Below are 98,892 nucleotides of genomic sequence, written 5' to 3' on the forward strand. Positions count from 1 at the left end.
GGAGCATACTAAAAGTAGTAATGTACTAGTTAGGGTAATACGCATTCTAAGTGAAAGTTTGTTAAACATCTATCTTACCTCCTACAAGGTGGTAGCCTTGTCCTATTTTAGTTTGTATAATATCTTTTCCAATTGCATTTTTAAGCTTTTTTCTAAGTGAGGCAATGTGTACTCTAATAGAATTACTAAAAATATCTACATCCTTGTCCCATATATGTTGAATAAGTTCCTCCTGACTAATAACCTTATCTCTATTTAAAAGAAAATACTCAAGTATTGATAATTCTTTTTTAGTTAGTGAGAATTCTTCTCCATTAGCACTAACACTACGGCTAAGGGTATTAAGAGAAAGAGTGCCATATTCTAATAGTGTATTCTCCTGTATAAAACATCTACGTAAAAGGCTACGAATACGAGCCTCTAATTCTTCAAAAGCAAAGGGTTTTGCAAGGTAGTCGTTAGCACCCATATCAAGACCTAGCACCTTATCAGATACATCAGATCTTGCTGATAATATAATTATTTTAACATCCTTATTGTGAAGTCTTGTTTTTTGTAGAACCTCTATACCATCCATTAGAGGAAGGTTAAGGTCTAGAATAACAAGGTCATAGCTTTCAGTTGAAAGTATTTCGTAGGCATCAAGTCCGTTATAGCACTTATCAACTGCATAACCATCTATAGATAGCCCCTCAGCTATGGTGTCACATAAATCTATTTCATCTTCTACAATTAAAATCCTCATAGTAAATCTCCTCAGTGAATTATTTCCTACTTATATTATAGTATATCCACATAAATTCTTCGTTAAGCAGATATAAAATTTCTTAACACAAATTTTATATGGCTTTTGGTATAGTGATGTTATTAATAGGAGGTAGTATAAAATGTTTGAAATTAAATCAGTGTCGAAGAAATTTGGAGACGAGTATGCTCTTAAAGATATTACAATGAATATTGGAAAAGGTATGAACTTTATTGTAGGGTCATCCGGTAGTGGAAAGACTACACTTTTAAAAATTATTAGTGGTATGGAGGAAGAGTTTAAGGGAGAAGTTATTTTTAATGGTAAGAGCATTAAAAAGCTTAAAGCTAATGAGAAAGCACTATACTATAATCAGGTCTTAGGATTTATATGGCAGGACTTTAATCTTATAGAAAATAGAACAGTTGAAGAGAATATATTGTTACCAAATTATCTAAGTGATAAGTCTAGTTATGATGATATGAAAAGAATTTTAAGAGAACTTAAAATAAATAATATAGCAAAGCAAAAAGTTTCAAGCCTATCAGGTGGACAAAAGCAACGTGTTGCAATTGCACGTGAATTAATGAAAAATCCACAGGTAATCATAGCAGATGAGCCAACAAGTGCACTTGATGCAGCATCTTCAAAGAGTACAATGGAAATTCTAAAAACACTAGCAAAAACACGTACAGTAATTGTAGTAACACATGATACATCATTAATAGATACAAGTTCTAAGGTTTATGAGATAGATAAGGGAGAATTAGTGTCTTCATGTAATGATGTAGAGAAAGAAAATATTAAAGATAAAGGGAAACTAACTAGTAAATTATCATTTTCAAAGGGACTGAAATTAGGACTAGTGTCACTAAAAAGTAATATTATTCAAAATATAGTTATGGCATTAATTATTTTAATATCATCAACTATGCTACTTGTATCATTTAGTGGTTCCATAAAGGATAGTGGACAGTCACAATTTAATAAGTTACTAGAAACTTATGGAGAGAATCTACTAGATATTAACTTAGCATCCTCATTTATAGGTGCAGGAGGTACAGCTGGAGGGGATAGTGATTCACCGAATAAGGATGTATCACAGAGCTTAGATGGAGTATTTGATAAATATAAAAATGATAAGCGTGTGGCACATGTACTATTCTCCCAAAGTTTTGATAATATAGTTATTACAGTTGATGGGCAGACACATAATATAGATTCATCAGGGAACATACCTGTAATGAATAAGGTAGTTGCAGGAAGCCTACCAAATGGAAATGATAAGGAAGTTGTTGTACCAGAAAGTTTTGTTAAAAACCTTGGAATTTCTAATGAAGATATAATTGGTAAAGAAATTATATTTGATGCTACTATATTTAACTGGGAAAGTGGAAGTCCTGTAGAGGTTAAGGTTGAAACTAAGGCTAAGGTTACAGGAGTAATAGATACTAATATGGTAATTGATTCTCAAGGCAGTGTAATTGAATTTAGTATAGATGATTCATTCTTCTTTAGTCAATCAGCACTTAGAGAAATTAAGAGTAAGGCTGGAATCAAAAAAATAGATGGAAATATTGATATAAGAGCTAATAGCCCTGAGGATATGATTTCTATTAAAGATGAATTAAATGCAAAGGGAATTGTTCCACTTGGTAGATTTGAATTAGTAGAGGATATTGTAAGACTTAATAAACATGCTAATGTACAAACATCACTTGCAACTAATGTAATAGGAGTTATTGCAGTATTAACAACCCTAGTAGTTGCATTTATCAGTAGTTTAATTAGAAGAAGAGAATATGCTATTTTAAAGGTTAGTGGATTCTCAAATACTCAGGTTACAGCTGCAATATTTAGTGAGTTTTTCTTAATAGGGATAATGTCTAGTGCATTATTTGTAGCACTTTCACCACTTATTAATTCAGTTACAATTAAGTTATGGAATATGCCAATACTGAGTTTAAGAGTATTAACAATAGGTGTTATTATATCACTTGTTATGAGCATATTTGCAGGAGCAGTAACATCAATAATAGGAATTAAGACGAGTATTATAAATGCTCTTAAGGTAGGAGATAGATAGATGATAAAGCTTAGTAATATATCTAAAAAGTACGGAAATAACTTGGTTTTAGATAATATTAACTATACATTTCCAGAGAAAGGACTAGTTTGTATAGTTGGAGAATCAGGATGTGGAAAAACAACTTTACTTAATATGCTTGCAGGATTTGACACAGAATATCAGGGGGATATAACAGTTGAGGGAGTCCCCCTAAACACATTAACTAGTGAGGAGTTATGCCAGTATAGAAGAGATAAAATAGGTTTTGTATTCCAAAACTACAACCTATTAACTGGTTACTCTACATTAGAGAATGTTTTGCTTTCAGAGCAAAGAGATTCTAATGATAATGGAGAAGCTTTAGATAAGGCAAAGACTCTTTTAAGTAAGCTTTCTATTGAGGATAAGAAAGACCAGTTATGTGAAACCTTATCAGGTGGGCAGAAACAAAGGGTAGCAATAGCTAGAGCCCTACTAGGATCACCTAGTATACTACTATGTGATGAGCCAACAGGAGCATTAGATCGTAAAACATCTACTGAAATAATGGAAATGTTAAAGGAAATTTCCCTTGAAAGATTAGTTGTTGTAATAACCCATGACCCTAAAATATTAACATTTGCAGATGAGGTTATTAACTTAAAGGATAAACAGTTAGAAGTTGAGAAGTCAGGAGAATTTAAAGAAAGTAATAAATTAAAGGAACCTAAAAAACAATTTAAAAGCACTAGGGTAAAAAGCTTAAAGATAGCAAGAAAGAATTTTAAGGTTAATATAAAAAAATATATAACAGTAGCTACTGCAATATCAATTGGTGTAATAGCAATTCTTCTTTCACTTTCTTCAGGGAAGGTAATAGAACAATCAGTTAGTGAATTTAAAGAAAAAAATACAGCATATAATAATGGGTATATAAAAGGAAATGATGAAAAAACCTTTAAGATGTTAAGTGAAGATAAAAGAATAGAAAATGTATATTATCAATGCAAATTAAACAATATTACACTGGAAATTAATAGTAAGGATATATTAATAGAAGAGAAGATTCCTATGCCAAAATCTACAGAGGTTTTATCATATGGAGTACTACCTAGAAAGGGTAAAAATGAAATGTCAATAACACCTAGCCTAGCTAAGAAGTTCTCCTCTGAAATTAATACTTTAATAGGAAAAGAAGCAAAGCTTAAGGTAGATGGGAAAGAGTATATTCTTAAGATAAGTGGTATTTATAACGCTGCATATGATGACTTTTTTGTAAGTTCTGATATAGAAAAGCAAATGTATAAGGATTCAATTAAGGAGACCTATTCAATAAGTTATGATGTTACAGATTTTAAGGATATAGTAGAAGTAAGTAATATGCTAAAAGAAAAGGGAATAGATTCTAAAAATGCTGCTAAGGAAGTATTAAGTATGGAAAATACTTTTAAAAGCCTTGAAAAAATATTTTTAGTGGTAGCTATTCTTATATCAGGTATATCACTTTTTGTATGTATAGTGTTATTAGTAAAACTACAAAGTACCCGTTATCGTGAAGTAGGATTATTATCTGCTTTAGGATTTGAAAAAGCAGACATTAAAAACATACTAATTAAGGAAAACTTAATTCTTGGTGGATTATCATCTATTATAAGTAGTGTAATACTTATAATAGTAATAGTAGTTTTAAAATTAATGGCTCTTTCGTTTAATGTAGGGATAGGTCAGTTTTTACTATGCAATATAGGAGTTTTTATAACTATTGTGATTATAAGCTATTTAACTAGTTTACGATTAATTAATATAGACCCAGCAATTGCATTAAGAAAATAATTATTAAGTGCATACTTACTAAATTTCTAAATTATTTTAATAATAAGTTTTATAAAAGACATATACATTAGTTTATAGCTAGGGTATATGTCTTTTAGTTTTGCATATGTTGTAACCTGTAAAATACATAAAGAATACAATGATTATAGCTACTTTATAAGTTGAGGTGATATTATGAAATGTAATTGTGATAATTGTTTTTTTAATAAAAAAAATTTAATTAACCTTATTGATTATTATAATTGTAAGGATAGTAAATCAGTTATGAAGACACTATTACCATTTATGAATAAAAAAATTCAAATAATAACTGAGGCTTCTCCTCCAGCAGGTAAACCTCCTAATATTACTGGAACATTAATTTATGTTGACAATGAAATTTTAAAGCTACGTCTAAAGTCTAAACATCATGATTCAGCAAGTGAGGGTATTTATTTTCTAAAATCACTTTTAGGATTTATACCTATAGCTGAAGAGGACTCTGGAGGGTGTGAAAAGGAAGAAAATCCATTAACATCTGTTTTTTCTGAGTCTTTAGGTAAGAGGGTTAATCTAATTCTTTCAGGTGATGCATCTATAGGTAGTGAAAATAGTGTTACTGGCACTTTAATAGAAGTTACATCTGATATTGTTAGGATGCAACTTGATCAAACTAACAACACAACTAAACCACAAATTGGAACCTTTTCATTAACTCAGGTAGTAGGTGTTATTGATCTACAATCTAATATATCTACTAAAGGGAATAAAGGAAATAAAGGAACAAAAGGGGGAAAAGGGGGAAAAGGAGGACATGATACAAAAAATAAAATTACCCTCCAAGTTAAGGTAGAGTTTGATATAAATTTAGAAGACCCAGTAGAAACAAAGGTTGACTTTATTAAAGATGATATAGTAACAACAATAAGTACAATTGGTGGTGTAGCAACCTGGAGTACAGAGGCTAGAGGAAAGCTAGTTATAAAGGGTGAAAGTATTCCTGGTTTTATTACACCAAGCAAAGAGATTATGTTAACTACCCAACTACCTTTTATTTATGAAACATTAACATATAATGCTGCAGTAATACCTACTACAGGTATTACATTATTCCCATCAACCCTATCGATTTTACCAGGTGATATGTTTCAATTAACTGCTACTATTGAGCCACTAAATGCAAGTAATCAGGATGTAATTTGGAAATCTGATACACCAGATGTTGCTACAGTTAATAATAGTGGCATGGTAACAGCTCATAGTAAAGGAATAGCATCTATTAGTGGGGGGACAAATTCAGATTTATTTATAGCAAATACTATAGTTACTGTAACTGCAGTTAACAGCATTGTAGCACCTTCGCAAATATCAGCACTTCCTGGTCAGGTAATTGTACTGCCAAGGAAGGTAAATGTTATTTTATCAAATGATGCTGTTGTATCTGTTCCAGTTACTTGGTGGTTTAGTGGAAGTGCTGTGGGGCCAACTTTTGAAGTTCCATATAATGACGTGCTATCTATTTATAGCCTTACAGGTACAATAGAACAAACAAGCATTACTACTTCACTAGATATAATTGTTAACATGGAGGGCCAGTTAGCTATTCCTGTTACAGGCATAGAATTAAGTATTATATCTGACTCTATTTACGTTGGTTCAAGTATAACTATTGAACCTATTATTAGTCCTGATAATGCTACTACAAAAGATGTAATTTGGTCCTCATCTGACAGTTCTATTGCAAGTGTTGAAAATGGAAAGGTAACTGGAATCTCACCTGGTTTTGTAGTTATAACAGCAACAACGGTTCAAGGAGGATTTAAGGCTTATTGTCAAATATCAGTTTCATCAGTGCCAGAAATAGATCTTATCTATTCAGTAGAGAGTGTATATAAAACTCGAGAAGAAGTTGTTATTAACGTTGAAAACCTTGTAGCTAATCGAGTAACACAAGACACTCTTTATTATATAAAAGTTGAAGAAAAGGGTAGTAACTTACTACTTGGGGTAGGAGTAATTACACTTACACCGGAATCAGAAATATTTAATCTTTATGCATTTACAAACTTTCTGCTTACAGATAAATATAATAAACAGTATTTTGTATCAATGAGTACAGATGAAAACTTTCCTAAATCTGATGAGCAAACACTTACAACTAATTTTAAAATTGGATCTGTAGTTCCTATTGTTGACCCTGCTGATATTAAAGTTGATTTAACTATGATAGGAGGTAATTTAGAGGGGAATCCTAATAATATTATTTTCATTCTTGCTAGAGAAATTGATAAGCCAATAGAGAATATTACATGGAGGGATTATGCAATTAATCCAGATGCACCAGATGATGAGAAGTTATTTACAGATGAAGTTAAATTAAAAGGTAAAACAGATGTATACGGGGTTGTCCAGTGGGAAACACCAAAAGAAACACTTAAAATTGGAGGCTATGTTTTACTTGAGGTTACTCCAGATGGATATTATGATAATTTAAATTTAGTTAACCCAGAGTCTTCAGATGGTGAGCTATTAAAGGCAATTCATTTAACAAGGGACAGTATAATAATACGACATATTATAAATACTTCAATTGAATAATTGAGTTTGTTTGACCTTATAATATTATTTGTTATAGGGTCAATTTTTTTGTATTTACTTATTGATACTATATAAAAAATATGTTAATATATGGAAAATGACATTGGGGGAAATATGAAATTACTAATAGATTATATAAATGAAGATACTAAAGTTAATAGAAGAGTAAGTTCATATTGACATAAATATTTACATATACATAATTAAAGTTTGTAAAAATTACAAATATAAGTAATATTTTTAAGGGGGCTTTGTTATGAAAGTTAAAAAGATATGTACATTTTTATCTCTTATTTTAACGTTAGGTCTTTTTACTGGGTGTAGTCAGGAAGTATCTACAAATAAGGTAGAAGTTAAGGGGGCCTTTGAAAGTTCAGCACCTAAGGATCAGAATATGGATCCTATGAAGCTAAAGGCTATGACAAGTGCTCTTAGAAATTTTTATCCAGCCTTAAGAAGTACAATAATTATACGTAATAATAAGGTTGTATATGAGGAGTACTTTAAAGGTGATAATATTCGAGATGAATTACATGATATTCAATCATGTACAAAAACTGTTACAGCAATACTAACTGGAATAGCAATTGATAAGGGTATTATTAAGGGGGAAGACCAAAAGGTATCAGAACTACTACCTAAGTATATAAATGAATCTTCAGATGAAAGATCAAAATCACTTACAGTAGAACATTTACTAAGCGGGAAGTTAGGTAAGAAGTGGAATGAAATGGGGCATCCAGGGACTAACGACCAGTTAATAGCTGAGTGGGAAAGAGAAGATACAATTAAGTATTTTATAGATAAGCCATTCGATAGTAATCCAGGAGAAAAATTTACCTATAGTAGCATGGGTCCACATATGATATCACAAATAATAAGTGATAAAACAGGTAAAAGCGAGGCAAAGTTTGCAGAGGAAAATTTATTTAAACCACTAGGAATAACTAAATATGAGTGGCCAGATAAAAATGGAGTATCAATTGGTGGACATGGATTAAAGATAACTCCTACAGACATGGCAAAAATAGGAGTATTAATTCTTAATAAAGGGAAATGGGAAGGAAAACAAATAGTATCAGAGCAGTGGATAACAAAAATGACCACAAAGAATAGCGATGGTGGAATGCCAACTGAAGAAGGATATGGGTATTTAACATGGCTAGGAACAAGTCATTTACTAGATGTACAAATGGCAAGTGGACTTGGAGGACAATATATATTTGTTATACCTAAGCTTAATATGGTTGCCGTTGCAACTTCAAATCCAGAGATAGGTGAAGAAGTAAAGAGCATACTTGATAGTATGATATTACCTTCAGCGAATGATGTACCAAGAATTCCAGTAGGAGATATGTAAATAGTTAATTAGTTGTTTAGAAGACATATAAATTAGGGTATAACTAAGGTATATGTCTTCTTTATTTGGTATAATTAATAAACTTAGTATTGAGATTAAAATTATCTCAAGCTGTATATAAGAATAGGTTATATTATATAATTAACCTATTGAATTAAAACACCTAGGTTAGGATTTAGCCCCAGGTGTTTTTTATTTGGTTTTGTAGGAAGTGAATTTTGCATAGAGGATATATTTAGAACTTACCTTATTATCTTATATGAAGTATAATAGAGTTTGTGCTTTAAGATAAAAATATTCGTTTTAAATAAATTATTTATTTTGAACTAGTGATTAGGGGAGGATACTTTATGAAGATTTCAAAAACTGATGCACTTATATGGTTCGATACTTTTACTCAACTAGAGGAAGAAGAGGGTCTTGAGAACAAACATGCAGAGATTATATATGCAACTTTTTCTCAAATAGAGGCTGTTATTGATAAGAGAAATGAAGAATTAATGGGTGAAATTAAGGGGATTAAATCCCTTGAAAATAGAACTTTCTATGTAGGACCTGATGAGAAGTTCCCAGGGGGATGTCGTTCATGCCTTCTTGGAAATGGGTTAAGTGCTATTAGAAAGACAAACAAGTGTAATGTTAAGTGTAAGTTCTGTTATAACTATGGACACCTTGATAATATACCACCAATTGGAGAAGGTATGTGGGATATTGGTGGAACTAAGTTCTATGAAAAAGACATAGATCTTTTACTTTCAATTAATAAAAAGCCAACAGGGGTTGCTTATGTATACCTTGAGCCATTTATGGAGATTGAAAAGTATTATACTGTTGTTAAAAAGTTTAGTGATGCAGATATTTATCAACATATGTACACAAATGGAACACTAGCTACTGAGGAAACTTTAAAGGCACTTGGAGAAGCAGGTCTTAATGAGATTCGTTTCAATTTAGGTGCTACTAAGTGTGCAGACAATGTTATTGAAAATATTAGAATTGCTAAGAAATATATTTCAAGGGTTGGAATAGAAACTCCTATGACACCTGAATTCTTTGAGACTTTCTTTGAGAAGAAGGATTTAATATTATCTACTGGACTTGATTTTATTAACTGTGCAGAACTTCACCTAAATGAAAATAACATAGGTAACTATGAAGGTGAGAATATGTATATTGCAAGGCAAGGATATATTTCTCCTATTTGGAGTAGAGAACTTACTTTAAAGCTTATGAAAATAGCTGATGATGAGAATTGGGATATTGTTATCCATGATTGTTCAAATCATACAAAGTTTGCCCGTGAACTAAACCTTAAGGCAAAGGAAGGTATGTGGTTCGGTGCTAGTAGTTATTCATGTGAATTTCAAACACTACCATATGAAGCCTTCATTCCTATACTTAACGATGATTCATTTAATTTTTTAAGTGAGGAAGAACTACCAGAAGAATATAAGCCAGATATGTTTATTTTTTAATATAGTTAATTATAGGGTGGTAACTACAGATAAGTAGGCCACTCTTTTTGTTTGTGAAAACTACATATTGATAATAAAACCAAGGAGTATAATTACAGATATTTAGTTTTAGTCGATATATATTATAGAAATTAATAAAAATATATTATGATTTAAAGGAGAAATATATGAGCATTAATAGTATAAATAATGATTATATAAGAAATATAGGTATTAATACATTAGAAAATAATAAGGACAAAAACATTAATTCAAGTAAAGATAAGGCTTCCTCTGTAAGTTTTAAGGATGTGATTGACTTAAGTATGTCTAATAATATTAAGCCTACAGCTTCTATAGGATCAATTTCTATGGATAAGGGAACTGCAGCAAATACAACTGTTTTTGTTAACAGAAGTACATTTAATCAAATAATGAACTATACAACAAATAGTCAAGATTGTCAGTGGGATGAACTTGGAATAGATGATAATAAAAGATGGATTGTAGTTAATGGCCAAAGATTTGAATGTCCTTTAAGTGAAGAGGAAAAAGAGATGCGAAGAAGAATGAGAATGGGACTTAGTGACTTAATAGGTCAATCACCTAAAAAGGATTATAAAGAAGATGATAAATTGTCTAGGCATTTAAATATTAGAATAGACGAAAGTAATAATATTAATATTCAAGGGGACAATGGAGCATTATCAAATCCTAAGATACAAAGCCTTATTAAGAATGATAAGGTTATGAATATGTTTGCTAATATTATTAAGTTAAATGGTGGGAAGGACATAGGGCTAAGTATATGAAATGACTAAGAGGTATACCTCTTAGTCATTTCTGCATTTAGTTAATAAATGGTATTGACTGTTAATTACTATGGTGTATCATATTTTATAGTGTATATTATGCTTATAATAATTTTATAAGAGTTTTTTGAGGAGATATTGTGATTAGTATGGACTATTTTTTACTAGTATTTCTATGTGTAGGGGTAGGTTATATATATGTAGAAGCTAAAAAATGGTGGGAAATGCATAGGTTTCATAAAAGATTACTTCACTATAGTAAGGACATAATTTATTATTATCAAATTTATCCAGATATCAGGTTTAAGTATGTAAGCCCATCTGTTAGAGATATATTAGGGAGAAGTGAAAATGATTTTCTTCAAAATTATAATCTTGTTTTTGATACTGTTCATCCAGAGGATTATGAGGGCCTATACAATAAGACTATAGGAAATGTTGATTTTTCAAAGCCCCAATTTACTAGGTGGCTACATAGCAATGGAGAATATATTCATACTGAAGACCATGCGGTTCCTATATATGATAAGAAGGGGAAACTTATTGCTATAGAGGGGGCAGTACGGGATATTACCTACAGAAGAAAACTTGAGGCAGAACTTGAATATAGGAGTACCCATGACAAAATGACTGGACTTTTTAATAGAGAGTACTATGACGAGGTTTTTGATAAATTAAATATTAATTACGAAAAAAACATTGGAATTATTGTTTGTGATGTAGATAGATTAAAATATATTAACGATAATTTAGGTCATAGAGAAGGGGATAATATTCTAAGAGCAACTGCTAATATTTTAATTAAGTACTTAAGTGAGAGTAGAATTGTATCTAGAATTGGTGGAGATGAGTTTACTATTATAACTAAAGGTATGTTAGTAAGTGATATTGATAAATTAATTAAGTCTATTTACTCAGATGTTAATAGACTTAATAGTGAGAGTACAAATATAAATATAAGTCTATCTATAGGTTATTCATTTAGGGAAGTATCATATTCTAATATGATTCAATTATTTAAAGAAGCAGATGATAATATGTACATAAATAAAAGGCAGGGTAATAGAATTTAATATTGAAGTGTAAATAGTCTATGTATTTTAACATAGACTATTTTGTTTTTGTAAAATTAATTTATTGGGATATTAGATTATTACTTATTTTCAAGAATGTAAAAATAAGTTTATTTTGTGACAGTCATAGTCAATACTATATTTTACAATGTAGTCAAATATAAGACATTAGGGAGGTTTTATTATGGACTATAATGATTTAAGCAAAGAGGAACTTATTAAGATTCTTGGAGATAGGGATAGAGATATTGTTGCTTTACACAGTAAAAACCACAAATTAAGCAGGGAACTCTGTGTAGACACTTTAACTGGAATACCAAATAATAGGTTTGGTATAAACCGTTTACAGGATGTTTATACAAATGTAAATAGGAATAAGGAAAGTTTAATCTTTTGCTTTATTGATATTGATGATTTTAAGGTTATAAATGATACCTATGGTCATAGGGAGGGGGATAATGCTATTGTTACAGTGGCAAAAACCATTAGTGAAAGTATTAGAAAAAGTGACTGTGTTTTTAGGTATGCTGGTGATGAGTTTGGAGTTGTTTTTAGAAACTCTAGTGAGGAAGATATTCATATAGTACTTAAATGTGTACAAGAAAGACTAAATAGAAAGAGTAATCAGGAGGGAAATTATAAAATAGGAATAAGTTATGGATGGTGTAAGTATATAGGGTCTTTAGATAGTGAAATAAGCATAGAGGATATAATTAATGAAGCAGATGAGGATATGTATAAGTGGAAAAGGCTAAAGAAGGAAATTGGAGGTTTATGTAGAAATATGAAATAGAAATAATTTGTAGGGGGAGTTTTATTGTGGAAAGATTTAAATCTAACGTTTTGATATATATGTACCATAATCTTTTAGAGGGTAGAGTTTTAGTTAAAAAAGATATCCTAAATAGATTCGATATTACTGAAAGAACATTTTATAGATACTTAAAGGATGTACAAAACTTCCTCCATGATCCTGAAAGTGGATTTTATGTAGATAATCTTAAAAAGCATGATTATAAGAAGGGGTATATACTAGAATATAAGCATAAAAATAGCTTGAAAGAAATGGAAATACTTGCTATTTCTAAGGTTTTACTTGAAAGTAGAGGGTTTATTAATGAGGAAATAAAGGGAATTATTGATAAACTTTTAAGATATTGCATTGTGGAAGATAAGACTAAAATTCATGCAATTATAGATAATGAAAAGAACAAGTATATAGAGCCAAAGCATGGAAAGAGTTTAGTTGAAAGTTTATGGACACTAAGCAGTGCGATTCAAGAGAAGAAGGTAGTTTGTGTAAGCTATAGAAAAATAGGAAAAAGTGGAGAGATAAGTAAGGAATCTACAAGAAGAGAATTAATACCTATGGGAATATTATTTTCAGAGTATTATTTCTATCTTATTGCATTTATTAAAGGTAAAAACTATAAGAATCCTACTATATTTAGAGTGGATAGAATGGAAGATATATATGTTACAAATGATTTAATTAGGGAAAGTGAAGCTAAGTCATTTGAGGATGGTGAGTTTAGAAAGAAGATACACTTTATGCAGGGGGGAGAGGAGGAACTAGTAACTTTTAAGTTTAAAGGGGAATCGATTGAAGCTGTTCTTGATAAGGTAGATCATATAAGCTGCACTAAATGCAGTGATGGAAGTGGATATATTATTGTAACTAATACATATAGGAAAGGTATTAAAATGTGGCTATTAAGTCAAGGTGATAATGTAGAGGTAATATCACCTATAAGTTTTAGAGAAGAAATGCATGAGACCATTATAAGTATGCTAAATTCATATAAATAATAATAGACAAAGAATTACATGGAATTTGAAAACCTGAAGAAAATTATTTAATTGATTGAAAAAAACCAGTAATAAGTGATTCCTGTTAGAATAGTATACAGTTTATGGTAATAGCAACAACTTTATGAGAAATGCTTTATAGTATAATAATAAAAGTCAATGCAATTTAAAGAACTAAGCTTTAAAGCATTGACTTATTTTATTTATAAATTTCATAGTTTATGCATTTATAGGTGGAGTAAATATTCTTTTTGCAAGTTCATCGTCTAGCACATATAGAGCATTAGCGTCCTCACCGATTCTTTCTAGTCTTTTTACTATATTAGTAAATGATGATTCTTCCTCAACCTGCTCATCTATAAACCATTTTAGAAAGCTTATAGTAGCATGTTCTCTTTCGTCTACAGCAACATCCATAAGTTCATATATCTTCTTAGTTACAATTCTTTCATGTGTAAGTGCATCCTTAAAAGCTTCAAGAATTGATGGGAAATCATTAACAGGTGAGTTAATTGAAGTAAGATTAACCTTGCCACCCATTTCATTTATGTAATTAAAAAACTTCATTGCGTGGAATTTTTCTTCCTCTGCTTGAACTTGAAAGAAGTTTGCAAAGCCTGGTAGGTCCTGTGAAGAACAGTACCCTGCTGTAGCTAAGTATACATGTGAAGAATAAAATTCATAATTAAGTTGTTTGTTTAATCTCTCAAGTAATTTTTCGTTTATCATTTGTTTCACTCCTTTAATGGATAATTATTATTAATTAATATTATATAGTAAATAATAGAAAAGTCAAATTTTTCTCAAAAAGTATAAAACATAACAAAGTATTACAAGGATATTTATTAATACATTTAAGTATTAGGTATGTTAAAATTAAAATTTATATTATTTACTATTTTGTTTAAATTTACTAAAATAAAGTCTTTTTAAATTTAAATAATAATACGATAAGTATTAGTATAAAAAGTTACCATATGATTACTTAATTAGGAAGTGGTTTCGATGCGGAATATAAATACAATCGACATAAATAGGAGGAGTTATGAATAATTTAAGAATTAAGTCTAAAATTCTAGTTCTATCAATAGTAGCTATTATACTTATTATGGTTGTTAGTGGTGTAGGATATTCCTATATATCAATGGCTAATAATAGTATTACTAAAATGTACAAGGATAATTTACTAAGTATTCAGTGGTTAAATGACAATAGAAATCAGTCAAGGGCAATGGAAGCAAATCTTTATTACATATTACTTCATAGTGAAGATATAAATGAACAAAAGGAAAAAGTCGAAGATATAGAAAAAAGGCAAAAGATATTTAATGAAAACTGGGAAAACTACAAGAAAATAGAAATCACTGAATATGAAAAAAATCTTATACCAGTAGTTGAAGAGAACTTAAAAGAGTTTATTTTAGGTAGAGAAAAAGCTATTGCACTTGCAATGGATAGAAAAATTCCTGAGGCTATTAATGCAATAATTGAAGTAGAAGACCACCAGGAAAAATTCTCAGATAGCTTAAAGGAGATTGCTGTTTATAATACGAAACTTGCTGAAAAGTTAAGCCTAGATAGTGATAGAGAGTTTGCTACTTCTAAAATAATATTTATAGCAATAATTATAAGTGCAATAGGTATTACTTACTTACTAGCACACTTTATATCAAGGTCAATATCAAAACCTATGAATCAAATTATAGTTGACCTTAAAAATATGTCTCATGGAGACTTTAGAAAAGTTGACTCAGAGATTCATTCTGTAAGAGGGGATGAAATAGGTAATATATCACTTGCAATTAAAACTATGCAAAGTTCACTTAATCATCTTATAGGGAATGTTTCAAGTGAAGCTGAAACAATTGAAAAGGTTGTTAATGCTATTTCAAGAAATATGAATGAACTGAATAGTAATATTGAAGATGTTACATCTACTACAGAGGAGTTATCAGCTGGTATGGAGGAAACAGCGGCTTCAGCACAGGAAATGAATGCTACAGCAGATGAAATAGAAAAAGCTGTTAACTCGATTTCAATAAAGGCTGAAGAGGGTGCTATTGAAGCTAGTAATATCAATGCTAGAGCTATTGTAACTAGAGATAATGTTATAAAGGCTCAAGAAAAAGCTATGGAAATATTACTTGGTACTAAGGAAAAACTTGAAATAGCTGTTGAAAATTCTAAGGTGGTAGAACAGATTACACTTTTATCAGATGGCATAATGCAAATATCATCTCAAACAAACCTGTTAGCACTTAATGCAGCAATAGAAGCTGCAAGAGCTGGGGAAGTAGGAAAGGGGTTTGCTGTTGTTGCAGATGAAATAAGAAAGCTTGCAGAGGAATCCAAAAATATAGTCGTAGAAATACAATCAGTTACAAATAAGGTAACTAACTCTGTTAGAGAGTTAGCATCAAGTTCAAAAAATCTTATGAAGTTTGTATCGGAAGAGGTGCATAGTGATTATGAAAAAATGATAAATGTTGCAGACGATTATAGTAAGGATGCTGAATTTGTAAGCAGTCTTGTTGGTGATTTTAGCAGTACATCAAAGGACCTTTTATACTCTATACAAGAGGTAATTAGAACAATAGAACAGGTATCACTATCATCTAATGAAGGTGCTACAGGAACAACAAATATAGCACAAAAAATAGTTGAGATAACAGAGGAGTCAAGCATTGTAGTTGACGAAGTTAAAAGATCCAATGAAAGTGCACTTAAGCTAAGTGGTGAAGTAATTAAATTTAAAATATAAACGTATAAAGTACACAACAAATGTTATATATCTAACATTTGTTGTGTACTTTAGTTTTGCATGTTTTTGTATTTTAAAATATTATTTAAATTTTTCCATTTTAACTAAAAATTAATACTCAAGAAAAAAGCCCTCATTAACACATATATTAATGAAGGCTTTTTTTATTTTTTACTTATCTTTAAGTTCTAAGGACTTACTTCTTTTCTTTTTAATAAGGTAAATGCTAGTTAGCATTATAAACCAAAGTGGTGTTACAAATAATGCAACACGTGTTTCTTTAGAAAGAGCGAGTACAACTAGAACAAATCCTATGAATGTTAAAATAACATAGTTAGCAATGGGGAAAAATGGCATTTTGAATTTGCTTATTTTAGCAAGTTCAGGGTTACTCTTTTTATATTTAAGATGACAAACAACTATAATTGCCCAAATAAATATAAAACAGAATGTTGAAATGCTAGTAATTAGTATAAATACTCCCTGAGGCATTATATAATTTAGTATAACTGATATTAATACAACAATAGATGAGAAGAATAATGCATTAGATGGAATTCTACGATTGTTAAGTTTCTTCATTAGTTTTGGTGCATTATCTTCCTTAGCAAGTGAAAATACCATACGACTAGTACTAAATATTGCACTATTACAAGCAGAAGCTGCAGATGTTAAAACTACGAAGTTTATAATACTTGCAGCTGCCATAATACCAACAGCAGAGAATACTTGTACAAAAGGACTTTGGTCAGGTTTGATTGAGTTCCATGGATAGATACTCATTATTACAGCTAGGGCACCAATATAGAATATAATAATTCTTATAGGAATATTATTAATAGCTTTTGGTATAACTTTTTCAGGATCTTCAGTTTCGCCTGCGGTTAACCCAACAAGTTCAATACCAACAAATGCAAATACAACCATTTGGAATGAGAGAATAAAACCATTAATTCCATTTGGGAACCAACCACCATGTGACCATAGGTTTGAGAAGGTAGAAGTTCCAGCATCTGTTGAGAATCCTTTTATAATCATGAAAGTACCAACTATTATTAAAGCCATAATTGCGATAACCTTTATAAGAGCAAACCAAAACTCCATTTCGCCAAATAGCTTTACAGATGCAAGGTTCATTGCTAGTAGTATTACTAAAGCAATTAAACAGGGTACCCACTGAGCAACATTTGGGAACCAATACTGTATATAGAGTCCAACAGCAGTTAAATCAGCCATAGCAAGGGATATCCAGCAGAACCAATAGGTCCACCCAGCTACAAATGCAGCCCCTTGGCCTAGATAGTCATAAACAAAATCAACAAAGGAATGGTAGTTTAGGTTTGATAGAAGAAGTTCACCAAGGGCCCTCATAATAAAGAAACATATAACACCAGTAATCATATAGGCAAATAAAATAGAAGGTCCTGCTAAGTGAATTGATTTTCCAGACCCTAAGAATAAGCCTGTTCCAATGGCGCCACCAATCGCTAGTAGCTGAACATGACGATTCTTAAGTCCCCTCTCTAATGTTTGGTTACCTGACATATATACCCCTCCTTAAAATTTTTAGCAGTTCAAGTAAACATCCCTCCCTAGTTATTGCTATTTGTTAAAATTTCAAAGGATTAAGACATTATATTATAGCCTTAATAGATATATTCTATTTGAAAATCTGAAAGTATGAAAATGATTTATAAAAAATAATAATTACTGAAAGGGTTTTCATAATTAGAATAAATTGGTATAATTATTTAGTTATTGAAATAGTTTGATATAGGTATTTCAGAGGTGTTTATGATTAGTATATTTATAAAGTAGCTAAGGTAATAGAAATTTCTTATAAAATATATATATTAATTTGATTGATTTTTTGTAACAATGAAAACGTTTACATTGATATTATAAATAATCATCAAAAATACCATAGAAAATATAGAGGTAACTACTAGAGCTATAGAGATAAACAAAAGGGTTTTTATTTTAAATATATTAATAAATATTGGATTTTTTAAGTTATAATAACTAATACTAACGAGAAGAATCTTAATTTTTTAAAACCATATGGTATAAGTTGTAATAATAGTTGTAATATGTAATAAAGGAAAGAAAATTATAATTTTTTAAAAGATTATGTTGAAAAATGGTTAATATGATTATAAAATGAAAACTACAGAAAATTACTGAATAATAGAAAAGGGGTTAACTATGGAGAATAAGTTAGAAAAAAGATACGGGCTTATAACTGCTATAGCTATGGTAGTAGGTATAGTAATTGGAAGCGGCGTATTCTTTAAAGCAGAGAAAGTTTTAACTGCTACAGGCGGAAATCTTTCGTTAGGTATTTTAGCATGGGTTATAGGTGGTATTATTATGATTTCATGTGCTTATACTTTTGCAGTAATGGCAACTAAGTATGAGTACGTAAATGGTGTAGTTGATTATGCACAGGCTACAATTGGGAAAAAATATGCATATTACATTGGGTGGTTTATGGCACTTATTTACTATCCAACATTAACATCAGTTCTTGCATGGGTTGCAGCTAGATACACTTGTGTACTAATTGGATATCCAATAGCAGGGGGAGAAGCTATGACAATAGCAGGTCTATTCCTTGTAGCAAGTTATGCACTTAATGCACTGTCACCTGTACTTTCAGGAAAGTTCCAGGTAAGTACTACAGTTATAAAGCTTATACCATTACTTCTAATGGCTGTAGTTGGTACAATAGTAGGTCTTTCAAATGGAATGACTGTAAGAAACTTTACTACAGTAGCTACTAATATTGATACAGGAACAGCATTATTTACTGCTGTTGTTGCAACAGCCTTTGCTTATGAGGGATGGATTATAGCTACAAGTATTAATGCAGAACTTAAGGATGCAAAGAAGAATCTTCCAATAGCACTTGTTGGGGGAACATTTATAATTATGATTGTTTATATTCTTTACTATGTTGGACTTGCAGGTGCAGTTCCAAATGAAGTAATGATGGCAGGTGGAGAAACTGGAGCTAAGATAGCATTTGAAAAAGTATTCTCAAGTCTTGGTGGATCACTTATATTCGTATTTGTTATTATTTCATGTCTAGGAACTCTAAATGGACTAATGCTAGGATGTACTCGTGGTATCTATGCAATAGCTGCTAGAGGAGAGGGTATGAAGCCTAAGATGTTTGTTCAAGTAGATCCAGAAAGTAAAATGCCAACTAACTCAGCTATATTTGGGTTATTATTAAGCGCTATATGGTTATTCTTCTTCTTTGGAGCTAATTTATCAGACGGATGGTTCGGATTCCTAAACTTCGATTCATCGGAGCTTCCAATAGTAACTATCTACGCAATGTATATTCCAATATTCCTTATGATTATGATTAAGGAAAAAGAATTTAATGGATTTAATAGATATGTTGCACCAGCAGTATCAATTATAGGATGTATATTTATGATAGTAGCAGCTTGTTTTGCACACAAAACAGCAGTAATATCATACTTAATTGTATTTACAATGGTTATGATATTAGGAGCATTCTTCACTAGAAAGAAAAATAATTTACAATAAAATATATTCACCTCTATGTAATGAATCAATTGCATAGAGGTGTTTTTTGCATTTTTTTAAATATAGATATAGGCTGCTATAATTTTAGCAGCCTATTTTGATAAAGAGTTAAGAGTTATAATAATCTTCCATCTCTAGATATAGTAACTTTTCTAAGGGCTATATCTAGAGATGAAGAATTTAGGGCATTTATTACTGAAAGTTCAAGTCCTATGCAACATGGAACCTCCATTTTAGTAATGGTAATACTTTCAATATTGTTGATTTCTATAATATCCTTAAGTTTTTTGCTATAGTCTTCATTATCAAGTTTTGGACATCCTATAAGGGTAATATTACCGCAAACAAAGTCCTTATTAAAGTTATCATAAGCAAACCCACAGCAATCAGCAGCAATAAGTAGATTAGCTCCATTAAAGAAACTAGCATTAGGTGAGACTAATTTAATTTGAACAGGCCAGTTTTTAAGTGGTGAATCCACATGGCTTGTTTTAGATATTGTTGAAGGACATTGAAACTTTGGTTTTTCGTTTATTTGTATTTTAGATTTTTTTATATTAGCTAAAACAGCAGCCTCATCATATGCAAGTGCCTCACGCTCCTCAAAGCTTATAGCATCAACAGGACAAGCAGGTAAACAATCTCCAAGACCATCACAATAATCGTCTCTAAGTAGGACTGCCTTACCATTAATCATCCCAATTGCACCTTCATGGCAGGCATCTACACATAGGGTACATCCTGTACATTTAGCTTCATCTATCTTAATAATTTTTCTAATCATATATATCCTCCTAACAAACACTTTTAATTCTAATACTATTCTAATATAATAATAGAAAAAACTATGTTGCATATGCAACGAAGTGAGGAGTTATGGATAAATATTTTAATATTTTAAATAGGGTTTCCCTTTTTAAGGGATTAAGGGAAGAGGAGATTAGAAAAGCATTATTATGCTTAAATCCTTCAGTTAAAGCATTTAAAAAAGGTAGTTATATTATTAATTCAAGTGATAAGGTTAGTAGCTTTGGGATTATTTTAAATGGAAGTGCTGTTGTATTTAATGAGGATGTACTGGGAAATAGAAATATACTTACTAAGCTGTGTGTGGGAAGTTTATTTGGAGAGGTTTTTGCATGTGCAAAGATTGAAGAGTCTCCAGTATCAGTTATAGCAGAAAGTGATGCTACTATTATGATGATAGATTATCATAGGGCGCTTTTTAGCTGTAGCAATAGTTGTAGTTTTCATAATAATATAATAGAAAATATGGTTTATATTATAGCTAATAAAAACCTTCAGTTAACAAGGAAAATAGAACATATATCAAAGCGTACAATAAGAGATAAGATTATAAGTTACCTATCAACTCAAAAATCAATTGCTAAGAGTAATAGCTTTACTATACCTTTTAATAGACAGGAATTTGCTGATTATCTAGGAGTAGATAGAAGCGCCCTTTCTAAGGAATTATCTAAAATGGCAGGAGAGGGAATAATTAATTATTGTAAAAATCACTTTGAAGTAATAATTTAAATTTTTATAATATACATTACTTAAGTTATAAGCGATATAGGTAGTAGGAGGGGATAGTATGATTAAAGAAACTAAAAACTATACTATTAACCTAGATGAATCAAAAAAGCTACTAGAGAAACTAAGGGAAAAACCAAGATCACTTGAAGCTGAAACTATGTTTGAAATGACTAGGGTATCAAAGATAGCAAATAAAATAGCTAGGGGAGAGGTTATTACACTTGAAGAGGAGAGGCTTATAAGTGATAAATATCCTAGTGTTAAGCGAAAGGCATATTATGCGAAAATAGAAGGAGAGTCTATTAAGGAAAAGGTTAGATGTGCCAAAACGATAGATGAAAAGAAAAAACTTATACTTTCAGCATCTACTAATGCCATGCTTAGTGTGTCAGGAGATAATCCAAGACTTGAAATAGGAATTAAGTTATCAGTAATTGATAAAATATGTAGTGATGAGAATATAAGGCTTAGTGATATTGAGACTGAGTTATCAAAAAAAGGAAAAAAAGTAGATAAAAGAGCATGAAAAAGGGATGAATAATCATCCCTTAAAATTTTATTTATTAAGATTTTTAACTATTTTACCGTCTTCAGCAACAACCTTACCATGTTTTAACACATATAGCTTATCTGATTGGCTTACAATAGCCTCATCTGCTGATGGTGCATCAAATACAATAAGATCTGCATTACATCCAACCTTAACTCCATAATCCTTCATAAGTGTGTTAGCAGCAGGGTTGTATGTTCCCATTTTAAATACCTTGTTAAGGTCAGTTCTAATTCCATATTGGTTAACCTGTGCAGTCATAAGTGCTTCTTCAAGCATGTCAGCATTACCAAATGGTCTAAATGGGTCACGTATATTATCTGATGCAAATGATACATTAACACCAGCCTTAGTTAATTCATCAACACGAGTGATTCCTCTTCTCATAGGTTTTTTACTATCACGTCCCATAAGATATAGATTACATGAAGTAAGTGAAGTAACATTAATCTTAGCTTCCTTAGCCTTAGCAATTACTGCTGCAGCTTCAGCATCACTTATTCCGTATGCATCAAGTGCAGTAACATGTCCAACTGTAACTTTACCCTGCATTCCTTCACTAATTGTCTTATCAATAACATATTTTAAGCAATCAATATTAGGAGCATCTGATTCATCAACATGTAAATCTATTGGAATATTAAATTGCTTCGCATATGCAAAAATAGTATCTACATCTTTTTTATAGTCAGATGTAAGTGTTGGATATCCTGCAATAAAATCAATTTTACCATTAGCTGCTGCTTTCTCTACATCAGCAAGTATATCAGCAGGTAGTGGTCCAATATCATTAAATGGAGTTACATTGTATATATCTATGTAATCCTTATATTCTGCTTTAAGATCATTTATAGCACGTAGTGGTTCTGTACCCCACTTATCATTTATAAACACGTTTGTTTTAATAGCAGTAGTTCCGTTAGCAATAGCCATTTCTATTATTTGACGGCCTCTTCTTACAACATCTTCATATACTTTGTCCCTTGGAACACTAGCAACGTATTTGTTAGCAGCGGTAATAGCAGCCATTAAGTCACCAGGCTCAGCATCACCAAGCGTAAGTGCCTTATCAATATGAGTGTGTGAATCTACAAACCCAGGTGCAACTAATTTATTAGTAGCATCAATTACCTTGTATGCCTTAGATTTAGAAATGTTTTTTTCGATAGCAACAATTTTGCCATCCTTAATAGCAACGTCAAGGTCACTACCTGTTTCGTAAACATTAGCATTTTGGATAATAACATCATACTTTTTTGAAGCCTTAGCATCTGTGAATATCCCGCTAACTGCAAATTGACCAATTAGTGCAAGTGCAATAGCTGCTGTAATTAATTTTTTCTTTGTCATCTTTTTACCTCCCACTTGTAAATATTACAAAATATTTAAATATTGTACTCATTTACATTTTAACGGAAGATGACGAAATTTGTAAATAAATAGTTTTCCCCATAAATAGACAAAATGTGTCTTATAAATAAGGACAAAATAGAAATATTATTGCTGAGAATCACTGTTTTCTTTAGTTACCTTAAGTAGGTAAACAATCTTGTCTGCTAGGAGTTTGGCAATATTAGACTCAATTGACATATTCATTGAAAGTAGACTTAAACTATCATCACTTAAATTTGTCAAAAATCCGGGTTCTTTGTCGAAAATATCCTTAGAAATATCCTCTTGGTTGCTACAAAATCTATTATAGACAGTTTCAAGATCATCCTTTTCAAGTTGTGAGTTAATAAGACTTTGAATATCACCAATTGCCATTGTAGGCTTAAGAATACATATGATTAATAGCATAGCAATGTGATTCCTTGAATATCTCTTCTTATTAGGTGATGGTATAAGTTTTTGTTTAACGTAGTTATTAACAATAGATGGTGAAATAAGCTTTGAAGCATCATCTATAACGAAAAAGGAAAGTTTCTGCTCCATATATTCAATTACTTGGTCCATATAGTAATCGATTTCAGGAAGTTCATTCCACCTTGGTAATTGATGACTTATTATTCCTTCTGCCCACATTTTATATTCACTTAATTTATCTGTATTATTCATAATCACTGCTCCTTTTTTTAAAAACTTATTATAGTTTTATGATAAACTATTGACGTATTAATGTCAAATATGTATACTAGTTTTAAAAACTAGATATAATAAATATAATAATTATATAAAGTGAAAATATAAACTTAATGGAGGTTTTTGATATGATAAATAGTGTTTATGTATACGGTGATTCAATTTTAAGGGGAACTATTCTAGACAGTAGCAAGAAAACTTACTATTCAATGAAGGAGAATATAGCACAAAAGTTACAGGAAAAATTCAATATATGTGTTAATAATAAGTCTAAGTTTGGAAGAACAATATTAAAGGGTGCTAGGGAGATAAAGGCTATGCTTAGAAAGAATGAGGAGTGTGATTTAGTAGTACTTGAATATGGTGGAAATGACTGTGATCACAGATGGTGTGAGGTTTCTATTAATCCAGAAGGAGAGCATATTCCAAATACTCCAATAGATATATTTGAGAAGGTTTATAATGAAATAATTTCAGAAATTAAGTCAAAGGGAATACAGGTTGCAGTAACATCCCTTCCTCCAATAGACTCTGAAAGATACTTTAACTGGGTTACACAAAATGGATTAAATAAGGATAATGTATTAATGTGGCTTAAGGATAAGCAGACTATAGCACATTACCAAGAGTTATATTCATTAACAGCTACTAAGGTAGCACTTCAAAACAATTGTATCTACATTGATATACGTTCAGAGTTTTTAAAGCAAAGGGATTATAGAGAGTTTATGTGTGAAGATGGAATACATCCAAATGAAAAGGGTCAACAGCTTATAGAGGAAACAATATCAAAATATTTAAATTCACATATTGCAATTTAAGTGAAAATATTTGACATATAATTGTGGGTATGATATATAATTTAATATAGTATTTAGCACTCAAAAGTTAAGAGTGCTAACAAATGTTAAGGTTGAAGGGAGAGGTTATTTTGGAAACAAAGGAATTTAAGGCAGAATCTAAAAGACTATTAGACCTTATGATTAATTCAATTTATACTCACAGAGAGATTTTTTTAAGGGAACTTATATCTAATGCAAGTGATGCAATAGATAAAATCTATTATAAGGCTTTAACAGACGAATCTATAAGCTTTAATAAGGATAATTACTTTATAAAAATATCAGTAGATAAGGATAAAAGGGAAATTAGAATTAAGGATACTGGTATTGGTATGACTAGGGAGGACCTTGATGATAACTTAGGTGTTATTGCAAAGAGTGGTTCTTTTAAGTTTAAAAAGGATAATGAAATTAAGGATGGACATGATATTATTGGTCAGTTTGGAGTAGGATTTTACTCTGCATTTCTAGTTGCTGATAAGGTTACTGTTCTATCAAGAAATATAGATAGTGAAGAAGGATATAAATGGGAGTCTTTTGGTGCTGAAGGATATACAATAGAACCATGTAGTAAGGAAGAAGTAGGTACAGAAATTATTCTTAAGGTTAAGGAGAGTAGTGAAGATGAGGACTATGAAAAGTTCTTAGATGAATATACTTTAAGAGGAATAATTAAAAAGTACTCAGACTTTATTAGATACCCAATTAAGATGGATATAACTTCATCAAAACCAAAGGCTGATGCTGAGGGAGAATATGAGGATGTTGTAGAGGAAACTGTTGTTAATAGTATGGTTCCTATTTGGAGAAAAAACAAAAAAGAGCTAAAGGATGAGGAGTATAATAACTTCTACATGGAGAAGCGTTTTGGATTTGATGTACCAGTTAAACATATTCATTTAAGTGTTGACGGTGCAGTAAGATATAATGCACTACTATATATTCCAGAAACTACACCATTTGATTTTTACACTAAGGAATATGAAAAGGGACTAGAACTATACTCAAGCTCTGTTATGATAATGGAAAAATGTAAGGATCTTATTCCGGATTATTTTAGCTTTGTTAAAGGAGTTGTTGATTCAGAGGATCTTTCACTTAATATATCACGTGAAATTCTTCAACACGATAGACAGCTTAAACTTATAGCTAAAAATATTAAGACTAAGATTAAGTCAGAACTTCTTAGCCTTATGAAAAACGAAAGAGAAAAATACGAAAGATTCTATAACTCATTTGGAAGACATCTTAAGTATGGAATTTATAGTGAATATGGTAGCAATAAGGATGTTTTAGAGGATTTAATTATGTTCTACTCATCTAAGGAGAAGAAGCTTACTTCACTTTCAGAATATGTTGAGAGAATGGGTGAGGAGCAAAAGTATATTTACTATGCTACAGGTGAATCTATAGAGAGAATAGAAAAACTTCCTCAAATGGAACTTATTCTTGATAAGGGATATGAGGTTCTATACTTTACAGACGATGTCGACGAATTTGCTATTAAAATGATGATGAGTTATAAGGATAAGGAATTTAAATCAATTTCAAGTAATGACTTAGATATTAAGGGTAGTGAAGAGATAGATAACAAGGAAGACAATAAGGAGCTATTTGAGGCTATGAAGGAGATACTTGGAAAAAAGGTTTCAAGTGTTAGAGCGTCAACTAGACTTAAGTCACACCCTGTATGCTTTGCAAGTGAAGGCGAGCTTTCAATAGAAATGGAGAAGGTTTTAAATGCTATGCCTGATGGGCAAGATGTTAAGGCTCAAAAGGTACTAGAAATTAATACTTCACATGAGGTGTTTAATTCACTAAAGAGTGCTTTTGAAAACGATAAGGATAAGCTTTCTTTATACACTAACCTATTATATAGCCAAGGGTTATTAATAGAAGGGTTACCTATCGATGATCCATTAGAGCTTACAAATAATATTTGTAAAATAATGGATTAAGAGAAATTTAATATGGTTTAAAGTAATATTATTAAACATAGATTTTTAAAGAGTCGAAGTATTATCTTCGACTCTTTTTTAGGTATACACTCTTTTTAAAGTATAGTTTTAGTTAATCTCCACATACTAGTGTTGGAGGTGATTGTAATGAGTCCAAAAGAATTACTTTATATTGCAGATGCACTTGGTCATGAAGAATTTATGAAGTGTAAGACAAGTGAAGGGAATTTACAAGATGCAAGTTTACAGAACTTAGTTACACAAATTAACGCTAAACATCAAGAGATTTTCTCTAAGTTTATGCAATTATTATAAGGAGGTATATAGGTATGGATGATAAGAAGATAATGGAAAATCTGCTACTTCTAACTAAGGGAGCTGCTGATTTATACCTTCATGGTTCAATAGAATCGGCTTCAGCTAATGTTCGTAGCGCTTTTAATAGTGCACTTACAGATACTCTTAAGATGCAAGCAGATATATATGATGCTATGGCTGCTAAGGGATGGTATCCAACAGAACAAGTAGATGCACAGCAAATAGACAAAGTTAAGCAGAAATACGCTGGTAAATAATTATATTTATTAGGTAGGTATCTATGCTTTAAGGCAGTATTATTAGATGGATATTTCTAATAATACTGTCTTTTATTTTATGCCGCTTTATTATATTATGGTTTATGGTATATAATAAGGATAAGAAATAAAAAGAAGAAGGTATTGAAAATGATAAAACTTGGAGAAATACAAACTTTAAAAGTAATTAGAGAAGCTGATTTTGGGGTTTTCCTTGGATGTGAAGACGAGGATGAAGTTGTACTACTTCCTAAGAAACAAGTTCCAAGAGGAACTAATATAGGTGATGATATAGAGGTTTTTGTTTACAAAGACTCAGAGGATAGAGATATTGCAACAACTAGAACTCCAAAGATAGTTATTGGGGATCTTGCTGTACTTAAGGTAGTTGACTACACTAAAATTGGAGCGTTTTTAGATTGGGGTCTTGAGAAGGACTTATTCCTACCGTTTAAGCAGCAGGTAGATAGTATTGCTGTTGGAAATAGCTATTTAGTTGGGCTATATGTTGATAAGCAGGGTAGACTTTGTGCTACTATGAAGGTATATGACCTTTTAAGCTGTGAATCACCATATAAGGATAATGATATGGTTAAGGGAACCGTAATTAAGCTATCTACAATAGGTGCATTTGTGGCAGTAGATAATAAATACCAAGGACTTATTCTTAATAAGGAATTATTCGGTACTCCTAAGGTAGGAGACGAAGTTGAGGTTAGAATTAAGAAGGTTAGAGAAGATGGTAAGTTAGAACTTAGTCTTAGAATGCCAACTAAGAAGCAAATCGAAGTAGATGCTAAGATTATACTTGATAAGATAGACTCTAACTTTGGAACTCTATACTTAAATGATAGTAGTGACCCTGAGGATATTAAGAGAGAATTAGCAATGAGTAAGGGTGCCTTTAAAAGAGCAGTTGGAAGACTACTTAAAGAAGGTGCAATTAAGTTCGTTGATGGTGGAATAGAAAAAGCATGGTAAAACAAAGGATATGCCTTTGCTATAAGCAAAAGGCATATCCTTTTAAGTATTTTTCATCCTGATTATACACATTAGTATTAATGATTTTTGGAAGAATTCTTAGGGTAGAGGAATTAACCTCAATTCTATTAAGCTCATTATGGCTACGTACAGGGGAGAAATTGCCTAGTGTATAGGTTTTTATCTTTCCTGTTTTTTTATGATTAATTACAAGGGTATATAGTGGATCTATATTGGTTATATCATGTGAGAATATAACCTTAACTAAATATATATCATCTTCATATTTAAGGTGGATATTCTCATTAGAGCTGTTTTTACGTTTAATATATTTTTTCATAATTATCACCTGTTTTTTATTTAGGATACAAAATATAATTAAATAAGTAAAGTAAATTATTAAGGAGGGTAATATGGGTAAGGTAAAAAGGAATTTAAGAAATCTTAATAGTGTAAATTTAATTGAGGAAATAGGTAAGCAGTTTAGTGTTAATACTGAATATCTTCAGATTGTTAAGGAAGAGGACAGAATTACATATAAGAATATAGAATTAAATACTATTTTAGTTAATCTTATTTCAGAGGGTGAAAGTGTTTACTTAGAGAAGCTAGTTTCACTTAAGGCATTTTTATTATCTAAGGAGCAGGGAATGGATATTAATACTTTAATAAATAATATTAATAGTGTTATGAGCATTTCATGTAAGTTAAATAGTAGTGAAGAAGGTATAGTAATTAACAGTGAACTAGAAGGTTTTTTAGGTGCAGCTGCTATAGAATTTGATGCTAAAAAGGGACTGTTAACGGATTCTAAAAGACAAGCTAGGGTTAATATAAATAATGGAGTAATAGACTTTAATTCTATAGAAGAGGCTATATAGATATTATTATATAATGGTTGTGGATATATTTAGTTTTATTGATATAAAAAGGGTCAAGTGATAAAATACCAATAGAGGTAAAAACATATAAATAGGGGGAAGTAATATGGATTTTAGAACTTATTTAAGAAATTATCCAGATAAAAATGGTAGATTCGGTGAATATGGTGGGGCATATTTAAGTGAAGAATTAATACCAGCATTTGAAGAGGCAGCAAATGCATACCAAACAATATGTCATTCTTCACAGTTTATAAGTGAACTTAGAAGAATAAGAAAAGAATTTCAAGGTAGACCAACACCAGTATATCACTGTGAGCGTCTTTCGAGACAACTTGGAAATTGCCAAATATACTTAAAGAGAGAAGATCTTAATCATACAGGAGCACATAAGCTTAATCATTGTATGGGAGAGGGATTACTTGCTAAGTTTATGGGTAAAAAGAGACTTATTGCAGAAACAGGGGCGGGGCAGCATGGTGTAGCACTTGCTACAGCAGCAGCATTTTTTGGACTTGAATGTGAAATACATATGGGTGAAGTTGATATAGCAAAACAAGCACCTAATGTTACAAGAATGAAGATTCTAGGTGCTAAGGTAGTACCAGTATCACATGGTCTTAAGACCCTTAAGGAAGCAGTGGATTCTGCATTTATGTCATATGCACAAAATTATAAAGATTCTATATACTGTATAGGTTCAGCACTAGGACCACACCCATTCCCTTTAATGGTTAGAGACTTCCAATCAGTAATTGGATATGAAGCTAAGGATCAATTTAAGGAGATGACAGGGTTACTACCAGATATGGTTTGTGCCTGTGTTGGTGGAGGAAGTAATGCTGCAGGTATGTTTATACCATTCCTTGATGAGGCAGTAGAAATATGTGGAGTAGAACCTTTAGGTAAAGGGTCAAATTTAGGGGACCATGCAGCTAGCATGACATATGGAAGTAAGGGTGTTATGCATGGATTCGAAAGTATTATGCTTAAGGACGATATGGGAGAACCAGCACCAGTGTATTCAATTGCAAGTGGACTTGACTACCCATCAGTTGGACCAGAGCATGCATTTTTAAGAGATATAGGTAGAATAAAATATGATACAGCAAGCGATGAGGAGGCAATTGATGCATTCTTTAAGCTTTCAAGATATGAGGGAATTATACCTGCTATAGAAAGCTCCCATGCACTTGCATATGCTATGAGGGAAGCTAAAAATAGAAAGACAGGTTCTATATTAGTATGCTTAAGTGGTAGAGGTGATAAGGATATAGATTATGTAGTTGAAAACTACGGATATGGAGAAAATTATAAATTCTAAATATTATAATAACTACAAAAATCTCTTGGTTAGGTATTGTATATTTTAAAGAAAAGTGTTATAATAATTTACGTGGATAACCACAAAATAAAATTAAAGATTGAGTAACGAGCACTATTCCATTTTAAGGGTAGTTCATTACGGGATATCTTTATATGGAGGTAATTATAATGGCAGATAAGAACATCGTATGTAAAGACTGCGGATCAGAATTCGTATTCACTGAGGGAGAGCAAGAATTCTACAGAGAAAAAGGATTCGAAAACGATCCAGTTAGATGCCCAGATTGCAGAAGAGCAAGAAAGCAACAAAGAAACAACTAATAACGAGTTTTTCAAGGTTATAGCCTAGCTATAACCTTTTTTTAATATCCAAAAACACTTAAGGACGTATGAAATTCCATACGTCCTTTATTTATAGAGTTATTTCTCTTCTTGGTATTTTGTATTCTATAGCAGTTTCTATGTCTTTAAGCAATCTCATATCTTTTTGAGCTGCAAAAAGGCAAGTATAACCAGTATCCCCACGTCTTCCTGTTCTACCGATTCTATGAATATATATCTCGGGAGTTTCAGGCATGTCATAGTTATATATATGACTAACACCTTCAATATCAAGTCCCCTTGATGCAACATCTGTAGCTATAAGGTATTGAAGCTTAGCATCTCTAAATGACTTAATTATTCTTTCACGTTTTGACTGCTTTATATCACTATGGATAATATCACAATTATAACCCTTACTTTTCATAGCTTCTTCAAGAACATCAGCACGACGCTTAGTACGACAGAAGATAATAGCTAGGAAAGGATTATCTTCATTAAGTGCTGTTAGAAGAGAGTCCTGCTTGTGACGGTCACTTGTTTCTACAACTTCCTGCTTAATATTAGTTAAAGTTATTTCTTCAGATTCAACGGAAACATTTATAGGTTCAGTTGTATATCTATAAGCAAGTTTCTTAACGTCTGAATTTAGGGTTGCAGAGAAGCATAGGGTTTGACGCTTCTTTGGAAGTTGACGCTCTACCTTTTCAACATCATTTTTAAATCCCATAAGAAGCATTTGGTCAGCTTCATCTATAACAAAAGACTTAACCTTAGATAAGTCAACAGTTCCTCGATTAATATGATCTATTAGTCTTCCAGGGGTAGCTACTATAACATGTACTCCCCTTGTAAGCTTTTTAAGCTGCTGATTAACATCACGTCCACCATATACAGCTAGTGTATTAATACCTCTGTATTCAGCAAACTTCTCACATTCTTTAGATATTTGAAGTGCCAGTTCACGTGTTGGAGTTAATACAAGTAGCTGTGGGTATGATAAATTAGTGTTAATATTTTCGAATATAGGTAGTAAAAAAGCAAGGGTTTTACCTGTACCAGTTTGAGCCTCACCTATAACGTCTTTGCCTTCTTTAATAGGAATTATAGCCTCACACTGAATTTCTGTAGGAGTGCTTATTCCGTGTTTTTTAAGGACGCTAACTGCGTCATCATTTATTCCAAGTGTTTTAAAATTCATTTAATCAACCTTTCAATAGGGGTTTTGTATTATTATTTATCAACTAATAATATCATATATTCAATATACACACAAAGATAGGGTTATATTTTAAATAATATATTGCCATATATTTAATAAGGTAATATAATTTTTGTAAATGTAGTATTAATTTATACTACATAAAATATTCAGTCCGAGCTGACTAACCTAAGGCTTTTGTTATGGTTATATGCCAATGGGTGCTATTGGAAACGAAGGTGCCTCTCGTATTTAGAAAGGATTAGAATTATAATTTGCAAAAAAGATAGTTAAAACTATTATTTTTTGGTATGCCGTAAATTATGATTATTACCTTCTAGATTGGATTGAATTTATATTAATCCTAATTTAGGAGGATTTTTTGTTTTTATATGTGAAGGGCTCTACTATTGTATAAGGAACTAAGTAGTGATTATTATCCACCTAAAACATTTCATGTAAATAATCATATTAAACTTATATATAATAGTAGGAAATTGATTTCTATACCGAAAAGGCAACATCCTTTAAATGCTTATATAGGTAGAGAAAACATTTACATATACAAAATAAAAAAATCCAAAAGTTATAGCCTTCAAGTTGGAGGCGTGCTGATATACTCTACATATTAGGGGATAGTAAATTAATTACTATCCCCTAATTTATTTTTAACCAATTTGTATATAAAAAAACATACTTTACTTTTTAAGTTATTTTGTTATACAATACTAAATTATAAGCAAAGTTGAAAACAGATATCAATAATATTATAATGTATTTAATAATAATTATTGATTTATATTTTGTTAAAATATATTTATTTATGGGTTATCAGGTGGTAAAATAAATCATAAATAAAAATCTCAAGGAAAGTAAGGGTGCTTAAAATGAAGATAGGAATAGTAGGTTATGGAAATTTAGGAAGAGGGGTAGAGAAGTCAATTGCCCAAAATCCTGATATGGAACTAGTAGCTATATTTACAAGAAGAGAGGTTTCAACAGTAGATGGAGCTAGTTCAAAAATGGTACATATTTCAAAAATTGAAGAATACAAAGGAAAAATTGATGTAATGATCCTTTGTGGTGGTTCAGCAACAGATCTTGCAGAGCAAGGACCAGCAATATCAAAAATGTTTAACACTGTAGACAGCTTTGATACACATGCTAAGATACCTGAGTATTTTGATAGTGTTGATGCATCAGCTAAGTCAGGTGGAAATTTAAGCGTTATTTCAGTAGGTTGGGACCCAGGTCTATTCTCACTTAATAGACTACTTGCACTTTCAGTACTACCAGTTGGTAACGAGTATACTTTCTGGGGTAAGGGAGTTAGTCAAGGACATTCAGACGCTATAAGAAGAGTTGAGGGAGTTAAGAACGGTATTCAGTACACAGTTCCAACAGATAAAGCCCTTGAACTAGTAAGAAGCGGAAGTAATCCAGAACTTACAACAAGAGAAAAGCATGAAAGAGTATGTTATGTTGTTGCAGAAGAGGGTGCTGACCTTAATAGAATTCAAGATGAAATTAAGAACATGCCTAACTACTTTGCAGATTACAATACAACAGTTAACTTTATATCAGAAGATGAGCTTAAGAAGAACCATGCAGGTATTCCACACGGTGGATTTGTTATTAGAACAGGTATTACTGGTGAAAACACTAAGCAAAAGATTGAGTTCTCACTAGAACTTGGAAGCAATCCAGAGTTTACTGCAAGTGTATTAACTGCATATGCAAGGGCTATATACAAAATGGCTGCAGAAGGTAAGAAGGGTGCTGTTACAGTATTTGACGTACCATTTGGATATCTTTCACCAAAGTCAGCAGCAGAACTAAGAAAAGAGCTTCTATAATTTTAAAAAAAACAATTTTAATTAATAAAAACTACCTTAATTTTTTTAAGGTAGTTTTCTTTATATTTTAAATTTTATATTGACAATCCCTATTAAAAGTGTATTATATTTGTAGAAATTATTGATTATAATTGTATCCATACATTTATAGGGGGGAAGAGATATGAGAAGTAATACTAAGATATTAGTGCAGACAGCATTAGGAGTAGCACTAGTTACACTATGTACAATGGTAATAAAAATACCAATACCATCAACACAAGGATATGTTAATGTTGGAGATGCTATGATATTTGCACTGGCGATTTCTCTTGGGAAAAAAAGAGCTGCTTTAGCCGGGGGAGTTGGAGCATGTATTGCAGATATTTTACTTGGAGCAGCAATTTATGCACCTGCAACATTAATAATTAAGGCTGTAGAAGGATATGTGTGTGGGATTATTTATGAGAACATTAAGGAAAAGAGTACATTAACAGGTACGATAGTATCTTGCTTAATTGGTGGGCTTGTTATGGTAGTAGGTTACTTTGGATATGAAGCTATATTATACGGTTATATACCAGCAGCTGCTGCAATAATACCTAACCTAATTCAAGGAGGGGCAAGCTTAATTATTGCAGTTCCTTTAAGTAAGTTGTTAACTAAAACAGTACAAAAGCTTGAAATAAGTAGCGCAGCTTAATATATAAAATTAAGGGAATGACAAATGTCATTCCCTTTTATTTTAGTTTGTGTATTTTTGTATAAAACTATTAACTGTTTTAAAGTAGAGACTAGGGTTAACCCCTGACGATTTACCATGTTCAGCACCTTTTATTATTAGTTTTTCTTTCTCTCCACTATGTGCATTATAAAGTGTATCTACCATTTCAAATGGAACGAAGTCGTCCTTATCTCCATGAATAAATAACATAGGTAGTTTAGTTTTCTCTATTTGCTTAACAGCAGATGCAGCATCAAGTGAATAGCCTGCTCTATATTTAACTAGTAAATTAGATGCATTTAGTATAGGGAAGCTTGGTAAATTAAATTTATTGTTAAGATGATATGAGAATTGATTCCATGCAGAAGTGTATCCACAGTCCTCAACAACTCCCTTTACATTGATTGGAAGGTTTTCCCCACTTGTCATCATAACAGTTGCAGCTCCCATTGAAACTCCATGTAGAATGATTTCGGCATTATTATATTTTGAGGTAATATAATCTATCCACTTTACAATATCGAGTCTATCATCCCATCCCATACCGACATACTCTCCGTCACTTTTGCCATGGCCACGTAAATCAGGAAGAAGCACATTATATCCTAAATAGTTAAACTGCCTTGCATAGGTGTCCATATTCTTACTACTATTATTATATCCATGAACAGAAATTACCCACACATTACTTTCTTTTTTAGGCTTTATTTCATACCCATATAGATTTAAATTATCAAATGATTTTATATTAATTTCCTTTTTGTTTGAGGCTTTTTCTAGCCACTGCTTGTCTGTATAGCCATTAACTACAACTGAAGACTCCTTAAGTCCACCATCATTAAAAACCATATCCTTAGGTGTATTAGGATTAAGGGCTAGATTATAAAAAAAGTTTGCAATAAAATATAGTCCTATAAAAGTTACAGTTGTTACTACAACTAATATAATTAATAGAATTTTTTTAGGTTTTGTCAAATTAGTACCCCCCTTTACTTCCTTATAATATAACTATAAATTAAAATACAATATTTGTCTTTAAAATTTATAATGTAGTTAGATAAATAATTGTTTTTCATTGACAAAAAATATATTAAGTGAATAAAATAAGATATGCTTTAATTTTATAGGAGGTAATTATGAATAATAAAATTAATGGAGCCCAGTACAAAGATCTTAATGTTAATGAAATTGATTCTATAGTAGAGGACTTAGCTCTTATTGATATAAGAGAGCCGGATGAATATAATAGAGGACACTTACCAAGTGCTAAGAATATACCTATGAAGCAGCTTATTGAGTTTGCAGATGATTATTTAGATAAGTCTAAGGAGTATCATATTGTATGTCACTCAGGAGGGAGAAGTGCTAGAATATGTAGATTTCTTGCTTCAAGTGGATTCAATGTTGTTAATTTAGCAGGTGGAACTATGGAATACAAAGGAAAAATAATTAAATAATTTTTTTACTAAGATTATACCCCTAGTAGGTATAAATTAGGGTATTGTTAACTATGAGTTTATAACAGAGGTTGACAATACCCTTTTTTATATGATATTTTTGAATGAAGATTTTTGATCAATATTATCATCTAAGAGGGGGATAGCAATGGATATTAATAAGCTTGTAGATAGTATTATAGAAGGATATAAATTAACTCGGAGTGAAGCGTTAGAATTGTATAATGGTAGACTAGAAGACTTAATTAGTGGTGCAACTAGAATTAGGGAGAACATAAAGGGAAACAACTTTGATTTGTGTACTATTATTAATGGTAAAAGTGGTAAGTGTAGTGAGGATTGTAAGTACTGTTCACAGTCAGCCCACTATAATACAGGGGCTAAAGTGTATCCTATGCTACCTTTAGAGGAAATAGTTAATAATGCACTTAAAAGTCATATTGATGGCATTAATAGATTTTCAATTGTTACATCTGGAAAAAGGCTTTCAGACAAGGATTTAGACTATGTATGTAAATGCTATGAGAAAATTAAGTCCCTTTGTTCTATTAAGTTATGTGCTTCACATGGACTTTTATCTTATAAGGACTTTAAAAAGCTTAAAAAAGCAGGGGTTACTAGATACCATAATAATTTAGAAACATCAGCTAATTACTTTAAAAATATTTGTACAACCCACAGCTATGAGGAAAAGATAGAGTCTATTAAAGAAGCTCAAAGTGCAGGACTTGTAGTATGTAGTGGAGGTATATTTGGACTTGGAGAAGGTTTTGAAGATAGAGTAGATATGGCGATTCAGCTTAGAGAACTTAATATTACTACGGTTCCTATAAATATTCTAAATCCAATTTTAGGGACTCCACTTGAAAATAATAAGATTTTAGATCAGGAGGATATTATAAAAAGCATTGCTATATATAGATTTTTACTTCCTACAGCAGATCTTAGACTAGCAGGTGGAAGAATAATATTAGAGGATAATGGAGCTGCGGCAATTAAGGCAGGAATTAATGCTGCTATAACAGGAAATATGTTAACAACACTTGGTAGCACCGTTGAAGATGATGTTAAAATGGTATCTAACCTTGGATTTAGTGTAGGGTATTATGAGTAGGGGTTTATTTATAACTGGAACTTCTACTGATATAGGTAAAACATATATAACATCAAGTATTAATAAGATTCTTTATGATGCAGGGTATAATACAGCCTATTATAAACCTGCATTAAGTGGAGCAGATGAAATTAATGGACAAGTTGTATGTGATGCTACTAAGGTATTTGACAAGGTTAATATTAAAGTTGATTTAGAAAAGCACGTATCATATATTATGAAAATGCCAGCTTCCCCACATTTAGCATCAAGGGAAGAGGGAATATATATTAATATTAAAAAAATAGCAGATGATTTTTACAATTTAAGTGATAAATATGAGTATATAACAGTTGAAGGATGCGGAGGAATAGTATGCCCTATTAGCCTAGATGAAACAAGACTAATGCAGGAAGACATAGTAAAAATGTTTAATTTAAATGCAATAATAGTTAGTGATGCAGGTCTTGGAACTATTAACTCTACAGTTCTTACGGTTAACTATATGAAGAGTATTGGCATAGTAATTAAAGGAATAATTCTTAATAATTTTATATATGGAGATGTTATACATGAGGATAATGCTAGGGTTATTAGCAGTATTACAAACATTCCTATTATTGATAAGGTAGAGAGGAATAAAGAGGTTAACTTATCACCAGAGATTATAGCTTCTTTATATGGTGTTGTTTAGTGAATTTAGTAGATAAGGACTTAGAATATATATGGCATCCATGTTCACAGATGAAGGATTATGAAGACCTTAAGCCTATTATAGTTGATAGGGGGAAGGGGGTATATCTATATGATATTGAAGGAAATAGCTATATAGATATAGTAAGCTCATGGTGGTGTAACCTATTTGGTCATAGTAATGAAATTATTAATGAGGCTGTGAAGAATCAGCTTGATAATTTAGAACATGTTATATTTGCCAACTTTTCAAATAAGCCTGTAATTAACCTATGTACAAGGCTTCAAAAATATATGCCAAAGGGACTATGCAAGTATTTTTTCACAGATAACGGATCTGCTGCTGTAGAGGTTGCTATGAAAATGAGCTTTCAATATCATGCCCAAAATGGTAATGAAAGAAAAACTAGGTTTATGGCATTAGAGGATGGATATCATGGAGAAACACTTGGAGCACTGTCTGCTGGAGGAGTAGATTTATACTCAAAAATATATAAGCCATTACTTTTAGATGTTATAAGAACTCCTGCACCGGATTGTTATAGATGTAAATATAATAAAAGTAGAAATTCTTGCAGTGCAGAGTGTTTTGTAGAGGCGGAAGATATAATAAGAGAGAATGCAGACATGGTTTCAGGATTTTTAGTTGAGCCTCTACTTCAAGGAGCAGCTGGTATGAGAATATATCCACCTGTTTATCTTAAAAAGCTTAGTGAGGCTTGCAGACGATATAATATTCATCTTATAGTAGATGAAATAGCAACAGGGTTCTACAGAACAGGTAGGATGTTTGCAGCTGACTATGCAGGTATTACACCTGACTTTATGTGTTTATCAAAGGGGTTAACAGGTGGATATATGCCAATGGCAATAACTATTACCACAAATGAAATATATAATGGATTTTATGATGATTATAATAAGCATAGAGCATTTATGCATAGCCATACATACTCAGGTAACCCTCTTGCAGCTGCAGCTGCAAATGCTGTTTTAGATATTTTAGAAGAGGGAAGTCTAGTTGAATCACTTAAGGATAAGGGAGAATATATAAATGCTTTAATTAGTAGGGAATTTAAAGATAATAAATATGTTGGTGAAATTAGAAGTATAGGACTTATTAATGCAATTGAAATAGTGAAGGATAAGGACTCTAAGGAAGGGTTCAATAGCGACATTAGACTTGGATATCAAATATATAAAGAAGCATTAAGCAAGGGACTACTTTTAAGGCCACTTGGAAATATTATATATTTTAACCCACCACTTACAATTACCTATGAAGAAATAGAAAAGTCAATAAAGATATGTGTAGAGGCATTTAATATAATTGATGAGATTGTTAATAAATAAAAGGGCTGAAATTTCAGCCCTTTTGTTTATGAGAAGAATTTATTTAAATCATTTTCTACTGTTGAAATTCCAGCTATATTAAAGTTTTCCACAAGGAAGTTTACAACATTAGGTGATAGGAAGCCTGGAAGAGTAGGTCCTAGATGTATGTTTTTAATCCCAAGGTGTAGTAGAGAAAGTAATACTATAACAGCTTTTTGCTCATACCATGCAATATTATAAACAATAGGAAGTGAATTTATATCATCAAGTTCAAATACTTCCTGAAGCTTAAGTGCAATAACCGCAAGTGAATAAGAATCGTTACATTGACCAGCATCAAGCACCCTTGGAATTCCATTAATATCACCAAGGTTTAATTTATTATATCTATACTTAGCACATCCAGCAGTTAATATAACGCTATCATTTGGTAGTGATTTTGCAAAATCAGTATAGTATTCACGTGATACTTGTCTTCCGTCACATCCAGCCATAACTACAAACTTCTTAATAGCACCTGTTTTAACTGCATCAACAACCTTGTCTGCAAGTGAAAGTACTTGATTATGTGCAAAGCCACCTATAATTTCACCAGACTCAATTTCAATAGGTGCAGGTAGTGTTTTTGCAAGGGCAATAATAGAACTAAAGTCCTTGTTTCCACTAGAGTCTTTATCTATATGAGTACACCCAGTATATCCAGCTGCACCGGTTGTAAATAGTCTTGATTTATAGCTTGCTCTTGGTGGAACTATACAGTTTGTTGTCATTATAATAGGTCCATTAAATGTTTCGAAATCCTTTACCTGAGAATACCAAGCACCACCATAATTACCTACAAAATGTGGATACTTTTTAAATTCAGGGTAGTAGTGTGCAGGTAGCATTTCAGAATGGGTATAAACATCAACTCCACTATCAATAGTCTGCTTAAGTAGAATTTCAAGGTCTAACAGGTCATGTCCTGAAACTAATATACCAGGGTTGTTCCTTGTTCCTATATTAACCTTAGTAATCTCGGGACTTCCGTATGTTGAAGTATTAGCATTATCTAAAAGAGCCATTCCATCAACTCCAACCTTACCACATTCAAGCGAAAGAGTAATAAGGTCGTTTAGTGAAAGTGAATCAGAAAGAATATTTCCTAGGGTAGACTGTATAAATATATGAATTTCTTCACTATCATGATTAAGTTCTATTGCATGTTTCATATATGCACTAAGACCCTTAAGCCCATAAGTTATAAGTTCCTTCATACTTCTTATATCTTCGTCTTTTTCATTAAGTATTATAGCGGATTCAAGGGAATTATCTATTTCTTCGTTTGTAGTGAAATTAACCTTAGAATATTTACTTAATACATTTATATCTATGCTTTTAATAAGTTGGTTTTTTATATTAATTGTTTTAAGTATTCTTTCGTAAAAAATATTATTATCAAAGTTAGCATTAGTAATAGTTGAAAATAGGTTAAGTATTATATGGTGATTAATATATGAATCTATTTTATATCCATGTTTTCTATTTTCGTTAATAACCTCACTTAGCCCCTTTGTAACATATATAAGCATATCTTGAAGCTTGGCTAGAGTAGGTGTTTTACCACAAGCACCGATTATAGTACAGCCGGAGCAGTTTGCAGTTTCTTGACATTGGTAGCAAAACATTTTATTTTCCATAATTGTATCTCCCTTAATTATTACTTTATAAATAATATAAGGGAAAGTTATCTGAAAATATGTTGCATATGCAACGTAAATAAAAAATTAAAATAAACATATAATAAAATAGACAAAAGGATAATTAATAAATTTACATACTACTCTTTATCTTTAATCTAAAAAGTGTTTAAATATAATATAGAAATACTAAATATTATGTTATTTAATTATAGATTTTAGAAATAATATGAATTTCACATATAGAATAGAGGGAGATTATGATCAAGACTATAGAGTACGAAAGAATAGATAATTCAAGTATTAAGGGGAGATATGTTTTAATCGACGTAAGAAGCCCAGGAGAATTCCAAAAAGCTACTATACCAGGAGCTATTAACCTACCATTATTTACAGATGAAGAAAGAGAAGAGATCGGAACTGTTTATGTACAGGAATGTAGAGATAAGGCAAAAAGACTCGGAGTAGTTGCTGCATCAAAAAAGCTACCTGAAATATATGATAGAATTCAGCAGCTACAAAAGGAATATAAGTCATTAATTTTTCTATGTGAGAGAGGTGGAATGAGAAGTTCCTCGATAGTATCACTCTTAACAAGTGTAGGAGTTAATGCATTTAAGGTTTTAGGTGGATATAAGGGCTATAGAGCATATATTAATGAATCACTTAAGGAAGTTATGAATGGAGTTAACTTTGTTGTTATTCATGGTAATACAGGTGTTGGTAAAACCAAAATATTAAAGAAGTTAGAAGAAAAGGGATATGATGTATTAGACCTTGAAGGATGTGCTAATCACAGAGGGTCACTTCTTGGGTCAGTAGGAATCGGTCGTCAAAACTCTCAGAAAATGTTTGAAAGTCTTGTGTATGAAACCCTTAAAAATAGAAAGAGTAATACTGTTTTTGTAGAGGCTGAAAGTAAGAGAATAGGGTATGTGTTTGTTCCAGAACATATTCATAATGCTATGAGGGATGGAGTACACATTAATGTTATTTCATGTATAGAGTCAAGGGTAGATAATATACTTGAAGATTATGTTTATGATAATAATGATGAGCTTATTGAAAGTGTTGATAAGCTATCTAAATATATATCAGCTAAGAATATAGAAGAATACAAATCGAAAATCCTAGGTGGATTATATAGGGAAGTTATAGAAGATCTTATGATAAAGTACTATGATCCAATGTATCTTAATAAGAAGTATGATTACCTTCTTGAAACTGATAGCAGTATAATGGATAATGCAGTTAATGATATTATTAACTGGTATGAAGAAAATAAACATGAAATAGATAAAGAAAAATAAGGGACCCACCCTTATTTTTTTGTGGACAATATACCCCTATGGGGTATATAATATATTAAAAGTATTTTTGGAGGATAATCAAATGGGGGAATACTATATTAAAACTAACAGGATCTTTACAAGGGTAAGAAGCTATATATGGATACTAACACCCTTAGTTGCTATAGGAGGTATATTTGAAAAGAAGTTAGGGCTTTTAATACCACCTATAATGTTAACATTAATAGTTATGTCATTTTTTAGAGGGCGTTATTGGTGTGGTAATTTTTGTTCACATGGTAGTTTCTATGATAAGTACCTACTTAAGATAAGCAGAAATAAAAAAATATATGATTTTTTAAATTCTAAAATTGTTATGGTTGTTTTTTTTACATGGTTTATGTTTAATATAACAAGAAAGTTAATTGCAGCAGTTAATAGCTTTGGAACCAGTATGTTTCTAGATGATTTAGGGTATGTATTTACATCAGCATATCTAATGGTTTTAGTTCTTGGAGGATTAATAAGCATAGTAAATTCACCTAGGGCCTGGTGCAAGGTATGTCCTATGGGAATTATGCAAAAAGGGTCATATAAATTAGGAGATGCTTTAAATATAACAACTAAAACAGATAGGGTACTAACAATAGATTCAAAGTCTAAGTGTCACCTTTGTGGTAAATGTGCAAGGGTATGTCCGATGCAGCTTGAACCATACCTTAACTTTGATTCTGACAATAGATTTATCTCTAATGAATGTATTAAATGTAGTACATGTGTTAAGAATTGCCCAGCATCTATTTTAAGTTTTGAAAATAATCATACACATTTAGTAAATATTAAAAAAAGGGAAAAATCATCCATTATTGATATGCGTGAAGAAAATGAGGGCACTATTACAAAAATAAATAAGTATAGTCATAATGTAATAGGACTTGAAATTAAATTAAATAGTGATATTGAAAAAATACCAGGAGGGTATATACTTCTTAAAATTCAAGATAGTCCACTTCAATATAGAGCATATACAGTAGCAAAATATATAGATGATAATACACTTGAGGTTATTATTAAGCTAGAGGAAAAAGGATATGGTACAAATATTATATTTAAGGAATTTAGAGAAGGGTATACTACAACTATAAAGGGACCTATAGAAGGTGAAATTTCAAAAATAGATAAGGTTGAAAAAGCATTATTTATAGCAGGTGGGATTGGATTTACTCCATTTATAGAACTTATAAATAGGGTTCTAAAAGAGGATAAAGGTGAGGTTACAATGCTTCATGCAGCAAGATATGAGGGGGACCTTATTTATAATAATTACTTTGAAGAAGTAGGTGCAAAGGAAAATGGGTTTAAGTATATTCCAGTACTTTCAAGGGATAAAAATACATTATATGATAAAGGTAGCGTTGTAGAAAAACTTCAGGATATTAAAGATATTAAAGATTATAAGATTTATGTTTGTAGTTCAAATAGACTTGCAAATTCAATAGAAGAAAAGCTTATAAGTCTTGGAGTAGATAAAGAAAATTTATTTATTGAATCACTATAGATGTTAATATAATTAAACAAATAAAAGGGAATCTCATAGAGATTCCCTTTATAATTATCCTTGGAAGTCAACCTTCTTAAGTTTTCCGCCTTCTTCAATAGTAATCTTAGTAATCTTAGCTAATTTCTTCTCATCGTTAATCTTAGCACATTCAACTACTTGGAATACCTTTGAAGTATCAGAATTAATCTTATATACATCCTTAAGAATCTTAAGAATTGCATATGGATGGTCTGGGTCCTTAATACTTATAAATGAAGTATTAGGAATTAGTATTGTGTCAGTTATAAGTTTAGCATAATCAATATCCTTAAGGTCTGGTATTATGTAGTACTCAGCCTCATCTTGAATATCATCAAATGTTTTAACCTGTTTAATCTTGTGTATCCCCTTGGCAGTTGCACTTACTGTAGCCATTAGAGGAAGGATTCCCCAACCCTTATGTCCTGAAATTATTAGATTGTCCTTATTGCTAATAGCCTCTTCAATATAATTTCCATGAGCCTCTGTCATGAAACCTGAATCAACTAGTTTCTTAATCATAGGATTCAATGCTAATACCCCCTATAGAAAAATTTTATATATAACTCTAGATATATATATAGTAAATATAATAACACTTCCAAATAGATATTTCAAAAATTTAGATAAAAGATAAAAATATAACAATTGAATAGGTTTGGTCTATAGAATATATTAATAATATAAAAATAGGGAAAGCTAAATAGGGGTTTAGATTATAATGTATTTGTATTACAATAGTACTGTAAAAACACAAAAGTACACAAGATAAAGACAAATTAGGAGGATATAATGAAAAAGTTTAAATTAGGCCTTATGACAAAGCTGATTCTTGGAATACTTATTGGTATTTTAATTGGGAGCTTCGCACCTAAGGTAGTTGTAGAAGTATTAGTAACATTCTCGTCACTGTTTGCAAGTTTTCTTAAGTTTACAATACCTTTTATAATAATAGGATTTATAGTTGTTGGTATTGCAGATCTTGCTAGGGGAGCTGGAAAGCTATTGTTTATAACAACAGGAATAGCATATTTTTCAACTATAATAGCTGGAATAATAGCATATTTAGTAGCTAAGAATCTTTTTCCATTATTTATTAGTGGAGAAGTTAAGAATATAAGCGATCCATCCTCTACGATGCTAGAACCTTTATTTTCTGTTCCTATAGCACCCTTAATGGATGTAACCACAGCAATAGTATTTGCATTTATGATAGGGCTTGGACTTTCAGCTTTAAGAAATAGAGATAGAGGAGTAGAACTCTATAATCTAGCATGTGATTTTCAAGATATTATAAAAATGGTTTTATCAAATATTATTATACCCATATTACCTTTTTACATTGCTGGAACATTTGCTAATATTACATTTACAGGTGAGGTATTTAATATAATTAATATTTTCTGGAAGGTGTTTTTAGTTATAATTCCTCTTCATATTATCTATATATCATTTATGTTTATAGTTGCAGGTGTTGTATCAAAGAAGAATCCATTTACTATGATTAAGAACCAAAGCCTTGGATATATAACTGCACTTGGAACACAGTCTTCTGCTGCAACAATTCCAATTAATATTCAATGTGCAGAGAAAAATGGGGTATCTAAAAAGATAAGAGAATTTGTAGTACCACTGTGTGCAACAATTCACTTATCTGGTAGTGTTATATCACTTATGTCATTTTCAACAGCTGTGTTAATGATGAATTCTATGGACTATTCATTTAATATAATGCTTCCATTTTTAATGGTTCTTGGAATTGCTATGGTAGCAGCACCAGGTGCACCTGGAGGGGCTATTATGAGTGCACTTCCTTTCCTACCTATGATAGGGATTCCATCAGATGGAGGAATTGCAAGTATTATGATTGCACTATATATTACTCAGGATAGTTTCGGAACAGCTGCAAATGTATCAGGAGATAATGCAATTGCAGTAGTAATAGACAAGATAAGTACCAAAATAAAATAACAAAAAAGCAAACAAGCGATTAAGGGAGTTAAACTTAATCGCTTGCTTCTATTATAATATGTTTTGGGGTAAAAAGTTTAAATGAATATGCAATCAGTATGGTTTTTAAATTCCTTATACATGATTTGGCTTCTTCATTATAGTAAAACTCCAAAGTGTGTTTTGTGTGAAGTTAATATGTTCTTTATATGAAAGAGCTATTTTTTAGAGGATTTAAGCCTTGTTCTAAATACTAAGTGGGTAAGTTCCTTAATATTAAGTGGAATTAGTGGATATAAATAATGTTCCCCTGTAAGAGTCTTAGTAAATCCAATAAAGCATAGGGTTAAAATAAGCCCTATAATAAAACCTGGTATATTAAATATAGAAACAAGTACTAAAAGCATAATACGCATAAATTTAACTGCATAGCCCATTTCTATACTTGGCTGAGAAAAGCTTCCTAGTGCAACTACAGCCATATATAAAATAGACTGAGGAATAAAATATCCAGTTTTAACTGCAAACTCACCAAGAACTAATCCACCTATAACAGATAGTGACATACCAAGTGAACTTGGAGTGTTAAGTGAGGCAAGTTTTAATCCATCAATAGAAAGTTCGAGAAGTAGGAACTGCCATATTAATGGAATGGCAAACTCATCTATTGGAATTAAAAACTGGAGGCTTTGGGGGAGTAAATTAGGGTTCTGGGTTAAAAGTAAAAAAACAGGGGTTATGAGGAAAGTAGCTAAAAATATAAGGTTACGGGTAAATCTTAAAACATTACCTGTAACTACAGGAAGATAATAATCATCAACATCCTGTAAAAAATCAAAAAAGCTAGTCGGAAGAATTATTGCTGAGGGTGAATTATCAACAATCATAATAATTTTTCCATCTAATATATGTGCCGCTGCAACATCAGGGCGTTCAGTATACCTCACCTTAGGGAATGGGTTTATAAGAGAGCCACCTGTTATAGCTTCAACAATACTTTGATCGCTCATAGTAAGAGATTTAACCTTAAGGTTTTTAAGTTTTTCTTTAATAACTGCTAGAGCCTTCTTATCTTCACTTCCACTAAGATATCCAATAGCAACGTCTGTACGAGAAAGCTCCCCAACAGAAAACATTTCAAAAATAAGTTTAGGGTCCCTTATTCTACGTCTAATAAGAGCAGTATTAAATACAATTGTTTCAACAAAGCCATCCTTAGCACCACGAAGAACCTTCTCCTTCTCAGGTTCCTGGGTAGAGCGGGCAGGATATGTACGGGAGTCAAGCATAATGCAGCTAGAGTATCCTTCTATAAACATTGCAACTTGACCAGATAACACAAAGGTAATAATAGTATCAAAGTTGGTCTCTTCACCTACCTCAACATAGGGTACACAGTTCTCTATAAAATCCATTGAGGTTTTAAGGGAATTCATCTTCTCAGTAGTAATATCAAAAAAGTCTGTAAAAATTCGCTGTAGTAAATCGTCCTTAGTAAATCCATCTATATAGTACAGGTAGGCTTTCTTGCCACCTATAATAAGAATTCGCTCTATAATATCAAAACTTTCTTTAAGTTTTAGAATTGACTGAATCTCATTTATATTAGATTGGAAATCTTTTGTTTCCTTCAAAGTTATACCTCCTTGAAAATAGAATATATATAGTTAATAAGTATATTTTGAGCATATTTTTAAAAAGTATTCTACTTTTGAGAATATATTAGATTAGGAGGGGATTTTTATGTCAAAGAAAATAATGTCTAAAAATTATATAAGCTTTAAGGAAGACGATTCAGTTAGATATGTACTAGATAGCTTAACTGCAAATGGGGTAAATGGTGCGCCTATTTTAAACAATGAAAAAAGGTTAGTTGGAATAATAGTTAAGGCAGATGTTTTTAGATTTTTAATTGAGGATGGACATTTTGATACCTGCCCAATAGAGTGGGTAATGACTAAGAAGGTAATAACTGCAGGGGAATATGAGGATGACCTTGAAATCGTTAAAAGAGTTCGTGAAAGTAATATTGCAGCTATACCAATAATTGATGAAGATGATCATGTTATTGGAATGGCTACACTTGAAAGTATTATTGATGCATTTTTAGAAAATAATTATGTAATATAGTGAAATTTTTCAAAAAGATATATTTCATATTTCTTCTCTTAAAGGTATAATATAGTTGGTTAAAAAGTATTTAAGGGGGGAAAACAATGGTGAAAATACAAATGACTACTCCATTAGTCGAAATTGATGGAGATGAAATGACTAGAATAATATGGAAACAAATTAAGGAGCATCTTATTTGCCCATTTGTTGATTTAAAGTCAGAGTATTACGATTTAGGTCTTGAGTATAGAGACGAAACAGATGACACGGTTACTTTTGAGGCAGCAGAAGCAATCAAGAAGTATGGGGTTGGAGTTAAGTGTGCAACTATTACACCTAATGCTGAGAGAATTAAGGAATACAACCTTAAGGAAATGTGGAAAAGCCCTAATGGGACAATTAGAGCAATTTTAGATGGAACAGTATTTAGAAAGCCAATTATCGTAGATAATATTAAGCCTTTTGTACGTACTTGGGAAAAACCAATAACAATTGCAAGGCACGCTTATGGTGATATATACAAAGGTGTTGAAGCTAAGGTAAGTGAAGGTGACGTAGCTGAGCTTGTAGTTAAGTCAAAGAATGGTGAAGTGGTATCAAGTGAAGTGATCCATGACTTTAATGGTAGCGGAATAGTTATGGGAATGCATAATACACAAAAATCAATTGAAAGCTTTGCAAGAGCATGTTTTAATTATGCACTTTCAGAGAAGGAAGATCTTTGGTTCTCAACTAAGGATACTATTTCAAAAAAATATGATCATACATTTAAGGATATATTTGAAGAAATATATGATAATGAATATAAGCTTAAGTTTGAAGAAGCTGGAATTGAATATTTCTACACACTTATTGATGACGCTGTAGCTAGAGTTGTTAAGTCAAGTGGTGGATTTATATGGGCTTGTAAGAACTATGATGGAGATGTTATGTCAGACTTCGTTGCAACTGCATTTGGTTCACTTGCAATGATGACATCAGTTCTAGTATCACCAGATGGATACTTTGAATATGAAGCAGCCCATGGAACGGTACAAAGACATTATTACAAGCACCTTAAAGGTGAGGCAACTTCAACTAACTCAATGGCAACAATATTTGCATGGAGTGGAGCTCTTAAGAAAAGAGGAGAACTTGATGGAAATAACGATTTAGTTAAGTTTGGAGAAGCAATTGAAAAGGCTTCAATTATGGCAATTGAAGAGGGTGTTATGACTAAGGATCTTGCTGCTATGGCACAGGGAGAAATTAAAATTGTTAACACTGAAGAATTCTTACTAGAAATTAAGGCTAGACTAGAAAAGCTTATATAATATAAGAAAAGAGGGTGTCATTAAATAGTTGTAATTAAACTATTTATATGACCCCTCTTTTTAGTTGTTTGTTGACTTAAATAGTTGTGGCTTAAAATTATATATTATTGAAATAACAATACCACCAACAGTACCGTTTATTATATCTATCATAGTATCTGTAAGACTGCCACCCTGGGATTGAAGGTTAAATAGGAAATCAGTTGTAAATTCATAAATTTCCCAAACGCCAGCAGTTGCAATGCTAAAGATAATTAGGTAAAAGCATATAAATGTTTTGTTGTAGAGTATAGAATTATTCCTATCTATCTTCTCGACTATTAGGAATCCAAATAGGGTAATAATAAATCCTGAGGATAGATGAAGAATATCATCCCAATTAGTAACTATACTATACATATGATTAGTATGACCTAGGTACATAGATAAAAAAATAAATAATACCACGAAAAATCTTAAAAGCTTATTAGGGTTAATCTTTGCTACTTTGTATATTTTGTTAAGTAGGAAAGTTATACCAAGAGTTAAAAAGCAATATAGCCCTTCAAAATAATTTCCTTGAAATAATATATATGTTCCCTGAAAGGTAAGGGCTACCCTAAAAAGATTAAGAAATATACTAAAAAAGCTGTTAAAATATCTGTTCATATAAAGCCCCCTTTTTAGGAATTATAACATGTATAAAAAATGGATAGGTTTCTATAAGGTTATAATTAAAGGTAGTATTTTAGAAATACTACCTTTAATTAAGTTAAGAAAGAATCTTAGATGCTGCCTTAATAGGTGCAAGCTGACCTTCATCATCTATAAGTTCAAGTGCTTCATTACCGTTAATAATGCTAAACTTATATACATCTATCTCGGAAATATTATCTTCAGGACTCATAAGTACATAGTCGCTACTGTTAACAGATAAAAATTCCTTAACAGTAAATTTAACTAATTCCCCTTCTTCGTTTCTAAATGAATAAACCTTTCCCTTCATAACGTAGCCTCCTTTAGTGCATTTTGATATTATTGTGTGTATTTTAACTGGTTTTATCCTTGAAATTATGTAAATACTATAATTTTTTTATAGGTTCAATATGTGATATAATTTTTTATAAGCGCAAAAAAAGGTGGTTATACTATGAATTTATTAACATTAGAAAATATATCAAAAAGTTATTCAGAGAAGAAATTATTAAATAATATAAACCTTGGAATAAATGAAGGTGACAAAATTGGTATTATAGGAATAAATGGAACTGGAAAATCTACACTCCTTAAAATAATTGCAGGGCTTGATGAGTTTTATGAAGGTAAAATTGTTAAAGGTAGTAAGGTTAGAATAGAATATCTTCCACAGAATCCTGAGTTTGAGGGTGAAGATACTGTATTAAAGCAGGTTTTTAGAGGATCATCTAAGGAAATGACATTACTTAGGGATTATGAAGCTCTTCTTAGCAAATTATCTAGTGGAGAAGATGTTAATGATAAATTAATTACAGTTCAAACAGAAATAGATTCACTAGGTCTTTGGGAAATGGAAAGTGAAGCTAAAAAAATATTAATGAAGCTTGGAATTACTGACTTTACTAAGAAGATTAAGCATCTTTCAGGTGGTCAAAAGAAGCGTGTTGCCCTTGCAGGTGCGTTAATTACCCCATGTGATATTTTAATACTTGATGAGCCTACTAACCATATGGATAATGAAACAATAACATGGCTTGAAGAATTTATATCAGGTAAGCAGTCAACCCTTGTTATGATTACCCATGATAGATACTTTTTAGATAATGTTACAAATAGAATTGTTGAACTTGATAGAGGAAATTTATATAACTATGAAGGTAACTACTCAGTATATCTTGAGAAGAAGCTTGAAAGAGAAGAAAATGATAGGGCACGTGAGGACAAAAAGCAAAGCCTTATTAGAACAGAACTTAAGTGGGTAAGAAGGGGAGCTAAGGCTAGAACAACAAAGCAAAAAGCTAGACTTCAAAGATTTGATGAACTTGTAAGTAGTGTTAACGATATTAGAAAAGAGACACTTGATATATCAGTTGCATCATCAAGACTTGGTAAGAAAATACTTGAGATTAAGAATATAGGAAAGTCATATGAGGGAAGAAATCTTATAAATGATTTTTCATATACTGTTCTTAGAAATGATAGAATTGGTATTATAGGACCTAATGGTATAGGGAAGTCTACACTAATGAAGATACTAAGCGGGAATCTACAGGTAGATAGTGGAGTTGTTGAAACTGGTGAAACAGTTAATATAGGCTACTTCTCCCAGGAATGCGATGATATGGACGAGAATCTTCGTGCTATAGATTACATTAAGGAAGCAGCTGAGTTTATAGAAAATGCTGAGGGCATAAAAATTTCAGCATCTCAGATGTGTGAAAGATTCTTGTTCGATGGAACAATGCAGTATACTCATATTAAAAACCTGTCAGGTGGAGAGAGAAGAAGAATATATCTTTTAAGAACACTTGCAAAGGCTCCGAATGTACTACTTCTTGATGAGCCTACAAATGACCTTGATATTGAAACTCTAAAAATACTAGAAGAGTATATAGATGAGTTTAATGGGGCGGTTATAGTAATATCCCATGATAGATACTTTCTAGATAGGGTTTGTGATAAGATATTTGCCTATAATGGTAATGGGATTATTAAGGAGTATACTGGAAACTATAGTGATTATATTTTAAGAAGAGAAATTGATCTTATAGAGGAAGAAAGAAATTCTGAACCTGAAGTTAAATTAGATAAGGAAAAAAAGCCTCAGGTTAAGGAAAAGACCTTAAAAACTAAATTCTCTTTTAAGGAACAAAGAGAATTTGAAACAATAGATCAGGATATTGAGGATATAGAAAGTAAAATTTCCTCAGTTGATAAGGAAATAGAAAATGCATCAACGAACTATGCATTACTTGAGGAATTACTTCAAAAGAAGCAGGACCTTGAGTTAAAGTTAGAGGAAAAATACGAAAGATGGGAAGTTTTAAATGAGCTAAACGAGGAAATTGAGAGAAATAAGGAGCTTATAAAGAAAAAATAGTTCACTAAATAGTTTATTATTTAACAATCTACAAGGTTAAAAATGTAAGTTTATTTATAATTAGGCACCGGATTTGTTCGGTGTCTTTTCTTATAATCGGAAAATAAAAAGTAAATATCTTAAAAATGTTCGGTATAACATTTGTAAAAAGTTAAAAACATAAATTTTATTAAGTTTTCTACAAATTATTATGGTAAAAAGCTGAATGATAGTATAAAATAAATTTGTAAGAAGAAATAACACTTAATTCAAGTTTAATTAATAAAACTAAGGGGGAATATTAATGTCAAGATTAATAGGAACATCAGCAAGAGGTTTAAGAGCTCCAATTATTAAAGAGGGAGATAACCTAGCACAAATAGTTGTAGATTCAGTTATGGAAGCAGTAACAACTGAAGGTATAGTTATGGGGGATAAGGACGTTATAGGAATTACAGAATCACTTGTTGCAAGAGCACAAGGAAATTACATATCAATTCAAGATATAGCAAACGACATAAAGGCTAAGTTTGATGGGGAAATTGCAGTAATGTTCCCAATACTAAGCAGAAATAGATTTTCACTAATTCTTAAGTCAATAGCACTTAGTGGAAGAAAAATGCACCTATTCCTAAACTACCCATCAGATGAAGTTGGTAACCACCTAATGGATATCGACATGATGGATGAAAAGGGAGTTAACCCATACAAGGATGTACTTACAGAAGCTAAGTACAGAGAATTATTTGGGGAGAAGGTAGAACATCCATTTACAGGAATTGACTACGTTCAAATGTACAGAGACATTGTTGAAGAAGCAGGTGGAGAAGTTGAAATTTACCTAGCTAACGATCCAAGGGAAGCTCTTAAGTACACAGACCAAATTCTAGTGGCTAACATCCACGAAAGACATAGAACTAAGAGAATAATGAAGGCAGCTGGAGCTAAGGTTGTTTACGGACTTGATGATATAGCATCAACTTCAGTAAATGGAAGTGGATACTCAGAGTATGGACTACTTGGTTCAAACAAGGCTACAGATGATACAATTAAGCTATTCCCAAGAGATGGAAAGAAGTTTGTTGAAACTGTTCAAGCTTCACTTAAAGAAAAGACAGGAAAGAACATTGAAGTTATGATTTACGGAGATGGAGCATTTAAGGATCCAGTAGGAAAGATATGGGAACTTGCAGATCCAATAGTATCACCAGGATTTACTGACGGTCTAGCTGGAACTCCAAACGAAATTAAGCTTAAGTATGTTGCTGACAACGATCTTAAGGATGTTGATTCATCAAAGCTTGCTGAAGAAATGAGAAAGAAGATTAAGGAAAAGGAAATGAACACTAATGCTCCAGGAAATGAAGCACTAGGAACAACTCCAAGACAAATTACTGACCTACTAGGAAGCTTATGTGACCTTGTAAGTGGTAGTGGAGATAAGGGAACACCTATTATCCTAATCCAAGGATACTTTGACAACTACGCTTCAGAGTAATATTTTAATTAATAAGTGAAAAATATCAATATAAATAAAAACCGGATAGGTAAATTCCTATCCGGTTTGTTTTTTATTTGTTAAATGTTACTTTAATAGCCTGAATACGTCGCTCATCAATTTCATAAACTTCAAATTCTATGTTTTCATATACAGTAGAGTAGGTATTATCCACGTCTGGGATACTACCAAGTAGATCAAGTACAAATCCACCTATACTATCAGAGGTAGATGACTCAAGTTCTAAATCAAAATATTCATTAAATTCATCAATAGGTAAAAGACCATCTACAATATACACATTATCTTCAAGTTTTTGAATTTCCTTTTCATGTTCGTCATATTCGTCTGAAATATCACCCATAACTTCTTCAACAATGTCTTCTATAGTTGCAATACCAGAGAATCCTCCGTATTCATCAATTAAAATAGCTATATGGTTTTGGGTGTGTTTAAGTTCCTTAAATAAGTCATCAATATTCTTAGTTTCAGGGAAGAAGCAAGCAGGTCTTAATATATCACCTATGTTAAGGTTATCCGTGCCTTTAGTTAAGACTGCTTGAAATAGATCCTTAAGATATAAAATACCGATAATATTATCAGTATTATCTTCATATACAGGAATTCTAGTAAATTTTTCTTCCATAACATTTTTAATGATTTGATCTGTTGTATTATCTATATTAATGGCAAAAACCTCAGTTCTAGGAGTCATAATCTCCTTAGCCATAGTTTCATCAAAATCAAATATACTATGAATCATTTCTTCTTCAATATCGTTAATAATGCCATTTTCTTTACCGGCTAGAACCATAGACTTAATCTCTTCCCTTGATATTTTGTCATCAACATCAGTTGACTTAAGTCCAAATATTCTTACAAGAACATTTGTAGAGCCTGATAATAGCTTTACAAATGGGGTTGTTAGCTTGGATATAAAAAGAATAGGTTTTACTACACTAAGTGATATTTTCTCGGAATTTTGAAGTGCTATTCTCTTAGGAAGTAGCTCTCCTAAAACAAGAGTAATATAAGAAATTAGTATAGTAATTAAAAATAGTGAAATTTCATTGCTATATGGAATGTTAAACTTAACAAGGTACTGTGCAAAATAGCCAGATATACTAGTAGCAGCAGATGCACTTGCAAAGAATCCAGCAAAGGTAATACCTATCTGAATAGTTGCAAGGAAGTTACTAGGTTCCTTAAGAAGTTTCTGCAAAATAATCGCGTTTTTGTTCCCCTCTTCACACAATATGTTAACTTTGTTCTTGTTAACAGAAACAATAGCCATCTCAGCTGCTGCAAAAAAGGCATTAATTAAAACTAATACTAAAATTAAAATAAATTGTGGCAATAAACTTGATGCGGGACTAGAGTCCATTATTAAATTCCCCCTTATAAAATAGTTAATAATTATCTTAACATATCAGGATATTTTAATCAATTAGAATAAGAAAAGCGTAAATTATGATATACTCTATGTATATAAGATGAAAGGAATATTTATATGGGAAAAATATTAGTATTAGCAGAAAAACCATCTGTAGCTAGGGATATAGCTAGAGTTTTAAAGTGTAATAAAAAGGGGAATGGATTTTTAGAAGGGGATAAGTATGTTGTAACGTGGGCACTTGGGCATCTTGTTACACTATCAGACCCTGAACAATATGATGATAGATATAAGTCATGGAATATGGATGATATTCCTATAATACCTGAAAAGTTTAAGTATTCAATTATTAAGTCATCAGGTAAGCAGTTCCAAGCAGTTAAAAGCCAATTAGGCAGAGATGATGTTAGTGAAATAGTTATTGCAACAGATGCGGGACGTGAGGGCGAACTTGTTGCAAGACTTATATTATATAAGTCAGGATGCAAAAAGCCGATTAAGAGACTATGGATTTCATCTGTTACAGATAAGGCTATTAAGGAAGGGTTTAATAACCTTAAAAACGGAAATCAATATAATAACCTATATTCATCAGCACTTGCAAGAGCAGAAGCTGATTGGATAGTTGGAATTAACGCTACACGTGCATTAACATGTAAACACAATGCACAGCTATCATGCGGAAGAGTACAGACTCCAACTCTTGCTATGGTGCACCAAAGAGAAGAAGAGATTAGAAACTTTAAGCCTAAGGAGTTTTATACTTTAGAAGTTAAGGTAGGAAGTGATAGATTTTCATATGTATCAGGTAATGGAGAGAAGAGAATATTCTCAAAAGAAAAAGCAGAGGAAATTCTTAAAAAGGTTCAGGGGGGAGAGTTATCTATTGATGAGGTAGATAAAAAGAGTAAGAAAAGCTACCCTAAGGGACTATATGACTTAACAACACTTCAAACAGATGCAAATAGGATATGGGGATACTCAGCTAAGGAAACCCTGTCTATTATGCAAAGGCTATATGAAAGTCATAAGGTATTAACATATCCTAGAACTGACTCTAAATATATAAGTGATGATATAGTGGAAACCCTAAAGGATAGAGTAAAGGCTTGTAGAAGTGTTAATCCTTCAGCATGTAAAGAAATACTTTCTTATCCTATTAAGGGTACTAAGAGCTTTGTTGATAACGCTAGGGTGTCAGATCACCATGCTATAATTCCAACTGAGGAGTCACCAAACTATACAGACTTTACTAATAAGGAAAGAAATATTTACGACTTAGTTTGTAAAAGATTCCTTGCAATGCTTATGAAGCCTTGTGAATATGAAATATTAACTATAAAGGCATCTGTTAAGGGTGAGAAGTTTATAACTAGTGGTAGTAAAGTAGTTTCTAATGGGTGGAAGGATGTATATTCAGACTCAGAAGATGAGGAAGAAGGAGAGATTAAGTCATCCTATTCAAAGGGGGATATTATAAAGTCTATATCAGTTAGTAAGAATAGAGGGCAAACAGCACCGCCTTCACTATTTAATGAAGGAACTTTACTTGCAGCTATGGAAAACCCAGCTAAGTTTATTAATACTTCTAATAAAGAAATAATTAAGACACTTGGAGAAACAGGCGGAATAGGAACTGTTGCAACAAGAGCAGATATTATTGAGAAGTTATTTAATGGATTCCTTATAGAAAAAAGAGGTAAGGATGTAGTTGCAACTTCAAAGGGAAGACAGCTCTTGTCACTTGCACCTAAAGGGTTAACTTCACCTGAACTTACTGCTAAATGGGAAAAGAAGCTTCAAGAAATTACTAATGGTAAGTTAACTAAGGAAAAGTTTATGGAAGAAATAATATCCTATGCAAAGGAAGTAGCAAGGGATATTAAGGAAAGTGAAGATTCATTTAGACATGATAACCTAAGTACAGAAAAATGCCCAGACTGTGGGAAGAGAATGCTTATGGTTAACACTAAAAAGGGTAGAAGTCTTGTATGCCAAGACAGGGAATGTGGTCATAGAAAAAATGTTGCAATGGTTACAAACTCAAGATGTCCAAATTGTCATAAGAAATTAGAACTTAGAGGGCAAGGTGATGGAAGAATCTTTGTATGTAAGTGTGGTCATAGAGAAAAGCTTTCAGCATTTAATGAAAGAAAGAATAAGGAAAGTAATAAGGTATCTAAGAAGGAAGTCGGTAAGATAATGAAAAATATTAATAAGGAAGCTGAAGAGGATAAGAACAACCCATTTGCTTCCCTATTAAGTGGATTTAAAATAGATTAAGAAATAATAATTTTATAGCCAGAGTTCTCTAAGCAGCCTATAGCAGTGTCTATTTGGCTGCTTTTTACTAATATATAGTCTGTATTATATGTAGAAATAGCAAATATACTTATTTTATTAGTTGCTAAAATAGTACTTATCTTAGATAGTATACCTACAAGGGAAAAATCGAGTATCCCTTCGATTTTGAGTAATGACCAATTTTTATCACAAATAATTTCATCAATATTATTTGTAGGAATCAAAGACTGAGCACAGACAATTGATAACTCTTCTTCTGATCTAGAAATAGAGTAGAAATCCCCTTTTACTGACCAAGGGGGAATTTCTTTATTTGGGTTTATTTTGCAAATGCTGTATTGGTCTTTTAAAAGATTGATAGTTAAGTTCAATTAAATCACTCCTTATATAAAAATAAGCCTAGGAGAATATATTCTCCAAGGCTTTTATCCTTCCGTGTACACAACTGTGCTCATTCTCTTGGACCAGACTAGATAAACTACGGAACCCTAGAATGATTAGTTAAATTATATAATATATTAGTAAAAATATCAAATAATTACAGATTTGTAGATCTGTTTATTATATAAATAAGGATACATCCTATGAAGTAGCAAATAATATCATTTATATCAAATGTTTGTCCGATTGCTACTGACAATATAGGATTATTTTCAAGCTTTAATAGCTTAACTATATTTATATATTGAAGGAATTCTATAAAAGTAGCAAATATAAAAATATATAGTGGTAGTAGTTTTGTTTTAATTACGAAAAGTCCCTTAATTAGAAAATATATAAGTATTACAACGAGAATATCACCAATAAAGGGTCTTATAATCGAGTCATTAATAAATAGAGCTATAAAAAGTTCTATAATAAATGTTATAGAAAACAAAATTAGATATTTAAAGTTGAACTTAAATTTCATAAATACCTCCAAAAGAATACATAAAAGAGTTAGCAAAAGCTAACTCTTAAATTTGATTAAACTATTTTAGTTGTCCAGTTTTCACAGTTCCATACGTCTGTTACTATGTCTTGATAGAAGTCAGGTTCGTGGCAAATAAGAAGAATACTTCCCTTAAACTCCTTAAGTGCTCTTTTAAGTTCTTCCTTAGCATCAACATCAAGGTGGTTAGTAGGCTCATCAAGCACTAGGAAGTTATGCTCTCTGTTAATAAGCTTACATAATCTAACCTTAGCCTGCTCTCCACCACTTAGAACTACTATTTTACTTTCAATATGCTTAGTAGTAAGTCCACACTTAGCAAGTGCTGCACGTATTTCATATTGTGAATATGAAGGGAACTCCTTCCACAGTTCATCTATACATGAATTGTAGTTACCTTCCTTGATCTCCTGTTCAAAGTATCCTATATGAAGATAATCTCCAAGTTCAACTGAACCTGATATTGCTGGGATTTCTCCAAGAATACTTCTAAGTAAAGTTGTTTTACCAAGTCCGTTTGCACCAACTAGTGCTATCTTTTGGCCCCTTTCCATAGTAAGGTTAAGAGGTTTTGATAGTGGTGAGTCATATCCAACAACTAAATCCTTAGTAGTAAATAGGGTTTTACCTGAAGCTCTAGAAACCTTGAAATTAAACTCTGGCTTTGGCTTTTCTTGTTTAAGTTCGATTATATCCATTTTGTCTAGTTTCTTTTGTCTACTCATTGCCATGTTTCTAGTAGAAACTCTAGCTTTATTTCTAGCAACAAAGTCCTTAAGTTCTGCAATCTCATCCTGCTGCTTTTTATATGCTGCCTCAACCTGTTTTTGCTTAACTTCATATATACGCTGGAAATCATTGTAATCACCAACGTATCTATTTAGTTCAGCGTTTTCCATATGATAAACAAGATTGATAACGCTATTTAAGAATGGTATATCATGTGATATAAGAATGAAAGCATTATCATAATCTAGAAGATAGCGTTTAAGCCACTCTATATGCTGTTCATCAAGATAGTTAGTAGGCTCATCTAAAAGTAGAATATCAGGTTTCTCAAGTAGAAGCTTTGCAAGTAGTATTTTAGTTCTTTGACCACCACTAAGATCTGTAACGTTCTTCTCAAGACCTATATCTATAATACCAAGACCCCTTGCGATTTCCTCTACCTTAGTATCTATTGTGTAAAAATCATTGTTTGTTAATATATCTTGAAGTGTACCTGTTTCCTCCATTAAGGCCTCAAGTTCTTCAGGGGAAACATCACCCATCTTAAGGTATAGGTTATTAAGTTCAGTTTCTATATCGAATAGATACTGAAAAGCCCCCTTAAGAACATCACGTATAGTTTGACCCTTTTCAAGTGCAGTGTGCTGGTCAAGGTATCCAACTCTAACGTGTTTAGACCATTCGATATTTCCCTCATCAGGCTCAAGTTTAGAGGTGATAATATTCATAAATGTAGATTTACCCTCACCATTAGCTCCAATTAGCCCAATATGCTCCCCTTTTAGTAATCTAAAAGATACGTTATTAAATATGGCTCTATCTCCAAATCCATGGGTAAGATTTTTAACTGTAAGTATACTCATTTTAACTTCCTTTCATTAATAATATAAAACTTTAAATTCACATAAAATTATATAGTAGTTTCTTATTTTATACAATTAGTATAGTTATTAATTAACAGTAATAAACTATGTATAGTTGATATTATATTAAGATTGTTATAATATTAAATTATTCGAAATTTTATGGAAGATAATAATTAGGGGGGAATTATATGAAGATTAAATACGATATTACAAAAGATGATTACATAAAATTTAACATGTATCATCTTGAAAGTTCTTCAAATGTTAAGAAGGAATTAGTAATTCATAGATTTATTATACCTATGATGTTGGTAGGTCTTTCAGCTGCATTTTATGTTCTAACAGGATTACCATTACATATAGGTGTGCCTTTATTTTTAGGAATAGGTATTGTATGGGCAGTATTTTATCCTAAGTATTATAGAAAGAATGCACTTAAGAATGTAAGTAAAGTTGTTGATAGTGGATTCCAATCATCAGGTGTTAGTAAGAATACTATTAACGTATTAGATGAAGGAATACACTCAAGTTCAAGAGCAGGTCAAACTATTAATAGATGGGATGAAGTTAAAAAGGTTCACGAAACCGATGAGTATTTTTTCATTTATGTAACTGATAAGATAGCCCATGTTATTCCTAAGAGAGCATTTGCTAATAAGGAAGAAGAACACGAATTTATAGAAATTATCAATAGAAACATTGCTAAATAAGGGTTTAAGCCAAGTTAATATGAAAATATTAACTTGGCTTTTTGTTTGTGTACTTTCTACAAAAAGAGTATATCTACTAAAGGGAAAATTCAGAAAAATCATAGGTTTCTTTGGTAAGTTTTATACAAATGGTTACACAAAGTAAAAAAGAGATTATATGTAAAAATCCTAAATAGAGGTATTAATATTAACGATAATAATAGGAAAATGCCTAGAAAATGGTAACAAATTGTATTGAATTGTTGAATATATGATATAACGCGAAATATTATTGTTATTATTTGAATAATGTACGATTTGATTAAAAAATAAGTATTTGTTGAATTTCTACAAATATCAAATTATATTGAATAAATATTATTTTTTGAAAATTTAAGTGTAAACTAGCTATAAAGTTAGTTGTACCAATGGTTTGTATGACATTTTAACCTGAAAAATGATTATATTATGTTGCAGAAAAAACAACAAAAAACCTTAATGAAAACTATACAAAGGACTTGCTAGTGCAAATATACATTTTATGAAAAAGAGGTTGTAATTTTCGCTTTACTTGAGTATGATAAGAATATAAACAACAGGGAGGTGAAATAAATGTACGAATTCGGATTATTACTAGCTAAGGGTTACGAAGCTAAGGAAGTAGAAAACAAGAAGAAGAGCAACTTCGAAAACATGTTTGCAACTATGTATAAGAGCATGTAATTATTATAAAGCTAAGATTATTATAAACTAAACTTATTATTATTAAAAAAACTAAACTATTATTAGATATTATTAAATGATTGAAACAGCAGTTATTTATAAAACGGAGGTATACGTAATGTATGAATTTGGAACTTTAATTGCTAAAGGACTTGAAAATGACAAAAAGGTATCAACAAAAAAGTCAGAAAATATTTTCGTAAATATGTTCAAGTCAAGCAAATAGATTATTATTAAGAAATTAAATATAGAGATTATTATATTAAGATATTAAATGCAAGCCAAAAAATAATAAAAAATCATTAAAGAAGCGGATATAATCTAGCTTGGAGCCCCCCTCCAAGCTAGATTTTTTTATGTGTCAAAATTATACAAAATATTGTATAATTTTTATAGGAGGTGAGTTTTACCAATATGAAGGAAATAATTTTACTAATAGAAGATAACAAAGAGATTACCCAAGCGGTAAAGGAGTACTTAGAAAGCAAGAATAGAATTGTATATATTGCTAATGATGGCAATGAGGGAAGAAACATATTTAATAATAATATTGATAGAATAGATCTTGTAATTGTTGATATTGTAATGCCTGGACTAAGTGGGCTTGAACTTTGTAGTAGTATACGAATGAAAAGTGATGTGCCGATTATTATTTTAAGTGGCAAGTTTTCCGAAAGCGATAAGGTTATGGGATTTAAAGTAGGAGCAGATGATTATTTAACTAAGCCTTTTAGTCTAGTGGAGTTAGAGGCAAGAATAGATGCCCAGTTAAGAAGGTACAAAAGGTACATGGGTAAAGAGTGTAATGTAAGTAACTATGAATACTCTAGGGGGCTAAGTGTAAACCCAGACTCAGGTGAAGTAAGAGTTAATAAATCATATGTATCTTTAACTGCAAAGGAATATGATTTATTACTTCTTTTTTGCAAAAACCCATCTAAAATATTTACAAAAAAAGAGTTATACGAAAATGTATGGGGCGAAAAAGATATTTGTGGAAATAATACTGTAAATGTACATATAAAATCACTTAGAGAAAAGATAAAAGATGATCTGAAATCACCAAAATACATAAAAACTGTATGGGGTAGTGGTTATATTTTTATTGGGGAGCTTAAAGAATGAAAATAAAAAGTTGGGTTAGAGGTATCCATATAGTAATGGTTGTAACGGTTTTACTAACTTCAATTGCTGGACTTTTTATATTAAGGGAGCAAAGTGAGGTTCGTGAAGAGCTACTCTCTAGCCGTATTAAGGATAGGCTAAATGTTTACGATAAAGTTTTAAGTGATGGACGAATATATAATGTCGCCTATGACTTTGAAGGCCTTTTTAATGAAGAAGGAATAGATGTTGAAGTTTTTTCATCTAACGGAATTCAATTATATTCTACAAAACCATTAAAGGGCAATGTTCAGGCACTTGGATCCTCAGAGTTTTATAAGGATCTTTATAAAATAAAGTTTAATGAAGGTAAACCAACTATTACAAAACTTGCACTCATTAATGGAAAAGTAACAGGTATGTATAAAATTACATTAACTGGAGATGAAGATAACCTAATATATATTAGTCATTTTAATATTGCATGTACAATACTTGCGGTGACAACATTAATATCATTAGTGTTTATTTCTAGAATTATAAAGACGAAGATGACAAGGCCAATTAATAATCTTTCAAATGCTATGACAGGTTTTGCAAAGGGGCAGAATGTTGAGGTAGACATTCAAGGTAATAATGAAATCTCTATGCTTTCTAAGGTGTTTTGCAGCATGAAAGATGAAATTACACAGCAGCAACAGGTTATTGAAGAAGAAAAAAAAGCCAGAGAGTATATGGTAGCAACAATTTCACATGACTTAAAAAGTCCATTAACATCTATTAGAGTTTATTCAGAGATTTTATCTAATGAAAAGGAAGACGTGGATAAGCTAACAAAGGTTATTATGGATAAATGTGATTATATGAACGAAATGATTGAGGACTTATTAGAGTATTCTGTACTAACAACTAATGATGTTATGGATGTTGTTAGTGTTGAAGGAGACGAATTTTTTAACATGATATTTGATGGATGTGACGATCTTTGTAATAAGAAGAATATATTATATGAATCAAGTATATTATGTAGTGGTGAGTACAATGTTAATGTTAAAGAAATGATGAGAGCTATAGATAATCTGATATCAAATGCTATTACATATACTAAAGAAGGTAACAAGATATGGACAGGGGTATATTCAAGTGAATATGATTTACCACCTTGGGTAGATTGCGAATTTAGAAAAGAGATTAGTAATATGAAGTCAAATGGATTAGTCGTAATTATTAAAAACCAAGGGGATTATATTAATAGCGAAAAGATAGAGCAAATATTTGATCCCTTCTACAAGTGCGAAGGCGGTAAAAGTTCTAAAGGCACAGGCCTTGGACTTAGTATAGTCAAGCTAATTGTAGAAAAGCATAATGGGCAAATTAAACTATATTCTAAAGAAGACAGTGGCAACATTTTTGTATTCAACTTAAATAGATTAAGCTAGTTATGGTTTAAATTAATGGGGTGATAACTTGAAATTCGTTAAGCTTGACTGTGTAGAAGATGGAGACATACTAGGTCAACATATTCTTACTATGGACGGTAATACTCTTTTAAAAGAAGGGGTTGTTTTAAATAGTGTTTTTATTGATAAGCTACGTAAAATAGGTGTTGGATATGTGTATATAAAAGATGAGGATGCATCTGAACTTGGGACTGAATACAGGGAAATGGCAAAACTAAAAACAGAGGTTTTAAAGTCATTTTCAAATGTGTTTTCTAATCTTCAAAGAGGAGAAAAACCTGTATTTAAGGAGGTTTTAGGTAAGGTAGACAGTATGGTTGAGTTTATACAGGACCATCAAGAAATAAATTCTACATACTTATCAGACCTAAAAACATACGACAATTATACATATATACATTCTCTTAATGTGGCTATGCTTTCAATATTCTTTGGTACTAAGCTAAATAAGAATAAAGAAAGTCTTACTGAACTTGGAGTTGCAGGTATGCTTCATGACATAGGGAAAACAAAAATCCCTATAGAAATTCTTAATAAAAGCGGAAAGCTATCAAATGAAGAATTTCAAATTATGAAGATGCATCCTATATATGGCTATGAAATAACAAGAGGTAGTGATGATATAACTGAGGCAGCTAGGTGTGCCATATTATATCATCACGAGAAGTTAGATGGCTCTGGTTATCCCCATGGTTTACTAGGGAAGGAAATTGATAATATTTCTAAAATAGTATGTATAAGTGATGTATACGATGCGGTTGCAAGTGATAGGGTGTATAGAAAGGCATTTTCACCAAGTGATTCCTATGAATATATATTAGGTGGTTGTGGTTCCCTATTTGACCACAAATTAGTTGAGATATTTAAGGATAATTTTTCACTATATCCTATTGGAACAAAGGTTATGCTTTCAACAGGTGAAGTTGGCACTATAATAGGGCATAATATAGGTTTTCCAGATAAGCCAATTGTTAATATTATTAACAGAATAGGTTCAGATAAGAGAATTAACCTAATTAAAAAACTTGATATTTGTATTGTTGAAAATATCAAGTAGAATCCATTAAAAAAGCACCATAACTTATGGTGCTTTTTTAGTTGATCCTAAAAATTATAAATAGTCCGCTTAAGTAAAAAATGTTACTGTGATTGTAATAGTCCCATAAATTTTAACGCTATAGAAGTGCTCTCTATAAATTTAATATTAGAGTCTTCCATATTGAGAATTGATTTGATCTTCTTTATACGATATCTAATAGTATTTTCATGCTGGAAAAGATCCTCAGCAACCCGTTTGAAATTTCCATCATTGTTTATAAATGATTCTAGGGTAACATAAAGTTCAGAATGATTTTCTTTATCGTATTGTTTGATTGGATCAATAATGTTTAATGAAAAGTTTGTTAATTCCTCAGAGTTAACACTTTGGGAAAGAATTAGAACAATGTCATTTTGAGAAAGTCTACAATTATTACTTTGGAGTAGCATTATATATCCCCCTTTGACCTTAGTAATATATTGAAATATGTCTTATTTATTATTATACACAGACTTTGTATTTATTTAAATGCAAAAAGTGGAAAAACCATGCAAATTCTTAAAAATTTATAATTTATTTTGAAAATTATAAAAATATAAAGGGGAAGATATGATTTCGTCATGAATAATTTCATATATTGAAAGGAAAACTTGATATAATCATAAGTTTTGTATAAAATATTAATGATATATAAAAATGATGCCGAAAATGGACCTGTAGACAGGAGGGATATTGTTGAATCAGCAATTAGAAGAAAATGCGTCGTATAACTTAAGAATTACTAAAATATCAGGGGAAAAATCTCAGGAAGAGAATACTACTAAAGCAAGTGCTATATTTAATATTGAAGGTGGACTGATAAACGAAATAAGCAAGAAACTTAGGGTATTTCTAAAGGACAATAACCTTTCAGGTGGGATTATGGATATGAGCGTATCTACATTTGAAGTGGATATTATTAATAAGGCATCTAATGGAGATAAGTCAGCAGACTTACTTATAATAGATTTTATTGATAGTCTAAGAGAAGAGTACAAAGTTACAATAGATAACAATTTTAATGGTCTTGAAGTTACAACAGATGAGCTTAATAAGTTAATTTCAGACATATGTGTTGAGACTAACAGTTAACATAATAATTGGGTTTAAAGATATAGATATTAGTAGGCACTAAGTTTATATCTTTTTATTTTGTCTAGTTTAGCTTAATGACGTGCTAAATATGTAATACAATTAGATAAATAAAGCGGAGGATATATAATGAAGTATTTAACAGAGAAAAAGTGGATAATAATGATTGCAGCATTTTGCTCCGTATTGTGGGGAAGTGCATTTCCGGTACTAAAACTTGGTTATGCAGAAATGGGAATTGAACATGATATATTTGGCAAGATTCTTCTAGCTGGTATGAGGTTCTTTATAGCATCACTAATAATAATTTTTATATTAAAAATATTTATAAAAGAGCCACTTAAAATATCTAAAAAGGATTTTTCAAGGTTAAGCGTACTTGGATTTTTCCAAACAGCTATGTTATACCTATTCTTTTATATTGGGTTATCTAATACTACAGGTATGAAGGGTGCAATTCTGTCTTCAGCAGAAAACTTCTTTGTAGTATTATTTGCACATTTTGTATATAAAAATGATAAAATAAACTACAATAAAATCCTTGGACTAGCCCTAGGGTTTTTAGGAATTATATTTGCAAATTGGGGTAAGGACTTTGGATTTGAATTTACCTTAACAGGTGAAGGATTTATGATTATATCAACTATTTCAGCTGCAATAGCAACTATTATAACTAAGGAAATATGTAGGGATATACATCCATTTGTAGCCAATGCATATCAAATGTTAATAGGCTCATTAATGTTACTTACACTTGGAATAGGCTGCAGGGGATATGAAAATATGGTGTTTACACCAATGGCTACTGGGTTATTAATATATTCAGCATTTCTTTCTGCAATAGCATTTTCATTATGGTTTGCCCTACTTAAGTACAATAAGGCAGGAGAAATTACTATTTATAGATTTATAATACCAGTATCAGGTGTTATATTATCAGGTCTTATTATTCCTGGGGAAGGATTTAGTATTTATACAGTAATCTCATTAATATGCGTTGCTATAGGAGTAAGTGTAGTTAATAGAGGAAAGTAAAAATATAATAATAGGATGATGTGAAAATATGATTTTCAAAAGTTTGAGGCTGCTTAAATAAGCAGCCTCTTTTATATTTAGAATGTAAATTCACCATTTTCAAATATTAGTATGTTTTTGTTGTCTTTAGTTGTTGCAGTAATGTTAAGGTCATTTGAGCCTACCATAAAGTCAACATGTGTAATTGAAACATTTCCACCCTTAGCTAGAAGCTCATCATCACTTAGGTTATCTCCATTTACTATGTTAGTAGTATAGCAGCTACCTAGTGCAAAGTGGCAAGATGCATTTTCATCAAATAGTGTTGAGTAGAATATCTTACCTGTTTGGTTAATTGGTGATGAGAATGGTACAAGTGCAACTTCACCAAGGTATGCAGCACCTTCATCTGTTTCAAGTAATCCCTTAAGCGATTCTTCACCTGTTTTTGCTGAATATGAAACAACCTTGCCATCCTTAAATTCTAGTGTAAAGTCTTCTATTAAGCTACCTCTATAGTTAAGAGGCATAGTGCTCTTAAGTGTTCCGTTAACGCTATTACGTTTTGGCATAGTAAACACTTCTTCAGTTGGCATATTAGCAACAAAGTAAATACCATTTTGGCTATTTTCTCCCCCACCTTGCCATAGTGCACCCTCAGGTAAATCAAGGGTAATATCCATAGTTGATGACTTATAGTGTAGAGTTTTAATATCTAGACTATTTAGGTGTTTAACCCTATTTTCTAATTTATTAAGATGTTCATTCCAAGCAGCAACAGGATCTTCAAGATCTGTTCTAGTTGCACTAAATATTAAGTCATATAGTGATGAAAGTGCAGCACTATCATCAAGGGTTGGGAACATTTTGTTTGCCCATTTAAGTGATGGAACCTGTGCAACGCACCATGTAGCCTTAGAAGCTGAAACATGGTCATGATGATTTTTAAGCTTAAGACCAGCTGCCTTAGATGCTCTAGCAACCTTAGTTGAATCAATTCCCTTAAGTAGATCTGGGTCAACACCCTTAACACTTAGGTATGCAGCGTTTTCCATATCTGAAGTTTCATACATTGCCTTCATAAATTCAGGATAATAGTCAAAGTACTCATCTTTACAAGTTTCGTAGTAAAGTCTTGTAGCCTCATCACATTGCCAGTTTATATGTACATGTTTTGCACCTACTTCATATGCATTTGATAGAAGCTTAAGTGCAAAATCCTTGTTTTCAATTGAACATGATATTATAAGAAGCTGTCCTTCCTGGACATTTATACCTTTTTGTATAATTAGTTTTGCATAGTTATTAAGTTTATTTTCGAATGTTAGCATAGTTATCCTCCTTTAGTTTCTTATTAAATAAGTATAGCATTATAAATAAGGCTATTGTAAGTGTTATTGATATGGTTATAAAAAGAACAAATATATTAATAGTATGTGAAAGGAAAAAGCTTTCAGGCATAATGTTAATAATTATACTTGTATTAGGGTTTAGTAGCCAATAGTCATTGGTAAAAAGTAGTTCATGGAAAACTATAAAGCTTTCGCTAAAGTTAAGGGCGCATAAAATTAAAAACCCTATAATTCCCATACTAAATATATAATAGGACTTAATAATGCTTAAAATGTATTCTCTTCCTCTAAGATAGGTTTTATGTAGCATATAAAGTGAAAGTCCTAAAATAACTATTCCTACTACAAAAGCTATTTTACCAATATTAAATAGGTGTAAAACATCCTTCATATGGATTATTTCTTTCCTTTCAAAATAACCATTTCTATTTAGATTATCACTACTGCCCTTAAGATATTCAATAACCTCATCTGCAATAATTTCTGGATTAATGTTTCTTTCAATAACCATTTGGTTTTGGTAGGTGTTATTTATATGAAACTGTTTAATATAAAAGTCTTTATCGTAGGTAGAAATAAATAGGGATCCAAGTAATATTACTAAAAAACTTGAAACTGATATTAGGGTTAAATAAAAATATTTCATAACTGTCCTCCATAAATATGTATAGACCTATTATAGAGGAGAGTATGAAAAATATAAAGAATATAAGAAAATAAATCAAAAATAGGATATAATATCAATATAAACAGTAAGGAGAGATTAAATGATTAATATAGAAAGTATTAATACCAAAATAGAGGCTTTAAATAGAGAATTAAGTAGCAACGGGAAAAAGTTTAATACTATTAGTTATATGAGGCTTTTATCAATAGCTCTAGTTATATTTTTATGTATAAGGTTTATTGGAGAGGGAATTAATTTTATAGAAGGAAGTTTAATTATTTTAAGTATTTTAGTGTTTTCCTATTTTGTATGGCAACATATGAAGCTTAAGAAAATAGAAAAAAGAATAATTTCCCTTAAAAATGTTTACCAAAGATATATAGATAGAATAAATGGAAACTGGAAGAAATTTAAGGATATTGGGGAAGAATTCATAGACCTTGAGCATAAGTATTCAAGCGATTTAGATATTTTCTCTAAAGGGTCATTATTTCAGTTAATTAACTGTACTAATACACATGAGGGTAGAAGACTTCTTAGTGAATCATTGCTTCTTAAGGGGGATGTTAAGAATATTAAATCTAAGCAGCAGGGTGTAGAAGAGCTTTCAGATAAGTTAGATTTTGTTTGTAAGCTAGAGGGTCTTGCAGCTCTTAACTGTAGCAGTAGTAATAATTCAAGTGATCTAGTTAAGTTTTTAGATAATACAGATTCAAAGAAGGTAGGCAGATTATTTAAGGGTATAGTGTTTATGCTTCCTATAGTTCTTATTACACTTATATTCCTATCATACTTAACACTTAATAAGGTGTTTTTAAATGCTACATATGTAGTGATTATTATTAATATTGTTTTAACAGGTTATATTTTCTTAAAGGGATATAGTGGATTCACAAGTGTTACACCCTTTAAGAGAGAGTTTAAGTCTTATGTTGAGATATTCTCACTTATAGAAAATGAGGAATTTAAAAGTGAATATATTAATCAAATTAAAGAAACTTTAACCAAAAATGAATCAGCAAGTGGTACAATTAAAAAGCTTGAAAAAATAACATCTAATATAGATATGAGATATAATCCAGTAGCATTTTTAATTCTTAATATATTTTTCCTATGGGACTTTCAGTGTATGTTTTCACTTGAAGACTTTAAGTCTAAGTATGGATGCGATATAAAGGATTATATTAATGCAGTTGGAAAGTTTGAAGAGGCAATAAGTCTTTCAACTATTAAGAATGTATGTAAAATAACTACGGTTCCTAGTATAATAGAAGATAGAGTATGTGTTCAGGGGGAAGATGTTGGTCATCCTTTAATAGATAATAATATAAGGGTTACCAATAATGCACATATAGACGGAAAGATACTTGTAATTACAGGGTCTAATATGTCAGGTAAAACAACATACCTTAGAACCCTTGGAATTAACCTGATTCTTGCATATACAGGGGCTAGGGTCGTAGCATCAAAATTCAAGTGTAGTCACATGGATGTTGTAACTTCTATGAGAATATCAGATAATCTAGAAATGGGTATATCAACCTTCTATGCAGAACTTCTAAAGATTAAGAAGATAATCGATGCGTCTAAGGAAAATAAGCCTATGATATTCTTAATAGATGAGATATTTAGGGGAACAAATTCCCAGGATAGAATAGTAGGAGCTATTAATGTGGTTAACAATCTTTCAAAGCCTAATATTATAGGTGGAATATCAACACATGATTTTGAATTGTGTGATATAGACAACAAAAAGATTGCTAATTATCACTTTGAAGAGCACTACAAAGAGGGCAAGATATTATTTGACTACAAGATAAAAGAGGGGATTAGTACAACCAAAAACGCTAGATTCTTAATGAGGATGGTTGGAATAGACATAAAAGAATAAGATACAATTACGGGGTTAAAATGAAAAAAACGAATGAGAAGCAGAGGAAAATTCAAAGCCTATGCCTTGCTATGGCTATTATGCTTACAGCAAATCTTATATATGGTGATGTATTTAAGGGTAAATCAACTGAGGTTTATAGCGGAAATAGTGATGTTTTAGGTGGCAAAAACATAAATAATATAGACAATACTAAGCCTTCAAAGGAACTCGAGAAGGCTCAGCCTATTCAAGAAGAAAAGTCATCTGTTAGTGATGAGGATAAAATACGTAGACTTATTAAAGATGATAAAGATAATATTCTAAGACTTGTTAACGAAGATAATAAGGTAGATGATAAGGATCTTAGAAACAGTCTAGTAGTACCAAATGTTAGCCTTGTTGATACGGGCAAAAATGAGAAGAACCTACTAAGAAAAGAAGCGGCTAGTGCATTAGAGAATATGTTATTAGATGCTAAAAATAATAAGCTAACAATATATCTAAGTAGCGGGTATAGGTCAAAGGAAAGACAAATTCAGGTGTATAATGCTAAGGTATATAACTCTGGTAACAAGGAGCAGGCATTTGTTGCAAAACCAGGACATAGTGAGCATCAAACAGGACTTGCAGTTGACCTTACAAGCAAAAGTGTTAAGTTTAAGCTAATACAGGATTTTCAATATACTGCTGAGGGTAAGTGGTTATATGAAAATGCACATAAGTATGGCTTCATATTAAGATATCCAAAGAATAAGAAGGATGAAACAGGATATGCCTTTGAACCTTGGCATTTTAGATATGTAGGGGTAGAGGTTAGTACATATATGAAAAAGCATAACTTAACCCTAGAAAAATTATATGAGAAATTAAATTTGTAGCTTAAAACTGTAGGAAACTACAGTTTTTTTTGCTTTGGAGGGATAATATGTATAAGGAAATATTAATGGGGATTAGTAGTGGAAGTAGTGAATATAGATGCAGGAGCCAAGTGAAGTTAGATGGGCTAATTAAACCTTTAAAAAGCCTTGGACATCTTGAAACTATAGCAAGTAAAATGTGCAGCATACAAAGAACATTAACTCCATCTTGTAATAAGAAGGTAGTAGTTGTTATGGCATCAGATAATGGAGTGCACGAGGAGGGGGTTGCCTCAGCTCCCCAAAGTGTAACAGCAACGCAAACAATTAACTTTTTAAGAGGAATTTCAGGTATATCGGTCATTGCAAAGTCTAACTCAACTGATCTTAAAGTAATAGACGTTGGGGTTAATGCTAATATTAGTTATCCAGGACTTTTGAATAAGAAGGTAAGTTATGGAACGAGAAATAGTGCCAAGGAACCTGCTATGACTGAAAAGGAGTGTACTCAGGCTATAGAGGTAGGAATTGATGCTGTAGGGCAGCTAAAGGAAGAAGGGTATGATATTATAGGAACCGGTGAAATGGGAATAGGTAATACAACAACAAGTTCATCACTACTAATAATGTTAACAGGGTGCTCAACTGAAGAGGCTGTTGGGAGAGGTGCAGGTCTTACAGATGAACAGTTTAATCTTAAGAAGGAAGTAATAGAAAAAATAATTAATCTTCATAAACCGTATAATATTACAGGCTTTGAAGCACTAAGAAGGGTTGGAGGATTTGATATTGCAGCACTTGTTGGAATGTATCTAGGAGCAGCATATTATAAAATGCCTATTGTTATAGATGGATTTATATCTATTGTAGCAGCTCTATGCGCATATAGGATTAACCCTTTATGTAAAGACTATATGTTTGCCTCACATATATCAGTTGAGAGGGGGTATAATATAGCTATTAGAGAACTTGATTTAAGGCCAATGATTAACCTTGATATGAGACTCGGTGAGGGAACAGGATGTCCTATAGCATTTAATATAATAAGTACAGCATGTGATATTATTAATAATATGGGGACATTTGAAGATGGAAACGTAGACCTTTTAGATTATAAGGACCACTGGAGGGATGAAGATGATACTTGTAACAGGAGGGGCTAGAAGTGGAAAGTCTAGCTACGCAGAAAGTATATTAAGTGAACTTGATAACTGTCTATATATAGCAACATCAATTCCCTTTGATGATGAGATGAAGGATAGAGTTGAAAAACATAGGGAGCAAAGGCCAAAGTCCTGGGATACTCTAGAATCTTATAAGGATTTTGATAGGAGTTTGAATAATATTATTAATAACTATGATGGGGTTATTATTGATTGCATAACTATTATGGTATCGAATATACTACTTGATAATTGTGTTAATATGACCCATGAAGAGTTTGTACTTGCTGAGAAGCAGGCTATAGAAGAAGTTAATAAGCTACTTGATAAGTTAAGTAGCTATAATGGAATAGCTGTAATTGTAACTAATGAAGTTGGATTTGGAGTTGTACCTGAAAGTAAGCTTGGAAGATATTTTAGGGACATAGCAGGTAGGATTAATCAGATGATAGCAAAAAGATCAGATGAGGTTTATCTTGTAGTATCATCAATTCCTATGTGCATTAAAAAGGTGTAGTATGGATAGGTTTTTATTAATAGTTCAGTTTATGACAAGGATACCAATTAAAAAGTCCTTTGATGTAACAGTAGATGATTTTAGAATGGGAGTAAGATATTTTCCTATAATAGGTTTGATTGTAGGTGTAATAACAGGATTTTTTGTCTATGTTTCTAGTTATGTATTTTCACCTTTTTTAGCTGGATTTATAGGTATGGTTTCATATGTAATTACTACAGGGGGACTACATTTAGATGGATTCTCAGATACCTGTGATGGAATATTCTCAGGAAGAGAAAAGGATAAAATCCTTACAATTATGAGTGACAGTAGACTTGGTACATTTGGAGGAGTAGGACTTATTGTTTTACTACTAGGAAAGATGACTCTTTATACTGAAGCCCTTCTTTCGGGAAGTTTACGCTATGGAATAGGTATAATTATAGCTTCATCAATTGTAAGTAGAGGTGTAGTTACATTTTATATGTATAACAGAAAATACGCTAAGGAAAACTCAGGTCTTGGTGATCTTTTTATTGGGAAAATTACTAAGAAGGAACTTATAATTAATCAGGTTATTTTTATATGTTTATCATTAATAATTTGGTGGAAATTTATATTTATATATCCTTTAGTAGCTGGGATTATGATATTTATTAGAAATAAAATAGAAAAGTTACTAGGTGGATTAACAGGTGATATTTTAGGGTTTTCAATTGAATTGTCAGAAGTAATATTCTTAGTATTAGCTATAGGTGGTGTAAGTATATGGAACTTATATTTATAAGACATGGTGAAACAAATCTTAATAGTATGAGGGTATATCAGGGACATATTAACGAAAGTCTTAACCTAAGAGGAATTAACCAGATTAGAGAGGTAGCATGTAAGGTTAAGGGATTTGTCCCAAATAAAATATACACATCTCCACTTAACAGGGCATTAGAAACTACAGATATTATTATTAAAGAGTGTGGAATTAATATAACCCCTAAAGTTGATGAAAGAATAAGCGAGATAGACTTTGGGCTCTGGGATGGTATTGCCTACAATAAGGTAATGGAAGGTTACGAAAGTGAATATAAAGAATTCTTAAGGGATTATAAAAGCTTTACATTTCCAGGAGGGGAATCCTTTGAGAATTTTTATAATAGATGTGCTGAGTTTATAGATGAAATAACAAGTACTAAAACAGATGAAACTATTTTTGTTATTGCCCATGGTGGAGTTATTAGAGTATTTTTATTATATCTATTGTCTATGAATAAGGATATGTTTTATAGTTTTAGTGTTAAGCAGGGATACTATACAAGATGTTTTGTATATGATGGAATCAACATGATTGATGAGCTTAATGTTTAATAATAAATAATTAGAAAAATTGAAATATTTTGAAACTGTGGTAATATTAATATTAATGAATAATATTATGGGGGTTACACAGTGGATAAATTAAAAAGTTTATTAATGCTTGATGATAAGAAGTTCTATAAGATGCTTGTTTTTCTAGCTATACCTATATGTCTTCAAAACCTTATAACATCGTCTGTTAATATGGTTGATACATTAATGGTTGGAAGACTTGGGGAAGTGGAGATCGCAGCTGTTGGGGTATCTAATCAGATTTTTTTCTTATTTAACTTTATTTTAATTGGTATTACTGGTGGATGTGGAATTTATATTGCACAGTTTTTTGGTGGGAAAAATATTAAGGGTGTTAGAAATGCAGTAACACTATCTACTATTTTAGCACTGACTATTGCAGTAATATTTATGGCAGCAGGACTTTTGATTCCTGAGGCTATTATAGGAATATTTAATTCAGATAGTGAACTTATAACTAAGGGAAAAGAGTATTTTAGTATAGTTTGTATTGGGTATATTTTTACTGCAATAACAATTAGCTTTTCAACGGCTAGTAAGAATATAGGCAATACATTAACTCCTATGGTTGTAAGCTTTATTGCACTGATAATTAATTGTACACTTAATTACATACTAATATTTGGGAAATTTGGATTTGACCCTCTTGGAATTAAAGGTGCAGCTATTGGTACAGTAATTGCAAGGGCATGTGAAGCGCTAATTTTAGTTTCCTATCTTATTTATAAGAAGAGTGTTGTTATTCCAAGAAGTGGACAAGTGCTTTCAACAAGCTTTGATTTTAATCGTAGAATACTAAAAACAGTTCTTGATACAACATTAATAGAAATTGCATGGGCAGCAGGTGTTGTTATGTACTCAGTTGCATATGGGAAAATAGGAACAGAAGCTTTAGCATCTATTCAAATATATACAACAGTTCAAAACTTTTTTCTAATTATAGTATATGGCATATCTAATTCTGCAGCTGTTATGATAGCACAGAAAATAGGAGAGAATAAGGAGGAGGTTGCAGCAAGGTATGGTCGTGGGTTTACATGGATAGGATTCTTTACTGGAATTATATTATCTATTTTAATGATTGTTTCGTCAAAATTAGTAGTGTCTATGTTTAGTGTATCAGATAAATTATTTAATGATACAGTATATCTTTTATGTATAGGAGCCATATCATTTGCAGGATTCGTTGTTAATACTATACTTATTGTAGGTATATTTAGAGGGGGAGGGGATACGAAGTATCCTTTAGCTATAGAGTCATTTACAATATGGTGTATAGGTGTTCCATTAGCCTTTTTAGGAGCATTATACTTTAAGCTTCCTGTATACCTAGTAGTTTTACTTGTTGGAATAGAAGAAGCTGTTAAGACTATATTCACAATTAAAAGGCTTAGAAGTGATAAATGGGTTAAAAACGTTGTTAAGGAAGTTTCAATTTAAAATTTATAATATATATTTGTAAAATATAAAAGCTGAACCAATAGGTCCAGCTTTTGTTGTTTTTATAGAATGTTTTTAATGATGAAGTTAGTTGCAAAATAAATAGCTAAATTATAAAGAAAAACAAATAATATATTAAGAGATAGGAACTTGATACTTTTAATAAGTATCTTATTACTATTTTCTTCCCTATTAGCATAGGTGATGATTTTGTAGCCATAGTAAATAAAAAGTGCCCATGGAGTTATACCTTCAATTGAAACAATAGGAAGTATAAGCATTATACATAAAAGAGGAACTAGGAAAAATGGTATATTCATTTACTTATCCCCCTTTTTAAAGTAGTTTGAGCGGATTAATATATCACTATAGTATATAGATTTTGAGTGGAGCTTTACAAGGTCGTTAGGTAGGGTTTCATTTAAAATATCACCCTTTGCATTGTAGGTAAAGCTATAATTAGTGTTTAATATATTACGTCCAAAGCTTGAGTAGGAATACTCCTTTTCATCAACTCCCATTAAGTAGCTAAGTGTTGGAAGAATATCTATTTGTCCTGAAAGAGTAGGTATAGTTTTTCCTTCCATACCCTTAGAATATATAATAAAAGGTACCTTTGAATTATTATTAATCATAAACTCGTCAAGGTTATCTGTTGATTTAAAGTCATCCTTAAAGTATTTATGTGGCCCTTCGTGGTCACCATATATAACTACAACGCTATTATCAAGCATATTGTTTTTCTCAAGATCATTTATAAACCTTCCTATAGCATCATCTGTATAGTGAATAGACTCTATATAAGAACCAAGTAACTTACCCTTTAAGAAATTAGGGGTATTAACAGTTACATACTCCTTAGGAAGTGAGAAGGGGGTGTGGCTAGTTAAAGTTATAGCAAAGGTATAAAAGGGCTCTTTCTGCTCCTTTAAGATGCCTGGAAGTTGATTTAAGAAGCTCCTATCGCTTATACCAAGTCCAATCATTTCCTTATTATCAAGTTTAGTTGAATCTATACAATTATCAAAACCTATAGATGTTAGGGCGTTCATCCAATTCCAATACGACCCTCTATCAGGATGCAGCGCAAGTGTTGAATAGCCCATAGACTCCATTAAATTAGGTAATGAAGATTCATAGGTGTTAGATGGAAATCTAAAAAAGGTACTACCACGTCTTACAGGAAATACAGATGTATTAGTCATAAGTTCAGCATCCGAAGTTGTTCCAAGATGGGTTTGCTCTATAAAATTATTAAAATAAATACTATTATTAAGTAGTTTGTTAATATTTGGAGTAATTTCGGTTCCACCTATACTTTGACCTATAACAAAGTTTTCAAGGGACTCAACTTGAAGAATAATTAGGTTTTTACCCTTAAACATTCCCTTATATTCATTAGTCGGAAGGATTTCTGCTTTCTTATTAAAGAAGTAGTCTACAGAAGATTTTTCTTCATTAGAAAGAGTGTAGGACTTCATATCTTTAATATAATTATATGTATCGAATAAATGAAATCCAATAGGGGTTAGGTTTGACATTGTTTGGTTTTGAGCCCAGCTATTAACGAAAATAGTCTGGTTAAAAAACCCCCTATTAAGTTTATCTATTTTAATATGGGCATAGAATAGATAACTAAAACCAACTAAAAAAACAAGTGAAAAAGGGAGTAATCCTCCCTTAAACTTAGTATAGGCATTATGAACTATAATCATATAAATAAGAAGAACAATATCAATTCCAGCGAAAATTAAATCTATTGGTCTAAATAATGTATATATACTGCTACCTAGATTATCAAGGTTAGAAGTATAGTTAATTAAATGAATAGATAAAAACGATCCATTAGCTCTATAGTATAGAAGATCTCCTAAAATAATAAATGTAATTAAGATATTAAGTGTATATAAAGCAACAATATGAAGTCTTCCTTTAAATATTAATGAAAATGATAGGAAGCATATAAAAAAGCTAAAATATACAAGTAGCGGAGGCATACTGTAGAAAATAGTTTTAAAGTTAACCCCTGTTCCTGTATCACTAGATGTAATAACTAGGAAAAATAAGGTTTTTAAAAATATTGCAAGAAAACATAACTGAAATCCTCTATTTAAAGTTAACGATCTAAATATATTAAATATATTAGTAAAAAGATTAGGTATCTTAATTCTATAATTTAAAATCCTTTTTATGTCCATAAAAAATCCTTTCTTATATTGATATATGTATAACAAACTTTGTTAACATCATAACAAAAGCCTATTAAATATCTTGTTACAAATTTCACAGCATTTATTATAAGTATTAGTTGTATTATTATATAATATATGAATTGTTACAATAAAGCATTAAGTAAAAGTAACAATAATTTATAAAAGCTATCATATAAAGTTGAGTTTTGCATATTCATTTTAAGGGAGTGCTTACAGCAAAGGGCTTCTAACCTTAAATGAAATAAAAAAATAGTAATTATTCATTTTATAAAATGTTTTGTAATGGCATTTAATATCAAAAAAAGCAGAAAAACATAAAAAGCAATGCTTGATATAGAATTAACAATGCTTTTAGCAAACTAAAATATTTTTCCACTTATGAAAACAATTGTTGATTTTTTCAAATTTAACAATTAAAATGAATGTAAATAAAATAAAAATTTCATATTCCCAGATGATAATAGTGTGAGAGACCTAGGTGGTAGGCGCCGAAGAAGCAATGTAAAATTACTTGGCAGGATTTTATAAAATCTTTCAGGCAAAAGGATCATTATTTGATGGAACTCTGGAAAGTCTTATAAAGCACCGACGGAGAAATACATATTCATATGTAGAAACTTTCAGGTAAAAAAGACAGAGGATTAACTGCTAGATCAGAACTAGATACACTTAGATATCCGTAGAGTTTATATTTTATAAATAAGATAGGTGTAGAGTTTTACCCTATCTTTTGTTGTCTAAAAACATCGAAAATTATCTAAAAATAGAAATAGTTCTGAAAATTATAAGAAAAGGGGGAAGGAATATGTCTAACGTAAAAAGAACACCTTTATACGAGGCTCATGTAAAGGCAGGAGGAAAACTTGTAGAATATGCAGGTTGGGAAATGCCAGTACAGTATGAAGGACTTGGATTAGTAGAGGAGCATACAGCAGTTAGAGAAAAGGCAGGTATTTTCGATGTATCACATATGGGGGAAGTAGTTATTAAGGGATCAGACGCACAAAAGTTTGTTGATTACCTAGTAACTAATGACATTTCAGTACTAGAAAATACACAAATAGCATACACACTTATGTGTAATAAAAATGCAGGGGTTGTAGATGATTTACTTGTTTACAAGTATGATGAAAATCACATGTACCTTGTAATAAATGCTGCTAACATTGATAAGGATGTTAAGTGGATAAATGAACAATCAGAAGGTTTTGATGTAACAATCGAAAACGTGTCACCTAGCGTTGCTGAAATTGCAATTCAAGGACCTCTTGCACAGGAGATTCTTCAAAAGGTAAGTGATGTTGACCTAAATAGCATTAAATTCTTCTACTTTAATGATTCAGTTAATGTTGCTGGATGTAAGTGTCTAGTTTCAAGAACAGGGTACACTGGAGAAGATGGATTTGAAGTATATACAACAAATGATTGTATAGAAAAAGTATGGGACGCACTAATGGAAGCTGGTGGAGAAGATCTTAAGCCAGCAGGACTTGGAGCTCGTGATACACTAAGATTTGAAGCAGGGCTGCCACTATACGGTAACGAAATGGCAGATGATATAACACCACTTGAATCAGGACTTGGATACTTCGTTAAGCTAGGTAAGGAATCAGACTTTATTGGAAAGTCAATTCTTCAAAAGCAAAAGGAAGAAGGTCTAACTAGAAAGATGGTTGGATTCGAAATGATAGACAAGGGTATTCCAAGACATGGTTATGAAATTGCTGTAGGTGATGAAATAATCGGACATGTTGCAACTGGATACGCTGCACCTACAGTTGGAAAAACAATTGGTACAGCTCTTGTTAAGGTAGAATATGCAGAACTTGGAACTGAATTTGAAATTAAAATCAGAAACAAGTCACCTAAGGCTGTTGTTATTAGCAAGAAATTCTATCAAAAGAAAACTAAATCAAAATAATAAAGATTTAGTGTTATAAATTAAAAAATAAAAGGAAATTTAAGGGGGAACTTAAAAATGAAAATTGAAGCAGGATTACTTTATACAACTGACCACGACTGGGTAAAGGTTGAAGGAAATAAGGCATACGTTGGAATTTCAGCATATGCAGAGCACCAACTAGGAAGCATTGTTTACGTTGAACTTCCAGAAGTAGATTCAGAGGTTTCACAGGGAGAATCATGTGGAGTTGTTGAATCAGTTAAGGCTGCAACAGACTTACACGCAGCAGTTTCAGGAACAATTGTTGAGGCTAATGAAGAAGTTGAAGATGATCCAACTCTACTTAACCAAGACCCATACGCTAACTGGATTTATGCAGTTGAAATCAGCGATGCATCAGAACTTGATGGACTAATGACAGCTGAGAAGTATGAAGCGTTTCTAGGTCAGGAGGCATAATATATGTTTCCTTACATACCAGTAACTAGTGAAGAAAGAGAGGACATGCTAAAGTCAATTGGTCTAAACTCAATTGATGATTTATTTAGCGATATTCCTGAAGAGTTAAAGCTTAACAGAAGGCTTAACATAGAAGCTCCATATTCAGAAATGGAAATAGTGAATAAACTTTCTTCATTAAGTAAGAAAAATTCATGTTGTGATGACGCTGTATGTTTCCTTGGAGCAGGAGCATATGATCATTATGTACCAACTGCAATATCACAACTAGCATTAAGATCAGAATATTATACAGCATATACACCATACCAACCAGAAATTTCACAGGGATCACTACAAGTTATATTTGAGTTCCAATCACTTATCTGTGAACTAACTGGAATGGAAGTTGCAAATGCATCAATGTATGACAATGCAACAGCAGTTGCAGAGGCAGCAATGCTAGCCACAGGAGCTGCTAAGAGAAAGAAAATTGTAGTATCATCAGCTGTTCATCCAGAGTCAAGAGAAGTTCTTAAGACTTACATGGACTTTAATAACATAGAGGTTGTTGAAGTTCCTATGAAGGATGGAGTAACAGATGTTGAGGCCCTTGCTTCACTTGTTGATAAAACAGTTGCAGGAGTTATTATCCAAAGCCCTAACTTCTTCGGATGCATAGAAGATGCTGAGGCTATTGAGAAGATAACACATGAAAGTAAGGCTAACCTTATTATGAGTGTTGACCCTATTTCACTAGGAATCCTTAAGACTCCAGGAGAAATAGGTGCAGATATAGTTGTAGGAGATGGACAAGGTCTTGGTAATTACATGAACTTTGGTGGTCCATCACTAGGATTCATGGCTGTTTCTAAGAAGCTTATGAGAAAAATTCCAGGAAGAGTTGCAGGATTATCTGAGGACCTTGATGGAAAGAGAGCATTCGTTCTGACTCTACAAGCTAGAGAGCAGCATATTAGACGTGAGAAAGCTACATCAAATATTTGCTCAAACCAAGCACTAAACGCTGTTAGAGCAACTATTTACATGTCACTTCTTGGAAAGCAAGGAATTAAAGAAGTAGCAACTCAATGTCTACAAAAAGCACACTATGCTTATGATGCATTAGTAGCAACTGGTAAGGTTAAGCCAGTATTTAACGCTCCATTCTTTAAAGAGTTTACAGTAGAGCTTCCAGGTAACACTGAAGAAACTAATAGTAAGCTACTTGAAAATGGAATTATTGGTGGATACGACCTAGGTAGAAGCTATGAAGGTATGGAAAATAAGACGGTAGTATGTGTTACTGAGAAGAGAACTAAGGCTGAGATAGATAAATTAGCTGATGTATTGGGAGGAATGTAGAGATGAAACCATATAACAGTTTAATATTTGAAATTTCAAAGCCAGGCAGAGTAGGACATAAGCTTCCTGCATGCGATGTAGAGGTTAAGGACGTTAAAAGCATTCTTCCAGAAGGTCTACTTAGACAAGAAGATGCTAAGCTTCCAGAAGTAGCGGAAAATGAAGTTGTAAGACACTTTACACTTTTATCTAATAAGAACTACGGAGTTGATACAGGATTCTATCCACTAGGATCATGTACAATGAAGTACAATCCTAAGGTAAATGAAGATGTTGCAGGACTTTGTGGATTTAAATGCATTCACCCATACCAAACTGTAGAATCAGTACAGGGAGCACTTGAGCTTATGTACGATTTATCAGGTAGACTTTCAGAAATAACTGGTATGGATGCTGTAACTCTACAACCAGCTGCAGGAGCACATGGTGAAATGCTAGGACTAATGCTTATGAAGGCATACCATAGAGATAAGGGAGAAAACGAGAGAAATAAGATTATCGTTCCTGATTCAGCACATGGTACTAACCCTGCATCAGCTGCAGTTGCCGGTTTTGAAGTAGTTGAAATTAAGTCTAATGCTGATGGGTCAGTTAATATAGATGCTCTTAAAGAGGTACTAGATGACAAGGTAGCAGGACTAATGCTAACTAATCCAAGTACACTTGGATTATTTGAAACAAACATTAAGGAAATAGCAGATCTAGTTCATGAAGCTGGTGGACTACTATACTATGATGGAGCTAATATGAACGCTATCATGGGTATAACAAGGCCAGGGGATATGGGATTTGATATTATCCACCTTAACCTACATAAGACATTCTCAACTCCACACGGAGGGGGAGGCCCAGGGGCAGGTCCAGTTGGGGTTAAGTCATTCCTAGAAAAGTATCTTCCGACTCCAGTTGTAGTTAAGAAAGCAGATAGTTATGCTCTTGATTACGATAGAGAAAAGAGTCTTGGTAAGATTAAGAACTTCTATGGAAACTTTGGAATCCTTGTTAGAGCATATACTTATATTCTAGCAATGGGAGCTGAAGGACTTAAGTACGCTAGTGAAACAGCAGTACTTAATGCTAACTATATGAAGGAAGCTTTAAAGAAGCATTACTCACTTCCTATAGATAAGCTTTGTAAACATGAATTTGTATTAGCAGGACTTGGTGGACTATCAGGGGTTACTACAATGGATATAGCTAAGAGAATTCTTGACTATGGATACCACCCACCAACAGTTTACTTCCCACTAATAGTAAACGAAGCTATAATGATAGAACCAACTGAAACAGAGTCACGTGAGACTTTAGACGGATTTATTGAGGCAATGATTAGTATTGCTAAAGAGGCAGAAGAAAACCCAGAACTAGTTAAGGGTGCACCATACACAACTCTTATTAAGAGAGTTGATGAGGTTAAAGCTGCTATGAACCCAGTTTTAAAGTGGACTGCTGAGTAGTTGTAGTTAACTTCTATGGACGTACTAGTTATAGGTGGAGGCCCTGGTGGATATGTGGCAGCTATAAGAGCTGCCCAGCTAGGGGCTAAAACCTGTGTAGTTGAGATGGACAAGGTTGGAGGAACATGCCTTAATAGAGGTTGTATTCCAACTAAGGCCCTATATAGAAATGCTGAAATAATAAATAATATTAAAGAAGCAGATATGTTTGGTATAACAATTCCGTCATTTGATCTTGACTTTACAAAGGTTCAAGAGAGAAAAGGCGGAATTGTAAATACCCTTGTATCAGGTATAGATCAGCTGCTTAAAGCAAATGGAGTTGAACTTATTAGTGGTAAGGCATCTCTTAAAGACAAGAATACAGTTACAGTTAATTTAAATAATGGTGAAACAAGAGAGATTACAGCAAAAAACATAATAATAGCTACAGGCTCAAGGCCTAGCATGCCATCAATAGAAGGTGGAAACCTTGAGGGAGTTCTAACAAGTGATGAAATACTTGAACTAAGTGAAGTTCCAAAGAGGCTACTAGTTGTTGGTGGTGGAGTTATTGGTATGGAATTTGCCTCAATATTTAATTCTTTAGGAAGTGAAGTAACAGTACTTCAAAGTTCTGATAGAATATTAAAGTTTGCAGACACAGACCTTACTAAGAGACTAATAGCTTCTTCTAAAAAGAAGGGAATAGCAATGAATCTTAATACAAGAATTCAAAGTATTAGTAAGGAAAATGATTCACTAAAAGTCATAGCTAATGGTAAAAAGGGTGAAGTTAGCTTTGAAGCAGACAAGGTACTACTTTCAATCGGTAGAGTTCCAGTAGTAGAGGGACTAGGTCTTGAGAATGTAGGTATTGAGTTTGATAACAAGGGAATCAAAGTAGATGCGAATTTTGAAACAAATATTAAAGGCATTTATGCAATAGGAGATGTAAATGGAAAGCATATGCTTGCACATGCTGCCTCACATCAAGGAATATCTGTTGCAGAAATAATCACAGGTCTTGTAAGCCATGCAGATCATAATCTAGTACCAAATTGCGTATTTGTTTTCCCAGAACTTTCAACTATAGGACCATCTGAGGATGAGCTTAAGGCTGAAGGAAAAGAATATAAGGTTTCAAAGTTTATGTTTGGAGCTAATGGGAAGGCACTAGCACTTGGTGAAAGCGAGGGTCTAGTAAAGATACTAGCTGATATTGATAATAATATCCTAGGAGTACACATTTTAGGACCCCATGCCTCAGATTTAATACATGAAGGTGTACTTGCAGTTAGCAAGAAACTTAATGTTAATGATATTGCAAATACAATACATGCTCACCCAACATTGTCAGAAAGCTTTGTAGAAGCAGTTCTTGGCATAGATAATAAGGCGATACATATGGCGCCTTCAAAAAAATAAACATTAAGTTGTTTATATTATAATAAGTGCACTTAAAAACCTGTTAGATAATTCTAACAGGTTTTATTTTGTTATTTAGACTTAGATATAAGGTTTAGTTTTTCTTTTCTGGTTAGCTTTTTTATAGCCGCTTCTCTTTTCATTGCTTCACTTTTAGTTAGGAAGCTTTCACTGTAAACCATTTCAACAGGGAGTCTAGCCCTTGTATATTTAGAAGCCTTACCACTGAGATGGGTTTTAAGCCTTCTATTAAGGTCGGTTGTCCACCCTGTGTATAGAGTATTATCACTACATTTTAATATATAGATAAAATTCATATTAATCACCATTACTATTATAACAAAAATAGAGAATGCATAAAATTATTATTAACTATGTTTTAACAAAGTATTAAATACTATGGAATTTATTATTTTTATGTTTATTTAAACATAGACTAAACTACCAATATTAAATATGGGGGATTTATGAAACTGTTTAAAAAGTTTAAAAAAGCAGGAGCACTACTTATGGCCCTAACTTTAGGATTATCACTTGCTTCTTGTTCTCAAGGGGGAGGAGAAGAAGTAGTACTTGCTTCAGCTAATCCGATGACAGGAGATTCAGCACAATTTGGAGACATGAAGGTTAAGGCTATGAATTTAGCTATTGACGAGGTTAATGCTAAGGGTGGTATTAACGGTAAGAAGGTAAGACTTATAGTTGAAGACGATACAGGTAACCCAAAAGAGGCTCCTAATGTAGCTCAAAAAATAACCTCAAATGACAGTATACTAGGAATCATAGGTCACTGGAATACAGCATGTACACTTGCTGCAAGAGGTATATACGAATCAGCAGGAATCCCAGTTATAACAGATATAGTTAATAAGGCAATTTCAGACGGAACAACACCTCATGTATATAGAATATCACTTTCAGATAAGGAGCAGGCAGTTCAGTTAGCACAGCATTCATATAATGTTCTTGGAAAAAGAAAAGTAGCTATAATGCATTCAGCTAACGATTATGGAACTAATCTAACAAGTGAATTTAAAAAAGAGTTTGAAAAGTTAGGTGGTAAGGTAGTAGCAACTGAAATGTACTTTGAAGGTCAATCAAAGGATTTTAGTCCTCAAATAACAAAAATCAAAGGTAAAAGTCCAGACCTTTTATTTGTTGCAGGTTACTATGTTGAAACTGCATTAATTGCACAGCAAAGTAAGTCACTAGGACTAGAGGTTCAAATGCTTGGAACAGAAGGGATTAGTTCAGATGAGCTTATAAAGCTTGGTGGTAAATCAGTTGAAGGAATTGTTTTTGCAGGATTCTTCCACCCAGATATTGAGTTTAGTGGAACTAAGGAATTTGTTAAAGGCTTTAAAGAAAAATATCAAAAAGACCCAGACACATATGCAGCACTTGCATATGATTCTGCAAAGCTGTTTATTAAGGCTATAGAAGAAAAGGGTGAGGATAGAGCAGCTATTAAGGGATATTTAGATTCTGTTAAGGAGTATCAAGGAGTTGCAGGACCTATAACATTTAAAAATAATGAAGTAGAAAGAAAAATTCTAATACTAACAGTTAAGGATGGTAAGATTGTACCAGCAGAAAAAGTAGGTAAATAATTAATTTAAGGGAGGAAATAGTATGTTTTTAGAACAGCTAAGTAATGGACTTGCCCTTGGCAGTATTTACGCTTTAACTGCAATAGGTTTTACCATGGTTTATGGGATAATAAGTCTTATAAATTTTGCCCATGGGGATATTTATATGCTTGGGGCATTTATAACTCTTACCTGTGTTACACTTTTCAAAATGCCTATCATTGTTGCCTTCCTAATAGGGATGATAGGTGCAAGTTTGTTTGGTGTTTGCATGGCAAAGTTTGTATATAAGCCGCTTTTTAAAGCGGCTCGTATAAACTTGTTTCTCTGTGCTATAGGTGCAGCAATTTTCCTTGAAAACTTTGCAATGCTTGTATGGGGACCTGAAACAAAGTCATTTCCAGCAGTAATTCAAAATAGCACATATTCAATTTTTTCTATGAAGTTTACTACAATTCAAATAGTAATATTTGTTATAGCTGCAGTGCTTGTTGGACTATTAACTTATATAGTTCAGTACACAAGGCTTGGCCGTGCTATGAGATGTACATCTCAGGATATGGATGCAGCAAGACTTATGGGTATTAATACAAATAAAATTGTATACTTTACATTTGCAATTGGTTCAGCCCTAGGGGCAGCAGCAGGAATACTTGTAGGAATGTATTATCAGGCAGCATATCCTATGATGGGATTTATGGCAGGACTTAAGGCATTTATAGCTGCTGTAATTGGAGGAATTGGAAGTATTCCTGGGGCAATGCTTGGTGGACTTATTATGGGAGTATCTGAAAGTCTTGGAGCTGCATATATATCTTCAGGGTATAGAGATGCAATTGCATTTGTAATACTTATTGCAATACTTCTTATTAAGCCAACTGGTATATTTGGAAAATCAGTTAAGGAAAAGGTATAGGAGGTGTATGTAAATGGATTTTTTAAAGGTTGTTTTTAATCTTGTTTTAGCTTCAGGAATACTCTTTTTATGTATTAAATTCCTATCAAAATTCTTTGATTTTTCAACAGATAAAATTGTTGGTTTAGATGATAAAAAGAAAAAGATCTTAATAATAGGAACTTGCATTGTAATGCTTATTTTCCCAGTTATAGCCCAGAGTCAGGCATATGTACTAAGAACTAGTGTTGTTATACTTTTATACGTTGTACTAGCGTTAAGTCTTAATTTTGTACTTGGATTTGCGGGACAATTATCTATGGGACATGCTGCATTTTATGCAATAGGAGCATATACAGTTGCTATACTAACAGTTGATTTAAGAATGAATTTTTGGCTTGCACTTATAGCAGCAGCAATAGTGGCAGGATTATTTGGATTCATCCTAGGTATGCCAACACTTAGGCTTAAGGGAGATTATCTAGCTATTGTAACTATTGGGTTTGGCGAAATAGTAAGGCTTGTTCTTATTAACTGGATAGATGTAACTAAGGGGCCATCAGGAATTCCAGGAATACCATCACCTAGTATATTTTCATTTAAGATAAATACAAATATAGAGTATTACTATCTTATATTAACACTAGTTTTTGTGACTATTTATATATCATATAAGCTACTTAATTCAAGACTTGGTAGAGGGCTTATAGCAGTACGTGATGATGAAATAGCAGCAGATGCTATGGGTGTTAATGTAACTTATCTTAAGGTATTAGCATTTGTACTTGGGGCTATACTTGCAGGACTTGCTGGAGGCTTCTTTGCATCATTTGTACACTATGTTAACCCGGATAACTTTACTTATATGGAATCGGTTTCTATATTATGTATGGTTGTACTTGGAGGACTTGGAAGTATACCAGGGGTTATTCTTGGAGCTGCCATATTAACACTACTACCAGAGGCATTAAGAGATGTTGCAACATATAGATATGCAATATACGGAATTCTACTTGCTCTTATGATGATAATGAGGCCTCAAGGAATGATAAGTATGAGTAAGTTGAAAAGGAGGGCTAAATCGTGAGATTACTTGAAACCAAAAATTTAACTAAAATATTTGGAGGACTAACAGCTGTTAATGCAGTAGACTTTCATGTAGATGAAGGTGAAATCGTTAGTTTAATTGGGCCAAACGGTGCAGGTAAGACAACCTTCTTTAACTTAGTAACAGGAATTTACGAACCAACAGAAGGGGAAGTTAATTTCCTTGAAAAAAGTATAGTTGGGGAGAAAACATATAAAATAACTAGACTAGGTATTGGAAGAACATTTCAGAATATAAGGCTTTTTAATACTATGAGCGTATTTGAAAATGTACTTTTAGGTCAGCATTGTAGAGGAAAGTCTAATATATTTAATACTTTACTTGGAACTAAGTCTGTTAAGGAAGAGGAAAGATTAGCTAGGGAAAAAGCCTTTGAACTTCTTGAATTTGTAGGGCTTTATGATAAGAGGGATGAAATAGCAACTTCACTTCCATACGGTCATCAAAGAAGGGTAGAAATAGCAAGGGCACTTGCAACAGACCCTAAGGTAATTCTTCTTGATGAACCTGCAGCTGGAATGAATACAGGGGAAAAAAGAGAAATGGAGAAGTTTATCCACAAAATAAGGGAAAGTGGATACACTGTTATTTTAATTGAACATGATATTAAGCTTGTTATGAGCGTTTCGGATAGGGTTGTAGTTCTTGACTATGGTAATAAGATTGCAGATGGAACCCCTAGTGAAGTGCAGCAAAATGAAAAGGTTATCTCAGCTTATTTAGGTGGAGGTGAAAAGGATGCTTAAGGTTAATGAACTTGATGTGTTTTATGGAGGAATTCATGCCCTTAATAAGTTAAGCTTTGAGGTGAAAGAGGGGGAGATAGTAACCTTAGTTGGAAGTAATGGTGCAGGTAAAAGTACAGTTTTAAAAAGCATTTCAAACCTTATAAAAATAAGGGGAGGGAGCATTATTTTTGAAGAGGAGGATATTACTAAAACTCCATCTGAAAAAATAGTAGGCAAAGGCCTTATTCATGTACCAGAGGGAAGAAGAATATTTAATAAGTTAACTGTTGAAGAAAACCTTTTAATGGGAGCTTATCTTAGAAAGAATAAGGCTGAAATTAAGGAAGATCTTGATTATGTTTATACGTTATTTTCAAGGTTAAAGGAAAGAAAAAAGCAAATGGGAGGAACCTTAAGTGGAGGGGAACAGCAGATGCTTGCTATTGGCCGTGGAATAATGTCTAGGCCAAAGCTTTTAGCACTTGATGAACCATCTATGGGACTTGCTCCAATAGTAATTGATGAGATATTTAGTGCAATTAAAGGCCTTAACAAAAAAGGCTTAACAGTTTTACTTGTTGAGCAAAATGCTAACATAGCTCTATCAATAGCTGATAGAGGATATGTTATAGAAACAGGTAGTGTTGCATTTGATGGAACAGGAAGTGACCTATTAGTAGATGATAGGGTTAAGAAGATTTATCTTGGAGAAGAGTAATTTTAAAATAGGTGTTGACATTTTTAATTGAGTGGCATAGAATGAATGAAAAGTTAAATTTTACTATAAATCATTGAGTAAGAGAAGTAGGTATTCTGGAGAATTCAGAGAGCTGGTGGTAGGTGTGAACCAGTTTTGAAGGGATAGTGAATGGACTTACGAGAGGAAACTGAAATCAGATGAGAGTAGGGGACACGGCTTCCACCGTTAAAGGGATAAGATATCGAAATTAATTTCTGTATCTGATTGAGATAAGTACAACTGTACTTAATTGAGGTGGCACCGCGTGTTTATTCGCCCTCTATAGGAATTCCTATAGGGGGCTTTAATTTTTTTGGAGGTGTTTTATGAATTTATCAAGCCAGGAATTTAATAGGTTAAAAATTGAAGGTAGCGAGTTTGTTGTTTATATAGACGTTAACTCAGACGAACTAACTCCAATTGGAGTATTTCAAAGACTTAAGAGTAAGAACAAGGCATTACTTGAAAGTATGGAAAATGGATATGTAAGGTCAAGATATTCAATTATTGCAATAGATCCATACAAGAAGGTTTTTGGAACAGGGAGAGATATAACAATTATCAGTAATGGGGAAACAGTAATTTCTGAGGAGGACCCTATTAGTTATTTTAAAAATGATATTAACAAAAGCATAGAAGGTTCTCTTCCCTTTGTGGGAGGTGCTATAGGGTATTTTGGATACGATATTAAAAGTCTATATGAAAACATTGGAGAGACAAAGTATGATCCTATAAAAGTACCTGACTATTATTTTATGTACTACAAAACCTATATTATTTTTGACCACTTAACAGATACGATTTTTATAGGGAAAACAGTTCAACTAGGAGAAGATGTATCATACGAAGAGTGTAGAGATGCCCTAGAGAAAATAAAGGATTCAATTTTAATGGAGAAGCCTATAACTCCTATAGAAAATGAAAGCCAGATTGTTTTTGAAAGTAATACTAGTGAGGAAGAATTTAAGTCTATGGTTACAAGGGCTAAGGAATATATAGAAATAGGGGATATATTCCAGGTTGTACTATCACAAAGATTCTCAGCAACTATTAAGGGAGACGAGTTTTTTCTATATAGAAAGCTAAGAAGATTTAACCCTTCACCTTATATGTTTTATATAGAGTTTGATGGGTTTACAATTTTAGGCTCATCTCCTGAAAGCTTAGTTAAGGTAGAGGGAAGAAATATTATAACTAACCCAATTGCAGGTACTAGAAAAAGAGGAAAGTCAGATATGGAAGATGAGGAGATTATTAAAGGTCTTTTAGAAGATGAAAAGGAAAGGGCAGAACATTTAATGCTTGTAGACCTTGGTAGAAATGACATAGGAAAAGTTAGTGAAATATCAAGCGTTAATGTAGAGTCTCTTTTAAAGCCAGAGAAGTTCTCAAGTGTAATACATTTAACTGCTAAGGTAAGTGGGAAGCTTAAGGAGAATCTTCACCCACTAGATGGATTTACATCAGTATTCCCAGCAGGAACATTATCTGGTGCACCTAAAATTAGAGCTATGGAGATAATTAATGAACTTGAGAAGGAGAAAAGGGGAGTATATGGAGGTGCAATAGGCTATATGTCCTTTAACGGGAACATAGACTTTGCAATTGCAATTAGATGTGGACTTATTAAGAATAACAAAATATATATTCAATCAGGTGCAGGTGTTGTATATGACTCTGTAGAGGAAAGGGAATACGAAGAAACTAAAAGTAAGGCTTTATCAGTAATGGAGGTGCTTTCATGATACTTTTAATAGATAATTATGATTCATTTACCTATAACGTATATCAGTATGTAAGTGAATTTTACAATGATGTTGTTGTTTATAGAAATGACAAAATATCAATTGATGAAATAAAATCATTAAACCCAAGTGGAATTATTATTTCACCAGGACCTAAGACTCCAAGTGAAGCTGGTATATCAAAAAAGGTTATTGAAACCTTTTATAATAGGGTGCCTATTCTAGGTATTTGCCTTGGTCATCAGTCTATAGGAGAGGTTTTTGGATGTGATGTAGTTAAGGCTAGTAGAATAATGCATGGTAAGGTTTCTGATGTTTACCATAATGGGGATGGAATATTTGAAGGGGTAAACACTCCAACAACTGTTATGAGATACCATTCACTAATAGTTACTAAAATAGATGAAAATAAGGAATTAGTAGTAACAGCATTAACTAAGGAAGGTGAAGTTATGGCATTAAAACACAGGAAATATCCAGTGTATGGAATGCAATTTCATCCAGAATCTATATTTACAAAGGAAGGCAAAAAAATGATTAAAAACTTTATAAATATAGTTAATAGGGAGTGTTAGTATGGGAGTTTTAAAGGAATATATTCTAAAAACAGTTAATAAGGAGGGTCTATCTATTGAGGAGGCTAAGGAGGTTTGTAAGTATTTACTTCACTCTAGTGCAACCCAGTCAGAGATAGGAGGACTACTATTATCCCTGAAGACCAAGGGAGAAAGCAGTGAGGAAATAGCAGGAATGGCACTTGCTATGAAGGAGGAAGGGAAAAAGTTTAGAAAAATAGATGGTTTTGTTATGGATAACTGTGGTACAGGGGGAGATAAGCTATCAACATTTAATATATCTACTACCTGCTCCTTTGTACTTGCAGCATCAGGGGTTAAGGTTGCAAAGCATGGAAATAGGTCAATATCAAGTAAAAGCGGAAGTAGTGATTTACTTACACATTTAGGAGTTAACATAAACATTCCTGATAATAGAATAGAAGAAATACTTCAAGATGTCGGAATAGTCTTTTTATTTGCACCAAATATGCATCCACTTCTTAAGAATATTATGCAAACAAGATTAGATTTAGGGGTACCTACAGTATTTAATTTACTTGGACCACTAATAAATCCAGTTGAAATTAATGGACAGATGATAGGTGTATATAGTGAGGAACTAGTAGATAGAATGTGCAATATACTTTCAATTCTAGGAAGAGAAACAGCAGTGGTTGTTAATGGTTATGGTGGAATGGATGAGGCATCACTTGAGGGAGATAATCATATAGCATATCTAAAAAACGGAGAAATAAAAAGACTAATAGTTAATGGGAAGGACTATGGTCTTATGAATGCTAAGAATTCATCACTTATAGGTGGGGAGCCAAGTGAAAATGCATTAATAACTAGAAGCATTTTAAGCGGGGAAAAAGGTCCTAGGCGAGATGTTGTAATACTAAATTCAGCAATTGGACTTGTAGCCTCAGGTATGTGTAGTGATATTCAAGATGCAGTTCAAATAGTAACCTATGCAATAGATTCTGGGAAGGCACTTGAGAAGCTTAACCTATTAGTAAAGGAGAGTAATAGATAATGGCAACTATATTAGAGGAAATAGTTTCATACAAGAAAGATGTTTTAAGTAAAATAAACAAATCCCCAATATCCTTTATAGATAGGGTTAAATCATCAAAAGGAATGGCAGTTATTGCAGAGATTAAGAGGGCATCACCATCTAAGGGAGACTTAAATATTGATCTAGACCCAAGATTACTTGCAAGGGAGTACGAGGAGAGTGGTGCAAGTGCCATATCAGTATTAACAGAGGATAAGTACTTTAAAGGAAGTTACAAGGATTTATTAGAGGTTAGACTTGAAACTAGTTTACCTATTCTATGTAAGGACTTTATAGTTGATAGGGTTCAAATAGACATAGCATATAAGTTAGGAGCAGATATTATTCTTCTTATAGCTGCATGTTTAGATGATTATGAATTAAGTGACTTATATAGTTATGCATTAAGTTATGGGCTAAACATAATTATTGAGGTTCACAGTAAAGAAGAGATTCACAGAGGACTTAAGCTAAACCCAAGCATAATAGGAATTAACAACAGAAATCTTAAAACCTTTAAAACAGATATAAGGGTAACAGGGGAATTAATAAAGGAGCTTAAGGGATTTAAGGGTATTGTAATTAGCGAAAGTGGGATTAAGTCAAATGAGGATATTAGGTATTTGAAGAATCTTGGAGTAGATTGTGTACTAGTAGGTGAAAGCTTTGTAACCTCAAATAGTCTTAAAGATAAGATTCTAGAAATAAGAGATGTTGAAAATGACTAGGGTAAAAATATGTGGAATCAAAGAATTAGAAACAATTAGGGCTATAAATAACTTAAATATAGATGGGGTAGGGATAGTCTTTGCCAAAAGCAAAAGAGAAATAAGTTTAGAGAGGGCAAGGATTCTTACAGATGCTCTTAGAAGCGGAATTGAAAGAATAGGGGTATTTGTTAATGAGGATATTAATAGGATTAACTATTTAGTTAATGCACTTAAGCTAGACTTTGTTCAGCTTCATGGTGATGAGGATGCTTCATATATATCTAAGGTTAATTGTAGGGTTATGAAAGCGTTTTCTATAAATGAGGAAAGTGATCTTATTAAAATAGATGACTTTAAGAATGTACAGAGAATACTACTTGATGCTAAGTGTGAAGTTTATAGAGGGGGAGAGGGGAAGGCATTTGACTGGAACGTATTAAGAGGCCTTAAGAGGGAGCACAGAGACAAGTTAGTATTAGCAGGTGGACTTAATAGTACCAATGTTCAGGATGCTATAAAACTAGTTAATCCTTATATGGTAGATGTAAGTTCAGGAGTTGAAATAAATAATACAAAAAGTATATGTCTTATAGAAAAATTTATAGAAAAAGTAAAGGGGGATAAAAATGGAAGGGTATAATAATCCAATTAACGGATACTATGGTGAATTTGGAGGAATGTTTATTCCGGAAATTCTAATTAAGCCTGTACTTGAATTAAGTAGAGAATACGAAGAAATCAAAAACAGCAATGAGTTTCAAGAGGAGTTAAATTACTACTTAGAAAGTTATGTTGGTCGCTCTACTCCATTATATTTTGCAAAGAATCTTACTGATAAGGTAGGTGGGGCTAAGATATACCTTAAAAGAGAAGACCTTAACCATACAGGTGCCCACAAAATTAATAATGCAATAGGACAATGTCTTCTTGCTAAAAGAATGGGTAAAAGAAAAATAATAGCAGAAACAGGAGCAGGTCAACATGGAGTTGCAACTGCAACAGCCTGTGCACTTTTATCAATGGAATGTAAGGTTTTTATGGGAAGTGAAGATATTAAGCGTCAGAAGCTTAATGTAGATAGAATGAAAATGCTTGGAGCTAAGGTTATTGAGGTAACAAGTGGAGGGGGTACCCTAAAAGATGCAGTTAATGAGGCATTAAGAGATTGGGTGGCATCTTGTATAGATTCGCATTACTGCATTGGTAGTGTAGTTGGACCACATCCGTTTCCTCAAATGGTTCGTGACTTTCAAAGTATTATTGGGAGAGAAACAAGGGAGCAGATCTTAAATGTGGAGGGAAAACTTCCAGATGCACTTGTAGCCTGTGTTGGTGGAGGAAGTAATTCTATAGGAATGTTTTATCCATTTATTAATGATGCTTCAGTTAAGTTATATGGTGTAGAACCAGGTGGTCATGGTGAGAGTGAAAATGCTGCAAGTATGGCATATGGTAGAAGTGGAGTTCTTCATGGTTCTAAGATGATGCTATTACAGGACGAATATGGGCAGATAATAGAGCCCTACTCAATATCTGCTGGACTTGATTATCCTGGGGTTGGTCCTGAACATTGCTATCTTAACTCTACAGGAAGAGCAGAGTATGTTATAGCAGATGATAGGGATGCAATAGATGGGTTTAAGGCACTAACTAAGGCAGAGGGAATTATACCTGCTATAGAGTCAGCCCACGCAATTTCATATGCAATGAAATTAGCAAAAACACTTAATAAGGATAAAGTAATCGTTGTTTGTCTATCAGGTAGAGGAGATAAGGATGTTGAAAGATTAAGCCTTATTTTAGAGGAGGATAACCATGGAAAATAAATTAATAGAAACCCTAAGTAACCTTAAAGCTAATTCTAAAAAAGCATTTACAGCCTATATTATGGCTGGGGAAAGGGGCATTAAGGGGACAATAGAAGATGCTGTAAGACTAAAGGAAATGGGAACTAATATTTTAGAACTTGGAGTTCCATTTTCAGACCCAGCAGCAGATGGACTAACAATTCAAGAAGCAGGCAAAAGGGCACTTTCTAATGGAACAACCATATATGACGTACTTAACTGTGTAGAAGAAATCAAAAAAAGAGTAGATATACCAATAGTTATTATGACCTATCTTAATCCTATACTTTCGGTAGGAATAGAGAAATTCTTCACTCTTTCAAGGGAAAAAGGAGTAGATGGTGTGATTATTCCTGATGTTCCCCTAGAAGAAGCGAATCCCTATATAGATTCATGTATAAAGAATAATGTTTCATATATACCACTTGTAACACTAACATCCTCAACTGAAAGAATTAAGAAGATAGTTAATATTGCCTCTGGATTTGTATATTGTGTAAATACCCTATCTGTAACAGGAAAAGAAAATAAAATCTCAAATGATACCTTAAATCTACTAAAACAAGTAAAAAGTTTTTCAAATGTAGCTGTATTATCTGGTTTTGGAATTTCTACAAAAGAGGAGGCTAGAGAGCTTGCAAATGCTAGTGATGGAGTAATTGTAGGAAGCCAAATAATTAAGCACCTTCAAAATAAAGAATATAAAAAAATAAAAAATATTATAGAAAATATTGACATAGTAAATAATGGAATGTAATATATATTTAACATATAGTTTTAGTAGGAAATACTAAGGAGGTATATATGAGAATTTCAACTAAGGGGAGATATGGAATAGAAGCCATTTTAGATATGGCACTATACGGTAATGGAGAAAGTGTATCTATTAAGTCTATTTCAGAAAGGCAAGGAATCTCGCAGAAATACCTAGAACATATTTTTTCAGATCTTAGAAAGAATGGGATTGTAGAAGGTACTAGAGGTGGACAAGGTGGATACAAAATATCTAAGGATATCTCAAGAATTACAGTAGGAAAAATAATAAGGTCACTTGAAGGGTCACTTTCTCCTGTAAAATGTCTAGATGAGGGGATTATATCCTGCGAAGCATTTGAAAAATGCGTAACAAAGGATGTTTGGAAGGGTATTAAGGATGAGATTGAAGGAGTAGTTGACAATATAACTATTAAAGATCTTGTTCAAGAATACGAGTCCCTAAAGGAAAAGGAAGCATATAAGCAAATAGAGTACTTTATTTAGAATTTGAGGTGTTATAAGTGAAACTATCTACAAAGGGAAGATATGGACTTCGAGCTATGATTTATTTAGCAGCTAATAGGGATAGTGGATATATTCCACTATATATGATAGCAGAGGCGGAGGATATATCAGAAAGATATTTAGAGCAGGTTTTTTCATCACTGAAAAAATCAGGAATAGTAAAAAGTGTTAAGGGAGCTAGGGGTGGCTACTTCTTAACAAAGGAAAACTCAGAAATAAGTGTTTACGATATTCTATATTCAATAGAAGGTGATTTATCAATTGTTGATAATATGCCAGATGACACATTAATAAAAAGATGTATAAACACTTGTGTATGGGAAAAGGTTAATGGGGCAATTTTTGATGTAACTACAGAAACGAAACTTGATGTTTTAGTAGAAAAGTATAAAAAAGTAAGAGGACATCAGGAAATAATGTATTACATCTAAAATATATTAATTATTTATTTATAGGAGGATAGAATAATGGGGAAAAAATTAGGGTTTAACACAATTCAGGTTCATGGTGGACAAGAGGTAGACAAAACAACAGGAGCTAGAGCAGTTCCAATATATCAAACAACATCATATGTATTTAATGATGCAGATCATGCTGCAAATTTATTTGGACTTAAAGAGTTCGGAAATATTTATACAAGACTAATGAATCCAACTACTGATGTTTTAGAAAAGAGAGTTGCAGAGCTAGAGGGGGGAGCAGCTGCCCTTGCAGTAGCTTCAGGTAGTGCAGCAATAACATATTCTATTATGAATATTTGTGAAGCAGGAGACAACATAGTATCAGCAGGAACCCTTTACGGTGGAACATATAACTTATTTGCATCAACTCTTCCAAAGTACGGGATTACTACTACTTTTGTAGACCCAGATGATGTTGAGAACTTTAGAAGTGCAATAAATGAAAATACAAAGGCTATCTATATTGAAACAATAGGTAACCCAAATTCAAATATAATAGATATTGAGAAGGTAGCAGCAATTGCCCACGAAAACAATATTCCACTAATTGTAGACAATACATTTGGAACTCCATACCTTATTAGACCAATTGAACATGGAGCGGACATAGTAGTTCATTCAGCTACTAAGTTTATAGGTGGACATGGTACATCACTAGGTGGAATTATAGTTGATGGAGGTAACTTTGACTGGGCATCAGGTAAGTTTAAAGGATTTACTGAGCCAGATTCAAGCTATAATGGAATCGTGTATGCAGAGGCTTTTGGTAATATAGCTTATATAATTAAGGCTAGAGTACAATTACTTCGTGACACAGGAGCTGCACTTAGTCCATTTAATGCATTCCAATTAATACAAGGACTTGAAACACTTTCACTTAGAGTTGAAAGACATGT

93 protein-coding genes, 3 riboswitches and 1 other annotated feature are annotated in these 98,892 nt (G+C 32.0%); of the genes, 69 read left to right on the forward strand and 24 right to left on the reverse strand.

Annotation, left to right across the window (positions count from 1 at the left end; all coding sequences use genetic code 11):
* Positions 1–61: 61 nt before the first annotated feature.
* Complete coding sequence (locus RR539_RS01370) at positions 62–745, reverse strand: response regulator transcription factor (RefSeq protein WP_332473917.1); 684 nt, start codon at positions 743–745, stop codon at positions 62–64.
* 142 nt (positions 746–887) lie between these two features.
* Here RR539_RS01370 and RR539_RS01375 point away from each other — a divergent pair, with 142 nt between their 5' ends.
* The 9 genes from RR539_RS01375 to RR539_RS01415 all read left to right on the forward strand — a co-directional run bounded on the left by RR539_RS01375 (position 888) and on the right by RR539_RS01415 (position 13,710).
* Complete coding sequence (locus tag RR539_RS01375; RefSeq protein ID WP_332473918.1) at positions 888–2,831, forward strand: ABC transporter ATP-binding protein/permease; 1,944 nt, start codon at positions 888–890, stop codon at positions 2,829–2,831.
* Complete coding sequence (locus RR539_RS01380) at positions 2,832–4,625, forward strand: ABC transporter ATP-binding protein/permease (RefSeq protein ID WP_332473919.1); 1,794 nt, start codon at positions 2,832–2,834, stop codon at positions 4,623–4,625.
* A gap of 285 nt (positions 4,626–4,910) precedes the next feature.
* Positions 4,911–7,202 (forward strand): Ig-like domain-containing protein, encoded by a 2,292-nt coding sequence (locus RR539_RS01385; RefSeq protein WP_332500169.1) that lies wholly within the window; start codon positions 4,911–4,913, stop codon positions 7,200–7,202.
* 256 nt (positions 7,203–7,458) lie between these two features.
* Positions 7,459–8,562 (forward strand): serine hydrolase domain-containing protein, encoded by a 1,104-nt coding sequence (locus tag RR539_RS01390; RefSeq protein ID WP_332473921.1) that lies wholly within the window; start codon positions 7,459–7,461, stop codon positions 8,560–8,562.
* 350 nt (positions 8,563–8,912) lie between these two features.
* Positions 8,913–10,037 carry a radical SAM protein gene (locus RR539_RS01395; protein ID WP_332473922.1) on the forward strand — a complete coding sequence of 375 codons (1,125 nt, stop codon included), beginning with the start codon at positions 8,913–8,915 and terminating at the stop codon, positions 10,035–10,037.
* A gap of 167 nt (positions 10,038–10,204) precedes the next feature.
* On the forward strand, positions 10,205–10,828 hold the full coding sequence (locus RR539_RS01400) for a hypothetical protein (RefSeq protein WP_332473923.1): 624 nt from the start codon (positions 10,205–10,207) through the stop codon (positions 10,826–10,828).
* A 149-nt stretch (positions 10,829–10,977) separates the two neighbouring features.
* On the forward strand, positions 10,978–11,901 hold the full coding sequence (locus RR539_RS01405; RefSeq protein ID WP_332483339.1) for a sensor domain-containing diguanylate cyclase: 924 nt from the start codon (positions 10,978–10,980) through the stop codon (positions 11,899–11,901).
* Positions 11,902–12,085: 184 nt separating this feature from the next.
* Positions 12,086–12,694 carry a GGDEF domain-containing protein gene (locus RR539_RS01410; protein ID WP_332500170.1) on the forward strand — a complete coding sequence of 203 codons (609 nt, stop codon included), beginning with the start codon at positions 12,086–12,088 and terminating at the stop codon, positions 12,692–12,694.
* Positions 12,695–12,720: 26 nt separating this feature from the next.
* Entirely contained in the window at positions 12,721–13,710 is a 990-nt protein-coding gene (locus RR539_RS01415; protein ID WP_332473926.1) for a helix-turn-helix transcriptional regulator, read from the forward strand.
* 219 nt (positions 13,711–13,929) lie between these two features.
* Here RR539_RS01415 and RR539_RS01420 read toward each other — a convergent pair whose 3' ends face one another.
* Positions 13,930–14,439 (reverse strand): ferritin, encoded by a 510-nt coding sequence (locus tag RR539_RS01420; protein ID WP_332473927.1) that lies wholly within the window; start codon positions 14,437–14,439, stop codon positions 13,930–13,932.
* Between the two features lie 316 nt (positions 14,440–14,755).
* Here RR539_RS01420 and RR539_RS01425 point away from each other — a divergent pair, with 316 nt between their 5' ends.
* Complete coding sequence (locus RR539_RS01425) at positions 14,756–16,471, forward strand: methyl-accepting chemotaxis protein (protein WP_332473928.1); 1,716 nt, start codon at positions 14,756–14,758, stop codon at positions 16,469–16,471.
* 171 nt (positions 16,472–16,642) lie between these two features.
* Here RR539_RS01425 and RR539_RS01430 read toward each other — a convergent pair whose 3' ends face one another.
* The gene (locus RR539_RS01430; RefSeq protein WP_332473929.1) at positions 16,643–18,016 is read right to left on the reverse strand and encodes an amino acid permease; all 1,374 of its coding nucleotides are present in this window, start codon (positions 18,014–18,016) and stop codon (positions 16,643–16,645) included.
* 660 nt (positions 18,017–18,676) lie between these two features.
* Here RR539_RS01430 and RR539_RS01435 point away from each other — a divergent pair.
* A complete protein-coding gene (locus RR539_RS01435; RefSeq protein WP_332472901.1) occupies positions 18,677–20,032 on the forward strand; it encodes an APC family permease in 1,356 nt (451 codons plus the stop codon).
* Between the two features lie 115 nt (positions 20,033–20,147).
* Here the strand turns inward: RR539_RS01435 and RR539_RS01440 are convergent, their stop codons facing one another.
* Entirely contained in the window at positions 20,148–20,816 is a 669-nt protein-coding gene (locus RR539_RS01440; protein WP_332483340.1) for an ATP-binding protein, read from the reverse strand.
* A gap of 92 nt (positions 20,817–20,908) precedes the next feature.
* Between RR539_RS01440 and RR539_RS01445 the strand changes: the two genes are divergently transcribed.
* Positions 20,909–21,571 (forward strand): Crp/Fnr family transcriptional regulator, encoded by a 663-nt coding sequence (locus tag RR539_RS01445; protein WP_332472903.1) that lies wholly within the window; start codon positions 20,909–20,911, stop codon positions 21,569–21,571.
* Positions 21,572–21,629: 58 nt separating this feature from the next.
* Positions 21,630–22,097: a hypothetical protein gene (locus tag RR539_RS01450; RefSeq protein WP_332472904.1), complete on the forward strand. Its 468-nt coding sequence runs from the start codon at positions 21,630–21,632 to the stop codon at positions 22,095–22,097.
* A 30-nt stretch (positions 22,098–22,127) separates the two neighbouring features.
* Here RR539_RS01450 and RR539_RS01455 read toward each other — a convergent pair whose 3' ends face one another.
* Both RR539_RS01455 and RR539_RS01460 read right to left on the reverse strand, forming a co-directional pair.
* A complete protein-coding gene (locus RR539_RS01455) occupies positions 22,128–23,471 on the reverse strand; it encodes an amidohydrolase family protein (protein WP_332472905.1) in 1,344 nt (447 codons plus the stop codon).
* A 147-nt stretch (positions 23,472–23,618) separates the two neighbouring features.
* On the reverse strand, positions 23,619–24,179 hold the full coding sequence (locus RR539_RS01460) for a DUF1836 domain-containing protein (protein ID WP_332483341.1): 561 nt from the start codon (positions 24,177–24,179) through the stop codon (positions 23,619–23,621).
* Between the two features lie 152 nt (positions 24,180–24,331).
* On the opposite strand from RR539_RS01460, the gene RR539_RS01465 reads away from it, so the two are divergent.
* From RR539_RS01465 to RR539_RS01485, 5 genes are all read left to right on the forward strand, one after another.
* Positions 24,332–25,024: an SGNH/GDSL hydrolase family protein gene (locus RR539_RS01465; protein ID WP_332483342.1), complete on the forward strand. Its 693-nt coding sequence runs from the start codon at positions 24,332–24,334 to the stop codon at positions 25,022–25,024.
* 110 nt (positions 25,025–25,134) lie between these two features.
* The gene (gene htpG / locus RR539_RS01470; protein WP_332483343.1) at positions 25,135–27,003 is read left to right on the forward strand and encodes a molecular chaperone HtpG; all 1,869 of its coding nucleotides are present in this window, start codon (positions 25,135–25,137) and stop codon (positions 27,001–27,003) included.
* Positions 27,004–27,150: 147 nt separating this feature from the next.
* Positions 27,151–27,318: a hypothetical protein gene (locus RR539_RS01475; RefSeq protein WP_332472909.1), complete on the forward strand. Its 168-nt coding sequence runs from the start codon at positions 27,151–27,153 to the stop codon at positions 27,316–27,318.
* Between the two features lie 14 nt (positions 27,319–27,332).
* On the forward strand, positions 27,333–27,578 hold the full coding sequence (locus RR539_RS01480) for a spore coat protein (protein WP_332472910.1): 246 nt from the start codon (positions 27,333–27,335) through the stop codon (positions 27,576–27,578).
* A gap of 150 nt (positions 27,579–27,728) precedes the next feature.
* Entirely contained in the window at positions 27,729–28,559 is an 831-nt protein-coding gene (locus RR539_RS01485; RefSeq protein ID WP_332472911.1) for a CvfB family protein, read from the forward strand.
* 19 nt (positions 28,560–28,578) lie between these two features.
* On the opposite strand, the gene RR539_RS01490 is transcribed toward RR539_RS01485, so the two are convergent.
* Positions 28,579–28,899, reverse strand: a complete 321-nt coding sequence (locus tag RR539_RS01490) for a hypothetical protein (protein ID WP_332472912.1) — start codon at positions 28,897–28,899, stop codon at positions 28,579–28,581.
* A 73-nt stretch (positions 28,900–28,972) separates the two neighbouring features.
* On the opposite strand from RR539_RS01490, the gene RR539_RS01495 reads away from it, so the two are divergent.
* From RR539_RS01495 to RR539_RS01505, 3 genes are all read left to right on the forward strand, one after another.
* Positions 28,973–29,440 (forward strand): hypothetical protein, encoded by a 468-nt coding sequence (locus RR539_RS01495; protein WP_332483344.1) that lies wholly within the window; start codon positions 28,973–28,975, stop codon positions 29,438–29,440.
* A 106-nt stretch (positions 29,441–29,546) separates the two neighbouring features.
* Complete coding sequence (gene trpB / locus RR539_RS01500; RefSeq protein WP_332472914.1) at positions 29,547–30,764, forward strand: tryptophan synthase subunit beta; 1,218 nt, start codon at positions 29,547–29,549, stop codon at positions 30,762–30,764.
* 170 nt (positions 30,765–30,934) lie between these two features.
* A complete protein-coding gene (locus RR539_RS01505; protein ID WP_332472915.1) occupies positions 30,935–31,087 on the forward strand; it encodes a zinc-ribbon domain-containing protein in 153 nt (50 codons plus the stop codon).
* A 91-nt stretch (positions 31,088–31,178) separates the two neighbouring features.
* Here the strand turns inward: RR539_RS01505 and RR539_RS01510 are convergent, their stop codons facing one another.
* A complete protein-coding gene (locus RR539_RS01510; protein ID WP_332472916.1) occupies positions 31,179–32,288 on the reverse strand; it encodes a DEAD/DEAH box helicase in 1,110 nt (369 codons plus the stop codon).
* Between the two features lie 161 nt (positions 32,289–32,449).
* Positions 32,450–32,567, forward strand: a riboswitch (molybdenum cofactor riboswitch).
* A 608-nt stretch (positions 32,568–33,175) separates the two neighbouring features.
* On the opposite strand from RR539_RS01510, the gene RR539_RS01515 reads away from it, so the two are divergent.
* Complete coding sequence (locus tag RR539_RS01515; protein ID WP_332472917.1) at positions 33,176–34,144, forward strand: diaminopimelate dehydrogenase; 969 nt, start codon at positions 33,176–33,178, stop codon at positions 34,142–34,144.
* 163 nt (positions 34,145–34,307) lie between these two features.
* Positions 34,308–34,826: an ECF transporter S component gene (locus RR539_RS01520; RefSeq protein ID WP_332472918.1), complete on the forward strand. Its 519-nt coding sequence runs from the start codon at positions 34,308–34,310 to the stop codon at positions 34,824–34,826.
* A gap of 42 nt (positions 34,827–34,868) precedes the next feature.
* Here RR539_RS01520 and RR539_RS01525 read toward each other — a convergent pair whose 3' ends face one another.
* The gene (locus RR539_RS01525; protein WP_332472919.1) at positions 34,869–35,822 is read right to left on the reverse strand and encodes an alpha/beta hydrolase; all 954 of its coding nucleotides are present in this window, start codon (positions 35,820–35,822) and stop codon (positions 34,869–34,871) included.
* 161 nt (positions 35,823–35,983) lie between these two features.
* On the opposite strand from RR539_RS01525, the gene RR539_RS01530 reads away from it, so the two are divergent.
* The 4 genes from RR539_RS01530 (at position 35,984) to bioA (ending at position 39,443) form a co-directional block, all read left to right on the forward strand.
* Positions 35,984–36,304, forward strand: coding sequence for a rhodanese-like domain-containing protein (locus RR539_RS01530; protein WP_332472920.1), 321 nt, complete (start codon positions 35,984–35,986; stop codon positions 36,302–36,304).
* A 148-nt stretch (positions 36,305–36,452) separates the two neighbouring features.
* Positions 36,453–37,418: a biotin synthase BioB gene (gene bioB / locus RR539_RS01535; protein WP_332483345.1), complete on the forward strand. Its 966-nt coding sequence runs from the start codon at positions 36,453–36,455 to the stop codon at positions 37,416–37,418.
* Positions 37,411–38,091 (forward strand): dethiobiotin synthase, encoded by a 681-nt coding sequence (gene bioD / locus RR539_RS01540; RefSeq protein WP_332472922.1) that lies wholly within the window; start codon positions 37,411–37,413, stop codon positions 38,089–38,091. Before bioB ends, bioD begins: the two co-directional genes overlap by 8 nt.
* Positions 38,091–39,443, forward strand: coding sequence for an adenosylmethionine--8-amino-7-oxononanoate transaminase (gene bioA / locus RR539_RS01545; RefSeq protein WP_332472923.1), 1,353 nt, complete (start codon positions 38,091–38,093; stop codon positions 39,441–39,443). The genes bioD and bioA overlap by 1 nt, the downstream gene beginning before the upstream one ends.
* A 26-nt stretch (positions 39,444–39,469) precedes the next feature.
* Here bioA and hcp read toward each other — a convergent pair whose 3' ends face one another.
* Positions 39,470–41,104, reverse strand: a complete 1,635-nt coding sequence (hcp, locus tag RR539_RS01550; RefSeq protein ID WP_332483346.1) for a hydroxylamine reductase — start codon at positions 41,102–41,104, stop codon at positions 39,470–39,472.
* A gap of 260 nt (positions 41,105–41,364) precedes the next feature.
* Here hcp and mnmH point away from each other — a divergent pair, with 260 nt between their 5' ends.
* Together mnmH and RR539_RS01560 are read left to right on the forward strand one after the other, a co-directional pair.
* On the forward strand, positions 41,365–42,414 hold the full coding sequence (mnmH, locus tag RR539_RS01555) for a tRNA 2-selenouridine(34) synthase MnmH (RefSeq protein WP_332483347.1): 1,050 nt from the start codon (positions 41,365–41,367) through the stop codon (positions 42,412–42,414).
* 82 nt (positions 42,415–42,496) lie between these two features.
* Entirely contained in the window at positions 42,497–43,951 is a 1,455-nt protein-coding gene (locus RR539_RS01560; RefSeq protein ID WP_332483348.1) for a 4Fe-4S binding protein, read from the forward strand.
* Between the two features lie 54 nt (positions 43,952–44,005).
* Here RR539_RS01560 and RR539_RS01565 read toward each other — a convergent pair whose 3' ends face one another.
* The gene (locus RR539_RS01565; RefSeq protein ID WP_332472927.1) at positions 44,006–44,503 is read right to left on the reverse strand and encodes a hypothetical protein; all 498 of its coding nucleotides are present in this window, start codon (positions 44,501–44,503) and stop codon (positions 44,006–44,008) included.
* A gap of 261 nt (positions 44,504–44,764) precedes the next feature.
* Here RR539_RS01565 and RR539_RS01570 point away from each other — a divergent pair, with 261 nt between their 5' ends.
* Positions 44,765–45,943, forward strand: coding sequence for a dicarboxylate/amino acid:cation symporter (locus RR539_RS01570; protein WP_332472928.1), 1,179 nt, complete (start codon positions 44,765–44,767; stop codon positions 45,941–45,943).
* Between the two features lie 197 nt (positions 45,944–46,140).
* Here the strand turns inward: RR539_RS01570 and RR539_RS01575 are convergent, their stop codons facing one another.
* On the reverse strand, positions 46,141–47,556 hold the full coding sequence (locus tag RR539_RS01575) for a spore germination protein (protein ID WP_332472929.1): 1,416 nt from the start codon (positions 47,554–47,556) through the stop codon (positions 46,141–46,143).
* A 109-nt stretch (positions 47,557–47,665) separates the two neighbouring features.
* Between RR539_RS01575 and RR539_RS01580 the strand changes: the two genes are divergently transcribed.
* Together RR539_RS01580 and RR539_RS01585 are read left to right on the forward strand one after the other, a co-directional pair.
* Positions 47,666–48,052, forward strand: a complete 387-nt coding sequence (locus RR539_RS01580) for a CBS domain-containing protein (protein ID WP_332472930.1) — start codon at positions 47,666–47,668, stop codon at positions 48,050–48,052.
* 86 nt (positions 48,053–48,138) lie between these two features.
* Positions 48,139–49,347, forward strand: coding sequence for an NADP-dependent isocitrate dehydrogenase (locus tag RR539_RS01585; protein ID WP_332483350.1), 1,209 nt, complete (start codon positions 48,139–48,141; stop codon positions 49,345–49,347).
* 60 nt (positions 49,348–49,407) lie between these two features.
* Here the strand turns inward: RR539_RS01585 and RR539_RS01590 are convergent, their stop codons facing one another.
* Complete coding sequence (locus RR539_RS01590; protein ID WP_332472932.1) at positions 49,408–49,995, reverse strand: hypothetical protein; 588 nt, start codon at positions 49,993–49,995, stop codon at positions 49,408–49,410.
* A 103-nt stretch (positions 49,996–50,098) separates the two neighbouring features.
* Positions 50,099–50,332, reverse strand: coding sequence for a DUF1292 domain-containing protein (locus RR539_RS01595; RefSeq protein ID WP_332472933.1), 234 nt, complete (start codon positions 50,330–50,332; stop codon positions 50,099–50,101).
* A 144-nt stretch (positions 50,333–50,476) separates the two neighbouring features.
* On the opposite strand from RR539_RS01595, the gene RR539_RS01600 reads away from it, so the two are divergent.
* Positions 50,477–52,402, forward strand: a complete 1,926-nt coding sequence (locus tag RR539_RS01600; protein ID WP_332483351.1) for an ABC-F family ATP-binding cassette domain-containing protein — start codon at positions 50,477–50,479, stop codon at positions 52,400–52,402.
* Between the two features lie 283 nt (positions 52,403–52,685).
* Positions 52,686–53,879, forward strand: a complete 1,194-nt coding sequence (locus tag RR539_RS01605) for a coenzyme F420-0:L-glutamate ligase (RefSeq protein ID WP_332472935.1) — start codon at positions 52,686–52,688, stop codon at positions 53,877–53,879.
* A 73-nt stretch (positions 53,880–53,952) separates the two neighbouring features.
* Here the strand turns inward: RR539_RS01605 and RR539_RS01610 are convergent, their stop codons facing one another.
* Entirely contained in the window at positions 53,953–55,263 is a 1,311-nt protein-coding gene (locus RR539_RS01610) for a hemolysin family protein (RefSeq protein WP_332472936.1), read from the reverse strand.
* Positions 55,264–55,389: 126 nt separating this feature from the next.
* Here RR539_RS01610 and RR539_RS01615 point away from each other — a divergent pair, with 126 nt between their 5' ends.
* Entirely contained in the window at positions 55,390–57,555 is a 2,166-nt protein-coding gene (locus RR539_RS01615) for a DNA topoisomerase III (RefSeq protein ID WP_332472937.1), read from the forward strand.
* Here the strand turns inward: RR539_RS01615 and RR539_RS01620 are convergent.
* The 3 genes from RR539_RS01620 to RR539_RS01630 form a co-directional block, all read right to left on the reverse strand.
* A complete protein-coding gene (locus RR539_RS01620; RefSeq protein WP_332472938.1) occupies positions 57,552–57,947 on the reverse strand; it encodes an ACT domain-containing protein in 396 nt (131 codons plus the stop codon). The genes RR539_RS01615 and RR539_RS01620 overlap by 4 nt on opposite strands.
* 41 nt (positions 57,948–57,988) lie before the next feature.
* A riboswitch (guanidine-I (ykkC/yxkD leader) is annotated at positions 57,989–58,079 on the reverse strand.
* 35 nt (positions 58,080–58,114) lie between these two features.
* Positions 58,115–58,486, reverse strand: coding sequence for a ribosomal maturation YjgA family protein (locus RR539_RS01625; protein ID WP_332483352.1), 372 nt, complete (start codon positions 58,484–58,486; stop codon positions 58,115–58,117).
* Positions 58,487–58,542: 56 nt separating this feature from the next.
* Entirely contained in the window at positions 58,543–60,099 is a 1,557-nt protein-coding gene (locus RR539_RS01630; protein ID WP_332472940.1) for an ABC-F family ATP-binding cassette domain-containing protein, read from the reverse strand.
* A gap of 191 nt (positions 60,100–60,290) precedes the next feature.
* On the opposite strand from RR539_RS01630, the gene RR539_RS01635 reads away from it, so the two are divergent.
* The 5 genes from RR539_RS01635 to RR539_RS01655 all read left to right on the forward strand — a co-directional run bounded on the left by RR539_RS01635 (position 60,291) and on the right by RR539_RS01655 (position 65,135).
* The gene (locus tag RR539_RS01635; RefSeq protein ID WP_332472941.1) at positions 60,291–60,812 is read left to right on the forward strand and encodes a YcxB family protein; all 522 of its coding nucleotides are present in this window, start codon (positions 60,291–60,293) and stop codon (positions 60,810–60,812) included.
* A 19-nt stretch (positions 60,813–60,831) separates the two neighbouring features.
* The gene (locus RR539_RS01640; protein WP_332500171.1) at positions 60,832–60,957 is read left to right on the forward strand and encodes a hypothetical protein; all 126 of its coding nucleotides are present in this window, start codon (positions 60,832–60,834) and stop codon (positions 60,955–60,957) included.
* A 971-nt stretch (positions 60,958–61,928) separates the two neighbouring features.
* The gene (locus tag RR539_RS01645) at positions 61,929–62,639 is read left to right on the forward strand and encodes a response regulator transcription factor (protein WP_332472942.1); all 711 of its coding nucleotides are present in this window, start codon (positions 61,929–61,931) and stop codon (positions 62,637–62,639) included.
* Positions 62,636–64,057, forward strand: coding sequence for a HAMP domain-containing sensor histidine kinase (locus tag RR539_RS01650; RefSeq protein ID WP_332472943.1), 1,422 nt, complete (start codon positions 62,636–62,638; stop codon positions 64,055–64,057). Before RR539_RS01645 ends, RR539_RS01650 begins: the two co-directional genes overlap by 4 nt.
* A 28-nt stretch (positions 64,058–64,085) precedes the next feature.
* Entirely contained in the window at positions 64,086–65,135 is a 1,050-nt protein-coding gene (locus RR539_RS01655) for an HD-GYP domain-containing protein (protein ID WP_332472944.1), read from the forward strand.
* Between the two features lie 83 nt (positions 65,136–65,218).
* On the opposite strand, the gene RR539_RS01660 is transcribed toward RR539_RS01655, so the two are convergent.
* Positions 65,219–65,566, reverse strand: a complete 348-nt coding sequence (locus tag RR539_RS01660; RefSeq protein WP_332472945.1) for a helix-turn-helix domain-containing protein — start codon at positions 65,564–65,566, stop codon at positions 65,219–65,221.
* A gap of 286 nt (positions 65,567–65,852) precedes the next feature.
* On the opposite strand from RR539_RS01660, the gene RR539_RS01665 reads away from it, so the two are divergent.
* Together RR539_RS01665 and RR539_RS01670 are read left to right on the forward strand one after the other, a co-directional pair.
* Positions 65,853–66,248, forward strand: coding sequence for a hypothetical protein (locus tag RR539_RS01665; RefSeq protein ID WP_332472946.1), 396 nt, complete (start codon positions 65,853–65,855; stop codon positions 66,246–66,248).
* A gap of 129 nt (positions 66,249–66,377) precedes the next feature.
* On the forward strand, positions 66,378–67,283 hold the full coding sequence (locus RR539_RS01670) for a DMT family transporter (protein ID WP_332472947.1): 906 nt from the start codon (positions 66,378–66,380) through the stop codon (positions 67,281–67,283).
* A 77-nt stretch (positions 67,284–67,360) separates the two neighbouring features.
* Here the strand turns inward: RR539_RS01670 and RR539_RS01675 are convergent, their stop codons facing one another.
* Together RR539_RS01675 and RR539_RS01680 are read right to left on the reverse strand one after the other, a co-directional pair.
* On the reverse strand, positions 67,361–68,593 hold the full coding sequence (locus RR539_RS01675; RefSeq protein WP_332472948.1) for an aminopeptidase: 1,233 nt from the start codon (positions 68,591–68,593) through the stop codon (positions 67,361–67,363).
* Positions 68,574–69,260: a TIGR01906 family membrane protein gene (locus RR539_RS01680; protein WP_332472949.1), complete on the reverse strand. Its 687-nt coding sequence runs from the start codon at positions 69,258–69,260 to the stop codon at positions 68,574–68,576. Before RR539_RS01680 ends, RR539_RS01675 begins: the two co-directional genes overlap by 20 nt.
* Positions 69,261–69,381: 121 nt before the next feature.
* On the opposite strand from RR539_RS01680, the gene RR539_RS01685 reads away from it, so the two are divergent.
* The 7 genes from RR539_RS01685 to RR539_RS01715 all read left to right on the forward strand — a co-directional run bounded on the left by RR539_RS01685 (position 69,382) and on the right by RR539_RS01715 (position 76,496).
* The gene (locus tag RR539_RS01685) at positions 69,382–71,172 is read left to right on the forward strand and encodes a MutS-related protein (protein WP_332500172.1); all 1,791 of its coding nucleotides are present in this window, start codon (positions 69,382–69,384) and stop codon (positions 71,170–71,172) included.
* Between the two features lie 20 nt (positions 71,173–71,192).
* Positions 71,193–72,032, forward strand: coding sequence for a M15 family metallopeptidase (locus RR539_RS01690; RefSeq protein WP_332472951.1), 840 nt, complete (start codon positions 71,193–71,195; stop codon positions 72,030–72,032).
* 47 nt (positions 72,033–72,079) lie between these two features.
* Positions 72,080–73,174, forward strand: a complete 1,095-nt coding sequence (gene cobT / locus RR539_RS01695; protein WP_332472952.1) for a nicotinate-nucleotide--dimethylbenzimidazole phosphoribosyltransferase — start codon at positions 72,080–72,082, stop codon at positions 73,172–73,174.
* Positions 73,143–73,691: a bifunctional adenosylcobinamide kinase/adenosylcobinamide-phosphate guanylyltransferase gene (cobU, locus tag RR539_RS01700; RefSeq protein ID WP_332472953.1), complete on the forward strand. Its 549-nt coding sequence runs from the start codon at positions 73,143–73,145 to the stop codon at positions 73,689–73,691. The genes cobT and cobU overlap by 32 nt, the downstream gene beginning before the upstream one ends.
* 1 nt (position 73,692) lies before the next feature.
* Complete coding sequence (gene cobS / locus RR539_RS01705) at positions 73,693–74,460, forward strand: adenosylcobinamide-GDP ribazoletransferase (RefSeq protein ID WP_332472954.1); 768 nt, start codon at positions 73,693–73,695, stop codon at positions 74,458–74,460.
* Complete coding sequence (locus RR539_RS01710) at positions 74,442–75,035, forward strand: histidine phosphatase family protein (protein WP_332472955.1); 594 nt, start codon at positions 74,442–74,444, stop codon at positions 75,033–75,035. The genes cobS and RR539_RS01710 overlap by 19 nt, the downstream gene beginning before the upstream one ends.
* An 81-nt stretch (positions 75,036–75,116) precedes the next feature.
* Positions 75,117–76,496 (forward strand): MATE family efflux transporter, encoded by a 1,380-nt coding sequence (locus RR539_RS01715; RefSeq protein ID WP_332472956.1) that lies wholly within the window; start codon positions 75,117–75,119, stop codon positions 76,494–76,496.
* A 62-nt stretch (positions 76,497–76,558) separates the two neighbouring features.
* On the opposite strand, the gene RR539_RS01720 is transcribed toward RR539_RS01715, so the two are convergent.
* Positions 76,559–76,816 carry a hypothetical protein gene (locus RR539_RS01720; RefSeq protein ID WP_332472957.1) on the reverse strand — a complete coding sequence of 86 codons (258 nt, stop codon included), beginning with the start codon at positions 76,814–76,816 and terminating at the stop codon, positions 76,559–76,561.
* On the reverse strand, positions 76,817–78,694 hold the full coding sequence (locus tag RR539_RS01725) for an LTA synthase family protein (RefSeq protein WP_332472958.1): 1,878 nt from the start codon (positions 78,692–78,694) through the stop codon (positions 76,817–76,819).
* A gap of 469 nt (positions 78,695–79,163) precedes the next feature.
* Positions 79,164–79,269, forward strand: a riboswitch (glycine riboswitch).
* Positions 79,270–79,514: 245 nt separating this feature from the next.
* Here RR539_RS01725 and gcvT point away from each other — a divergent pair.
* The 5 genes from gcvT to lpdA are packed head-to-tail and all read left to right on the forward strand — an operon-like array spanning position 79,515 to position 85,279.
* A complete protein-coding gene (gcvT, locus tag RR539_RS01730) occupies positions 79,515–80,630 on the forward strand; it encodes a glycine cleavage system aminomethyltransferase GcvT (protein ID WP_332472959.1) in 1,116 nt (371 codons plus the stop codon).
* A gap of 57 nt (positions 80,631–80,687) precedes the next feature.
* A complete protein-coding gene (gene gcvH, locus RR539_RS01735; RefSeq protein WP_332472960.1) occupies positions 80,688–81,071 on the forward strand; it encodes a glycine cleavage system protein GcvH in 384 nt (127 codons plus the stop codon).
* Between the two features lie 3 nt (positions 81,072–81,074).
* Positions 81,075–82,415 carry an aminomethyl-transferring glycine dehydrogenase subunit GcvPA gene (gene gcvPA / locus RR539_RS01740; protein WP_332472961.1) on the forward strand — a complete coding sequence of 447 codons (1,341 nt, stop codon included), beginning with the start codon at positions 81,075–81,077 and terminating at the stop codon, positions 82,413–82,415.
* 2 nt (positions 82,416–82,417) lie between these two features.
* Positions 82,418–83,872, forward strand: a complete 1,455-nt coding sequence (gene gcvPB / locus RR539_RS01745; protein WP_332472962.1) for an aminomethyl-transferring glycine dehydrogenase subunit GcvPB — start codon at positions 82,418–82,420, stop codon at positions 83,870–83,872.
* 15 nt (positions 83,873–83,887) lie between these two features.
* Entirely contained in the window at positions 83,888–85,279 is a 1,392-nt protein-coding gene (lpdA, locus tag RR539_RS01750) for a dihydrolipoyl dehydrogenase (RefSeq protein ID WP_332472963.1), read from the forward strand.
* Positions 85,280–85,350: 71 nt separating this feature from the next.
* Here the strand turns inward: lpdA and RR539_RS01755 are convergent, their stop codons facing one another.
* Positions 85,351–85,596 carry a GIY-YIG nuclease family protein gene (locus RR539_RS01755; protein ID WP_332472964.1) on the reverse strand — a complete coding sequence of 82 codons (246 nt, stop codon included), beginning with the start codon at positions 85,594–85,596 and terminating at the stop codon, positions 85,351–85,353.
* Positions 85,597–85,746: 150 nt separating this feature from the next.
* Here RR539_RS01755 and RR539_RS01760 point away from each other — a divergent pair, with 150 nt between their 5' ends.
* From RR539_RS01760 to RR539_RS01830, 15 genes are all read left to right on the forward strand, one after another.
* Complete coding sequence (locus RR539_RS01760; RefSeq protein WP_332472965.1) at positions 85,747–86,889, forward strand: ABC transporter substrate-binding protein; 1,143 nt, start codon at positions 85,747–85,749, stop codon at positions 86,887–86,889.
* Positions 86,890–86,911: 22 nt separating this feature from the next.
* Complete coding sequence (locus RR539_RS01765; RefSeq protein ID WP_332500173.1) at positions 86,912–87,784, forward strand: branched-chain amino acid ABC transporter permease; 873 nt, start codon at positions 86,912–86,914, stop codon at positions 87,782–87,784.
* Between the two features lie 13 nt (positions 87,785–87,797).
* Positions 87,798–88,850 (forward strand): branched-chain amino acid ABC transporter permease, encoded by a 1,053-nt coding sequence (locus RR539_RS01770; protein WP_332472967.1) that lies wholly within the window; start codon positions 87,798–87,800, stop codon positions 88,848–88,850.
* A complete protein-coding gene (locus RR539_RS01775; protein WP_442878379.1) occupies positions 88,847–89,617 on the forward strand; it encodes an ABC transporter ATP-binding protein in 771 nt (256 codons plus the stop codon). The genes RR539_RS01770 and RR539_RS01775 overlap by 4 nt, the downstream gene beginning before the upstream one ends.
* Entirely contained in the window at positions 89,610–90,317 is a 708-nt protein-coding gene (locus RR539_RS01780; RefSeq protein WP_332472968.1) for an ABC transporter ATP-binding protein, read from the forward strand. Before RR539_RS01775 ends, RR539_RS01780 begins: the two co-directional genes overlap by 8 nt.
* A 64-nt stretch (positions 90,318–90,381) precedes the next feature.
* Positions 90,382–90,622 (forward strand) — a binding site (T-box leader).
* Positions 90,623–90,664: 42 nt separating this feature from the next.
* Complete coding sequence (gene trpE / locus RR539_RS01785; RefSeq protein ID WP_332472969.1) at positions 90,665–92,083, forward strand: anthranilate synthase component I; 1,419 nt, start codon at positions 90,665–90,667, stop codon at positions 92,081–92,083.
* Positions 92,080–92,658, forward strand: coding sequence for an anthranilate synthase component II (locus RR539_RS01790; RefSeq protein WP_332472970.1), 579 nt, complete (start codon positions 92,080–92,082; stop codon positions 92,656–92,658). Before trpE ends, RR539_RS01790 begins: the two co-directional genes overlap by 4 nt.
* A gap of 1 nt (position 92,659) precedes the next feature.
* Positions 92,660–93,676, forward strand: coding sequence for an anthranilate phosphoribosyltransferase (gene trpD, locus RR539_RS01795; RefSeq protein WP_332472971.1), 1,017 nt, complete (start codon positions 92,660–92,662; stop codon positions 93,674–93,676).
* Complete coding sequence (gene trpC, locus RR539_RS01800; RefSeq protein WP_332483353.1) at positions 93,676–94,425, forward strand: indole-3-glycerol phosphate synthase TrpC; 750 nt, start codon at positions 93,676–93,678, stop codon at positions 94,423–94,425. The genes trpD and trpC overlap by 1 nt, the downstream gene beginning before the upstream one ends.
* Positions 94,418–95,047: a phosphoribosylanthranilate isomerase gene (locus tag RR539_RS01805; protein WP_332500174.1), complete on the forward strand. Its 630-nt coding sequence runs from the start codon at positions 94,418–94,420 to the stop codon at positions 95,045–95,047. Before trpC ends, RR539_RS01805 begins: the two co-directional genes overlap by 8 nt.
* Positions 95,034–96,233 (forward strand): tryptophan synthase subunit beta, encoded by a 1,200-nt coding sequence (trpB, locus tag RR539_RS01810; RefSeq protein ID WP_332472974.1) that lies wholly within the window; start codon positions 95,034–95,036, stop codon positions 96,231–96,233. The genes RR539_RS01805 and trpB (RR539_RS01810) overlap by 14 nt, the downstream gene beginning before the upstream one ends.
* Positions 96,223–97,011, forward strand: coding sequence for a tryptophan synthase subunit alpha (trpA, locus tag RR539_RS01815; RefSeq protein ID WP_332500175.1), 789 nt, complete (start codon positions 96,223–96,225; stop codon positions 97,009–97,011). The genes trpB (RR539_RS01810) and trpA overlap by 11 nt, the downstream gene beginning before the upstream one ends.
* Before the next feature lie 47 nt (positions 97,012–97,058).
* Positions 97,059–97,514, forward strand: coding sequence for an RrF2 family transcriptional regulator (locus RR539_RS01820; RefSeq protein ID WP_332472976.1), 456 nt, complete (start codon positions 97,059–97,061; stop codon positions 97,512–97,514).
* Positions 97,515–97,531: 17 nt separating this feature from the next.
* Positions 97,532–97,966, forward strand: a complete 435-nt coding sequence (locus tag RR539_RS01825; RefSeq protein ID WP_332472977.1) for an RrF2 family transcriptional regulator — start codon at positions 97,532–97,534, stop codon at positions 97,964–97,966.
* Between the two features lie 36 nt (positions 97,967–98,002).
* Positions 98,003–98,892, forward strand: an 890-nt coding sequence (locus RR539_RS01830) for an O-acetylhomoserine aminocarboxypropyltransferase/cysteine synthase family protein (RefSeq protein ID WP_442878380.1), incomplete at its 3' end; no start/stop codon positions are given.

Origin of the sequence: Clostridium sp. (genome assembly GCF_036639235.1) — a bacterium.
Classification (GTDB): Bacteria; Bacillota; Clostridia; order Clostridiales; family Caloramatoraceae; genus Clostridium_AB.

Excerpts from the sequence above, each read along its gene's own strand:
- RR539_RS01760 (WP_332472965.1), top strand. The coding sequence starts at position 85,747 with ATGAAACTGTTTAAAAAGTTTAAAAAAGCAGGAGCACTACTTATGGCC.
- RR539_RS01600 (WP_332483351.1), top strand. The coding sequence starts at position 50,477 with ATGAATTTATTAACATTAGAAAATATATCAAAAAGTTATTCAGAGAAG.
- RR539_RS01590 (WP_332472932.1), bottom strand. The coding sequence starts at position 49,995 with ATGAACAGATATTTTAACAGCTTTTTTAGTATATTTCTTAATCTTTTT.
- RR539_RS01425 (WP_332473928.1), top strand. The coding sequence starts at position 14,756 with ATGAATAATTTAAGAATTAAGTCTAAAATTCTAGTTCTATCAATAGTA.
- RR539_RS01390 (WP_332473921.1), top strand. The coding sequence starts at position 7,459 with ATGAAAGTTAAAAAGATATGTACATTTTTATCTCTTATTTTAACGTTA.
- RR539_RS01615 (WP_332472937.1), top strand. The coding sequence starts at position 55,390 with ATGGGAAAAATATTAGTATTAGCAGAAAAACCATCTGTAGCTAGGGAT.
- cobT (WP_332472952.1), top strand. The coding sequence starts at position 72,080 with ATGTATAAGGAAATATTAATGGGGATTAGTAGTGGAAGTAGTGAATAT.
- RR539_RS01465 (WP_332483342.1), top strand. The coding sequence starts at position 24,332 with ATGATAAATAGTGTTTATGTATACGGTGATTCAATTTTAAGGGGAACT.
- mnmH (WP_332483347.1), top strand. The coding sequence starts at position 41,365 with ATGATCAAGACTATAGAGTACGAAAGAATAGATAATTCAAGTATTAAG.
- RR539_RS01610 (WP_332472936.1), bottom strand. The coding sequence starts at position 55,263 with ATGGACTCTAGTCCCGCATCAAGTTTATTGCCACAATTTATTTTAATT.
- trpA (WP_332500175.1), top strand. The coding sequence starts at position 96,223 with ATGGAAAATAAATTAATAGAAACCCTAAGTAACCTTAAAGCTAATTCT.
- RR539_RS01630 (WP_332472940.1), bottom strand. The coding sequence starts at position 60,099 with ATGAGTATACTTACAGTTAAAAATCTTACCCATGGATTTGGAGATAGA.
- RR539_RS01490 (WP_332472912.1), bottom strand. The coding sequence starts at position 28,899 with ATGAAAAAATATATTAAACGTAAAAACAGCTCTAATGAGAATATCCAC.
- RR539_RS01510 (WP_332472916.1), bottom strand. The coding sequence starts at position 32,288 with ATGAATTTTAAAACACTTGGAATAAATGATGACGCAGTTAGCGTCCTT.
- RR539_RS01660 (WP_332472945.1), bottom strand. The coding sequence starts at position 65,566 with ATGCTACTCCAAAGTAATAATTGTAGACTTTCTCAAAATGACATTGTT.
- RR539_RS01385 (WP_332500169.1), top strand. The coding sequence starts at position 4,911 with ATGAATAAAAAAATTCAAATAATAACTGAGGCTTCTCCTCCAGCAGGT.
- RR539_RS01460 (WP_332483341.1), bottom strand. The coding sequence starts at position 24,179 with ATGAATAATACAGATAAATTAAGTGAATATAAAATGTGGGCAGAAGGA.
- RR539_RS01755 (WP_332472964.1), bottom strand. The coding sequence starts at position 85,596 with ATGAATTTTATCTATATATTAAAATGTAGTGATAATACTCTATACACA.
- RR539_RS01450 (WP_332472904.1), top strand. The coding sequence starts at position 21,630 with ATGATTAAAGAAACTAAAAACTATACTATTAACCTAGATGAATCAAAA.
- RR539_RS01685 (WP_332500172.1), top strand. The coding sequence starts at position 69,382 with ATGATTAATATAGAAAGTATTAATACCAAAATAGAGGCTTTAAATAGA.
- RR539_RS01765 (WP_332500173.1), top strand. The coding sequence starts at position 86,912 with ATGTTTTTAGAACAGCTAAGTAATGGACTTGCCCTTGGCAGTATTTAC.
- RR539_RS01625 (WP_332483352.1), bottom strand. The coding sequence starts at position 58,486 with ATGAAATTTAAGTTCAACTTTAAATATCTAATTTTGTTTTCTATAACA.
- trpC (WP_332483353.1), top strand. The coding sequence starts at position 93,676 with ATGGCAACTATATTAGAGGAAATAGTTTCATACAAGAAAGATGTTTTA.
- RR539_RS01680 (WP_332472949.1), bottom strand. The coding sequence starts at position 69,260 with ATGAAATATTTTTATTTAACCCTAATATCAGTTTCAAGTTTTTTAGTA.
- RR539_RS01670 (WP_332472947.1), top strand. The coding sequence starts at position 66,378 with ATGAAGTATTTAACAGAGAAAAAGTGGATAATAATGATTGCAGCATTT.
- lpdA (WP_332472963.1), top strand. The coding sequence starts at position 83,888 with ATGGACGTACTAGTTATAGGTGGAGGCCCTGGTGGATATGTGGCAGCT.
- trpB (WP_332472914.1), top strand. The coding sequence starts at position 29,547 with ATGGATTTTAGAACTTATTTAAGAAATTATCCAGATAAAAATGGTAGA.
- gcvH (WP_332472960.1), top strand. The coding sequence starts at position 80,688 with ATGAAAATTGAAGCAGGATTACTTTATACAACTGACCACGACTGGGTA.
- RR539_RS01645 (WP_332472942.1), top strand. The coding sequence starts at position 61,929 with ATGAAGGAAATAATTTTACTAATAGAAGATAACAAAGAGATTACCCAA.
- gcvPA (WP_332472961.1), top strand. The coding sequence starts at position 81,075 with ATGTTTCCTTACATACCAGTAACTAGTGAAGAAAGAGAGGACATGCTA.
- RR539_RS01475 (WP_332472909.1), top strand. The coding sequence starts at position 27,151 with ATGAGTCCAAAAGAATTACTTTATATTGCAGATGCACTTGGTCATGAA.
- RR539_RS01430 (WP_332473929.1), bottom strand. The coding sequence starts at position 18,016 with ATGTCAGGTAACCAAACATTAGAGAGGGGACTTAAGAATCGTCATGTT.
- RR539_RS01485 (WP_332472911.1), top strand. The coding sequence starts at position 27,729 with ATGATAAAACTTGGAGAAATACAAACTTTAAAAGTAATTAGAGAAGCT.
- RR539_RS01780 (WP_332472968.1), top strand. The coding sequence starts at position 89,610 with ATGCTTAAGGTTAATGAACTTGATGTGTTTTATGGAGGAATTCATGCC.
- RR539_RS01380 (WP_332473919.1), top strand. The coding sequence starts at position 2,832 with ATGATAAAGCTTAGTAATATATCTAAAAAGTACGGAAATAACTTGGTT.
- trpD (WP_332472971.1), top strand. The coding sequence starts at position 92,660 with ATGGGAGTTTTAAAGGAATATATTCTAAAAACAGTTAATAAGGAGGGT.
- RR539_RS01370 (WP_332473917.1), bottom strand. The coding sequence starts at position 745 with ATGAGGATTTTAATTGTAGAAGATGAAATAGATTTATGTGACACCATA.
- RR539_RS01480 (WP_332472910.1), top strand. The coding sequence starts at position 27,333 with ATGGATGATAAGAAGATAATGGAAAATCTGCTACTTCTAACTAAGGGA.
- bioD (WP_332472922.1), top strand. The coding sequence starts at position 37,411 with ATGAGTAGGGGTTTATTTATAACTGGAACTTCTACTGATATAGGTAAA.
- RR539_RS01805 (WP_332500174.1), top strand. The coding sequence starts at position 94,418 with ATGACTAGGGTAAAAATATGTGGAATCAAAGAATTAGAAACAATTAGG.
- cobU (WP_332472953.1), top strand. The coding sequence starts at position 73,143 with ATGAAGATGATACTTGTAACAGGAGGGGCTAGAAGTGGAAAGTCTAGC.
- RR539_RS01445 (WP_332472903.1), top strand. The coding sequence starts at position 20,909 with ATGGATAAATATTTTAATATTTTAAATAGGGTTTCCCTTTTTAAGGGA.
- RR539_RS01640 (WP_332500171.1), top strand. The coding sequence starts at position 60,832 with ATGAAAATATTAACTTGGCTTTTTGTTTGTGTACTTTCTACAAAAAGA.
- cobS (WP_332472954.1), top strand. The coding sequence starts at position 73,693 with ATGGATAGGTTTTTATTAATAGTTCAGTTTATGACAAGGATACCAATT.
- RR539_RS01595 (WP_332472933.1), bottom strand. The coding sequence starts at position 50,332 with ATGAAGGGAAAGGTTTATTCATTTAGAAACGAAGAAGGGGAATTAGTT.
- RR539_RS01530 (WP_332472920.1), top strand. The coding sequence starts at position 35,984 with ATGAATAATAAAATTAATGGAGCCCAGTACAAAGATCTTAATGTTAAT.
- RR539_RS01515 (WP_332472917.1), top strand. The coding sequence starts at position 33,176 with ATGAAGATAGGAATAGTAGGTTATGGAAATTTAGGAAGAGGGGTAGAG.
- RR539_RS01650 (WP_332472943.1), top strand. The coding sequence starts at position 62,636 with ATGAAAATAAAAAGTTGGGTTAGAGGTATCCATATAGTAATGGTTGTA.
- RR539_RS01410 (WP_332500170.1), top strand. The coding sequence starts at position 12,086 with ATGGACTATAATGATTTAAGCAAAGAGGAACTTATTAAGATTCTTGGA.
- RR539_RS01720 (WP_332472957.1), bottom strand. The coding sequence starts at position 76,816 with ATGAATATACCATTTTTCCTAGTTCCTCTTTTATGTATAATGCTTATA.
- gcvT (WP_332472959.1), top strand. The coding sequence starts at position 79,515 with ATGTCTAACGTAAAAAGAACACCTTTATACGAGGCTCATGTAAAGGCA.
- RR539_RS01580 (WP_332472930.1), top strand. The coding sequence starts at position 47,666 with ATGTCAAAGAAAATAATGTCTAAAAATTATATAAGCTTTAAGGAAGAC.
- RR539_RS01605 (WP_332472935.1), top strand. The coding sequence starts at position 52,686 with ATGTCAAGATTAATAGGAACATCAGCAAGAGGTTTAAGAGCTCCAATT.
- RR539_RS01820 (WP_332472976.1), top strand. The coding sequence starts at position 97,059 with ATGAGAATTTCAACTAAGGGGAGATATGGAATAGAAGCCATTTTAGAT.
- RR539_RS01690 (WP_332472951.1), top strand. The coding sequence starts at position 71,193 with ATGAAAAAAACGAATGAGAAGCAGAGGAAAATTCAAAGCCTATGCCTT.
- RR539_RS01560 (WP_332483348.1), top strand. The coding sequence starts at position 42,497 with ATGGGGGAATACTATATTAAAACTAACAGGATCTTTACAAGGGTAAGA.
- RR539_RS01570 (WP_332472928.1), top strand. The coding sequence starts at position 44,765 with ATGAAAAAGTTTAAATTAGGCCTTATGACAAAGCTGATTCTTGGAATA.
- RR539_RS01495 (WP_332483344.1), top strand. The coding sequence starts at position 28,973 with ATGGGTAAGGTAAAAAGGAATTTAAGAAATCTTAATAGTGTAAATTTA.
- RR539_RS01635 (WP_332472941.1), top strand. The coding sequence starts at position 60,291 with ATGAAGATTAAATACGATATTACAAAAGATGATTACATAAAATTTAAC.
- RR539_RS01440 (WP_332483340.1), bottom strand. The coding sequence starts at position 20,816 with ATGATTAGAAAAATTATTAAGATAGATGAAGCTAAATGTACAGGATGT.
- RR539_RS01675 (WP_332472948.1), bottom strand. The coding sequence starts at position 68,593 with ATGCTAACATTCGAAAATAAACTTAATAACTATGCAAAACTAATTATA.
- RR539_RS01400 (WP_332473923.1), top strand. The coding sequence starts at position 10,205 with ATGAGCATTAATAGTATAAATAATGATTATATAAGAAATATAGGTATT.
- RR539_RS01395 (WP_332473922.1), top strand. The coding sequence starts at position 8,913 with ATGAAGATTTCAAAAACTGATGCACTTATATGGTTCGATACTTTTACT.
- RR539_RS01585 (WP_332483350.1), top strand. The coding sequence starts at position 48,139 with ATGGTGAAAATACAAATGACTACTCCATTAGTCGAAATTGATGGAGAT.
- RR539_RS01790 (WP_332472970.1), top strand. The coding sequence starts at position 92,080 with ATGATACTTTTAATAGATAATTATGATTCATTTACCTATAACGTATAT.
- RR539_RS01770 (WP_332472967.1), top strand. The coding sequence starts at position 87,798 with ATGGATTTTTTAAAGGTTGTTTTTAATCTTGTTTTAGCTTCAGGAATA.
- hcp (WP_332483346.1), bottom strand. The coding sequence starts at position 41,104 with ATGGAAAATAAAATGTTTTGCTACCAATGTCAAGAAACTGCAAACTGC.
- RR539_RS01520 (WP_332472918.1), top strand. The coding sequence starts at position 34,308 with ATGAGAAGTAATACTAAGATATTAGTGCAGACAGCATTAGGAGTAGCA.
- bioB (WP_332483345.1), top strand. The coding sequence starts at position 36,453 with ATGGATATTAATAAGCTTGTAGATAGTATTATAGAAGGATATAAATTA.
- RR539_RS01405 (WP_332483339.1), top strand. The coding sequence starts at position 10,978 with ATGGACTATTTTTTACTAGTATTTCTATGTGTAGGGGTAGGTTATATA.
- RR539_RS01420 (WP_332473927.1), bottom strand. The coding sequence starts at position 14,439 with ATGATAAACGAAAAATTACTTGAGAGATTAAACAAACAACTTAATTAT.
- gcvPB (WP_332472962.1), top strand. The coding sequence starts at position 82,418 with ATGAAACCATATAACAGTTTAATATTTGAAATTTCAAAGCCAGGCAGA.
- trpB (WP_332472974.1), top strand. The coding sequence starts at position 95,034 with ATGGAAGGGTATAATAATCCAATTAACGGATACTATGGTGAATTTGGA.
- RR539_RS01710 (WP_332472955.1), top strand. The coding sequence starts at position 74,442 with ATGGAACTTATATTTATAAGACATGGTGAAACAAATCTTAATAGTATG.
- RR539_RS01725 (WP_332472958.1), bottom strand. The coding sequence starts at position 78,694 with ATGGACATAAAAAGGATTTTAAATTATAGAATTAAGATACCTAATCTT.
- RR539_RS01375 (WP_332473918.1), top strand. The coding sequence starts at position 888 with ATGTTTGAAATTAAATCAGTGTCGAAGAAATTTGGAGACGAGTATGCT.
- RR539_RS01505 (WP_332472915.1), top strand. The coding sequence starts at position 30,935 with ATGGCAGATAAGAACATCGTATGTAAAGACTGCGGATCAGAATTCGTA.
- RR539_RS01435 (WP_332472901.1), top strand. The coding sequence starts at position 18,677 with ATGGAGAATAAGTTAGAAAAAAGATACGGGCTTATAACTGCTATAGCT.
- trpE (WP_332472969.1), top strand. The coding sequence starts at position 90,665 with ATGAATTTATCAAGCCAGGAATTTAATAGGTTAAAAATTGAAGGTAGC.
- RR539_RS01455 (WP_332472905.1), bottom strand. The coding sequence starts at position 23,471 with ATGACAAAGAAAAAATTAATTACAGCAGCTATTGCACTTGCACTAATT.